Origin of the sequence: Sporichthya polymorpha DSM 43042 (genome assembly GCF_000384115.1) — a bacterium.
GTDB classification, from domain to species: domain Bacteria; phylum Actinomycetota; class Actinomycetes; order Sporichthyales; family Sporichthyaceae; genus Sporichthya; species Sporichthya polymorpha.
Genome location: NZ_KB913029.1, coordinates 577,328 through 689,302, shown reverse-complemented (window position 1 = coordinate 689,302; position 111,975 = coordinate 577,328). Strand labels below are relative to the sequence as shown.

Genomic DNA, 111,975 nt, shown 5'->3' with positions numbered 1-111,975 from the left:
CATGTAGCCGCCGTCGACGAGGCGGCCGTAATCGATCCAGAGGCTGGAGCCCAACGTCGAGTCGTGGGCCCAGAGGAAGTCCATGCCCCAGGCGAAGAAGTTCACCGACGTGTCGACGAGGATGAATCCGCCGATCCAGGTGATGGCCCAGGGCCGGATGCTGGCGCCGCGTCGCTCCGCCTTCTTCATCTGCACCATGCCGTAGATCAGCATGATCACGCCGATCGGACCGAGTACCCAGGTGCCGCAGACGACACAGCCGCTGATGAACCAGCGGTCCCCGCGATCGGCCTGGGCCTGCGCCTCCGCCTGCTCCTGTACCTCGGCGGCGGACTGCGTGAGGGCGGAACTTGCCGTCTCTGTCATGTCACTGCATCCCATACTTGAGGAACAGCCAGGGGACGAGCAGGGCACCTTCGACCACGAGCCAGACGAAGAAGATGATGTCGACCCGCAGGGTCGTTCGGTGCAGGCGCTCGTAGCGCGCCGCGCGTTGCCGCTCGGCCTCGGCCTGCGACGGGGTGAACGTCACCGGGAACGGCGTGAGATTGGGCAGGATCAAGGCCCACACCAGCAGGACCAGGGCGAGCACCGCGAGGGTCGCGGAGATCCGCGCGGTGTCCTCCAAGAAGGCGGTCATCGGTTGGTCAGCTCCATCAGTTCCTCCTTGGTCATCCCCGGGGTGCCGCCGAAGCGTTCGACGATCTCGTCCGGGAGGTGGCCGCGGTTGGTGATGCCGCCGCCGTAACCGTGGTGGTGGGCCTGCCAGGCCTGGATCGCCAGGCAGACCGCTATCCACCCGAGCAGGAACGTGGTCAGCAGGGCGACCGCCAATTTCTCGCGGGCGCGTGCGTCCATCGCGGCGTATCTGGAGATCATCACGGTTTCCCCCGCTCGACGACCTGAACTGCCCTGCAACGTACGCTTGAGGAGCAATCGCTCCTTATGAATCGTTCTGAGGGGCGGAACCTCTCCCACGACGACCGGTGGTGGCTCATGGAGGAAATCCCGCGCAAGCGGCGACGGCGCACGACCGCGCAACTTCGGGCCGCGATTCTCGACGCGGCCCAGGAGGCGTTCTCGGCCCGGGGGTACGCGGGCACGACGACGCGCGAGGTGGCGCGCATCGCGGGGGTGTCCGAGGCGCTGGTCTACACCCAGTTCGGCAGCAAGCCAGGGTTGTTCGACGCCGCCGTCGTCGGCCGGTACGAGGCGTTCGTCGCGGAGTTCACCGACTCCTGGGAACGTCCGCTGCTGCACCCGTCATCCGCGTCGCGCGCGGAGTTCGTGCACTCGTTCGTCTGCTCGTTCTTCGACTTCATGAGCCGGAACCGGGAGCTCTGCCTGACCTACCTGGAATACCACCGGCACGAAGTCGCCGGGGCGAACCGGCCCGTCGCCAACTTCGCCGCACCCCTACGTCGGCTCGAGGAAGCCATTGCCGAACACGGCGAGGAACTGGGGCTGCGCGACATCGACGTGCAGCTGACCGTGCGAGCCATCATCTCGATGGTGCTGGGGCTGGCGCTGCACGACGAGGTCCTCTTCGCCGGCATGAGGACGCCCGGACGGGCGCGCCTCACGTGGGCGGTGGCCGACCTGGTGCTCAGCGGGATTGAGGGGCGGCAGCCACCGAAAATTCGTCCCGATCCTCGCCATCGAGGTTCTGGTTGAGAATCGCCTGACGGGTCGTCACGAGCATCACGGCGAACCACAGCACGAAGACGACGACCACGAACCACCACGACAGGGCACCGTCCCACGCAAACGGTCCGTCCTTGAAGAAGTAGAGCAGCGAGCCGGGGCAGAACAGCAGGGCGGTCCAGACGTTGAAGTAGCCGACCCAGCGGGGCCAGACTGCGCCCTCCCTGTCCATAAAGATCGCGCCGGCGATCGCGAGGTTCTGGATCGAGGCGAGCACCCACACTCCGACGAACGGAATCCAGGCGATGTCGTTGATCAGCAGGATCAGGTCGTCCTCGCGCTCGGGACGGAACGCTGCCGCCTGCATGTTCATCACGGGGAAGATGAAGAGCAGGATGCCGAGCATGCCGCAGCCGAGTTGCGTCATCGACAGCGGTGAGTACTCCCGCTCGATGCGCTTCATCTGGGCGGCGATGACGGCGACCCAGGGGGCGGTCAGGGCGCTGCCGATCATGGTCAGCAACAGCCCGACCCGGATCCCGTTGGTCTCGTCGCGGTAGAAGCCGGCGATCTCCTCGGCGGTCGAACTCGGCTCCGGCGGTGGGATGAGTCCACCGATGAGGAAGAAGCCGAACAGCCAGAACAGGATTCCGATCGGGCCGCAGTACAGCGAGATCAGCTGGATTCTGGTCCTCACGATGCGTTCCCTTCGACGTGGGATTCGGTCCTCGCCGGCTCTGGCGCGAACAGGGCGCGGGCCTGCGGCCGCAGCACGAGCTTGTCGACCTTGAGCATGGAGTTGCGGGGGAGCGAGTCCACGAAGCGGACGTGCCGCGGCACCTTGTAGTTGGCGAGCCGCTCCCGCATCCAGGGGGTGAGGGTGTCGGCGTCCAGTTCGGACCCGGGGGTGCGGACGACGAAGGCCGCGCCGACCTCGCCCATTCGAGCGTCCGGGACGCCGACGACCGCGACCTCGGCGATCTCTGGGTGCTGGATGAGGGCGAGCTCGATCTCCGCCGGGTAGGCGTTGAACCCGCCCACGATGAACATGTCCTTCTTGCGATCGGTGATGCGCAGGTACCCCTCGGCATCGACCGTTCCGATGTCCCCGGTACGGAGCCAGCCGTCGACCAGCGCCGCCTCGGTCTCGGCGGGCATGTCGTAGTAGCCGAGCATCACGGTCGGAGCCGCGACGGTGATCTCCCCTGGCTCCCCGGTCGGCACCTCGTTGCCGTCGTCGTCGATGACCCGGACCTGGACATGTGGACGGACCCGCCCGCAAGTGGTCGCGATCTTCTCCGGCGGGTCGTCCACCTCGGAGAGCGCGACGCCCGCGGCGCACTCGGACAGGCCGTACCCGCTCATGACGTGCGGCAGGATGTTCTCCGCCCGCATCCGGTGGATGAGCTCCACCGGGATGGCGGAGCCGGCGATGGTCCCCTTGCGCAGTGAGGTGACGTCGAACTCCGCCCGCAAAGGACTGTCCAGGACCCCCTGGGCGAGCGTGGGCGTGCCGGACAGGACGGTGATCCGCTCGGACTCGATCAGGCTCAGGACCCGCTTGAGGTCGAACACGTCGAGCATCACCCCGGCAGCCCCGACCAGCGCGCTCGAGACGAAGCCTGCCTTGAAGCCGAAGTTGTGCGAGAGCGGCAGCACGATCAGCGAGCGGTCGTCCGGGTTGAGCAGCAGGGCCTTGGCGTAGTCGCGCCAGCCGAGCAGGTTCTGCCTGTGGGTGGTCAGCACGCCCTTGGGGACGCCGGTGGTCCCCGAGGTGAACATGATGTCGGAGACCGAGTCCGGTCCCACGGCGTCCAGTCGGGCGGTGACCTCCGCCGCCGGCACGTCCCGGCCTTTGGAGAGGAAGGTGTCCCAGGTCGCTTCGTCGCCGCGGGCGGCGCCGGCGAGTAGGACGGTGGGGAGGATGCAGTCCGGAGCCGCGGAGGTCAGCAAGTCCGGGTAGTCGACGTCGAGGAAACCGCGCACCGTGAACAGGGCGCGGGCGCCGCTGGCTCGGATCACGTAAGCCGCCTCTTCACCCCGCAACCGCGTCGACAGCGGGACGATCGCCGCACCGCAGGCCTGCACCCCCAGCGCGGCCACGACCCACCGCACACAGTTGGGCGCCCAGATCGCCACTCGGTCGCCGGGCCCGATGCCGGCCGCGGCCGCGGCGGCCGTGGCGGCGCGCATCTGCTGATCCAGATCGGCGTAGCTCAGGCGGTGCGCGGCGTCGATCACAGCGTCCCGGTCCGCGAATCGCACGGCGGAGCGGGCGATCAGGTCGGGAAAACTGCGCGCCTCGGAATCGATGCCTTCGGTCACGACGTCCTCCATCGTTCGGCGTCTTCGCCTTCCCAGGGGTGAGCATGCAGCGTCGGGCTGTCCCTTGGACGCGATGGTTCCGGTCCGTAGAACGCGCCGCGGCAGCCTGGTAGGTCAGGCGATCAGGTACGACAGTGCGATGGTCAGGAAGACCACGACGAGCCAGATCTGGAACAACAACCGGAGCACCGCGGGGGCGCCCCGGATCTCCATGAAGTCGAACCCGACGAACGACACCTTGACGAAGGCGATGCCGAGGATGGCCACGGTCGCAATCTTGGTTCCGGTCGAACCGTCGAGTGCGTGCTCGACGCTCAGGCCCCAGGACAGCAGGGTGGCCACGACGAGGACCACCACAACGGTGGTCTGACGGTGCCGGGCCAGGGTCTGCAGAGCGGGATTCACCTTGGAGTCACCTCATCAGGTACAGCAACGGGAACAGGACGATCCAGAGCAGGTCGACCATGTGCCAAAAGGTGGCCCCGGCCTCGAGCACGAGCTGGTTGGACGGGCGGGGCGGCCGCCGCACCACCCGGAGCATGATCACGAGACCCAGCAGACCGAGCAGCAGGTGCAGCAGGTGGATCCCGGTGAAGGTGAAGTAGTACGTGAAGAACACGTTGGTCGTCGGGGTGATGTCGGAATCCACCTTCGCGGACCACTCGACGGCCTTGCTGCCGACGAAGCCCAAGCCACAGGCGATGGCGCCGCCGAGCAGCCGACTCGCGAGCATGCGCTCGCCGGCCCGCACCGCGCGCACGGCGGTGGCGACGAACCAGGAACTGCTGAGCAGCAAGAGGGTATTCACCACCCCGAATGTCACCTCCAGTTCGCGCGCCGAGGTGTTGAACAGGTCGGGGTCACCGCCGCGGGCGATCGTGAAAGTCACGAAGAAGACCGCGAAGGCGAGCATGTCGCCGAAGATGAAGACCCAGACGCCGGCTTCGCCCGGCAGGTGCGCGTTAGGGGAGTCCTTCAAGTTGACCGGTTTGATCGTCACCATGGTCAGGCCACTCCTACCGGCGCCGTCGGGGCCTCGGCGGCCGGGACCTCGGCGTGGCCATCGATGCTCGGCTGGCGCTTGATCGCTTGGAGGGTGAGCAGCGAGAAGCCGAGGAACCAAACGAAGAAGGCGATGGCCGGCAGATAGAACGCCAGCGCCCCGTCCCATGCGAACGGGCCGTCGTAGAAGAAGGCGAGGCATCCGCCGGGCACGTAGAGCAGCGCGCACCAGAGCGAGAAGTAGGCGGCCCACCGCGGATACGCGGGCTGTGCGCGGTCGTCGAGGAAGATCGACCAGGTCAGCGCGATGTTCCACACGACGAAGATGATGAAGGGGAGGATTTCGCAGATGAAACCCATGTCGCTGAGCAGTTGGGTGATCTCCGGGGACCGGTCCCGGAACGCGGCGACGATCCAGAACATCTGACCCATGATGATCACGGCGGTCGCGACCGCCGCGGACCCGATCTGGGTCCAGGCGTTCACCGGTCGGACGCCCTCGGTGGACCGCGTCTGCGCCGCGACGACTGTCGCCCACGGAACCCAGAACATCGTGCCGACGATCATGAAGATGGCGCCGAGGCGGATACCGGTGGCCCGGGCCTCGAACTCCTGCGTGATCGCCTCTGGCCCGTCTGAGGGCGCGAGCGGCGGCAGGAAGCCCTCCAGACCCACCCAGCCGATGGTGAAGGCGACCACGGACATCAAGCCGGCATAAATCCAGAACGCCTGGGCGCGCTGGTGGAGTGTGGGTGTCACGGCGGTCATGGAAGTTCCTTCGGCTACATCGATTTGAACAAGCGGGCCATGAACGGCGGGGAGAAGACGCGGCCCATACCCTTGGCGACATGACCGGCGGCGCCCACCGTCACGGTCGGACGGCCCTTCTTCATGGCCGCGTACGCCTTGACGGCCACGCCCCTGGCGTCGAGCTTCTCCTTCTCGTAAACCTTGGTGAGCAGCGCCGGTCCGGAGACGCCGGCGGTGCTGGCGAACTTGGATTGGAAGCCGCCCGGCGTGACCACGGTGAGCGTCACCCCCGTGCCGCGCAGTTCCGAGCCCAGGCTCCAGTGGAAGCTGTTCGTGAAGGCCTTGGTCGCGCAATACGCACCCAGGCGCGGGGTCGGGGCCATCCCCGCCGTCGAGCCCATCACGAGGATGCGCCCGCGGCCGCGATCGCGCATCTGGCGGGCGAACGCGATCGAGAGTTTCATGCAGGTGGTGACGTTGAGGCCGATCATCGTCTGGACCCGGTCGAGGTCGACCTCGGTGGGCAGCCCGTAGACCGCGAAGCCGGCGTTGTTGATCAGGATGTCGACGACGTGGCCGTTCTCCTCGCACCAGGCCACCAGGGCTTCGGCGGCGTCGGGCTCCGACAGGTCGGCCTGATGGATCACCAGGCGGTCGTCCCCGGCGCCGAGCTCGGCGACGAGGTCGTCGAGCTCGTCCTTGAGCAGGCTGACGGCGAGAACCTTCGCACCGTCGTCCAGCAAGAGCTTGACGAACTCGCGGCCGGTGCCGGCGCCCGCCCCGGTGACCAACGCGGTCGGAATGCCCATCAGGTGGTGCCTTTCGGTCGGTGGTGGGGGGTGGCCTTCTTGCCCAGTCGCTTGCTCCACAGCCCCACGACCGAGCGCAAGCCCTTCTCCAGCACCGGATTGAAGGGAGGCGAGAGCAGGGAAACAGGGCTGAAAGCGTTCGGAGACACGGCGACGGCGCGGAGGTGGCTGAAGGTCTCGAAGCCGTACTGGCCGTGGTAGTAGCCGGTTCCGCTGTTTCCGACCCCGCCGAACGGCAGCCCGGCCAGGGAGGCGTGCAGGGCGAAGTCATTCCTCGTCACCCCGCCGCTGCGAGTCCGCGCGACGAAGCGGCGGAAGTCCGCGGAGTCGGGGCCGAACCAGTACGAGCCGAGGGGGACGGGGCGGCTGTTGATCTCGTCGATGACCTCGTCGACCGTGTCGTACGGGACGACGGGGAGCACCGGCCCGAAGATCTCCTCCTGCATGATCTCCATGTCCGGCGTGGTGTCCGTGAGGAGGGTGAAAGGGATCCGCCGAGTCGCGGCGTCGGGCAGTCGCTCGCCGGCGGGGATGACCTCGCGCACGGTCGCGCCACGCTTGCGGGCGTCCTCGATCAGGGCGCTGATCCGCCGGAAATGGTTGTCGTTGATGATCGTGCAGAAGTCGGTGTTGTCGGCAACGGTGGGCAGGGCCTTGCGGCAGGCGTCCTCGGCGGCGGTGAGGAAGGCGTTCACCCGGGCGCGCGGCACGAAGACGTAGTCGGGGCTCAGGCACAGCTGCCCACTGTTGGCCAGTCGCGCCTTCACGATTCGCTTTGCCCACTTGGCCACGTCGGCGTCCGGCGCCAGCACGGTCGGGCTCTTGCCGCCGAGCTCGAGCGTGACCGGTGTGAGGTGGTCCGCCGCGGCGCGCTGGATGTGCTTGGCCACCGCGGGGGAGCCGGTGAAGAAGATGTGGTCGAACGGCAGCGAACTGAACGCGGTGGCAATGTCCAGGTCGCCGGTGACGACGGTGACTTCCGCCGGGTCGAAGTGCGCGGCGATCGCCGACCGGAGGGCCTCGGCCGTACGGGGCGTCAGATCCGACATCTTGATCATCACCCGGTTGCCGGCGGCGATCGCGGCGATGGCGGGCTGGACCGCGAGGGCCACTGGGAAGTTCCACGGCGCGATGACGCCGACCACCCCGAGCGGAGTCGGCTCGACCCAGGCTTTCAATCCGGTCGCCAGTCCCGCCGCCCGCAGATAACGCGGCTGCGGGTGACGCGGCTTCATCCAGGTGGCGAGGCTCTTCTTCGTGCTCCGGATGTCCTCCAGCTGCAGGAGCACCTCGGCGGCGAGGGCTCCCGCCAGAGGACGGTTGCCGTAGTCCGCGCTGATCGCCCGCACCAACGCGTCGGCGTTGCCGGCCAGGGCTGCGCCGAGGCGGTCGAGCCGATTTCGTCGCAGGGCGAGATCTGGTGGCCCGGCCCTGAGGTGCTCCTGGCGCTGCCGCTCGAAAGCGGCGTGCAGGGTTTCGATCGTCCAGTCGGACGACGTGACGGTGGGGTCCTGGCTCAGCGCCGTCACGCGGACGCACCCACGGTCCGCTCTGACCGGGGAGCCTGGGCGCCCCGAGCCGCCAGCCCGGCGGCGACCTCGACGATGAGGTCCTCCTGACCACCGACCGCCTTGCGCCGGCCGATCTCCAGCAGGATGTCGGCGATCGGCACCCCGAACTGCGCGGCGGCCCTCTCGGCGTGGATGAGGAACGACCCGTAGACCCCGGCGTACCCGAGCAGCACGCTGGGCCGGTCTCCCTGAACCGGTCGGGTCATGAGCGGGCGTACGACGTCCTCGGCCAGGTCGATGGCGGCGCGCACGTCCACACCGGTGCCGATCCCGGCCCTCTCGAACGAGGCGGCGATCATCTCCAGCGGCGCGTTGCCTGCGCCCGCACCGAGGCCCACGCCGCACGCGTCCACCCAGCGGGCGCCGGCGTGTACCGCGGCCAGGCTGTTGGCCACCGCCAAACCCATGTTGTGGTGGGCGTGGACGCCGACCAGCACCTGGTCGTCGGTGGCGTCGCGGATCGCCAGGACCCGCGCAGCGACGTCGCCCGGGAGCATCGCGCCGGCGCTGTCCACGACGTAGACGACCTCGGCCCCCGACCCGGCCATGATGGCGGCCTCTTCGCCGAGCGCCGCCGGCGTCGTCATATGAGACATCATCAGAAAGCCCACGGTGAGCATTCCGCGCTCGCGAGCATGGGCGAGGTGTTGTTCGGAAATGTCCGCCTCGGTGCAGTGCGTTGCGATCCGGGCCACCGACGCCCCGAGCTCCTGCGCGCGGTCGAGGTCCTGCTTGACCCCGATTCCTGGCAGCAGCAGGACGGCGATCGCGGTGTTCTCCGTGACGTCCGCGGCTGCGCGGATCAGTTCGTACTCGTCGGTGCCGGAGAGTCCGTAGACCAGCGATGAGCCGGACAGCCCGTCGCCGTGCGCGACCTCGATGACGGGGACCCGGGCGTGCTCCAGTGCCGCTGCGACCGCCCGGACCTGGGCCGGGGTGAACTGGTGGTTCACGGCGTGGCTGCCGTCGCGCAGCGTGCTGTCGACGAGCGTGACGTCGATGCCCTTCATCCCACTCAAACCATGGGCGGCCGCCAGCTCGAGCTGCGCCGGACCTGGTTGGGGCGGTGCGCTCTCGCGGCCGAGACGATAGATCCCACTCATGCGGCCAGAACCCCTCGGTGTGCGGCGACTTCCTGCGCCAACCGGACCGCCGCGCAGGTGATGATGTCGAGGTTGCCGGCGTAGGGCGGCAGGGTGTCCCCGGCGCCTTCGACCTCGATGCTGACGGCGAGGCGGCGCAGCGGGGTCGCTGACTCCCAGGTGGGAAAGCGCAGCAGATCCGCCGACAACGACGGGGCTGCCGTGAGCCGGTAGCCAGGGACGTAGTCCGCGACCCGCGTGCGCATCTCCTCGATCGAGGCCACCACGGCGGCCAGGTCGACGTCGGCGTCGATCGCGCAGAACACCGTGTTGCGCATCAGCACCGGCGGATCGGCCGGGTTGAGCACGATGACCGCCTTGCTGCGCTCGGCGCCCCCGATGTCGGCCACGCCCCCGGCGGTGGTTCGCGTGAACTCGTCGATGCTCGCCCTGGTGCCGGGCCCCGCCGACGCCGAGGCGATGGTCGCCACGATCTCGGCGTACGGGACCGGGGTGACGGCCCGAACGGCGGCCACGATCGGGATCGTCGCCTGACCCCCGCAGCTGATCAGGTTGATGTCCGGAGCGTCGAGCGCGACGTCGAGGTTGACCGGCGGCACGCAACCTGGACCGAGCTTGGCCGGGGTGAGGTCGATGCACTGCAGACCGAGCTCGGCGTAGAGCGCCGCATTGGCCCGGTGGGCCCCCGCACTGGTGGCCTCCAGAACCAGGTCAACCTCCTCGCGGTTGGCCCGTAACCATTCGACGCCGGCATCGCTCGTCGTCACGCCTCGTGCCGCGGCCCACCGCAGGCCCTCGCTCCCCGGGTCGATGCCGATCAGTGCAGCGGGTTCCAGCCCCGGGGTGCGGAGCAACTTGGCGACGAGGTCTGTGCCGATGTTCCCGGGCCCGACCACGGCGCAACGCAGTGCACTCACGACTGCCCCTCTGTGCGCGCGGGGAACGTGACGGACACCGAGCCGAGGACCGCCGAGGTCGCGGTGAACGTCTGGCCTCCGATGGCGGGGACCGAGGCGTGTACGGCGCCGGACAGGATCACCGAACCGGCTCGGAGGACGTCACCGCGAGCTCGTAGGGTCCTGGCCAGCCAGGCGACGCACTCGGCCGGATGACCGAGGGCTGCGCTGCCCAGGCCGCGCCCGACCTCCTCGTCGCCGCGCGTGAGCACCAGCTCGACCTCGCGCAGGTCGGCCGGCAGCGGGACAGCGGTGCCCAACACGTAGGCACCCGAGCTGGCGTTGTCGGCCACCGTGTCCGGCAACGTGATCTTCCAGTCGGCGATCCGGCTGTCGATGATCTCCAGTGCCGGCATGACAGCGTCGGTGGCGGCCAGAACGTCCTCGACGCCGAGATCCGCCGAGTCCAGGTCGGCGCCGAGCAGGAACGCGATCTCGGCCTCGATCCGCGGCTGCAACAGCGGCTGCGCCGCGGTCGACCCGTTCGGCACGTTCATCGACGCCAGCAGCACCCCGAAGTCTGGCGAGTCCACGCCGAGCTGTTGCTGCATCGCCAGGCTGGTGAGACCGATCTTGTGGCCGACACGCACGTCGCCCCGGGAGACCGCCCGGCCGATGTTGATCCGTTGGACCTCGTAGGCCGCGTCCACGTCGAAGCCGTCGTGGTGGGCGGAGGGAGGCCCGGTCGGCACGCCGGTGCGAGCTGCACGGTCCAGCTCGTCGGCGATCTCGCGCAAGGACACGGACTGCGGGGTCACGGATGAGCTCGTCATGACAGCAGCGTGCTAGGAGCGACCGCATCCGTGCCCCTCGCGGTGCCGGGGGATGGAACGACTCGTCCCGTAGTCGCCTGCGAACTGTCGGTGCACACGTTGTCCAGCGGGATGCACATGGCGTCTAATGACGAGTCTGGATTCTGAAAAGTCGGTCAACAACCCTGTTGTCCAAACGCCCCTGGCGTCCTACAGTCCTCGTGAGCGGCGTCACTTGGCAGCCGCGCCAAGCGGACGAGAGGTAGGCACTGATGCCGGCAACCCGAGAGCTCGCTGCCCCTGTCCCCGAGGCCGCGCGTCTGGCCGGGGGTGATCTGGACTTCGGCAGCAGCGCGGCCAAGGCGATTGCGGTTCTGGACTCGTTCCGCGGCGCCGGTGCTGTCCTCGGCGTCACCGAAATCGCGGCCCGCACAGGTCTGTCGAAAAGCACTGCGCACCGGCTGCTCGCCGTCCTGGTCGAGCGACGCTTCGTCCAGCGGCACGACAACCGCTACATGCTGGGCCGCGCGCTGTTCGAGCTGGGAGCTCTCGTGCCGGACTGCCGCCCGCGGAGCCTTCGCGAGGCCGCGGTCCCGCTGATGACTGATCTGTACGCGAGTACCCGGGCGACGATCAACCTGGCCGTCCTGGAAGGGGCCGAGGTGCTCTACGTCGAGAAGCTCTACGGGGCAGGCTCGGTCGCGACCCCGGCCCGCGTGGGCGGTCGGATGCCCGCTCTCTGCACCGGCGTGGGCAAGGCCCTCGTCGCGTTCTCGCCCCCGGACGTGATCGCCGAGCACCTGGCGCGGCCGGTCCGCCGGCTCACCCCGCACACGGTCGTGCATCGCGGACTTCTGTCAGAGCAGTTGGCCAAGGCCAAGGAGACCGGCGTCGCGCACGACCACGAGGAATCCCAACTCGGCATCCGCTGCATCGCGGTTCCGATCCTCCGGCCCGGCACCAGCGAGCCGATGGGTGCTCTGTCGGTGACGATGCGTGCGACCGAGAACGTCAAGTCCCAGGTGGTCAACGAGCTTCGCTGGGCTTCCAACCAGATCGCGGCCACGTGCCGGAGCCACGGCCTCTGAGCCGTCGGCCGAGCGACGTTCCGGCTGCCGGGAATGAACGCTGGCGCCCGGGATCGCTCCCGAGCAAGGTGAGCCCATGACTGACGAATCGACCGGGACCAAGACCGCCGACTGGAGCCCGCTCGTCCCCGATGCGGACGGGACGTATGCCGCGAGGTTCAAGGACATGCGGGAGCGCTGCCCGGTGGCCTGGAGCGACGACTTCGGTGGCTTCTGGGCGTTGACCAAGCACGAGGACATCGTCAAGGCGTGCAAGGACCCGGGGACCTTCTCCTCTCAGCAGCAGTTCGCCGTCCCGCACCTGGACCTCGGCTTTCCCTGGCTGCCGCTGCAGAGCGACCCTCCGGACCACGGCCCCTACCGCCAGGTCCTCACGCCCTTCCTCTCCAAGCCGCGCATTCAGGGCTTCGAGCCTCGCCTGCGTGAGCTGGCCCGGGCGCTGATCGAGCCGTTGCGCGAACGCGAGACCTTCGACGCGTCCGAGGAGTTCGCCCAGCCGTTCGCGGGGGAGGCCCTGTGCCTGGCCCTGAACATCCCTGAGGACATGTGGTCCGAGTTCCGCAGTTGGACGTGGAACATCAGCACCGCGTTCAGCACCGGGAACGTCCCCCTCATCCTCGAGGTCGCCGCCAGCGTCAGGTCCTACGTCGAGCGTGAGATCAAGGACAAGACCGACAATCCCGGCGACGACCTGATGAGTGCCTTCCTGGCGACGCGGATCAACGGGCGCTCCCTTACCTCGACCGAGATCCACGGCTACTACATGCTGCTCACCTCGGCGGGTCACGACACCAGTGCCAACTCGCTCGGCCATGCGCTCCATCACCTGGCCCACCACCCGGAACACGCCGCCCGGCTGCGGGCCGAGCCGGAGCTCATTCCGCGCGCGGTGGAGGAGATCGTGCGCTTCTACGGCCCGCTGATCGGCCTCGGGCGCACCTGCACGAAGGACATCGAGCTGCGCGACCGCACGATCAAGGCCGGCGAGCAGGTGGCCCTGGTCTGGGCCGCTGCGGCCCGCGACGAGGATCAGTTCGAGGATGCGGACACCTTCGTCCTGGACCGGCCGGTCACCCGGAGCGTCAGCTTCGGGTTCGGGGCGCACTACTGCGTCGGCGCGGACCTCGGCCGGGTGCAGATCGCCGCAGCGATCCGCGAGTTCCTCGACGCGTTCAGCGAGTTCGCACCCAACGGCGATGTCGTGCGCACGATCTGGCCGACCCAGGGCTTCCGCTCGATCCCGGTCCGCGTGCCGGCGGTCCCCTAGGGAGAGAGGCCGAGTAGGCGGGCGGCATTGCCGCCCGACACTGCTGCCGCGTGTTCGTCCGGGAGTCCCGCCAGTAACTCGCCCGTCTGCTCCGCCGCAGCGGGCAGGGGGTAGTCGGTTCCCCAAATGACGCGATCCGGGCCGAGGACGCGGATGAGGTGGTCCAGGTTGGCGCGGTCGTAAACAACGGTGTCGACGTAGACGTTGCGCATCTGCTGAGCCAGCGGGACATCGTTGGTCATCGCCCAAGCGTGGGCGATCCGCGGGAGCGCCCAGACGAACGTCCCGCCGCCGTGGGCGAGGCAGATACGGAGGTCGGGCAGCTCTGCCGTGACTCCGCCCAGGACCAGGGCGGCGGCCGCGATCGCCGTGTCCGTGGTCATGCCGAGGCCGAACGTCAGTGGCAGCCCGGAAATGCGCGTCGTCCAGGGGACCGACGCGCCCAAGATCAACGGATGCACCAAGATCGTCATGCCGAGTTCGGCGGCACGCGCGAAGAAGTCGCGAATCTGCGGGTCGTCGAGTTCCCGGGTGCCGCCCTGCGTCCCGATCTGCACGCCCTTCAGGCCTAAGCCGTGGGCGTCCTCCAAGGCGCAGATGGCGCGCTCACAGTCCTGCAGCGGCACCATGCCGAGACCCGCCAATCGGCTGGGCGCTCGCTGCACCATTTCTGCGATCCCGTAATTGACCTGCGCGCAGAATGCGAAGCCGTAGCTTTCGTCGGCCCAGTCGACCGTCAGGGGCGGGAGCGGCGAGAGCACCTGGACATCCACGCCGACCTTGTCCATGTGATCCAGGCGGCGATCGACGGACCAGGCAGCTTCCGGAACGGCGCGGACCTCCGCCCCGTCCTTCCACAGGCGACCGGTGGATCCCTCCAGACGGAAGACGGGCCACCTCGGATCCCCGAGCGAGGTCGCGAAGTCAGGGAGGTCGGGCGGGACGACGTGGGTGTGCACATCGATGCGCATGGCATCAACCTTGCGTGCTGGTCGCACTGGATCGACGCCGAATTTCGCACCGTGGAACCAGTGTTGTCGATACCCGCGCGCGCGGGTCTACGTTGCGGGCATGGCACTGACGAGTGAAGGCCTTCTCGACATCCCGGGCGCGCAGAGCCGTTACGTCCGGCTCGCCAGCGGCGCCCGCGCCCATTACCTCAGCTTCGGCCGGGACGGGATCCCCGTGCTCGGTCTGCATGGCGGAATCATTGGGTCTTCCGCGGCGGCCGGCTTCCGCAACACCGGACCGTACCTGGCGGAGCGCGGGTTCCAGCTGATCTGCCCGGACATGCCTGGGTACGGCTTGTCCGATCTGCGACCGGAGCATTGGCCGACCAACGGCTTCTATGATCACACCGAGTTTCTGCACGAGTTCGTCAACGCGATGTGCCTGGACTCGTTCCACATCACGGGCAACTCCATGGGCTGCATCAACTCGATCAACTACCTGATCGCCCACCCTGACCGGGTCCGCAGTTTCGCGGTCATCGCCGGGGGCTTCGGCGACGCGGCCCCGATCCAGCGGCTGACGTTCCACCCGGCCGACGCCTGGGACGGCAGCCGCGACGGCATGTTCAAGCTCATGCAGTTGATCATCAACAACGACGAGAACATCACTGATGACGTCCTGGACATGCGCATGGCGCACGCGGAGCGAAACCGCGAGTCGTTCCGCGCGTTCTGGGACGCGCAGGAGGCTGTGAACGTCGCCAAGGACATCAACCTGCGCACGGTGAACACGACCCGTGGCCGGTTGACCGAGATGACGATCCCCGGCATCTGCATCTATCCGGTCGAGGACCGGATCATCCCGGTGGAGACGGGCCGGGACCAGGAGGACGCCCTGCCCGGGGTGCAGTTCTTCTATGTCACCGGCGCCGGGCACCAGGCGCAGACCGACCGACCGGACGTCGTCAATCCCGTCCTGGAGGAATTCTTCCGGGACGGCAAGGTCAGCGCGAAGACCGCCGAGGCGGCCGGGGTGTCCGACCGCCGCCCGCCCCTGCCCCACATCGTCGAAGGATCCTGAGATGAAGCTGTCAGCGAGGTACGTCGAGGAGAACCGCGACGCCGGGACGTTCCGGGTGCACCGGGACGCGTTCCTGTCCCAGGACGTCCTGGAGGCCGAGAAGACCGAGTTCTTCGACAAGGTGTGGCTGTACCTGGGCCACGAATCCGAGCTGTCCAAGCCGGGGGACTTCATCGCGCGCCAGGTGGGCGGACGTCCGATCATCTTCACCCGGGACAAGACCGGTGAGATTCGCGCGCTGCTCAACACCTGCCGGCACCGCGGCGCCCAGGTGTGCCGCGAGGACTTCGGCAACGCGAAGATCTTCACCTGCTTCTACCACGGGTGGGCCTACGACAACACGGGCGCGTTGGTCAACGTTCCCGATGGTGACTCGTATCAGAGCCTGGACCGATCGACCCACGGCCTGTTGACCCCGCCGAAGGTCGACAGTCACAGCGGCTTCTGGTTCCTGTCCTACAACCCCGACGTCGAGCCGCTGTCCGACTACCTGGCCGATGCGAAGGAGCTGCTGGACCTCGTCGCGAACCAGTCCGAGACCGGAATGGCCGTCGTCAAGGGCGCGCACCACTACTCCATGAAAGCCAACTGGAAGCTGCTCATGGAGAACAGTTGCGACGGCTATCACGGCATGAGCGTGCACCAGACCTACGTCGAGATGATGATGAGCATGGGCATGACGCCCAGCCTCGTCACGCAGAAGCGCGACGGCACGTCCCTCATCCCGGACTTCGGCATCGACCTGGGCAACGGGCACGCGACCACCTGGTTCCCCGAGCTCGGCCGGCCGCTGATGAATGAACGCAGCCGGGAACTCGTCGCGGCTCACCGGGCACGCATGGTCGAGCGCTTCGGGGAGGAGTACACCCGTCGCGCCTTGAACACCAGCCGGAACACGATCGTGTTCCCCAACCTCGTGATTGTCGACCTGAACTTCGGCATCCAGATCAGGACGATGTTCCCGGTCTCGCCGACGGAGACCGCGATCACCGGCTGGCAGATCTCGCCGGCCGAGATCGGGGAGGAACTCAAGGGCTACCGGATCGACAATGCCCTGACGTTCTGGGGTCCCGGCGGTTTGGCCACGCCGGACGATGTGGAGGCCCTCGAGCAGTGCCAGCTCGGCTTCGCGGCGGCCAAGGAGGTGCCATGGTCCGACATCTCCAAGGGCTTCGGCAAGGACCGCCCGACGACCTTTGACGAACTGCAGATGCGTGCGTTCTGGCGGCAGTGGAACCGGTTCGTCACCGGCGAGGACCTGCCCGGCGAGGGGGAGTCCTACGCCGCTTTGATGGACCGGATCGCGGAGAAGGTGGGTTCGGCATGAGCGCCACAGTTGGTGACCGGGCTATCGAGGTGACCGGCCGGGCGGCCGCCGTCACCCGCGGCGACGTGGAGGACTTCCTGTACCACGAGGCGGCGCTGCTCGATTCGTGGGAACTGATGGAGTGGCTCGAGCTGCTGACCGAGGACTGCATCTACGAGATCCCGGCCCCGGACCGGCCGAACGAGGACCCGGGTCAGACGTTCTCCTTGATCCACGACCACCGCGAGATGATCGACCAGCGGGCGATCCGATTGACGAAGGCGCAGGCCTACGCCGAGCAGCCGCGGTCACGGACCCGGCGGTTCATCGCCAACGTGCGCATCGACAGCAGGGCCGGCGACGAGCTGATGGTGGCGGCCAACTTCATGGTCAGCCGGATCCGGCGCGACCAGGTCACCTACGTGGGCCGCTACGAGTACGTGCTGGTGGTCACCGACGACGGCCTGCGCATCAAGCACCGCAAGGCGATCGTCGACCACTTCACCCTCACGCCCCACGGCAAGATCAGCATCATCCTGTAGGGGCCCACCACCCTGTCGACGCTGTGCTGAGCTCGCTGGCCGCCGCCGTCTCGGCGGTCCCGGACGGCTCGACGGTTTATCTGGGCAACTTCGGTGCCCAGCTGTTCGCGGTCGGGCATGAGCTGATCAGGCAGCGCCGCCGCGACCTGCACGTCGTGCTGGCCTCCGGCGGAATCCTGCTCGACGACCTGATTGCCGAGGGCGTGACCCGCCATGTCACGCTCTCGCACTGCTGGAACCCGGTCGGCCCTGTGAAAACCGAGCATTTTCAGCGGGAAGCCCAGGAGGGCCGCCTGCACCTGTGCGAGCTGTCCTACGGCGCGCTGTGCAGTGCGCTCCACGCGGCCGCCCAGGACGTCCCGTTCACCGCGACCACCGACTTGAGCGGGACCGACTACCTGGACCCGGAGCGCAACGGCGGCATGCTCACCACCGTCCGGTGTGAGTTCGGTTCCGCGACGGTGGTGCGCGCGCTCGCCCCGGACGTCGCGTTCGTTCACGTCGACACCGCCAACCGCTCCGGCGACGGCTGGTTGACCCAGCCCACCGCGGACGCCCTCCTCGCGGCGCAGGCCTCCCGAAGCACCGTTCTGGTCGCAGAGCACCTGGGAGCCGGTGGCGGTCCCGCCACGATTCCGGGATTGCTCGTGGATGCCGTGGTGATGTGCGCCGGTGCGGTCCGCCCGGATGGCGCGGCCGGCCGGTACGCCCGCGATCTCGAGGCGTACGCCGACTACTCGCGGCAGGCCGGGACCTCTGACGGTCGCGCCTCCTGGCGGGCCGCGGTGGCGGCTTCCCGTGGCTGAGGCCGACGACCAGACGAGCACGGCCGCCTTCCTGGTCCGTGCGGCCCGGGTGATTCCTGCGGGCGCACCGGTTTTCGCAGGCTTCAACTGGCCGATCCTCGCGGTTCGCGTGGCCCGCCGCCTGGGCGCCGGCGTCAGTGAGTGCTACGAGGCGGGGGCGATCGTGACGCCGATGCCTGCGACGCTTCCGAGCAGCAGCACCGATTACGCCTCGTACGCCGGCGAGGTGAGCTGGCGCGGGTCCACGCTCGACCTGCTCGCGCTCGTCCCGCGACTCGCCGCCGTCCTGCTCGACGCTTCGACGGTCGACGTGCACGGCCGCGTGAACTCTTTCGGTGAGGGCAGCGCATTCCGCTCCGCCGGCGGCGGGGGCTCCGCCGACGTGGCAGCCCGCGCCCGCAACCTGCTCCTGCTGCACGGCGGTGGGGACGTCCGCCGGATCGTCGCCGCGGTCAGCGCCGTCACCGCAGTGCCGCGCTCCGATGCCCGCGTCGTGCTCCTGACGCGGTGGGGAAGCGTGCGGGTGGGGGCGGCGCCCGAGGTTCTCGACGCCGTTGACGGGGAGCCCGGCCGGGCATTCCTGGAGCACCTCGGCGCCCTGGGGGCCGCGACCATGCGAGCGAGGCCGGTCGCCGCCACTACTGACGAGGAGGAGCAGGCTGCCGCCGCCGTCCTGGCGGAGGCGGCCACCCGCGGCTACCGGGCAGGCACTCGGCCGGAAACGGCCAGCCGTTCCTGACCAGCCGTCAGGAACGGTCAGGACCCGGCGACCCGGCGTTCCTGGTCGGCCCAGAAGGCCGCTCGCAACACCTTGCGCTGGATCTTGCCGACGATGCTGCGCGGCAGGGCCTCGGTTTGGAACGTGACGGCCACGGGCTTCTTGTAGGAGCCCAGGCGCTCCCGGCAGGCCTCGATCACGCCGGCCTCGTCCAGCTCCGCGCCCGGGTCGGTAACCACCACGGCGTGCGGAGCCTCGCCCCACTTCTCGTGCGGGACACCGAAGACGACGACCTCGCGCACGCCGGGCAGCATGACGATGACCTGCTCGAGCTCGGCCGGCCAGATGTTGAATCCGCCCGAGATGATCATGTCGTCGACGCGGTCGATCACGTAGAGGTAGCCGTTGGCGTCGAGCCGGCCGATGTCGCCCGTGAGGACCCACCCGTCCTTCAGGCGGGCGGCGCTCAGTTCCTCGTCGTCCCAGATCCCCGTCATCTGGCCCTCGCACCGGATGGCGATCTCGCCCTCCTCGCCGATCGGAAGTGTGGCGTTGTCCTCGTCGCGGATCTCCAGCTCGGCGAAGGCGGTGACCCGACCGGCCGCGCGCAGGGGATCCGAGCCGGGCATCTCGCGGAACCACTGCTTCGGTCCCATGAACGTCACCGGAACGGCCTCGGTCTGGCCGTACATCTGATACATCTGCCCGGGGAAGACCGTGTTGCCGGCCAGCGCGGTCTTGGCGCTGATCGGTGCACCGGAGATCATCACGACCTTCAGGTCGGGGAGGTCCTGCGGCTCCTCGCCGCACCGGGCCACGATGTCGGCCACCATGGTGGGGACGGCGAAGAAGTAGGCGATCTTGTCCTCACGCAGGCGGTCGACGAAGCCCTCGCCGTCGAACTTCGGGGCCAGGTGGTTGACGCCGCCGCCGAGCCAGATCGGCAGGAACAGGTAGCCGGATCCGTGCGAGATCGGCCCGACGTGCAGACAGCCGTCGCCCACATCCACCGGCGGCAGCATGAAGAACCAATCCCGCGTCGTGCTCATCCACGCGCGGTGGGTGTACGCGATCCCCTTGGCGCGGCCGGTGGTCCCGGCCGAGTGCCGGATCACGAACACGTCGTCCAGATTGACGACGGGATCCGGGTCCTCGGTCGACTGGGCGGCCAGCCAGGCCTCGTAGCCCTCGTCCCGCACGACGATCTGCAGTCCGTCGATCTCGGCGTCCAGGCCCTCGATCTCGTGGGCGAACTCCGGAGAGACCACCGCCACCCGGCACTGAGTGTGCGTGAGCATGTGCAGGTGCGCCTCGCGGGAGTTGCGCCGGTACAGGGGCACCCGCACCGCGTTCGCGATCGCCGAGCCCAGGTAGAAGTCGGCGGCTTCGATGCAGTTGTCCTCCAGGACCGCGACCCGGTCGCCCGGCTTGACGCCGAGGGAAATCAGGCCGTTTGCCAGGCGGACCCCGCGCTCCCAGGCCTGCGCGTAGGTGAGCGTGCGGCCCAGGCTGGCGACCGCAGGGAGATCGGCGTGGAACTGCGCGGAGCGGCGCATCGCACTGCGGACGTCGAGCATGAAGCCTCCTCGGAACGGGCTGTTCCGCGAAGCTAGACCGCGGTCGGGCCTGCGTCACCGCGCTCGTTCACCATGTCGGAACGGCGCAGGATCGGGAGGAGGACCTCACCGGTGCGGGACAACCCGTGGCAGACGTCGACCAGGCCCGGCTCGATGTCCAGGCCGGTGGACATCCAGGTGCCGTCGACCCTGGTCACGGGGTCGTACGGGGTGCGGGCGTTCATCTCCAGGAAGATCACGTGGGTGGTGATCTCGGCCAGGCCGAGCAGCAGCGTGGTCTGGTGGGTGCAGCCTGCGGTGCCGCCCAGCACAGCAAGGACCGCCTTGCGCCAGCCACCCCGCAGCGCCTGCCCGACCAGAGCGCCGGCCGCCGGGGCGACGCGCGGGCAGGGGGTGTAGGGCAGTTCGAGCGGGGTGACGGTGAGCGCGGTGACGGTCAGCTCGGGACCCTCCAGTCGCCCCCGCACCTCGATGTCGTGGATCGTGACCTGGTCCGGGCCGCCGAACTCGCCGTTCCAGGCCTCGTCGGTCAGTCGGGCGACGAAGGAGTAGACGCCGTCGCCCTGCGGGTGGACGTCGAAAGTCTTCGTCCGCCGGCTGCGCGGCTGGTGCGCGTCCCCGCTTCTCCCGTTCACAACAGAGCCACCGGCGCGACCGGCCCACCCACGGCGCCGACCAGGTTCAGCGGCGACGCGATGAACAGGAACGTGCTTCTGCCGGTCTCGGCGAGTGCCGCAAGGTCGAGCAGCTCGCAGAAGATCACGCCGTGCCCGCGCAGGAGAGCGAGGTGCAACGGCACCTGGCAGTCGGGGTCCGAGGACGGGAAGGCCTCGACCCCGATGTTGTCGGCCCCGACCAGTGCGAGGTCCTGCTCGGCCAGCCAGTCCGCGCAGTCCGCGTGCAGCCCCGGCCACCGGTGCGGGTCGTTCTCCCCGGCGATCCAGGCCTGCGTCCAGCCGGTGCGCACCAGCAGCGCGTCGCCGGGTTCCAAGGTCACGTCCGCGGCGTCGAGCTTGGCGCGCAGGTCGGCGACGCCCACGGCCTCCCCGGGATCGAGCCAGCTTCGGCCCGCCGGCACCAGGTCGACGAACACCCCGCGGGTCAAGATCGGTCCGACAGTGTGGATCCCGAGCCGGCGGGCGCCCCTGCTGGAGACCTCCGTGGACGGGTGCCCGTTGTACATCAGCCCGTCCTTCCAGATGTGGGCGAGCGCGTCGAGGTGCGTGACGCCGTGGGTGGGCAGCGTGATGACGTCGTCGCTGAAACCGAAACCGCCACGCTCGGGCAGGCCGGCGGCGTAGTCACCACCGTCCCGCAGCATGTGGTGGGCGGGCGCGGGCCGTCCGACCGCGCCGGTCGACCGGCCCGCCACGATCGGCGCCGCGAGACTCACTGCGACGTGGTCGACGACGCAGGCCAGGCCACGGGCCACGGCGCGAGGTCCGAGCGTGTTCAGCGCGCCGCGCTCGTCGTCGGGGCCCCAGCGTCCCCAGCTCGGATCTGGTGCCGGGTCAATGGGGGTCATGCCGCGATTGAACGCCACGTGTTCCAACATGGTCAACAGCCCTGTTGTCCGTGGTGCGGAAATCGGGCATGGTGTCGAGCATGCCGATCGATGCGCCGACCTCCGCCCCTGTGGACCTGGACGACCTGCTCGGGGTCGAGGCCATCAACGACCCGGTCCGCTACTACGGCCGGCTGCGCGAGGTCAGTCCGGTGCTGTGGAACTCGCGCTGGAACGGATGGATCGTCACCGGCTACGACGAGCTCATCGCCGCGTACAAGAACCACGAGCAGCTGTCCTCGGACCGCTTCGAAGGACCGTTCGCCGACCAGATGCGGACCAGCGCGAGCAGCTACACCCAGCTGATCACGTTCCTGTCCAACTTTTTCGTCTGGAAGGACCAGCCGTACCACACCCACGTGCGGACCCTGGTCAACAAAGCCTTCACCCCGCGCTCGGTCGAGCGACTGCGCCCGCGGGTCCAGGAACTCGTGCGGGAACTCGCGGACCCGATGGCCGACCGGAAGGACATCGACTTCTTCGCCGAGTTCGCGTTCACCCTGCCGGTCATCGTGATCGCGGAGTTCCTCGGTGTCCCGCACGAGGCGCGCGAGGACGTCAAGGTCTGGTCCGAGGAACTGGGAGCGGTCATCTTCGTCAGCGGGAACGAGGAGGAACGGCTGCGCAAGGGCGAGATCGCCATGAACAACCTGGTCGAGCTGTTGCGTCCGATCGTCCGGGCCCGGCGCACCGACCCGCGCGACGATCTGCTGAGCGGCATGGTCCAGGCCGAGGAGCGCGGGGACTTCCTTTCCGAGGACGAGGTCATCGCGAACGCCATCCTGATGGTCTTCGCCGGGCACGAGACGACCATGAACCTGCTCTCCAACGGCATCGTCGCCTTCGACCGTCATCCCGACCAGTGGGAGCGGCTCCGGGCCAGCCCGGACCTGGCCCGCCCCGCGGTGGAAGAGGTGCTGCGCTATGACGGCCCGATCCGGGCGATGGCGCGCTGGGCGCGGACGCCGATGAAGCTCGGGGACCAACAGATCGGTGAGGGCGACCGGGTATTGCTCGTGCAGTACGCGGCCAATCACGATCCGAAGGCTTTCCTGGATCCCGACCGCTTCGACATCGGGCGGACGCCCAATCGCCACGCCGGTTTCGGGTACGGCATCCACATGTGCCTCGGGGCGCCGCTGGCGCGGCTGGAGGCCTCCGAGGCCTACGCGTACCTCACCCAGCGGTATTCCGCGCTGGAGGTCGTCACCCCCGAACTGCGATACAACACGACGATGGTGGCCCGGAGCCTGACGGGGCTTCAGGTGGCGGCGCACCTCCGATGACCGTGCGCGCGGTGGTGGACCGCACGCTCTGCTCCAGCGTCGCCATGTGCCTGCAGATGGCGCCGGAGTCCTTCGTGCTCGATGCAGAAGGGATCTCCACGGTCGTGCCGGATGTCCACCACGACCCCGAGGCCATTGCGGAGGCCGTCGACGCGTGCCCGATGGGTGCGATCTCCCTGCTGGCGGAGGACGAATGACCACGAGGCTGGACCCAGCGGCCGAGTTCGCCTTGCGCCGGGAGGTCCGGGACTTCATCGACCGGCAGGTCCAGGACCGGGGCGTTGTGCTGAGTTGTGACTCCTGGCTCAGTGGGTTCGACCCCGCGTTCAGCCGAGCCCTGGGGAGCCGCGGCTGGCTGGGCATGACCTGGCCCGTCGAGTACGGGGGAGGCGGACGATCCGAGCGCGAGCGGTGGATCGTCAACGAGGAACTGTTGGCCGCGGGCGCGCCGGTTGCAGCTCATTGGTTCGCCGACCGGCAGAGCGGACCCGCCATTCTCAAGCATGGGACCGAAGCACAACGTCGACGGTTCCTCCCGGCGATCTGTCGCGGCGAATGCTTCTTCGCGATCGGCATGTCCGAGCCGGACAGTGGTTCCGATCTGGCTTCGGTGCGGACCGCGGCGATCCGGGACGGGGACGGTTGGATCCTGACCGGCACGAAGATCTGGACCAGTCACGCCCACCGGGCGAGCTTGGCGATCGTGCTGGCGCGTACTGCCGCCGCGGTCGAGGGACAGCGCCACGCGGGCTTGAGCCAGTTTCTCGTTGATCTCGCGGCGCCGGGGATCACGATCAACCCCATCCGAACCCTCGACGGCGAACACCATTTCAACGAGGTGGTTTTCGACGACGTGAAGCTGCCCGACGACGATCTCCTGGGCGCCGAGGGGCAGGGCTGGTCCCAGGTGACCGCTGAGCTGGCTTACGAGCGCAGCGGACCGGAGCGCTTCCTGTCGACCATGCCGCTGCTGGCGGCGGTGGTGGAGAAGGCCCGAGGCGGACCGTCGTCCAGCGAGCTCGGGAGCCTGCTTGCGGAGTTCTCCGCGCTCCGCGCCATGTCGGCCGAGGTGGCCGACGCGCTCGGGCGCGGCGACGCGCCGGCGGCCCAGGCGGCGCTTGTCAAGGATCTCGGTACTCGCGCTGAAAGTCGCGTCATCGACCTGGCCCGCCATCTGCATCCGGGAGAGACCGACCTCGATGCTCAGGACGACCTGCGTCGTCATGTCGTGCGCGCGACGCTGCACGCGCCCGGCTTCACGCTTCGCGGCGGCACCAACGAGATCCTGCGCGGGATCGTCGCTCGCTCGTTGGTGGGCGAGCGTCCCGCCGGCAGTGAGATCAGTCGAACCCTGCGCTCCATCTGTTCGGCCAACGATGTCTATGAGCCCTCCGGCGTCAGCTCCGAATCAAAGCTGCGGGAGTTGCACAACCGCCTGGTGGAGGACGGGTGGCACCGGGTCGGGCTGGCTGAACGATGTGGTGGCCAGGGCGGCGATCTGCAGGACGCCGCCGACGTGGCGGCCGCCATGGTCGGCACCCCTTCCGCCCTGGCCGACGTCGTGCTCGCCGCGGCCCCACTGATCGAGTTGGCTGGCCTCGAGTTGCCCGCGGACGCCGGCCTCGTCGTCGTCGCCCCACCAGTGGAGGCCAAACTGCTCTTCGACGGCCCGGACGCGCTCTTGTCCGCCGCAGCGGAGAGGGTCCCGTGGGCGAGCTGGGCCACCCACCTGCTGGTCCCGGTCGCTGACGGCGACGACGCTGCCCTCGCCCTCGTGGCGATCGACGACGTGGAGGTGACGCCCGGGCGGAACCTGGCGGGGGAGCCGCGCGATGCCGTTCGGCTCAGCTACGCGCCCGTGGTGGTCGCTTCGGTGCATCTCCCCCTGGAGCACGTGCTTCAACTCTGTGAGGTACACGGCGCCCTGACTCGCTGCATCCAGATGTCGGCGGCTCTCGAGCGCCTGGTCGAAGCTTGTGTGTCGCACACCCGAACTCGCGTCCAGTTCGGGCGCCCCCTGGACCGCTTCCAGGCGGTGCAGCAACTGCTGGCGGAACTCGGCGGGGAGGCGGCGGCGGCCGGCGCCCTCACCCGCCGTGCGCTCATCGCCACGGCGGCGGGAGAACCGGACGCAGTCGATCTGGTTGCCTGCGCGAAAGTCCGCACCGGAAGCGCGGCCGGGACCGGTGCCCGCATCGCCCATCAGCTGCACGGGGCCGTCGGCATCAGCCAGGAGCACAGCCTGCACCGGTACACCACCGCGCTGTGGTCCTGGCGCGACGAACACGGCGGCGAGACGGCATGGGCGCGCCGGACAGCCGCCTCGGTGACTGCCCCCGACACCCCCGGTGTCTGGCCCTGGCTGGTGGGCGGATGAACCTAAGGAACGTGTTCCAGGGACGGCGAGACGGCTCCGCGGAGCAGATAGCCGGCGAACTCGCGACCGATCTCGATGCCGGGCAGGCGCCCCCCCGGCCGGAACCAGCGGTGCGACCAGTTGGAGGCACCGAGAATGGCGAGCGTGAACAGGTGCGGATCGATGTCGCGACGAAGCTCACCGGAGGCGACACCCTCTCGGACCACCCCGAGGATCGCCGCCTCGTACCGCCCGCCGAGCACCAGCAGTCGGCGAGCCGAGGCCGACTCCGACCGGCGGACCCGGGAGAGGTCCTCCTGGATGTAGATGTACTGGTACGGGTAGTGCCGCTCGAAGGCGTCGAAAGCACCCTCGATGAACAGCTGGAGTCTCTCGGCCACCGGCCGGTCGGCGGCGGCGAGGGCCTCGGCCGCCTCGACCATCTCGGTGATGACCGCCTCCACGACCTCGTGGAAGATCGCTTCCTTGCTCGGGAAGTAGTAGTAGACCGAGGCGCGGTCGCCCCCGAACTCGGTGACGATGTCGTTGATGCTCGTCGCCTGCAGGCCCTTTCTGCGGAAGACCTCGCTGGCGGCCTTGAGGAGCTGCGCCCGCCGCTCCAGGTAGGCCGGGCTCGGTTCGGCCCGCGCCTGGTCGCGTCGTTCGCCGATCGGCGGCTTCTTCGCCATGGCCCTCCCTCGTGCGCGCTGCGTCCATCAGTCTCCCGGTCAACATCCCTGTTGGGAAGCGCGGCCCCATGAGAGACGTGTACATCGCGGGTTCGGCGGTCACGCGCACCTGGGCGGACACCTCGCGAAGCCTGACGGACCTCATCTTCGACGGCGTGAGCCTCGCTCTCGTCGATGCGGGTCTGACGATGGCCGACGTGGACGGAGTTGTGCTGGGTGCGCACGACCTGGTCGACGGCCGCGGCCTCACGAGCATGGTCACCGCGCCGGCGGCCGGCGCGTACCTCAAGGACGAGGTGCGACTCGGCGAGGACGGCGCGAGCGCGCTGGCGCTCGCTGTCGCCCGGATCCGCGGGGGGCACAGTGAGGTCTGCATCGTGGCCAGCTGGGGACGAGCCAGCGAGGGTGATCCGGACGCCATCTCCCGGACCCTCTTCGACCCGTTCACGGTGCGACCCTTCGGCCTCACCGAGTTGTCCGTGTCCGCGTTCCGGGCCGCCGCCGCGCTTCGGGCGTACCCGGCATACGCCGCGTGGCGCGACGAAGTTGCCGGCCGCCGGGCGGAGGGGTCCGCACCGGGAGACCGCCGACCCGCCGCCCCCATTCCGCTCGTGACCGGAGACCTCCCGCTGTGGGCGGACGTGGTCAGTGCCGTCATCGTCACCGCGACGCGGACACCGGTGCGGATCGGCGGCGTCGGTCTCGGTACGGAAAGCTTCGAGCTCGGCGACCGGGACCTGCTCGGGATGCCGGCTCTGACGCACGCCGCCGGGCGTGCGCTCGCGATGGCCGGTATCGGGATCGCGGACGTCGGTGTCCTGGAGATCGACGGCCTGACGAGCTTCGATGAGGCACTCGGCCTCGAGGCGGTCGGCGCTGCGCCCCCGGCCGGCGGCATGGAAATGCTGGCGCGGTCCCCCCAGGTCAACGCCGACGGCGGCTGCGCCGCCGGTTACTGCGCGCCCGCCATGGGCCTGGTGCGCGTTGCCGAGGCGCACCGAGCCCTGCGTCAGGGGAATGCGCAGCACGCCTTGGCCACGGGGTCCTCCGTCGTGGCCGCTCAGACCCAGGCCGCTCTGGTGCTCTCACGCACGCAGAACCACCCCGACCCGATGGGAAGTGACGCACCGTCATGAGTCAGCAGACGGACGAGCCGGACGTGGAACTGGTGACCATCCCGGGCCAGTGGAACTTCGGGTACACCTACTTCGCGGGCCGGGTGGCGAGCGCGTTCTTCCACGAACTCAAGAACAAGCGCATCATGGGCTCCCGGTGCCCCCAGTGCGTCCGCGTGCTCGTGCCGGCGCGGGGGTTCTGCGACGCCTGCTACGCCCCCACCGAGCGCGACCTGGTGGAGGTGGGGACCACCGGCACCGTCGAGACGTTCACGATTCTGACCGAGCCCTTCCCCGGCCTGCCGGAGCCGCCGGTCGTGGTCGCCCTCGTGCTGCTCGAGGGCTCCGACAGTGCGGTGCTCAACGCGGTCACCGGGATCGACCTGGGCGATCTGGACGCGGCTGCCGCCCGGCTGCTCGCCGGGATGAGGGTGGGAGTCGAGTTTCGGGCCGAGTGCGAGGGGCGCATCACCGACTTCCACTTCGTGGCCGACCTGCCCGGAGGCGGGTCATGACCCGACCCGAGGGCACCGTCGCGATCGTGACCGGCGCGGCCGGTGGACTCGGCACCGCCATCACCGAGGTCCTCGTGGGCGAAGGGCTCCTCGTGGCCGCGCTCGACCTGGACGGCGCGCGCCTCGAGACCCTGGTCGACCGGGCCGGCAAGTCCGTTCACCCCCGGGTCCTCGACATCACCGATTCGGCGGCCGTCGGGGTCGCGGTGGCGGCCATCGCCTCCGACCTGGGGCCGCCGTTGATCCTCGTCAACAACGCCGGGCTGATCGACCAGGCCGCGCGGGTGGACGAGACCTCGGACGAACTCTGGGCCGAGGAGTTCGCGGTGCACACCGCTGCGTCCTTCTACCTCACCCGCGCAGTCTTCCCCTTGATGAAGCAGGCCCATTGGGGCCGGGTGGTGCACATCTCCTCCATCGCGGCCAGCCTGGGCAACTACGGCCACGGTGCCTATGCGGCGAGCAAGGCCGCGCTGACCGGGCTGAGCCGTACCACCGCGCTGGAGGGCGCCCGGTACGGCATCACCGCCAACTGCGTGCTACCGGGCCTCACCAACACGGCGGCGTACCAGCGCTTTCCGGCGGACCTGCGGACCCGGATCGAGGCGAGGGCCGCGATGCGCCGACCCGCCGAGCCGGCCGAGGTCGCGTCGGTAGTGGCGTTCCTCGCCGGGGACGGCGCCTCCTACGTGACCGGGCAGGACATCACGGTGGACGGTGGGTTGGGTCTGTATGTCTTCTGACGTCGCGATCATCGGTGTGGGGCAGACGCCCTACCGCCGGGTCTGGAGCGCCGCCACCCCGGACCTCGTCTTCGACACGGTGACGGTCGCGCTCGCCGATGCGGGGATCACGATGGCGGACGTCGACCTCGTGGTCGGAGGCTTCGCCCCCGACGGCCTCGCGGGCGAGCGTTCGCCGGACAAGAGCTTTCTGCCGGCCGCGGGATCGGTGGGACGGGCGTCGTTCCGGGTGAACACCGGTGGTGCCACCGGGATCGGGGCTGCGTACAGCGCCATCGAGATGCTCGAAGGGGGATTGGCGGACGTGGCGGTCGTCGTGGCCGTCGAGCGAATGGCACAGGCCGCCACCGTACCCGCGATCTTCAACTCGATCTTCGACCCCATCTACGAGCGCGACACCGGGCTGTCCACGCTGTCGATGTGCGCCATGCGCGCGACGCGGATGATGAAGCTCTGGGGCTACACGCCCGAGATCTGGGCCGACATCTCGGTGCGCAATTTCGCTCACGCGATGCGCAACCCCCACGCGCAGCTGCGCCGGGCGATCACCCGCGACGACGTGCTGTCCTCACCGATGCTCACCTGGCCGATCCGCAAGTACGACGCCTGCCCGATCTCCGAGGGCGTGTGTGTTGTCGTGGTCGCCCGGGGGGAGGTGATCGGCCGCACCGGCCGCCCGGTGGCATGGGTGCGTGGCCGCGGCAGTGTCTCGGACACGTACGAGATGGGTGACCGGATCGGGCGCGCTGAAGGCGACCTGGTGGAACTGCTGAGCCTGCAGAAGGCGGCAGCGCGTGCGTACGCACAGGCCGGGATCTCCTCCGGCCACGACGCCCAGGTGATCGAGATCCACGCGCCGTTCAACAGTGCGGAGACCATGGCGTACATGCCGTTGGGACTGTGCAAGGCCCCGGAAGGTCCCGACCTCGCCGCGTCGGGTTTCGGTGCCTGGGGCAGTCCCACCGTGCTGCAGCCCTCCGGCGGGCCCCAGACCGCCAATCCGGTGGGAGCCACCGCCCTGGTTCGCCTGGCCGAGGCCGCAGAACAGGTGCGCGGAACCGCAGGTGAGCGTCAGGTCGACGGCGCCCGGATCGCGATCGCCACCGGGCAGGGAGGCGCCAGCCAATTCTCCACCTGCACCGTGGTGTCCGCGTGACGGCTCGCACACCGGGCCGCTCGATCCCGCCCAGCGGAACGGGCGGCACCGCGAGGCCGACTCCCGAGTTCAGAATCGGAGCACCGCCCACGCTTTCCCAGGAGGTCGACCGATGAGCGTCGTCACGAGGTTCGGCTACGTCACCGCCGGTGTGCAGGACATGGACGAGGGCATCGATTTCTACCGTCGGATCGCCCGGCTCGACCTGACCAAGCGTGAGGGTAGTTCGGCCTTCCTGACGGGCGGCGTTGAGCACCACTGGCTCCGGCTGGAGGAGAGCTCGCAGGCCGGGGCGATCCGGCTGGCCTACGAGGTGGCCGACGAGGACACCCTGACCGCGGTGGCGAAGCAACTCGCCGAGCGGGGGATGACTTACGAAGAGGGCGGGAACTTCCAGGTTGACGCGGTCGCGCGCTGGTTGCGCTTCGTCGACCCGGGCGGCATGGAGATCGAGCTCTTCACCACGATGATGGAGCGCGGCGTCGCCCCGATGGGTGCCGGCATCGAGATCGAGAAGTTCGTGCACGGCGGCTTCGCGGTGAACAACTACGAGGAGACGCTGAAGTTCTACATCGAGGTGCTTGGCTTCAAGGTGTCCGACCGCATCGGCAACCTGGTCACCTTCCTGCGCTGCGGCGACCGCTACCACCACAGCCTCGTGCTGGTGCGGGCCTTCGACGGTAAGGCCAAGTTCGACCACTTCTGCATGCAGGTCGCCTCGATCGACGACGTCATGCGTGCCCGTAGCAACGCGCTGAAGAACGAAGTCACCCTCCGGAACGACCTGCTCCGGCACGCGCCGTCCGGGTCGATGGGCATTTACGTCGAGGACAAGGCGCGTCAGTTCGCGATCGAGTTCTGTGTCGGCCACCCCCAGGTCGACGACGAGACGCACGTCGCGCGCACGCTGCCGCTCGCCCCCGAGACCATCGACATCTGGTTGGCCCCACTGCCGGCCCCGGCGCCGATCGAGCCCCCGGCGCCGATGGGGAACCCTGCCGCTGCGGCGGCGGTCACTGCCGCCGCAGCCGCCGCCAAGGAGCAGGAACCGCAAGGGGCACCGGCCACACTGTCGGAAGGATGAGCCCCGCGCATCCACCCTCCTCGGACCACGTCGGGCACCCGGGAGGGGGCGTGGAGCCGGCGGCCATGCGCTACGACGACTACATGGCCAACATGGACGCTCTGCTGTGGTCGGTCGAGCGTGACCCGATGCTGCGCTCCGACGCGGTCGCTGTGCTGGTGTTCGAGGGGCCCATCGCACCTGAGGACTTCCGGGCCGCGGTCAGTCGTTGCGTCGCCCGGGTGCCGCGGCTTCGCCAGGTGGCGAGGACGACCGCGATGAGCACCGCGCCGCCAAGGTTCGTGGACGATCCGCGCTTCGACCTCGACCACCACACTCCGGTGCTCGCTGTCGGCGGTGAGGCCGGTCTGGAGGACGTCCTCCGGATCGGCGAACAGGTCCGCGCCCAGGTGTTGGACCACGCCCGGCCGCTGTGGGTGCTTCAACTCGTCACCGGCCTGGCGAGCGGCGGGTGCGCCATCGTGTTGAAAATTCATCACTCGGTGACCGACGCCGTCGGCGGTCTGCAGATGATCATCGAGCCGCTGCTGAGTCCTGAGCCGGGGGTGCCGATCGGGGATCGGGTGGAGCCCTCCGAGCCCCGGCGGCTCGGTGTCGCCGAGCTGGTCGGCGGGGCCGCGCTGCACGAGCTGCGCACCGCCGCCGGGGGTGCGGGCCGACTCGGCCGGCTCGGCGCCGCGGTCGCGGCCAGGCCGCGGAGCACCGTTCCGGCCGCAGCGCGCATGACAGCTTCCCTTGCCCGAACGATGCGGCCAGTGGGCGATCCGCTCAGCCCGCTGATGACCGGCCGGTCCCTGTCCAAGAAGTATCTGACCCACGCGCTGCCGACGGATGGCCTACGCCTCGCCGCCAAGGCCGCCGGTGGCAAGCTCAACGACGCCTTCGTCGCGGGCGTCATCGGCGGGCTGGCGCGCTACCACGACAAGAACGGCCAGCCGGTCGACGCCCTCCGCATGCTGATGCCGGTGAACCTGCGTCAGGCGGGGGATGCTGCGGTGGCGGGCAACGCGTTCTCGGCCGCGACCTTCGTCGTGCCCGCGGACATCGCCTCATCCGCGGAGCGGGTGATCCGAATGCGCGAGCTGTCCGCCCGGGCGCAGGCTGAGCCTGGACTGCGGGCGTTCGCCTCGATCGCGGGGGTCGCCAGTCGCGTGCCGCCGTCGGTGCTCACTCCCCTTTACCGGAAGATGGTCGGTGGGGTCGACGTCATCACCTCGAATGTCCCGGGACCGCCCGTTCCGCTGTATCTCGGGTCCGCGCGCCTTGCGGGGTTCTATGCCTTCGGGCCCATCGGGTCGGCGGCGGTGAACGTCACGCTCATGACCTACGCCGGGACGGCCTACCTGGCCATCAGCGTGGACCGGGCCGCGGTCACCGACCCAGATCTTCTGCTCGCCTGCATGGCGGAAAGCTTCGACGAGCTTCTCGCTCTGGGCCGGGCCGACACGAAAGTCGTCCCCTGACCACGAACGCGCTGGTACCTCCCGGTGCTGCGATCGCACTGAGGGACCATCAGATTCGTCTGGTCGACGGCTCACGGGTGGGGCTGGCCGTGGGCGGACGCGGCACCCCGCTGGTCTTCTTGCACGGGGCCGGTCTCGGTTACGTCCCGTACCGGCGCGCGCTGAGCCTGCTACCACAGCTGGGCTTTCTCGTCGTCGCCGTCGACGCGCCGGGACACGGCCGGTCCGACGGACCGCGGGAGGCCGGGACCGATTTCAGCATGCGCGCCGCATTGGTCGGTCGCATCCTCGACGAACTCGGGGTCGAGCGCGCGGTCCTGGTGGGCCATTCGATGGGTGGCCGCAAGGTCATCGAGCTCTCGGCGGCGCGACCCGAGCGCACGCTGTGCGCCGTGTTGCTCGATGCAGCCGCCGGTGGCCCGCTCGACGCGCGCGCCGCGCGCAGTCTGACCCATCCGCCCGACCTCGCCCGCCAGATCGGGGCGGCGATGTGGGACACCGTGCACTTCCGGACCGGGCTGGACCGAGGGGAACGCGCCGCTTACCGGGCCGTGCTGAGAGCCTCCGTGCTGCAGGCGTTGCGGCGGCCGTCCAGCGTCACCGCTCCGATCGGACTCACGATGCGGGCGGCTCCGAGTGTGCCGCTGCTGCGCCGGATGCGGGAGGCCGGCGTTCCGGCCGTCGTCGTGCACGGTGAGCGCGACCTGCTCGTGCCGTTGGAGTCGGCTGTCGACCAGGCGCGGCAGTCGGGGGCGCCGCTGTACGTGCTGCCCGGCGCATTTCACTCCTGGGTGATGTCGATGCCTCGCCGGCTCCTGGCGGTGATGACAGCGCTGCTCGAGCAGGAGCTCGGCGGCGCGCTTGCGGCGTCGGGCGTCCACCCGCGTGGCCGCACGGCTGCGGAGCTCGAAGACGCATGCCTCGCGAAGGACGCCCGCCTCCTCGACCTGGTGCCGCCGATCGAGGTCGTCGACACGTCCGCGCCGCCGGGTCCGGCCGTAGCCCGGATGGTTCGCCATCAGGGTCCGCGATCCGGAACCAGTGATGCCGCGCCCGGAGAATCGATCGCACGATGAGATGACGGCCACCGGGCGTCGACGTGCTGGGGAGCAACAGAAGGAGCACTGATGAGTGCCGAGGCAGGGCCGACCGTGGTGGCCAAGGTCGCCCGCAGCCGGGACGAGGCTCTCGCGCCGCAGATCGAGAGATGGCTGCGGAGCGCGGTTCCGGGATTCGAGAACGCCCAGGTTCGCGGCCTCCGGTCGTCCGACGCCAGCGGGCTTTCGGGGGAGACCCATCTCGTCGACTGTCTCCTCGATTCAGCCGGAGGTCCCGCGGAGCGCACCGTCGTCCTGCGCAAGGACGTCCTGGAGAACCAGACCAACCCGCAGTCCGACTTCACCACACTGCTCCGGGTACAGCGCGCGCTCGGCGATCTCGGAACTCTCCCGGTCCCGCGTGTGCTCGGAGTCGAACAGTCGCCCGCGGTGCTCGGCGCCCGTTTCGTGGTGATGGAGTTCGTCGACGGTCTCATCCCGGCAGACGTGCCGACGTACGCGGCGGCCGGATTCGTCCACGACGCGACGCCGGCGCGACGCGCGGCGATGTGGACCTCGGGCGTGGACTTCCTGGTCGCCCTGCATGCCCTCGACCCCCGGGAACTCGGGCTCGCGGACCTGGGCTTCGGGGCCCCGGGTGCCGACCATGTGGAGCGCACCGTCAATCACGCGGTGGCGCTGTTCCGCGCCGAGGCCGGTACGCGATCGAATCCGCTCATCGAGCGGGCGATCGAGTGGATGACCGCAGCACGGCCCTCTGCCGGTCGGGATTGCATCTGCTGGGGTGACGCGCGAATCGGGAACATGATCTGGCGCGACTTCACGTGTGTCGGGGTCATCGACTGGGAGATGGCGAGTGTGGGCAGCGCCGGTGTGGATCTCGGGTGGTGGTCGTTCTTCCACCGGTGGTCCACCCATGGGCAGGGGAACCCGGATCTCAGCGGGATGTGCGTCGGCGCGGAGCTGGCCGACCTCTACGCCGCGCGTGGCGGGGACAAGATCGAGAACTTCACCTTCTACGAAGTGCTCGCAGCGGTCCGGGGCCTGAGCATCTGGTTGCGGATGTACGCCGCGATGCACGCGCAGGGCGCCCTGCCGGAAATGGATCCTCTCGCCGACGAGATTCACATGGTGCGAGTACTGGCCGCGTTGATGGATGAGGCGAGCTGACATGAGTGAGGACTCAAAGCGGGCGTGGTGGGACGAGACCTCCCCTGGTCTGGTTCAGGCGCAGGAGACGGACGACTTCCTGCGCCCGGACATGACCGCCCGGGAGCCGGACCCGACGTGCACGGAGACGCACTACTTCGGCTTCAACGTCCCCGAGCATCAGATCCACGGCCTGGGCTACGTCTGGTACCACCCGAACCTGAAGACGGTCACCGGCGGGATCGCGGTGTGGCAGGGCTTCAAGGACCATCCGCTGCAGTCCGAGATCTGGGACTACGTCACGTACATGAGCGACGAGTGCCTCGAGAAGGACTTCTGGCACTACCGGCTGCAGAACGGCTACGAGGTCACGACGATCGAACCGCTGCGATCCCACCGGATCCAGTACTCCAGCCCGGCCACCGACAGTGCCGTCGACGTCACCCTCACGGCGATGGCGCCGCCGGCCATGCTCGGCAGCGGCATGCATTTCGAGCAGCCCATGCGCACCAGGGGGACGGTTCGGCTGCGCGGCGTCGACTACGCGGTCGACGGGACCACCGTCCGTGACCGCTCGTTCGGGCAGCCGCGCCGGGAGCACCTGGTTCCACTGCCGCCCCTGGCCTGGGTGAACGGGGCGTTCTCCGAGGACTTCGCCTTCGGGATCATGGCCTTCGACGATCCCGCCCGGGGACCGGAGTGGGCCGGCGTGCTGGACCTGCCAGGTGGCAACAGCCTGCGCACCGGGTGGGTCCGCAAGGACGGAGTGACGGCCGAGGTCCTCTCGGTGTCCAAGCGGACCGTTCGCCGCCCCGGGTCGTTCTACCCCGACACCGTCGAGATGACCGTGGTGGACCGGCTCGGCCGGGAGTTGGAGATCGTCGGGGCGACCTGTGCCGGCGTGCAGTGGCAGACCTGGCACAACATGGACTCCAACATCTGCCTCACCCGCTGGGAGTGCGAAGGACAGGTGACCCACGGGGACTGCCAGGAGTTCCTCTGGCCGGAGTACGTGCGGCGCTTCCATCCCTGAGCAGGACCGGCCAGGTGGGTTCCGGGGCGCGGAATGCCCAGCGGGGCCCGGGCACCGCGTCCTCTTAGCCTCGGAGAGCAGGCCGATTTCCCGCGACGAGGTCCCCCGAGGAGCGCCATGACTCTGACCGGCGAACTGTCGGACGCCGAACTTGAAGCGCCCGTCGACGCCGACGCGGAAGCGATCTTCACCGCCTGGACCGGGAAGTTCGCCGCTGCTGTCGCGGCGAACGATCCCGAGGCGATCGCGGCCACGTTCGTGCCCGACGGGTTCTGGCGGGACATCGTCGCGTTCACCTGGGACTACCGCACGCGGGCAGGCCGGCAGCAGATCGTCGAAGGTCTGGCTGAGGCTCTGCCGGCCGTGACTCCCCGTCATGTCCGCCGGGCCCCGGACCGGATGGCCCCTCGGGCGACCAAGTATCTCGGCCAGCCCGTCGTGGAGGGCTACCTCGATTTCGACACCGCCGTCGGTCGCGGTACCGCCTACGCCCGGCTGCTCCTCGACGAGCACGCCCCGCAGGACTCGCTGGCCTGGGTCGTGCTCACGACGCTGCAGGACCTCTCGGGGCACGAGGAGCAGATCGGCGCTCTCCGTCCGACCGGCACCGAGTACTCCTGGGAGTTCGGTGGAGACAATTGGCTCGATCTGCGCACCAAGGCTGTCCAGTACGCGGACCGTGACCCGCAGGTGCTCATCGTCGGCGGGGGTCAGGCCGGGCTGTGTCTGGCCGCGCGGCTCACCCAGTTCGGCGTCGACGCCCTGATCGTTGAGCGCAATCCGCGAATCGGCGACAACTGGCGCAACCGCTACCACTCCCTGACGCTGCACAACGAGGTGTGGGCGAACAGCCTGCCGTACATTCCCTTTCCGGCCACCTGGCCGACGTTTCTGCCGAAGGACAAGCTCGCCGGCTGGCTGGAGTCCTACGCGGAGTTCATGGAGCTCAACGTCTGGACCGGCACCGAGCTGGTGGACGCCTCGTACGACGAAGCATCGAAGCGCTGGACCGCGCGGGTCCGCCGCGCGGACGGAACCGAGCGTGCGCTGGTCGTGCCGCATCTGGTCTTCGCCACCGGAGGGGTCAGCGGCCAGCCCAAGATGCCGCAGCTGCCGGGACTCGACGAGTTCCACGGTGACGTCATGCACTCCAGCGCCTTCTCCAGCGGCATCTCCTACGCCGGCAAGAAGGCGATCGTGGTTGGTGCGGGTAACAGCGGGCACGACGTCGCACAGGATCTGCACGCCAACGGCGCTGCCGAGGTGACGATGATCCAGCGCGGGCCGACCGCGGTGGTCAGTCTGGTGCCGAGCGGTATCCTCGTGTACTCGCTGTTCACCACCGGGCCGGTCGAGGACATCGACCTGATCACCGCCGCGAATCCCTACGAGTTGCTGCTCCACAGCTACAAGTGGCTCACCAAGCGGACCTGCCGGATCGACGCGGACCTGATCGCGGGACTCGAGGCCGCCGGCTTCAAGGTCGGGTTCGGTCATGACGACACCGGCTTCCACATGCAGTACCTGCGGCGCGGGGGCGGGTACTACATCAACGTCGGTTGCTCCGACCTCATCATCGACGGCAAGATCAACGTGATCCAGCACGAGGACATCGAGACCTTCACCGCCGACGGTCTCGCGCTCACCGACGGACGCAGGCTGGACGCCGACGTGGTCGTGATGGCCACCGGATACGACAACATGCAGGAACAGATCCGCCGGTTCTGCGGCTCGGAGGTGGCCGACAAGGTCGGCCCGGTGTGGGGCTGGGACGACGAGGGCTGGATGCGCAACATCTGGCGCCGCACGCCGCAGGACGGCCTCTGGGTGATGGGTGGCGGCCTGCACGAGTGCCGGACCTACTCGAAATTTCTGGCCAACCTGATCACGGCCGACCTCGAGGGGCTTCTCCCACCCCGGGCGGCGTGATGGAGCCGACGTCGGTCGACGTGCTGGTCATCGGGTCGGGCATCGGGGGGCTCGCCGCCGCCGCGATGCTCGCGCACGCCGGCCGCAGCGTGCTGGTCGTCGAGTCTCGTGACCGCGTCGGCGGCCGCGGGTCCACCGTGGAGATCGACGGTTTCCTGGTGAGCACCGGAGCCGTCGCGCTGGAACTCGGCGGTCCGATGGAGGACCTGTTCCGCACAGTTGGCGCGCCCTATGAGGTGCGCCGACCGAAGGAGCCGGCGCAGTGCGTGCAGTTCCGTGGCCGGCTCTACAACACGACGTCGCGGCCGGCCCGGCTGCTCCTCGACGGCGGGCTCCGGAAGGTCGGCGCGCAGCTCACCCGGAAGTGGGACGGCCCGCCGCAGGGCGACGACCCGAGCCTGGAGCAGTGGCTGCGCCGTTTTCCGGTCGGGCGGACCGTTCGACGGCTCATGCGCAACATCGCCGCGGGGGTGTTCTCGGTCAACAGCGACGAGGTCTCGGCCCGTGCGATGTTGACCTACCTGACCCAGAAGAGTCTGTTCCGCGATTACGGCTTTTCGCGCGCCGGCACCATCGGCCCGATGCAGGAGCTCGCCGCCGTCGTCGAGCGTCACGGCGGACAGGTGTGGCTGTCCTCGTCGGTGGAGAGCCTCGACATCGCCGGCGGGCTCGTGCGGTCGGCGACGGTGCGCCGCGGCGACGAGCTCGTGACGGTGAGCTGTGGCGCGGTGGTCAGCAACGCGGGGCCGAGCGCCACCGTGGCCCTCTGCGCCGACGGCGCGCTGCCGGCGGACTACGTCGCGCTGGTGAAGGAGAAGATCCATCCCGCCCCGATGTACGCGGTCACCTTCGCGAGCCGGCGGCGCCTGGCCAAACCCGCGGGCATCGTGTTCTTCGCCGACACCTCGCGTCTCAGCGCCATTGCTCACCTGACCTCCGCCTGTCCCGAGGTCGCCCCGCCCGGGTGGTACCTCTACGTCGCCTATGCCGTGCCGGTCCCGGCGATGTCGCCGTTCGACGAGGACGCGGAGCGGGCGGCGGTCCTGGCCGAGCTCGCCCGGGAGCTGGACGGCTTCGAGCAGGCCCGCATCCTTTGCGCTCCGCTGCTCTCGGGCGACTGGCCCGCGCAGCGGGTGGTCGCCGGCTCGGAGATCGACTCGGCAACGCCGGTCGCCAATCTCTGGAACGTCGGGGACGCGACCCGGGCGTACGGCGACGGCGGTCTGCAGGGTTGCGCCACCAACGGCCGCGAGGTCGCCGATCGGGCCCTCGGCTGGTTGGCCCGCCGACCGGCTTCCTAGACGACCGGACGCAGGGCGGCTGCCACCGCGGGCCCGGTGGCCCGGGCGGCCGCCTTGAAGATCCCCCGGCCGACGGTCAGCTTGAGGATCTGGTTCGTCCCCTCGATGAGGTCGAAGGTGACCGCGTCGCGATACCACTTCTCGAGCAGGTGCTTCTCCGAGGACGCCTCGCTGCCCATGATCTGCAGGAGTCGGCGGTAACTCGCCTCGACGATGGCGGGACCGTGGGACTTCGCCATGGCGGCTTCCGTCCGGTGCGGCAGGTCGCGATCGGCGAGCCACGCGGCGCTGACCAGCAGGCGCATGAGGTCGTCCAGCGCGTGGTGGATCTCGGCGCAGTCGGCCTCGGCCTGGGCGCGGCGACGCGGGGCGTAGCGGTCCTCGCGGCGCACGTGATCGAGCACGAAGTCGGTGGCCCCACGCAGCGTTCCCACGCTCCAGGCCTGGCAGAACGGACGGGTCCGGTTCAGCACGTTGAGCCCCTCGACGAAGCCACCGGGCTCGTCCGGATCCCCGAGCATGTGGTCGAGCGGCACGCGTACGTCGTGAAAGCGGATCGCCGACTGCCGTAGGAAGCGCATGCCGAGCTTGAGGTCCTCGGTCTCGCGCACGATCTCCACCCCGGGGGTGCCCTGCGGGATCATCATCCCGCGCAGGCCGTTCATACCCTGAGCGGTATCGATGCTGAGGAAGATGAGCATCATCGAGGCCTCGGCGCCCTGCGAGCTGAACCGCTTCGAGCCGTTGACGACCCACTCGTCGCCGTCGCGGACGGCAGTGGTGCGGATGGCCGAGATGTCGGAGCCGCAGTGGTCCTCGGAGAAGGCGAAGGAAGACGAGGCGTCCGGGTCGGCGGTGAACTTCTCCACCTGCGCCGGGGTTCCGATCACCGAGAGGATCTTCTCCAGATTAGCGTTGCGCTTGAGCGCCCCCCAGGCCCACCCGTCCCCGTAACACATGGCTTCCATCGCCAGGACGCCCAGCACGTGGTTGTCGGCGTCCGAGTCGGAGGCCTGGTAGACCTTTCCGGCCCGGTCGATCAGGCCGAACTCGGGAACGCTGAGCGGGCTCACGTCGATGGGGCAGCTCTGGAGGACCCGCCGGCCTTCCTCGAAGTACTTCGTCTGCAGCCGGTCGGCGGTACGGGCCAGCGGCCGCACCTCGTGCAGCGACCATTCCTTGATCTCGGCGAGGAGCTTCTGGGTGTCGTCGGGCAGAGCGAACGAGACGGTCATGGCAGGACTCTCCTTGCTCGGGTGCTCGGTTGCTCGGTTGCTCGGTTGCTCAGTTACTCAACGAGAACGGGGTCGCGGCGATGTCGACGTCGACCACGCCCAGGGCGGCGGCGCTGCGGTACCAACGCTCCGACGGGAGGTCGCGGGTGATGGCCCGCACCCCCACCAGTTGCACGCCGTCGCGGGTGGTGTGCAACGCGTGGGTCGAGATGCGGTTGAGCGCCCGGGCGACCCGAGCTTCGATGTCTGCGGTGTCGGTGGCCCGGTCCACCTCCGCACTCGTGTCCCACAGCAGCAGGCGCAGTTTCTCCAGCTCGGTCGTGCGGTCGATGATCGGGAACGCGACGCCCTGGTGCTGGGCGATCGGCACGCCCCAGGTGGTGCGCGCGGTGGCGTAGCCGGCGCAGAACTCGATGGAGGCCCGGGCCGTGCCCTGCAGCACCGCGCCCAACATCAACCGGGCCTGACCGAGCGACCGGTCCAGGGCCAGCCCACCGCCGAGCCGCTCGCCGGGACTCGTCGCGACTCCGTCCAGGGTGACGGTGCCGCTCGGGGCGGCAGTTACGGCGATCTTGCCGAGCACCCGGTCGTCGCGTTCGACCGTGATGCCGCTGCGTGCACCCGTCCAGCAGTGGGCGACGATCTCGTCGCCCTCCCGGCCGACCAGCAGGCTGACGTCGGCACCGGCGGGCCAGGCGACCGAGGTCTTGCGACCGGTGGCACTGCCACCACCGACGGTCGTCTCGTACTCACTGGGCTGGCGGCCGTAATCCTCGTACGCGAGCAGGCTCGCGGTCGCGGCCGGACTCGCCAGGGCCGCACTCACCGCTGCCTTCTGCTCCGGGGTGCCCACCGCCGCGACGATCGTGGCCACCTGAAGAGCGGGCACGATCGCCCAGGCGGCACCGGGGTCGCCGTACGCGAGCGCGTCGAGGGCGACCAGCACCGTCAATGGATCGATGCCGGCCTGCGCGACCACGGCGGGATCGAGGCCGGCCGCGGCGAGGTGAGCACGCAGCGTCGGCAGGTCGACGCCCTCGGCCTCGGCCGTCGCCGCCTGCTCCCGCAACTCGCCGGCGACGGCGTGCAGGTGCTCCCGGGCGGCGGTCGCAGCGGGGGAGAGCGTGAGGTCGAAGCCGGTCGCCATGTCGTGCCTTCCGTCGTAGCGGTCGTCCGAGAACTGAGGGGACGTCAGACCGTCAGAGCATGGTGCTTCCGCCATTGATGCTGAGCACCTGACCGGTGGTGAACCCCGACTCATCTGACGCGAGGTAGGCGGCGAGCGCCGCGATCTCCTCGACGGTGCCGGCCCGGCCGGCGGGAATCACGGCCAGCACCTTGGCCAGCGTCGCCTGGATCGCCGGGTCGGTGGACTGCTCGAAGGCGTCGTAGGCCTCGGTGCGGGTGGCGGACGGCGCGATCGCGTTGACGGTGATTCCGTCGGTCACGAACTCCCGCGCCCAGCCGGTGGTGAGGCCGTGCACGCCGCCCTTGGCCGCGTTGTAGATCGCGTGCCAGTCCAGGCCGTTGCGCACCGAGTCCGCACCCATGTTGATGATGCGGCCGTACCCGGCCGCTTTCATCAGCGGGAGCGCCTCCAGCGAGCAGTAGAGGGTGGTCCAGAGGTTGCGGTCGAGGGTGGCGCGCAGGGTCTCCTCGGTGTGGGAGAGCGTCGGGCGGATCACCCCGCCGCCGGCGTTGTTGACCAGGATGTCCACCTGGCCGTAAGCCTCCTGGCAGGTTCCGATCAACGTGGCCGCGTTCTGCCGCACCGACAGGTCCCCGACGACCACCAGCGGAGCCGGGCGGCCCGGTCCGGCCAACTCGGCGGCGACCTTCTCCACAAGATCGCCCTCGATGTCGGCGAGCACGAGGCGTAGGCCCTCGTCGGCGAACCGGGCCGCGATGGCCTTGCCGATCCCGACCCCGGCGCCGGTGATGATTGCCGTGCGGCCCGGGGCGAATCTCATGACGCCTGCTCCACCAGGTTCGGGTTCTCCGGACGCGTGTCCGAGACCCCGGCCCAGTCCGCGGTCTTGCGGCTCACCTTGCCGTCGCGGAAGAACTCCAGGAAGACCTGGTTGAACATCTCGGGCTGGTCGGTCTGGCCCTGGTGACCGCACTCGTCCGGGTAGAAGAACTGGACGTCGGGCAGGTGGGGCTCGATGCCGAAGCCGTTCTCCACCGGCAGGATCACGTCGTTGCGGCCGTACAGGTAGATCCCCGGAATGCCGCACCGGTCGAGTCGGCCCTTGGTGGTCAGGCGGGCACCGAGAATCGGGTCCGGTTTACCGGCGACCCAGCTCAGGAAGGACGGCGGGATCGCCGCGTAGGACTCCTTCTGCGCGTTGGCCGCGTTGGTGCGCATCGTGATCAGGTCGTCGGTGATCGCGGTCTCGCGGTAGATGATGTCGTTCATCATCGCGCGCATCGACTCGGGCGTGCCGTCGAAGGCCATCAGACGCTTCTTCGCGTCGTCACTGATCGGCACGGCCGGCGCAACGTCGCCGACCGGCCCCGCGATGAGAGCGAAGCTGATGATGTCCTCGGGGTGGTTGCAGATGTAGTTGACCGCGTTGCCGCATCCCATCGAGTTCCCCGCGATGTGGAACTTGTCCAGACACAGCGCGGTGGTGAACTCCTTGATGAAATCCACGTAGGCGGCGTAGGACTTCGGCTGGTGCTGGGGCGAAGTGTCGGCCAACCCGAAGCCCGGCATGTCCGGCGCGTAGACGCGGAAGCCGTTGGCACCGAGGAACGGGGCCATGAAGCGCCAGCCGGCGAGACCGGAGGATCCGGTGATGCCGCCGTGCAGCAGGACGACCGCCGGGCCGTTGCTCCCGGAGGTCATGTAGTGCGCCTTCGCCCCGCTCGCCAGGCGTACCCAGCGGGAGTCGAAGTCGGCGACCTCGATCAGGCCTTCGTCGGTCAGTGCCATAGCGGGTTCCCCTTTTCCGGCGGATGTGATCGCCACTTTCGTCTCGTCCGGCGCCGCGGGCAAAAGGGCATTCCGTCCCTCAGAACGCGCGGGCCTGCCCGCGGAGCGTGATCTTGTCCACTTTCAGGCTCGCGTTCAGGGGCAAGGCTGCACACACCTCGACGTGGCGCGGGACCTTGAAGTTCGCCATCTGCTCGCGGCACCAGGCGATCACCTCGGCCGGGTCCGGGGTGGCGCCGTCCACGGCCACAACGAACGCCACCGGAACCTCACCGAGCCGGTCGTCCGGGCGGCCGACCACGGCCGCGTCCTTGATCCCGGGGCAGGTGCGCAACATCGCCTCCACCTCTGCGGAGGCGACGTTGAACCCGCCCACGATCACGAGGTCCTTGAGGCGGTCGGTGATGCGGACGTAGCCGTCGGGGTCGATGCTGCCGAGGTCACCGGTGCGCAGCCACCCACCATCGACCAGGGTCGCCGCCGTGAGCTCGGGATCGCCGAGGTACTCGCGCATCATCGTCGGACTGAGAACCTGGAGTTCGCCCTCCTCACCGGGACCCGCCACTGACCCGTCGGCGGCGACCACGCGCAACCGGACGTGGTCCAGCGCCGTGCCGGCGAACCCTGCGATCCGCTCGACGTCGGCGCCCACCGGGGAGATCGTCACCGGCCCGCAGGCCTCGGTGAGTCCCCAGGCTGTGAACACGTGCTCGAAGACCTTGTTCTCGAGCAGGGAACGGACGAGCTCCGGTGGGACGGTGGTCGAACCGATCACGGCGACTCGGAGGGCGGAGAGGTCGAACTGCCCGGCCGCGGGGGCGAGCAGCGCCGCCATCATCGTCGGCGGCCCGGCGAAATCGGTGATCCGCTCGTCCTGCAGGAGTTGGAACAGGGTCGCGGGGTCGAACGTCGATCGGGTGACGATGGTGGCGCCGCAGATCACGTTGGCGTTCAGCCACCGCAGCCCGAACTGCGCGAACATGGGCGCGAGCACCAGCGACCGGTCCGTGTGGGTCATCGTCCGGGCGTCGCTGAAGGCGGTCATGGCCTGGACCACGTTGCCGTGGGTCTGGACCACGCCCTTGGGCGATCCGGTCGATCCGGAGGTGTAAACGATGTCGGCGATGTCGTCGGCCGTAACCTCCTGCGCCCGGGCGCGGGCCTCCGCGGAGCTCACCTCGCCGGCGCGGCCGAGGAACTCCGACCAGCTCAGGTCGGAACCGTGATCGCCGGACATCACGATCACGGGCAGGTCGGCCAGGGGGAGCTCGGCGGTGCGCAGCATCGACGGGTAGTCGTTGTCGAGAAAGCCGGTGGTGGTGAAGACCGCCCGGGCGCCGCTGCGCCGCACGACGTCGGCGGCCTCGCGGCCGCGGAAGCGGGTGTTGATCGGTACGAGCGCGGCACCCGCCGCCTGGAGGCCCAGGGCGGCGACGCACCACTGCCACGAGTTCTGGGCCCAGATCGCCACGCGGTCCCCGCGCGAGACGCCCTGGGCGATCGCCGCCCGCGCCACCTCGTCCACCGCGGTGCGGTACTCGGTCCAGGTCAGCCGGACGTCGCCGTCGACCACGGCCTCGCGGTCGGGGAACCGTTCGGCGGTGGCCTGGAGTGCCGCGGGCAGGGTATTGACGAGAGGGCCGGTCATCGCGAGTCCGATCTGTGGTCGGGTCAGTTCACAGCGCGGTCGTGATCGGCCCAGTACCGGGCTCGCAGCGTCTTCTTGTCGGGCTTGCCGACCCCGGTGACCGGGATGGCGTCGACGAAGTCCACGGACTTCGGCGCCTGCACGGACCCCTTCTCCTGACGGACCAGGTCGATCAGCGTCTCCGGCCCCACGGCCATGCCCGACCGGACGACGACCACAGCTTTGACTGCCTCTCCCCACTTGGTGTCCGGGACGCCGATCACGGCACACTGCGCGACCGCGGGGTGGGCGCTGATGACCTTCTCGAGTTCGGTGGGGTAGACGTTGTAGCCGCCGGTGATGATGAGGTCCTTCAGACGGTCGACGATGTAGGCGAACCCAGCGGAATCCACCCGCCCCACGTCACCGGTGTGGAGCCACCCGTGGGCGAAGGCCTGCTCGGTGAGCTCGGGCTGATTGTGATACCCCGTCATCACGCTCGGGCCGCGCAGGCACAGTTCCCCGATCTCGCCGGGCTCGACCGGCTGCCCGTCCGGGTCCAGGACGGCGATGGTGACTCCCGGGGTGGCCTGGCCGCAGGACGTGAGCCGTTCGGCGGCCTCGGGGGTGTCACTCACATCGTGCTGCGAACGCCACAGCGTGGTACCGGTCCCGGTCGACTCGGTCTGACCCCACATCTGCGTGAAGACGCCGCCAAGGCGCGCGATCCCCTCCCGGAGACGCGCCGGGGACATCGGCGAGGCGCCGTAGACGATGGCCTCCAGACTGCTGCGATCGGCCGCTTCCACGCCCTCGGTGTCAAGGAGGGAATAGATCATCGTCGGGACCAGGAAGGACATGGTGACCCGCTCGTCTGCCACGGTACGGAGCCATTCCTCGGGATCCCACTTGGTCATCAGGACCGTCGTCCCACCAGCCAGCAGGGTGGGAAGGATCGGCAGTCCAGAGGCGTGCGAGATCGGTGCGACGGACAGGTAGCGCCGCTCCCGGGGCAGATCCCACCCGGTCGCGAGGTTGAGGGCCTGCGCTGCCAGCGCGCGCTGGGACAGGTGCACGCCCTTCGGCAGGCCCGTCGTGCCGCCGGTGTAGAGCAGCCACGTGGTGCTCTCGGGGTCGGCCGATGGCTCCAGGACCGACGGGGCTGCCCGGTCAGCGAGGACCAGCAGGTCCGATCCGAGGTCGCTCGGTCCGAGGGTGAGGACGTGCGTGAGGGTCGCGCTCTTGGCGGCGAGCTCGGCCGCGCGATCCGCGAAAGCGGGGTCGACGATGAGCACCGTGAGTTCGGCGTCGTCACAAATAAAGAGGTGGTCGGAGAACGAGCCGGCCGGGTGCAGCGCGGTGTAACTCGCGTCGAGGAGCCCGGGCGCGACCTGGGCCAGCCAGACTTCCGGCCGGTTCAGCGACAGCAGGCCGACCCGCCCACCGGGACCGATGCCGTGTTCGCGCAGGACGGTCAGCCAGCGGGCCAGCGCGTCAGCGAGTCCTGCATAACTCAGGGATTTCCCGCCCTGTCGGAAAGCCACTCGGTCGGGGAACCGGCGCAGCGCTTGCACGACGAGCTCGCTCTGGGTGGGAGGCCGGTGCACGGACATGGTCTTCCTCTCGCGGTCGGGTCCCGGCTCAGATCAGCGCCGTTCGCGCCGCTTTCGCGACGGCGACCGGATCCTCGAACGGGCCGAAATGGCTGAGTTCTGCGTGTTCGACCAGGCGCGCGGGCGGGATGGCGGCGCTCAACGCCCGCGCCGCCGGCGTGGCATTGAAGATGTCCGGGCCCAGTCCCAGCGCGACGGCCAGCGGAATCCGCACGTCGGCCACGTCGGCGATGGAACTGGTCGGCGAGGCGTAACACAGCGCCTCGTGTTCGGCGGTGCAGCGCAGTTCAACGCTGCCGTCCGGGCGATCAGCGAAGCCGTGCTCCACGAAAGCGTCGAGGCAGTCCCCGCGCCAGCTCGAGTAGGGCGGCCGCGCCGCCAGATAGACCCGGGCTTCCTCTCGCGAGGCGAACGCTGCGCTACGGCGCCGGGTCCGTTCGACCATCATCCGCTCGAGCTCTGCGGGGACGGCAGCCTGAACGATCGCGGGTTCGTAGACGTATGCCGCGGTCACCGTTCCTGGCCAGCGTGCTTCCGCGAGCAGGGCAGCCGCGCCGCCCATCGAGTGCCCGAAAACCTTGACGCCCTCGGGAGCGATGGCAAGTACTGCTGCCCTCGCGTCCTCGGACATCCGGTCCCAGCTGAAATCCCCGTCGGCCGGCACGTCCGAGAGCCCGTGCCCCCGAAAGTCCATCGCCCACACGTGGAACAACTCAGAAAGTTCGGAGGCCAACGGTTCGTACGCCCGTCCGCAGAACCCGACGGCGTGACAGATCAACAGCGGCTCGCCGTGCCCGCCCAGGTCGTGGACCTCGATCGACACTCCACCGCTGGAGCGCACCCGCAGGCCGCCGCGCATGTCCATGTCGAGGAGATTGACGGCGCCGGTGACTTTCTGCCAGGGCGGTTCCGGCACTCGGAATGCCGCACCTCTGCGCCGGGGCGGTCCAGGACAATCCTGGCATCGGGCGGCCGAGAGGCTGCCACGACCCGAGAGCCCATACCGCCGGGAGCGCACGTGTTCGACCTGAGCCTGACCGAGGAGCAGCACGCACTCCGCAAGACCGTGCAGGCGTTCGCCGAGCGAGACGTGCGTTCCGCGCTCGACCGAGGCGAGCTCACTCCCGACTCGGCTGAACCGCTCCTGGGCGAGATGCACGCGATGGGGCTGCTCGCGCCCGGTGCCCTCGACCGCGGTGGAGATGGGGTTCCCGACGCCGTCAGTCTCCTTTTGGTGCTCGAGGAGTGCGCCGCGGCCGATCCGGGCCTGGCCTTCGCTCTGGCCGGGTCGCTTGGTGCAGCGGCTTCGCTGGATCAGTTGGCTTCGGGAGCGGATCAGCGGCACCTACTCACCGGCATTGGCGGTTCGCGCGCGCCGCGTCTCAGCCTGCACCTGCACGAAGGCTTCGGCCGTAACCCGTCGGAGTACACGACGACCGCACGCCGGGCCGACGGCGGCTGGGTCATTTCCGGACGCAAGATCGGGGTCCTCTGGCCGGGCGGAGCCGATCTCACCGTGTTGATTGCACGCACCGAGGACGGGGACCTCGCAGCCTTCGCGTTCGACAGCCGGAGTGCGCAACCTCGCGTCGAGCGCGACGACGTCGATTCCGGGCGATTGGGACTACGGGCCGCCGCGACCGGGGTCGTGGTCTACGACGACGTGCCACTGCCGCACGGGGCCTACCTGGGCGGCGACGTCGCGGCGACCGCGCGCGCTGTGGCGTCGGCGCGGCTCGGCGGGGCGGCCGTCGCGCTGGGCACAGCACGTACCGCGCTGGCCTATGCGCTGCGTTACGCCGCAGAACGTCGCGCGTTCGGGCGCCCGATCGCGGATTATCAGGCGGTGTCCTTCCCGCTCGCGGACATCGAGATGAACCTGCACGCCGTCCGGCTCGCGGCCTGGGACGCCACGCAGCAGATCGCCCTGTCGGCCGACCCGATCGACATCGAGCAGCGCAGTGGCCGGGTCGCGGCGCGCGCCTACGGCCTCGCCTGCGAGTCGACGCGGGTTGCCGTGAACACCCTGGGCGGTCACGGATACCTCGAGGACCATCCGTGCGAGCGCTGGTACCGCGACGCGGCGACGCTCGCCGCTATCGACTTCGATCCGCTCGCCGCTCCGTTGCTGCTCGCATGACGATCTGGACCCAGAAGGAGTTGTCGCTGTGGACCTGACGCTGTCTCAGGAGAGCCAGGATCTGTTGGCGCGCTGTCGCGAGTGGGCCGTGACCGAAGGCCGGCCCTTCGCGCGGGAGGCGGACCGGGCGCACGCGAACCCTGAGGCCACCGAAAAGGTGTTGTCCACCTGTCCCTTGGACGTCAGTCCGTTGGTCGGGGAGGATCTCGGGCGCAAGGAGCACATCCTGCACGACGGGCGGGGCAGCAACGTCCTCGCTTGTGGAGTCATGGAGCAGTTCGTCTACGGCGACGCGTACATGATGGCGATCATCCCCGGAACAGGGATCGGGGGCCGGGTCGTGAGGTTGCTCGGCACGCCTGAACAGGTCGAGCGCTGGTTCGCCCCGTTGGCCGCGGGCGTCTACAAGTACACGGGCTTCGCGCTGACCGAGCCCGGCATGGGGTCGGACACCGCGGCGGTGGCGACCACTGCAACCCGCGATGGCGACAACTACATCCTCAACGGGGCCAAGATCTTCTGCTCGGGGGGTGCGATCGCGGACTTCGTGGTGGTGTTCGCCACCATCGACAAGACCCTGGGCGGCAAGGGAATCCGCGCGTTCGTCGTCGATGCCGGCACCCCGGGCTTTTCGGTCGTCAAGCCCAACGAGCGAAAGCTCGGCATGCGCAACATGCAGACCTCGGAGCTGAATTTCGACAACTGCGTCGTCCCGGCTGCCAACCTGCTGGGCGACCCCGCTGACCCGACCGCGCTCCGGACCGCGCTGCACACGCTGGGCACGACGCGCCCGCAGGCGACCTCGGTGTCGGTGGGCGTCGGGCAGGCGCAGCTCGACGAGACGCGTGAGCGGCTGGCCGCCGAGCGTGCGTCGTTCGCCCCGCACCGGTGGCGGGCAATAACCGAGGAACTCGATCGCATGGACGCCGCCCTGCAGGAGGCTCGGCTGGTCATCCGCCGGGCCGCTTGGCGGATGGACCAGGGCTTGGACTACAACGCGGATTCCTCGATGGCGAAGGCGTACGCCGGCCCGATAGGAGAGCGGGTGATCCTGCGCTGCCTACAGCTCATGGGGTCCAGCGGTTACAGCGAGGACGACCTGTTCGAGAAGCGGTACCGGGATGCCAAGATCCTCGACATTTGGGAGGGAACGGGCAACATCCAGCGCCTCGTCGTCTCTCGTTCCCTCCTGACTGCTGGCCCGGCGGCCCTCTGATGGCGCGGGTCACGGTCGACCACCAGCGCTGTGAGGGCCACGCGATCTGTGCCCTGGGCGCTCCGGAACTTTTCGACGTCGACGACGACGGGCGCGCGGTCGTGCTCGTTCCCGAGCTCACCGCTGAGCTGGAAAAGGCCGCGCTCGACGCGGCCTCGACCTGCCCGGAGCGAGCGATCGCAGTTCACGCATGACGCTGCCCGGACACACCATCAGCAACTCGGAGGACGACGTGTCACCAGACCCGCGCGGGGCGACCGAAGCAACCATCGAGGCTCCCGAGCTGGGCAGCCCAGAATTCATCGTCGACCCATATCCCACCTACGCCAAGCTGCGGGCCGAGTGCCCGGTCTCCCGAAGTGAGCAGTTCGGCGGCTTCTGGCTGGTGAGCCGGTACGACGACGTCAAGCAGATCGCCCGGGACCCCGAGGTGTACTGCTCCGCCAAGGGCGTCAACGTCCCCGCGGTCGGCAATCCCACGCCGTTCCTGCCGATCGAGCTGGACCCGCCGCTGCATACCAAGTACCGCAAGGCGTTGCAGCCGTGGTTCTCGGCGAAGGAAATGGCCAAGCTTGAACCGCTGATCCGCGAGTTGGTCACCGAGATCATCGATGGGTTCATCGACAAGGGAAGCGCCGACCTGTCGGCCGAACTGGCCGGCCCCGTCCCGCCCGTCGTCATCGCCGCGATCCTCGGTCTCCCTCGGGAGGACTGGGCGGAGTTCCGCCGGCAGGCTGAGACGCTCGTCCATGCCGCCGAGATCGAGGACGAGGAACTCGCGGCGCAGATGAGCATCGACCTGATGTGTTACCTCGCGCTCGCTGTCGAGGACCGCAAGACCGCGCCCCGCGATGACATGCTGACCAAGATGCTGACCATCGAGATCGACGGGGAGCGCATCGACGACGACTCGGTGCTGGGTCTGGCCTTCTTCATGCTGATGGCGGGGCACGAAACCAGCGTCGGCGGCATCAGCATGCTGTTGCTCCACATGATCGAATACCCCGACCTGCAGCGTCGGTTGGTGGAGGACCCCAGCCTGGTCGACAAGGCGGTCGAGGAGTCGCTGCGGCTCGGCTCACCGATCCAGCGGATTGCCCGCACCGTCGAGCGCGACGTCACGCTGAACGGTGTCGAGCTCTCCGAGGGCGACAAGGTCGTTCTCGCCTGGGGCAGCGCCAATCGCGACGAGGTCCGATTCGAAAACGCGGACACCTTCGTCGTGGACCGCCCGAACAACGGCCACCTGGGTTTCGGCGACGGTATCCATCGGTGTCTGGGTGCCAGCCTGGCTCGCCTGGAGATGCGCGTGGTCCTCGAGGAGGTCCTCCGCCGAATCCCCAACTACCGCCTGGCCGACGGAGAGACGGCCGAGGTCGGCGGCATTCTCGCTCGTCATGTCACAAAGCTGCCGGTTGTCTGGTGAACCCGGCGCAGCGTGGCGGCACACTGTAACGGGGCTCCGCTCGCGGGCGCGCCGCAATCGGGGTCCGGACCTCTGTGGCGCACAGTTTCCGCTCATCCACGCATCTTCCCGCCGGCGTCGAGCATCCTGCTTAGGCGCGCGACCAGGTCGCGCATGTCGGCGAGCTCGTCCGTTGGTATCTCTGCATTGGGGTCCCGCAGCGGCAACTGACCGCGATCGGAAGGCGTCCAGCGCATCGAGTGCGGCTTGGTCGGCGCCGGGCAGCGCGTGGAGGTATTTGCCGGTGGTGGCGATGCTGCCGTGGCCGAGGCGTTCCTTGACGACCTGCAGGTCGGCTCCGCCGGCCAGGAGCCAGGAGGCGTGGGCGTGGCGTAAGCCGTGGGGTGTGACGCGGAACCCGAGCCCGGCGGGCGCCACGGTGGGGTTCCAGACGTTCTTGCGGAACCAGGTGTTGGGGATATGTCCGTCAGTGTGGGCGGCGCGAGGCCTGCGCGGCGCGTCCTTCCCAGCGGCACGTCGGGCGGCGCGGTAAGCGGCGACAGCGTCCTTGCACGGTCGGCAACGGCAGGGCCCAGACTGGTAGGCCGTGAGAGTGCCATGTCGGTACTGCCGACCGAGTCGGTTGGGTTGTGTGAGTCCGAGCGTCGCGGGGTCAGGGAGCTGTTCCGGTCTCCGACGCGGCGCCTCGGCAGGCGCGGGGCAGGGAAACAACAAGTCCCCGGGACCAAGTGCGTTGCGCTTGATGTGCAACTGGATCTGTTCGACCAGCCGCGCGGTCAAGGACAACTGCCGCCACTCCTTGTCCTTGGGGTAGTCCTTCACGACGAAGCGCACACCGTCAGGCCGATCCTTCGCCTTCAGTTCCACAACTGCCCGGGAGACGGTGAGGACTCGCGTCTTCGGGTCGAGGTCGCGCGGCCTCAGCTCGGTCAGCTCACCCCAGCGCAGGCCGGTCTCGACCTTGGTCTCCACCAAGAGGCGCATGGTGTCGTCTTGAAGGGCCGCGTAAATGGCGTCGTACTGCTCGACGGTGATGATGCGTCGCGGCTTACGGGCGACGGGCGGGGTCTTGACGCCGCGTCCGGCATGGATGAGGACCACCTGATCGTTCAACGCGGTGGTGAGGATCGCGTCGAGGACGACTTTCGCCTCCCGAATCGTCGGTGGGCGCGCGCCATAGACGCTCTGCAGCTCGGAGATCCACTCGCGCACGTGATGGGGGAGCAGCTCCACCATCCGGATGTGGCCCAAGGCGGGGAGCACGTACTTGTTGAGCAGGTACCGGTAGTTCTCCCTCGTCGTCAGTTCGATGACGTGATTCGGAAACCACTCAGTCTCGACGTAGTGGGCCAACGTCTGCCGGCTCCGCTTGGGATCGCCGACCTTCCCGACCGAAAGACCTTCTTCAGCCTTGTGCCACGCGCGGACGGCTTCCTTCTCGGTCCGGAAGGTCCCGGCAGAACGCTCGGCGCCACGCACATCGCGGTACACAGCGGTGTAGCGAGCCTTCCCATCGCGGCCAACGCGTTCCCTGACCCACCCCATAGCCCCGCCCCCAAGACCCACCGATGTCAGCAATTTGTCAGCACCAGCGCTGCTGGACGACGGCGGACGGGTCCGGACCAGGATGGACTCAAACCGCCTCTGACGCGAAGATTCGCGTTCTTGGCCCCCGCCTGGGTTGACGGTCATCCGGCCTCGGTCAGGGGGTTGAGGGTGACCTCGTAGCCGAGCTCGCGGAGTTGGTGCAGAGCGCGGTTGCGGGCCCGGTCGGGGTTGAGCCGGCTGTAGTAGTCGGCTCCGGGGTCTTGGTAGGTCGTGTCGGTGGTGAGCATGTTCCAGATTGCGACGAGCATCGCGTGCTCGATCGCGACCAGGGCCTTCATCGGGCCGCGGCGGGCGGCGATGCGCCGGTACTTCACCGACAGGTAGGTGTTCTTGCTGCGCGCGACGGCCATCGCCGCGACGCCGAGGGAGCCTTTGAGGTAAGGGTTGCCGGGGCGGGTCTTGGTGGATTTGATCCGCCCGGCTGATTCGTTGCTGCCCGGGCAGGTCCCGGCCCAGGAGGCCAGATGCCCGGCGGTTGGGAAGCGGGTCATGTCCGCGCCGGTCTCGGCGATGATCACGTCCGCGACCAGGGTGCTGATTCCCGGGATCGTGACGATCAGGTCCCGGGCCCCGCGAAAGGGCTCGATCACCACCTCGATCCGGGCGGTGAGTTCATCGATGGCCCGGGTGTGTTGATCGATCAGGTCCAGGTGCAGGCGGGCCAGGAACCCGTGGTGGGCGTTGAAGTGCCCGGTCAATGCCTCGGTCAGGGCCGGTATCTTCGAGCGCAGTCGCCGTCGGGCCAGGTCGGCCAGCTCGCCCGGGTCGCTCTCCCCGGCAATGAGCGCTTCGAGCATGGCTCGGCTCGAGATCCCGGTGATGTCGGAGGCAACCGAGGACAACTTGATCCCGGCGTCCTCGAGCAGCTTCTCCAGCCGCTGGATCTCCCGGGTCCGTTCCCGGGTGATCGCAGTGCGGGTGCGGGTCAGATCCCGCAACTGACGCACCGGCTCCGGCGGAACGAAAGAGGCCCGGACCAGCCCGTGCGCACCGAGCTCGGCCAGCCAGGCGGCGTCGGAGACATCGCTCTTGCGCCCGGGCAGGTTCTTCACATGCCCGGCGTTGACCAGGATCACCTCGAACTCGGCGTCCTCGAGCAGATAGTAGAACGGCTTCCAGTAGTCACTGGTTGCCTCCATCACCACCAGCGTGACCTTCTGCTCGATCAGGTGCTCCCGCAGCGCCAGTACCTGATTAGTGACCGAGCCCCACGTGCTCACCGTTGATTTGGTGCCGGCCCGGCCGCCGCCGGCGATCCGCACACAGCACTTCGCGTCGCGTTTGGACACATCGAGCCCTGCGCAACGCCGATGAACGATTTCCACACCGCCACCTCCAACGGCAACCGACCAATACGGTGTCCGTCCCGGGCAGGGCGAGGAAAATCTAAAGTCTGACGCTCGTGCTCGAAGGCAACATTCCACGGTCCCCGTGGCAGCCCTGCACCACCATGCTGACCTACAGGCTCGCAGGCACCACAGAGGAATCGGTGTCCACCGGAACGGACCAGCCGATCCTGACCGCCCGCTCGTGGCTACGGCCAGTCCTCCGGCAACGTCCGGCCGCGAATCTTCGCGAACCACGGTGAGCCCCCTGAGGGCTCACCGTCGCTGACCTGCACGAATGCGTTCGCTCATACCGCTATGTGGTTGCGATCGGCCCCCTAGAATACGGCTCATAACCCAGAGGTCGGGCTAGGTTCCCGAGCCTAGAGCCGCAGGCAGAACTGACGGAGCGTCAGCTTCCCGCCGATGACGCTGGCTGCTCAAGAACCACTGCGCGGCGACCTCGTTCGGCTGATAGCAATCCTTCGTCCTTGAGCATCGCGATGGCCCGCGCCGCGGTGTTCGGCGCCATGTTGTGCTCGGCTGCCAACTCGGCGAGGGTCGGTAGCTGAGTGCCGGCCGGTAGTGCGCCGGACAGGATCGAGTTTCGGATGTCGGCAGCGAGTTGCTCGTACGGTGACTGTGGCCGTCGAAGCGCGGGCTCCGGTCGCGGAATCAACGTTGCGATCGTTTCCGCGGCTCGCCGGTCGGCGTCCGCACTCCACCCTGCGTAGGTCCGCAGGGTCGTCGTCCCGCCACTGCCGTGCCCTAGTCGGCCGGCGACCGTTCGGACGTCGACGTTCGCGGCGATGAGCTCGGTCGCTGAGTAGTGACGGAGGGAGTGGAGACGCGTACTACGCAATCCCAGTTTGGTGGCGAGCTTGCGGTAGCGCTGGGTGACGCTGGAGGGCGTGAGCGGGGTGCTGCCGTCCGCGGCGCGGGAAAAGACGAAGGAGCCGCGGGACCACTCGACGCCCAATTCGGCGCACGCCGCCTGCCGCCGCTCGCGCAGGTCGACGAGCTGGTTGAGCGAGTGCTGGTCGAGCGCGACCCGTCGCGTCTGGTTGGTCTTGGTCCGCTTCTCGACGTTTCCCCAGTGGCTGCGTTCGATCGTGATGTAGCCGTCGTTCAGATTGACGTCGGTCCACCGAAGGGCGCAGAGCTCGCCGCGGCGCCAGCCCAGCACCATGGTCAGGAACAGCAGGAGCGCCCAGTCCGGGGCCCGGGATGCCTCGGCGAGCAGCGCCCGCGCCTCGTCGGACGACGGGGGGTCCGGTTCGTTCCGGTAGAACGCCGGGGGCTCCGCTAGCTCCGCTTCGTTTACGGAGAGGAACTTCCAGCGCACGGCGCGGTCGAGCACCGAGCGGATGATGAAGTGCACCTTGCGGACGGTGTTGGGAGCCAGGGGCTCGCATTTGTGACCGGCCTTCGGGCGATCGCTGCACAGCGAGCGGCACTTCAGCAGGCGCGAGTACAGGATCTCCAGCCCTTCGGCGGTGATCTTGTGCACCGGCTTCTTGCCGAGCGTCGGCAGGATGTAGAGCCGGATCAGTTGCTCGTTCCGCTCCCGGGTGCTGGCCTCGTGGCGGACCACTCCGAGCCATTGGTCGATCGCCTGCGCCATGGTGATCGCCGCGCGAGGTTGTCGTCGCTCATGGAGTTGGTTGAGCAGCCGGGCCAGTTCCGCCTTCGCCTCGGGCTTGGTGCGGGCCGTGGCCCGCAGGTACATCTGCCGACCCGTGAGGGCGTCTCGGCCGGCGTAGACACGCACGCGATACCGGCCAGAGGGAAGCAGCTCAATGCTCCCCTCCGCACGCCCCCGGACGACTGCCACCTCTGCAGGTTACGACAGTTCATGCCACGTTTCATGCCATGCGGCCTGGCTTGGTGAACTTCGGGAGTGGAAAACCGCAGGTCAGTTGGCGTGCCCCCGCGCAGATTCGAACTGCGGACACCCGCTTTAGGAGAGCGGTGCTCTATCCCCTGAGCTACGAGGGCGGGGACGGCCAATCCTGCCACGGGCGGGTGGAGGCTCGCCGCAGCGGCGGGAATGTGGGGGTGGGGGGATCGTGTTTCTCCGGGTATGAGCAATTCGACGTCAGCTGAACTCAGTCCGACCCCGTGGGTCCGGGACCAGACGGAACAGATCCTCCGGACCGGGACGACCGACGGGGTGACGGTGATGGACCGCCCGGTCGTCCTGATCACGACGACGGGGGCGAAGACCGGGAAGCAGCGCTACGTCCCGCTGATGCGGGTCGAGCACGAGGGCCGGTACGCGATGGTGGCGAGCAAGGGCGGGGCGCCGGAGCACCCGGCCTGGTACGCGAACGTGCAGGCGAACCCCGAGGTGACGGTGCAGGACGGCACGGTGACCGGGACCTTCCGTGCCCGCGAGGTCAGCGGCGAGGAGCGCGCGCAGTGGTGGGAGCGCGCCGTCGCGGCGTACCCGCCGTACGCGGAGTACCAGGAGAAGACCGACCGGCTGATCCCGGTCCTGGTCCTCGACCCGGTTCGCTGACCCGACCCGGTTCGATCGCCGCCTCCCGGGAAGCCCTATCTCCACGGCAGCCAACCCGGGAGGACGGATGGGCGAGATCGACGACCTGAAGCGCAAGGCCGAGGAATCGATGAATCCGGTCGAGGAGAAGGTCGAGGACTCGAAGGACAAGACCCATCAGGTCCGCGGAAGCCTCGGCCAGGCCGCGGAGGACCTGACCGAGGAGCTGGAGTAACCGCGCGGACGGCCTACCAGCCGTCCCCGTCGTCGGTGGGCAGCGCCCGGTCGATGGCGGTCAGCAACGCGGAGGCGACGAACGGCTTGGTCAGGTAGGTCGCCCCGAGCTCGCGGCCGGCGTCGATGCTCTCCTGCTGGACGCGGGCGCTGAGGAAGATGGCCGGAAGGTCGGTCATGCCCTCGCGCTTGCGGAGCTCGGTGAGCAGTTCGAAGCCGGTCATCATCGGCAGCCCGACGTCGAGGATCGCGACGTCCGGGGGAGTCTCGCCGAGGACCTCGAGGGCCTGCTGCCCGGAGGTCGCGGTCAGCACCTTGTGGCCGGCGTTGCGGCACCGGGCAGTGACGAGGGCGAGGATGTCGGGGTCGTCGTCGACGACGAGCAGGCGTGCCATGTCAGTTCTCCTTGGGGATGGATGTCGCTCAGGCCAGAACAACGTCGGCGGGGACGGGCAGCAACGGCAGTTCGACGGTGACGGTGGTCCCGACCCCGACCAGGGACGCGACCGAGATCGACCCCCCGTGGGCCTCGACGATCGACTTCACGATCACCAGGCCCAGACCCGTGCCCTGAATCGCGTTCTCCCGCGCCGCCGACGACCGGAAGAACCGCGTGAACAACTGCTCCTGCTCCTCCTCCGGGATGCCGATCCCGGAGTCGGAGACACTCAGCCGCGCCAGCCCGTCGACCGCGGCGCCCACGATCGACACGCGGCCGCCGTCGGGGGTGAACTTCACCGCGTTCGTCACCAGGTTGAACAGGACGCGCTCCAGCTGACCCGCATCGCCGAGCACCGACCCGATGTCCTCCGGGACGTCGACGACGACCTCGAGCTCCCGCGCCCCGAGGATCGGCACCACCGTGCGCTGCACGTCGGCCACGACGGCCGCCAGGTCCACCGGTTCCGCCACGGGTTCCGTCCGCCCGGCCTCGATATGAGAGAGCGTCAGAAGGTCCTCGATCAGCGCCAGCAACCGCCGCGAGTTCCGCTCGACCACCTCGGCCAGCTGCAGCTGCTCGACGGTCAGCGGCCCGCCGTCGCCCTCCACCAGCATCTCGAGGTACCCGATGATGCTCGTCAGCGGCGTCCGCAGCTCGTGCGAGACCGACGAGACGAAGTCCGACTTCGCCTGGTCGAGCTCCCGCAGCCGCCGGATGATCTCCAGCTCCTGCTGATACGTCTGCGCCTGCAGCAGCGCCGCCCCGACGGTCCGCGCGATCGCCGACACGATCGCCACCTCGTTGCCCGTCCAGTTCCGCGGCCGCGTCGTGTTCACGACCAGCCAGCCCACGAGCCGCGATCCCACCCACATCGGGCACCCGAGGTACCCGCGGATCCCGTACCCCTCGCTGAGCTCGGCCGCCTCGCCCGGCCGCAGCCGCGCGTCGTCCTCGACGTCGAAGACGACCAGCGCAGTGTCGTCCCCGTGCGCCCGCCGCGACAGCCGCGCGATGCCGGCCGGCGGCGCCACCGAGTTCACCAGCGCGGGCAGACCCTCGCGCACCCACGACTGCGCGATCACACCGACCGGGTCGTCCTCGCTCGCCAGCCGGATCACGACGCGGTCCGCGTCCAGTCGATCGCCGAGCGACGTCACCGCGCGGCGCTGCACGGACTCCGGGTCCAGGTCCTGCCGGATCGCGTGCGTCAGCTCGTTGATCAGACTGGCGCGCTGGGCCTGCTCGCGCACCTTCGTCTCGTTGCGCCTCTCGTCGGTGACGTCGCACGCGATCGCGATGAACCCGACCGGCACCGCGTCCGGCCCACGCACCGCCGACACCGTCACCGACACCGTGATGCGCTCACCCGTGCTGCGCACGTAGGTCCAGTCGCGGACGTCCGCCTCACCGACCCGCGCCGCCGCCACGAGCACCTCGAACCCCGCCGGGACGTCGAGTTCCGCCGCCCGCGCCGCGAGCTCCTCGGGGTCGTGCAGGAACGTCGGGACGCGCCCGATGACGTCCTCGGGCTCGTACGCCAGCATCCGCGCCGCGCCTTCGTTGAACACCGTGATCGCGCCGCTCGCATCGGTCGCGATGATCGAGAACTGCGTCGCCGCCTCGACGAGACCGACGAACTGGTCCCGCGCCTCGCGGGCGCGCGCTTCCGTCTCCCCATACTGGCGAGCGCTGTCCCGCAGCCGACCCACCACAGCACTCACGTTCAGGCCGATGAACCCCGCGATCGCGGTGTTCAGCGCCATGCGCTGCCACTCCGACGCGGTCCCGCTCCCGATCAGGGGCGCGGCGAGCACCACGCCGATGCCGGCGATGCACGCCTGCACCTCACGGCGGGTCCCGTGCATCGCGAACAGCATCAGCGGCAGGTAGATCAGGGCGGTGAACGGGGACCGGGCGTCCCCCGTCGCCTCACGCAGGACCCCCACCAACGGCAGCGTGGCCATGGCGAGGAGTGACTGCGTCCACCGCGGCAGCCGATCCCACGGGAGCAGGAACGCCCCCAGCACCAGCAGCAGATAGCTCAGAGCGACGCCGGCGTAGAGCCAAGCATCCTCGCTCCGCACGTTGAACGCACCCACGAACAGCGCGGCCGAGGCAACCACCGCATAGGGGACGATGCGCGGCACGAGGCCGCGCTGGCTGAAGGGCCCGCGTTCACGCACGTCGCCGAGTGGGGTGGCCACGTCCTGAATCTCGGCCGGACGCAGACCAACCTGAAGGAAATCGGGGCACCGGGCCCAAAGAAGGACCCCGGCAATCGGGCGGAGTGCCGGGGTCAGCCGGATTACCTGACGATTCGTCTGATCCTGTCCCGTTCCGTCCGGAACGGGGACGTGCAGTTACACGCTGGCGCTGCTGCGCGACCGGAAGATCGAGTACCCACCCGGGCCGATCGCGAGACCAACGACGATGAGGAGCACCCCGAACAGGATCTGGCCCTGAAGCAGGTTGACCACGCCGCCGACCACCAGGAGAACCGCGAGGATCCACAGTAGAAATGCCATGCCCGGAGAATTCCCGGGCCGCAAAGCGTGAAACTGCCTCAGATGTTGAGCAGCGTCACGGTTGAACCGCGGGATCGGGACGATCCGGACATTCGCACTCCCCGCTCCCGCTGACGAGCCCAGCTCAGCGCATCGCCCAGCGGATCCCGCGCACCAGCGCGTGACCGCCCAGCGGCACCGCCGTGGCCTCCGCGAACGGGAGCCGGGGCAGCCACAGTTCCCGGCTCGCCCACCCGGGCAGCAGCGCGACCGCGTTCGCCGCCAGCACCGCGTACGGGGGGCGGGCGACGAGGGGCAGCGGGGGAGTCAGGAGCAGGAACCGCGCCGCGTCCCGCGCCTCCTTCGTCCCCGTCAGCTCCGCCCGGTACGACTCCAGGCAGGCCGTCAGCTCGGCCACCGTCTCCGGCGGCGCCGGCGCCCCGAGCTTGCGCGCGATGTGGGCCGCGTCCGCGACGTAATCGTCGGCCTCCGCCGCCGACAGCGGCTGCGACCCGAAGCGCTGATGGGCCGTCAGGAAGCTGTCGATCTCCGCGACGTGCACCCACTGCAGCAGGTGCGGGTCGCTCGCCGCGTAGGGCCGGCCGTCCGGCGCGGTGCCGCGCACCCGCTCGTGGATCGACCGCACCTGGTCCACCGCGGCCTGCGCGTCCTCGGCCGCGCCGAACGTCGTCGTCGCGAGAAACGCGCTCGTCCGGTGCAGCCGGCCCCACGGGTCACCGCGGTAGCCCGAGTGTCCGGCCACGCCGGCCATCGCCAGCGGGTGCAGCGACTGCAGCAGCAGCGCCCGCAACCCACCGACGAACATCGCGGCATCGCCGTGCACCCGCCGGATCGGCCGGTCCTCGGCGAACCAGCGCGGCCCGGGCGTGCCGAGGATCCGCTCGCGGCGGGCCGGGCCCTCCGGCCCGGCCACGCGCGCGAAGATCAGGCCGCCGACGCGGCTGCGCAGATCCGTCCCCACGCCTCGACGGTAGCTCAGCTCAGTTCCCACACCACCGTGGTCGTCACGCCCACCTGCTGGCTGCCCGGCGCCAGCGGCACCGACGACGCGGTGCCCGCGTCCCGCGCCGCCGCCGGGTACGGGAACCCGCCGCCGCCCTCGGAGCCCTCGCTCACCGACACGACCCGGCCGAGGCTCCCGCCCGCGAGCCGCGCGTACTGTTCGGCCTTTTCCTTCGCCGCCGCGAACGCCTCGTCCCGCGCGTCCTTCGTCAGCTTCTCGGTGTCGGAGAACTCGAACCACACCCCGTTGATGCGCGTCGCGTTCCCGCCCGCGGCCGCCGCCTCGGAGATGACCTTCCCGGCGGTCTCCAGGTTGCGCAGCTTCACCGACAGCGACTGGTGCACCTCGAACCCGTTCGGCGCGGGCGGTACCGGCATCACCGACCGGCCGGACTCCGGCACCGCAATCGAGGGAGCCGGCGCCGCCGGGTCGGCGGCCACCGCGGGCGCGTCGCCCATCGGCGCCGGCATCGGCTTCGAGTCCCCGTACGGCTCGATCGGGCCGTAGTGCTGGTTGATCGAGAGCTGCGAGGTCTGCATGTCGTCGCCGGACACCCCATGCCGGGCGAGAACCTCCTTGATGCGCCGGATGTCGGAGTTCGCCGTGTCGAGGGCGGCGTTGACGTCCGGCCCCGACCGCTGCACCCCGAGGTCGAGCCGCACGATGTCCGGCGTCCCGCTCGCGTACCCGGAGCCCGAGACGGTGACGGCCCGCGCGTCCGGCTCCCCACCGGTTGCGGCGACCGACCCGGAGCTCCCGGACACGACCGCCCCGGCGGCGACGGCGGCGACGACGACGGCAGCGGCCGCACTGAGCGACGCGCGGCGGAACGAAATGGACATCTCGGCTCCCTGAACGGCGGGCGGGACGCGCCGGCGGCACCCGGCGTCAGGACAGGGACGCAGGAGGAGCCGGAAACGTTCGCCGCCGCCGACGTGACGGGGGAGCAGCTAGCCAGGCAACTGCCCGTACGCGTGGGTGATCGTGAACTCCAGGACCTGCCGCCGCTCGGAGACCATGACCGCGCGGTACTCGTCCCAGTCCGGGTGCTCGCCGGACAGCCCGCGGTAGAGCGCGACCAGGGCCTCGACGGTCGCGTCGTCCGGCGCCGCCGCGACCGGGGTCAGCGCGGCCTCACCCTCCACCACGACCCACGACCAGAAGTCCTTCGACGCGACGTGCAGGCTCACCCGCGGGTCGCGCTCGGCGTTGCGGGTCTTCGCCCGGTCCGCGGTGACGGAGATCTGCACCCGCCCGGACTCGGCGTCGTAGCGGTAGATGATGTTCGACAGCTGCGGACGGCCGTCCCGCTTCAGCGTGACGAGCACGCCCATCCGGTGCGCGGTGAGGAAGTCCAGCTGGGGCTGCGAGATCGCCATGCGCCCATCCTTCCCCCGATCAGCGACGACTCAAGCCGCCACCGCGTCCGCGACCTCCTCCGCCACCAGGTCCGCGTTCAGCATTGCCGCCGCCGCGACGCCCTCACCCGCGGCCACGATCACCTGCGCCCGCGGGTTCGCAACGTTGCCCGCGACCCAGACGCCCGGCACCGTCGTCTGCCCGGTCGCGTCGGAAACGACCCACCCGTCCGCGTCGATCTCGCAGCCCAGCGCCCGGAGCAAGCCGTCGTTCGGCTCGAACCGGGGCGCGGCGAACACCGCGTCGACCGGGACCACACGGCTCCCGGAATCCAAAGCGCCGACCTCCAGCCCCACCAACCGGTCGTCCGTGACGACGGTCCGCGTCACCGCGCCCTCGACGACCTCGATCCCGCGCGCCGCGTACCCCGCGGCGTCGGTCGCCGGCACCGACCCGACCGGCGCGAACAGCACCACGTCGTCCGACCACTGCCGGATGAGCTGCGTGTAGTGCGCGGTCATGGGTCCGCCACCGAGCACGCCGAGCCGCTGGTCCCGCACCTCGTACCCGTGGCAGTAGGGGCAGTGCAGGACGTCACGCGCCCACCGCTCCGCCAGCCCCGGGATCTCGGGCAGGACGTCGCGCAGCCCCGTCGCCACCAGCAGCCGCCGGCCCGACACGGAGCGGTCGCCCTCCAGCGCCACCCGGAACCGCGTCCCGGCGCGCTCGATGCCGGTGACCACGGCGGTCGTGATCTCCCCGCCGTAGGACTTCACCTCCGCGCGTCCGAGCTCCAGCAGCTGCGCGGGGGACTGGCCGTCCCGCGACAGGAACCCGTACATGTGCGCGGCCGGCGCGTTCCGCGGCGCTCCACCGTCCACGACGAGGACGCGTCGTCGCGCCCGCCCCAACGTCAGTGCCGCCGACAGCCCGGCCGCCCCGCCACCGATGATCACCACGTCGTATTCGCTCATGATCTGACGGTGCCTCCGCCGTCCCGGCCCCGACAACTTTTGTTGCTGTTTCCGGGAAGCGTCCGCCGGGGAACAATGACGCCATGACCGACCCGAACTCGGCGATCGCGACCGCCCTCGAGCAGGTCGGCACCCGGTTGAAGCTGCTGCGCACCCAGCGGGGGATCACCCTCACCAGCCTCGAGGCGACCACGGGGATATCCAAGAGCACCCTGTCCCGGCTGGAGTCCGGCCAGCGCAAGCCCAGCCTCGAGCTGCTGCTCCCGCTTGCCTCGGCCTACGGCGTCCCGCTCGACGACCTCGTCGGCGCCCCCGAGGTCGGCGACCCGCGCCTGCGCATGAAGCCGTTGAAGGCGCACGGCCGCACCGTCATCCCGCTGACGCGGATGCCCGGCTCGATGCAGGCCTGGAAGATGATCATCCCCGCCGGCCAGTCGAAGCCGGGGGAGTTGCGCACCCACGACGGCCACGAGTGGATGTACGTGCTGTCCGGCAAGGTGCGCCTGCTCCTCGGCGACCAGGACCTGGTGCTCACCACCGGCGAGGTGGCCGAGTTCGACTGCCGCGTCCCGCACTGGTTCGGCAGCGCCGGCGCCGGCCCCGCCGAGATTCTCAGCCTGTTCGGCCGCGAGGGCGAGCGGATGCACGTCCGCGCGCGGACCCGCCGCACGAGCGAGCGCAGCGCCGCTGACCGGACTGACTGATGCCCCGTCACCAGCGGCTGGTCTTCGACGGCTGGATCGCCGGCCTCGGGACCGCCTCGGGGACGCGGCTGGTCATCGGCCGCTGGCCCCGCAGCCCGTTCGGCGGCTTCACCGACGTCATGATCGAGGACGCCTCCGGCCACCGTCGCCTGCTCGCCCCGCGGCGGGAGGTCGCGGACTTCGTCGCCGCGACCTACACCTTCGACGCCGTCGAGATCGCCCACGTCGGGGTCACCCGGACCCGCGTCGAGTGGGCCCTGACCGCCGGGCCGTTGAACGTGGCGTTCGAGATCGGCCGCCGGCCGCCGCTCGGCTACCTGCTCCGCGCCGTCCCGCCCCCGCTGGCCCGGCGCCCGGCCTGGATTTCCGCGATCGACCGCCCGGCCCGGTGGCTGCTGCCCGGCGTCCGGACCGTCGGCAGCGCCGGCCACGGCCGCCGGGAGTACTACGGCGCCCAGGACCTGCGCCCGATCACCGCCGTGGTCGCCTGGCTCGACGGCACCGACCTCGGGCCGCTCGCGTCGATCGACCCGCCGGTCCGGTTCGGCTTCGGGTCGGTCCCGCCGGCCCCCGCGCTCGTGCGGGTCACCACGACCGTGGAACTTCCGCGCTAGCGAGCACCGGTCGCGCTTGCCTCGTCGCGCTCAGTGACCGTCAATGCCGGGATTGTCCGCTTTGGTTCCGGCGTCCGTCACGCCGTGCAAAGTGCCGTCCAAGGCGATGAGAAAGCCCGAACCCGCGTCGGCGTGTCGCCACATCATGAAGACCTGTCTTGCTCCTTGCCCGCCAGTACCCGCCAAGAAATGAGGAGCCGTGGACGCCAACTTCGCGGTCCGCCGCGCTGGTGGTGTGGTCGTCGTGGCGCTGTCCGGCGACTACGACCTGAGCCGCGCCGCCACCCTGCACACCCAGCTGCTCGACGTGCTGCGTGCGCGCCCCACGGGCATCGTTCTCGACTGTTCCGAGGTCACCTTCTGCGACCTCGCCTGCCTGCGCACGATGGCCAACCTCGGCCGTCGCTCGATCGCGGTCGGCACGTGGATGCGGATGGCCGGCCCGTCGCCGATCGTGCGCCGCCTGCTGGAGATCACCGGCCTGTGCACGTCGCTGCCGTGCTACACCGACGTCGAGGCCGCCCTGCGCGGCAAGGGCCGCGCCGCCGTTCCGGCCGGCCGCGGTGCCGAGGCTCCGGCGGTCGCCTCGTGAGCGTCGCCTTCGCCGTCGTCATGCCGTTCCTGATGCTGGCGCTCGTCTTCTTCCTCGCCGACATCGAGTCCCGGCACCTCACCCAGCGCACCCGCGCCGCCGAGCGGCCCACGGCGGACTCCGCCGAGGGCCAGGCGCCGGCGACCGCGTAGCGCCGGGGAGTACAGCTAGCGGATCGAACCCGACCCGGGAGCGCGGTTCGCGAGCAGGTCGCGGATCTCCTGCAGCAACAGGACGTCGTCCGGGATCGCGGCCGGCTCCGGCTCGGCGACCTCGCCGCGCTGACGCTTCTCGTTCAGCGTCTTCAACGGCAGCACGAAGATGAAGTAGACGACGGCCGCCGTGATGACGAACGTGATCAGCGCGTTCGTGAAGTCGCCGAAGAGCAGTCGGTTCTCGTCGTCGAGCTTGACCGTGCCGCCGGTGACACCACCACCCATCACGACCTTGATGATCGGGTCGATGAACGACTTGGTGAACGCGGTCACGAGCGCGGTGAACGCGGTGCCGATGACGACAGCGACGGCGAGGTCGACGACGTTTCCGCGCATCAGGAAGTCACGAAAACCCTTGATCACAGCTGCTCCCAGCGACTAGAGGGGAATCTGTCGGCCCGTCAGGGCGACCCCACGCTATCGGTACGGAGCGCCACGGAAAGGTGACGCGTCGCGCCGGCGGCCGCCAATCGTGAGGCCTGCGCCTCACTCGCGGCGACGAGAACGAGAGCGCCGTCAAGGCTCGTACGGCGCGCGTTCGGCACGGCGAGCACGCGCACTCCGCTGGCCACGACCTCGGCCGTGCCCAGTCCGACCGGGCGGTCGAAGCCCTCGTCGCGTGCGGCCGCGAGCACGTCCACCACCGCGCCGGCGCGCAGCACCGCGGCCATGCCGGCGTCCGCGATCCGCACGCCGACCGCGAGCAGTCCCGGCTCCACCGTCGCCGGCCCCACGAGCCGGACGTCGGTGATCGCCTCGCCCCGCCGCACCGGTGAGGTGAGCAGCCGCCCGCGCGCCGCGGACGCCTCGGTCAGCGCCCCGTCGGGCACCGCGTCCGCCGGCAACGCCGCGACGACGATGTCGTCCGCGCCGAGCGGGACGCCCCAGCGCAGGTCCCGTGCCGCCACCAGCACCGGCACCGTCGGATCGGGCCCGGGCGCCAGCACCGGCAGCGCCGCGAGCACCGCCACCCCGGCGCACGAGCCGGCGAGCACACCCCGGTACCGCGCGAGCAGCATCCGCGGCGTCGACGTCAGTGGTCCCCCGCCCGCCGACCGCGCGGACCTCCCACCGGGCGACCTCACGGCAGCTCGATCCCGAGGTTCAGCCCGTCGAGCGCGGACCCGCACGCGCAGGTGCGCTCGGTCGGCAGCGCGGCGACGACGTCCATCAGCACCGTCCGCAGGCGGCCGACGTTCTCCTTGAACACGGCGAAGACCTCGGCCATCGTGACGCCCTCGCCGGTCTCGATCCCGGCGTCGAGGTCGGTCACCAACGCCATCGGGGTGTAGCAGAGCGCGAGCTCTCGAGCGAGTGCTGCCTCGGGCATCCCGGTCATCCCGATGATCCGCGCGCCGGCGGCGGCGTACCACTGCGACTCGGCGCGGCTGGAGAACCGCGGGCCGTCGATCACGACGAGCGTCGCGCCGTCGGCGGCCGGCCAGCCCGACGCCGCCGAGGCCTTGAGCGCGGCCGCGCGCCCGGCCGGGCAGTACGGATCCGCGAACCCGACGTGCACGACCCCGGCGGGCGGCCCGTCGAAGTAGGTCCGGTCGCGGCCCGAGGTCCGGTCGAGCACCTGGTCGGGCACGACGAGCGCCCCGATCGGCAGCTCGTGCGTCAGCGACCCCACCGCCGCCGGTGCCAGCACCTGCCGCACCCCGACCGCCCGCAGCGCCCAGAGGTTCGCCCGGTAGGGAATGCGGTGCGGGAGCCACCGGTGGTCCGCGCCGTGCCGGGGCAGGAAGGCCACCCGGCGTCCCGCGATCTCGCCGATGACGAGCGGGTCGCTCGGCGGCCCGTACGGGGTCGAGACGTCGACGGCAACGGCTTCGTCGAGGAACTCGTACAGCCCCGACCCGCCGATGACGCCGATGTCGGCGCGGACGTCGGAGGGAATGCTCGTGTCGGTCATGGGCGAGGAGATTAGCCCCGCCCGGAGGTCAGACCCCCGAGTTGTCCACAGGCCGACGAGCCAGGGTCAGGCCGCGGACTCGCTCTTCGGGGACGACGAGCCGGCCGCGGACGAGCTCGTGGAGTCGCTGGACGAGCTGGACGAGCTGGACGAGCTGTCCGAGGAGCTCGACGACGACGTCGACGAGGACGAGGACGAGCCGTTCGAGGAGCGGGAGTCGGTCCGGTAGAAGCCCGAGCCCTTGAAGACGACGCCCACCGCGGAGAAGACCTTGCGGAGCTTGCCGGTGCAGTTCGGGCACTCGGTCAGGGCGCTGTCGCTGAACTTCTGCACGGCCTCGAACTCGTGCCCGCACTCCGTGCACGCGTACTGGTAGGTCGGCACCGACGTTCCTCCTGGCACTCTCCGGCTGAGACTGCTAATTGTGCACGCTAGGGGCGGTTCTGGTCCACCCAGCCGGCCAGGCGACCGTGCTCACTCACCGCCCGCAGGCGCTCCTCGGTGGCTCGGCGGATCGCCGTCGGGGTGACGACGAGCAGCTCGTCGCCCCGCTGGATCCGGGTCGTCCCGCCCGGGACCAGCGACTGGCCGCCCCGCACGATGAGCGACACGCTCGCCCCCTGCGGCAGCCGGAGCTCGAACACCTCGACGCCGTGCATCTTCGACTCCGGCGGCACCCGCATCTGGAGGACCTGGGCGCCCAGGCGCTCGAGCGGCGCGGCCTCCAGGTCCAGGTCGACGGGTTCGGCCTCGGCCACCACCCCGAGCCGCCGGGCAGCCAGCGGCAGCGTCGGCCCCTGCAGCAGGGTGTAGATGACGGCGAGGACGAAGACGATGTTGAACAGCCGCTCGTTGTCCGGCACGCCCTCGACGACCGGGATCGTCGCGATGACGATCGGCACCGCCCCGCGCAGGCCGGCCCAGGACAGGAAGGCCTGTTCCGCCCACGGCATCCGGAACCAGACCGTCGAGGCGAACACCGCGGCCGGCCGGGCGACGAACAGCAGCACGAACCCGACCGCGATCGCGGGCAGCACGTCCGAGCCGAGTTCGTCGGGGGAGACCAGCAGGCCGAGCAGGACGAACAGCCCGATCTGCGCCAGCCAGGCGAGACCCTCGACGAAGCCGCGCGTCGCGGGCCGGTGCGGCAACCGCGAGTTCCCGAGGATCACGGCCGCGATGTAGACCGCGAGGAAGCCGCTGGCGTGGATCATCGAGGCCCCGCTGTAGGCGAGCACCGCCAGCGCGAGCACCGCGATCGGGTACAGACCCGAGGAGGGCAGGGCGAGCCGGCGCACGCCCGCCGCGCCGACGAACCCGACGACGACCCCGACGACGAGGCCGACGCTGAGCTCGTAGACCAGCAGCCCGAGCAGGCTGGGCAAATCGCCCGCCCCGAACGCGTCGGTCGTCGACAGCGCCACGGTGAGGATGACGACCGGGGCGTCGTTGAACCCGGACTCGGCCTCGAGCAGGCCCACGAGTTTCGGGCGCACGGTCAGCAGGCGCAGCACGGAGAAGACCGCCGCCGCGTCGGTCGAGGACACGATCGCGGCGAGCAGGAACGAGACCTGCCAGTTCAGGTCGAGCAGGTAGTGCGCGGCCGTCCCGGTGATCATCACGGACACGCCGACGCCGATCGTCGCCAGCAACGCGGCGGCCGGCACGACCGGCCGCATGGTCGACCAGTTCGTCGTGATGCCGCCCTCGGCCAGGATGATCACGAGGGCGGCGTAGCCGAGGGTCCGGGTGAGGACGTCGTCGCTGAACTCGATGCCGATGACGTCCTGCCCGAGCAGGACGCCCAGGCCGAGGTAGAGCAGGAGGCTCGGCAGCGACGTCCGGCTCGCGAGCCGGATCGCGACGATCGCCACGATTAGCACCGACGACCCGAGGAGCAGGCCGATGTTGAGTTCGTCCAGGGTCAGGGCGCCCTCGCCCCCGCCGCCGGCGCCGAGGATCACGGCGCCTCCCCGGTCGCGCCGACGCGGGTCCAGCCCGCGGGGGTGAGGACGGCGTCGACGGGCGCATCGTGCGCCGCGGCCGGCACGGACTCGAGCAGCTCCCCGGCGTGCAGGACGACGGCGACCCGCGCCGCCGGGTGCGCGGCGCGCAGCGCGCGGTCGTAGGAGCCGCCGCCGCGACCGAGTCGGTGCCCGGCCCGGTCGGCGGCGAGGCCGGGGACGAGGACGACGTCCGCCTCGGCGAGGGCGGCGGTGTTCGGCCCGGCCGGCTCGACGGTGCCCCGCGGGCCGGGGACGAGGGCGTCCGGGCCGGCGTAGGCGCCCCAGTCCAGGTCGAGGTCGGCCCGCAGAGCCGGGAGCAGGACGCGCGTGCCGGCGGTTCGCAGGGCCTCCAGCAGGGGCCGGGTCCCGGGCTCGGTGCCGGTCGAGACGTAGAGGGCGACGGTGCGCGCCGGTCCGCTGACCTGCACCGGAAGCGCGGCGAGGGCGGTCAGGGCGTGGTCGCGGATCGTGTCGGCCGCCGCCGTGAGGGCCGCGGGGTCGAGGGCGCGACGGTCGGCGAGGATCCGGGCGCGCAGGGCGGATTTGGCGGCATCCACGTCATCTTGAGACCCGGTTGCACCGCCAACCGCCATCTCGCCTCCGTCCCCCGGGCCGCTCCGGGCGCCGATCAAATCCTTCCGTACGAGCGGCACCCGCGTCATGCCGGTCCTGCTCGGTAGCCTGCGGGCATGACCTCCCGCATGACCCCGGCCCGCATGACCAAGGCCGTCATCCCGGCCGCCGGCCTGGGCACGCGGTTCCTCCCCGCGACCAAGGCGACCCCGAAGGAGATGCTTCCGGTCGTCGACAAGCCCGCGATCGAGTACGTCGTCGAGGAGGCGGTCTCCGCCGGCCTGCGTGACGTCCTCATGATCACCGGGCGGAGCAAGCGGGCCCTCGAGGACCACTTCGACCGCAACTACGAGCTCGAGACCAAGCTCGCGGAGAAGGGGGACGAGGCCACGCTGGCGAAGGTCCAGGCCTCCAACGACCTCGCGACCATGCACTACGTCCGCCAGGGCGAGCCGAAGGGGCTCGGGCACGCGATCCTCTGCGCGGCCGAGCACGTCGGCGACGAGCCGTTCGCGGTGCTCCTCGGCGACGACCTCATCGACCCCCGCGACCCGCTCCTCACGCGCATGATCGACGCGCAGACCCGCTACGGGGGCAGCGTCATCGCGCTGATGGAGGTCGCGCCCGAGCAGATCCACCTCTACGGCTGCGCCGCGATTGAGCCGACCGACTCCGAGGACCTCGTCCGCGTCACCGACCTGGTCGAGAAGCCGCCGCGCGAGGAGGCTCCGAGCAACCTCGCGATCATCGGCCGCTACGTCATCGAGCCGGCCGTCTTCGACGTCCTGCGCCGGACCCCGCCGGGCCGGGGCGGCGAGATCCAGATCACCGACGCGCTCCGCTCGCTCGCGCACGGGGACGGCGGCGGGCCCGTGCACGCGGTCGTGTTCCGCGGCCGCCGCTACGACACCGGCGACCGGCAGGACTACCTGCGCACGATCGTCCGCCTCGCCTGCGAGCGCGAGGACCTCGGGCCGGAGTTCCGCTCCTGGCTCGCCGACTTCGTCGCCAAGGAACTCGGGACGGGGGAGATCGCGCCGTGAGGTCCGTCGAGGAGTACCTCGTCCACGTCCTGGGTCAGCTGACGCCGATGCCGGTGCTCGACGTCCCGCTCACCGAGGCGCACGGGTGCCTGTTGGCGAACGACGTCCACGCTCCGCTCGACCTCCCGCCGTGGGACAACTCGGCGATGGACGGCTACGCCGTCCGGATGGCCGACGTCACCGGCGCCTCGCCCGAGTTCCCGGCCGAGCTCGACGTCATCGACGACATCGCCGCCGGCGCCGTCTCGAGCAAGGTGATCAAGCCGGGCACCTGCGCCCGGATCATGACCGGCGCCCCGGTGCCCGAGGGCGCCGAGGCGATCGTCCCCGTCGAGCAGACCGACCGCGGCACCACCCGCGTCTCGATCCAGGCCGAGCCGGGGGAGGGCCAGTTCATCCGCGTCCGTGGCAGCGACGTCGCGATCGGGCAGGCGCTGCTCGCCGCCGGCACCGAACTCGGGTCCGCGCAGGTCGGGCTGCTCGCCGCGATCGGCGTCGGCCGCGTCGAGGTACATCCGCGGCCGCGCGTCGTCGTCATCTCCACCGGCAGTGAGCTCGTCGAGGCGGGCAACCCCCTCGGCCCGGGGCAGATCTACGAGTCGAACAGCTACATGCTCGCCGCCGCCGCGCGCGAGGCCGGCGCCGTCGCGTACCGCGTCGGGATGGTCCACGACGACGAGGACGCCGTCCTCGCCACGATCGAGGAGCAGACCACCCGCGCCGACCTGATCATCACCTCGGGCGGCGTGAGCGCCGGCGCGTACGACGTGGTCAAGGGCGTGCTCTCGCAGCTCGGCACCGTCGACTTCGAGGGCATCAAGATGAACCCCGGCAAGCCGCAGGGCTTCGGGTTCATCGGCGGCGACGGCCGCTTCGGCACCGGGACGCCGATCTTCACCCTCCCCGGCAATCCGGTCTCCTCGTACGTCTCGTTCGAGGTGTTCGTGCGCCCGGCGATCCGCCGGCTGCGCGGCCTGACGCCCGAGCGGCGGCCGATGACGCAGGCGACGCTCTCGGTCGACCTCACCTCGCCCGCCGGCAAGACGCAGTTTCTGCGCGGCTGGGTCGTCCCCTCCGGCGCTTACGGGCTGCCCGAGGTCCGGCCGGTCGGCGGCCCGGGCTCGCACCTGCTCGCGGGCCTCGCGCAGTCGAACTGCTTCATCGTCGTGCCCGAGGACGTGACCGAGGTCAAGGCCGGCGAACAGGTCAACATCCTTCGGTTCGGAGCCCCCGCATGAGTACAGCACCCTCTGAGCAGGGCCTGACGCACGTCGACGCCAAGGGCGAGGCCCGCATGGTCGACGTCTCCGCGAAGGACGTGACGGTCCGTCAGGCAACCGCGACGGGCCGGGTGCTCGTGTCGCCGACCGTCGTCGGGCTGCTCCGCGGCGAGGGCGTGCCGAAGGGCGACGCGCTCGCGGTCGCCCGCATCGCCGGCATCCAGGCCGCGAAGAAGACCCCCGACCTCGTGCCGCTGTGCCACCCGCTCGCGATCCACGGCGTCACCGTCGACCTCTCGGTCTCCGACGACGGGGTCGAGATCTCCGCGACCGTCCGCACCGCCGACCGCACCGGCGTCGAGATGGAGGCGCTCACCTGCGTCGCCGTCGCCGGGCTCACGGTGGTCGACATGGTGAAGGCCGTCGACAAGGGCGCGGTGATCACCGACATCCGGATCGAGGAGAAGACCGGCGGTAAGTCGGGGACCTATCGGCGGGCGGACGCGTGAGCTCGCCCCGGGCGCTCGTGATCACCTGCTCGAACCGAGCGGCCGCCGGGGTGTACGAGGACCGGGGCGGTCCGATCCTGTCCGCGGGGCTGACCGAACTCGGGTTCGCCGTCGACGGCCCGCAGGTCGTGCCCGACGGGGAGCCGGTGTTCGAGGCGCTGACCGCGGGGATCGCGGCCGGCTACGACGTCATCCTCACGACCGGCGGCACCGGCCTGACGCCCGGCGACCACACGCCGGAGGTCACGCGGCGCGTGATCGAGCGCGAGGTGCCGGGGATCGCCGATGCGATCCGTCGGCATTCCCAGGACAAGGTGCCGACGTCCATGCTGAGTCGTGGGCTGGCCGGCGTGGCCGGGCAAACCCTGATCGTGAACCTGCCCGGGTCGCCGGGTGGGTGCAAGGACGGGATCGCGGTGCTCTCGCCGATCCTGCGGCACGCGGTGGATCAGATCGGGGGAGGTGACCATTAACAAGACCTGGCCGGTGCGACTCGCGGAGGGTCCGGTCGCCCTGCGCCCCCTGCGGATGCGCGACGGCCAGCCCTGGCACGAGCTCCGCCGCGCCAATCACGCCTGGCTCGCACCGTGGGAGGCGAGCCGCCCGGTGGACGAGGTGCCGGAGATGACGTTCGCGCACATGGTTCGCCGCCTGCGGGCCGAGGCGCGCGCCGGCCGGACGATGCCCTTCGCGGTGACCTACGCGGGCAACTTCGTCGGGCAGCTGACGGTCTCGGGCATCACGTGGGGTTCGCTGTGCGCGGCCCACATCGGCTACTGGATCGACAAGGGCCATGCCGGCCGGGGCATCATGCCGACTGCCGTCGCGCTGGCCACCGACCATTGCCTGTTCACGATGGGCCTGCACCGGATCGAGATCTGCATCCGGCCCGAGAACGCGAACAGCCGCCGGGTCGTCGAGAAGCTCGGCTTCCGCGAGGAGGGCCTGCGCCCGGCCTACCTCCACATCGACGGCGCGTGGCGCGACCACCTCGTCTTCGTCGTCACCGCGGAGGAGGTTCCGGGCGGTCTGCTGCCGCGCTGGCGCGCGTCGACGGTGTCGGGTCGTCCGTCGCCGAGCGAGCAGTCGCGCGAGTAGATAGGTCCGGTTTTCGGACGTTCCGTCAGGCCCGAAACCTCTCTAGTCACATCTGTCCCGCGCGACACGCGGCGAGCTTCCCGGATCGCAGCCCTTTGCGGCCCTAACTTTGGGGGTCATGAGCGGAAGCGGCCTTCTCTACGCAGCGGTGCTCGGCGCCTGGGCCGTGTTTCTTCTGACGCGGTGTCTGAAAGTGACGCCGACCGACATCGACTGCGGAGTTCCGGAGGGGACTGTGCTGCGACGCCGCGGCGAGCCGGACCCGGCCGCTGGTACCTACTCGATGCTGCGCCCGGCCGTCCCACCCGCGGCCGAGCCGGTCGTGAAGTCCGGCGTCCGTCCCGTCGAGGTCGTCACCCGGCCGCGCGTCAGCGCCGCGACCGCGCGCCGGCGTCGTCGGGTCCTCGGCACGCTCGTCTCCGTGTTCGTCCCGCTGCTGACCGCGAACCTGCTCGGCCTGCTGCCGCTGTGGCCGGCCGCGATCCCCGCCGCCCTGTTCGTCGCGTACCTCTACGAGGTGCGGGTGCGGGCGAAGAAGGCCCGCGTGACCCGCGTGGCCGTCCCGCCCGTCGCCGCCCCCGCCGGCCCGGCCCGCATCCCCGCGCAGCGCGGCACCCGGAGCCGGCCCGCCGACTCGGACCTGACGTGGGACCCCTGGCCCTCGGTCGAGGTCGAGGAGACCAAGCCCGGCCCCGTCGCCGATATCGCCGACGGCTGGGAGCCCCGCCCCGTCCCGCTCCCGACGTACGTCACCGCCCCCAAGGCGCCCCGCGTCGCCCGCCGGATCGACGTCTCCGCCGGCCGTCCCTGGGCCGTCGCCGACGAGGACGACGAGGCCACTCAGGAGTTCCCCGCCCTCACCGACGAGCTGATCGCCGAGATCGAGGCGGAGATGGCCGAGCAGGCCGCCGCCCCGGCTGAGGCCCCCGCCCCCGCCGCTGAGGTCGCCGGTCTGGACGAGGACGAGATCGAGATCCCCCGCGCCGTCGGGGAGTAATTCCCGCCTCGCCCGCCCGGCCGCGTGGTTCGCCGGGCCGCCTTGTTCGCAACTTCTCCAGCCTGGCGCGCCCATCCCGGCCCCGGGATAGGCGCCCCGCGCCGCAGAAGACGAGCACCCGCCTCGACTCTCCTGCCTGGCGCGCCTATCTACCGGGTCGGATAGGCGCCCCGCGCAGGAGAAGATGAGGCCCGCCCCCGGCGGTCCGGCCGGCCTGGGTTGCCCGGTCGGGTTCGCAACTTCTCCTACCTGGCGCGCCTATCCCGGCCCCCGGATAGGCGCCCCGCGCCGAAGAAGATGAGGCCGCGCCGCAACTTCTGCGGCCTGGCGCGCCTATCGCGGCCCCGGGATAGGCGCGCCGCGCCGGAGAAGATGAGCCCCGCGCCCCGGGGTCCGGCCCGCGTCGACCACCCGGGGGCCAGTGATAATCTTTCTCCGCACTTCGGGGGCTGTGGCGCAGTCCGGTAGCGCACCTCGTTCGCAACGAGGGGGCCAGGGGTTCAAATCCCCTCAGCTCCACCGCATCAGTGCAGGTCAGAGGCCGATTCGGAGAACTTCCGGGTCGGCCTCGTGATCCCTTGGCAGCAGCTCGGCAGCAGATTCGGTTCGGACGGTGCCGAATTCACCCGGACGGTGTCGCACCAGCGCGGACCGGGCCCGCCGAGTTGCCCGTCCCTTGGGTGAGGTTCGGCGAGCTGCCGCGAGTGCGTGTGATCGTCAGGTGTGCATCCCGGAAGGCGTGTTGCTGCCGGAAGTACCGCCGACTAGAAGGCGCTTCGTGCCGCCGTCGGGGAGGCCCTCGTTCCGCCATCCACGCCGCCCATTACGTAGGGCTGGCCCCGCGGACATCTTGGTAGAAGGCGAATGCCGCGGACTCGTTTTGCTGCACCCACAGTCGACACAACGCACGAAGGGAGCCTGCGCGCGGCCCGTACTGGGCACAAAGACGGTCCACCCAATCATGGTCATCGATGCCCTCGAGAGCACTGAGAGCGACCTTCAGCGTCGTGGGGTCGCTTCCGAGTGCGGCGGCGGGTGCATCCGGTTTCGTCCGTGTGGTTCGCAAGAGTGCGTCCGGGCTCACCGCGCCGGGCAGATAGAGCTTCGGCCAGTTCTGCCTGTTTGGGTCCTCCGCGGGGGTGGACGACGGACGCTGATCGCCGTCGTACACCAAGGCGAACTGAACCTGCGAGTGCTCGGTGCGGGGCAGGGTCTTGTACAGAACGTTGAGGTACCCCGCACCGTCCTTCCACGTGACTTGGGTCGTGTATGCCAGAGTCGGATCGAAGTACTCGAGGATGGTGCGGACGAGGGCCCACAGGACGCTGCCCGGTCCGTGCACGTTCTCCCACGCCGACCGCAGCGCGCGCAGAGCGCGCGTCTTGCCCGATCCGGCCGGGCCGACGAGAACGTCCAGGAGGCGCCCCGAGCTCGCGATCGCCGCGACGGCGCCGGCCTGATCGGCGGTCAGACCGCGCGCGCCCGGCATGCCGAGCGCGGCGGCGGTGAGCACCGGCGTCAGCGCGTCAGCGTGGACCGCCGGAGCCTCCAGGGTGTCGGTGGCGGCCACGAGGCGGTCTTCGGCTTCCAGTACGGCGATCGCCGTGTACGCGTGCTCGGCCGGGCGGGCGAAGAGGCTGGAGCCGTCCGGCCGCCGGAAGCGGTGGGGGACGTCGAACAGCTCGGGTGGATCGAGCGCGACGCATTTCCCGACGGCTGCCTCCACGATCCGATCGAGCAGCGCGACGCGCGCGGCCGGGTCGGGCGTGCGCACCTGGCGGGAAGCCCGGGCGGCCTCCGCGAGCAGGTTCGCGCGCGTCCACGTCGAGCGTCGCTCAACGACCGCGGCCAGGGCGAACTGCGCAAGTGCGTCGACGGCCGGTGCCGGAGCATGCGGGTGGACTTGCAAGGCGGCGGCGACGATCTGCTCAGGAGTCCGCTTGGTGAGGTCGGTCGCGGTGGTCCGCCAGCGTCCGATGAGTTCGCCGAGCGGTCTCACCGTCTTGTCCGGTCGGGTGGCCAGCGTGGCTTGCTGGCGGAGTCGCAGGATCTCGCGACGGTTGGGATCCCGGTCGTGGCGCATTCGGAAGTCGGCGATCAGGTGCTGCATGGCTGCGGCGATCTGCCCGGAACGGGTCGAGAACACGGCGAGCAGCTCGTCCGGTAGGCCGGCGATCTCGAACGCGGGCGAGCGGCGTTCGCCCCGGTCGCGCCAGGACCACGCCACCGGCAGGCGGGCCGAGATCGCATCGGCGATCAGGTCGTCGTAAACCTCGGACAGTGCGACGGCGGCGTGATGCAGCGCGCGAGAGTCCACGGATCGCCACTTGCCGTCCGCGCCCTGGACTTTGTTGGCGATGACGACGTGGGTGTGCAGATTCGGATCGCCCGTACGTGTGTCCCAGTGGTCAAATGCGGCCGCGATCATGCCGCGCGTTCCGACCTGTGCGCAGCCGCCGTGGCCCACGCGGGTGTGCAGGAAGCGCTCTTCGATCAGATCGAGCACGGTGGTCACGGCCTCTCGGTGCGCCTCCATCACCGCGGTCTGCACATCCTGATGGCCGAGAGCCCACAGGACGCTCGCGGACTTGGGGACCGTGAAGGTCAGGTCGAACCCGGCGACGGCGGTGCGTACCGGCCGGGCCCGCTCGGTCGTCTCGATCTCGGCGGTCCGGGCGTTCCGTTCGTCGGTGTTGAGGCATTCGGGGAGTTCGGCAAGCGCTTCGGCAATCCGGCCTTCCACGTTGCGGTAGGCCGGGTAGGGACGGCCGAGCGCTTCGCCGTTGACCGGGTCGTGGCCGGTGCCGAACAGCGCGGCCATCGCCTCTTCGGCGACTGCAGTTCCCGCCGCGAGCCCGCGTCCGGCGTCCAGCCCCACCAAGCCGCGGCCGTGCCAGCGCCCGACCGGGTAGCCGGACGCTGCGTAGTACCCAGTCAGCGGAGATCCGGCTTCGCGGCAGGCGTCGCCGCAGGCGGTGTGACGAAGCAGGTACTTGTAGCCGGCCCCCGCGGACAGGCGCGACAGCGACATCACGCGCTGCGCCGCCATCCCGTCCGAACCTCGCCCATGCCGTACATGTGCGCGCTCCGGGCCCCGAGATCGACGCCGATCACCGTTGGTGCCAGATGAGTACGCGTGGCGATCTTCGATGGCGCCGTGTCGGGGCTTGAGAATGTGTGGTCGGCTTGCGGCTGCGTGGGTGGTGGCGGTCCTCAGGATTCGGTCTGACTGTCCGTCAGGATCCTGTGTGGTCCGCCGGGATCCGGGGCGGTTCGGGGAGGTCCGTGCTGATGGGCGGATCCTGGTGGGGTGTCGCCCGGCGACGTCGCTATCACTCTGATGCTGCGATTCGAGCTCGTAGAGCGAGTCTGGCGCGGGGTCTCCGGGAGCGTCGGATTGTTGCCGTAGAGCACGTGGGTCTGTGTCCATCTCAGGGCGCTCGCGCACGAACGAGGTGCGCACCTACTCCACGATGACGCGCCAGATTCAGGCCATGGCGGCGTGGCTGGTCGAGAGCGGGGTCGAGCTGGCTGCGATGGAATCGACCGCGACCTATTGGAAGCCGCCGTTCTATTGCCTGGAGGAGGTGATGGAGACCTGGCTGCTCAACGCCGCCCACATCAAGGCCGTCCCGGGGCGTAAGTCCGACGTCCGCGACGCCGAATGGATCGCCCGGCTGGTCGAGCACGGCCTGGTCACGCCCTCGTTCGTGCCGCCGCCAGAGATCCGCCGGCTGCGCAACCTCACTCGGTATCGGGTCCAGCTGATGGGTGATCGGACCCGTGAGGTCACCCGGGTGGAGAAGCTGCTCGAGGACGCCTCGATCAAGCTCTCCGCGCGGTGGTGTCGAACATCGCCGGTTCCTCGGCGCGGGCGATGCTGACCGCGCTGGTGGCCGGGGAACGCGACCCCGACGTGATGGCGGATCTGGCCTATTCCAAGCTGCGCAACCGCAAGAGCGAGCTGGCCGAGTCCCTGCTCGGGCGCTTCGATGATCACCACGCCCTGCTCGTCGGCGGGATGCTGCAGCGACTGGCCCAGGTCGAGGCGTCGCTGAAGGCCTGCGACGCGCAGATCCTCGACGAGATCGCCCCGTGGCGCCACCAGTTCGAGCTGTTGCAGACCATGCCCGGGATCGGGGTCAAGACCGCCGAGGTGATCATCGCTGAGACCGGTGCGGACATGTCCCGCTTCCCCTCGGCGGCGCACCTGGCCGCCTGGGCCGGGCCCGCCCCGTCGGTGCACGAGTCCGCCGGCAAGGCCTGGTCGATGGGCTCCCGCAAGGGCAACAAGTGGCTGGCCTCGGCGCTGGTCGAGGCCGCCGGCTCAGCGTCGCGGATGAAGACGAACTACCTCGGCGCCCAATACCGCCACCTCGCTCCACGCCGCGGCGCCAAACGCGCGATCGTCGCCGTCGCGCACTCGATGCTCGTGGCGGCCTACTACATGCTCGAACGCGACGAGCCCTACCGCGATCTCGGCGCGGACTACTTTCACCCGCCCGATCGACCCCGAGATCCGCATCCGCCGGCTGGTGGCGCAGCTCGAACGCCTCGGCCACACCGTCACCCTCGACCAGAGCGCCTGACCATCGTCTCGGACATCCCGGGGCAGCACGGGACCGCCAAGAACGTGTCCGGGCTGCGCCCGGACGCTGCCGCACGCCTCCCGCAGATTCATTCACGGGTCAGCAGTGTCGGGCAGGATCGCTCCGATTCGGATCGGGAGGGCGCCGGTCACGTGTACCGGCGCCCACCTCCGACGTCGGTGTCAGCCGCCGTTCTCGTTCAGCCAGCGATCAGCGCCCTCGACCATCTGGGGAAAACCCTGCTCGACGATCGGATAGTGCGAAGCGCCGTCGATGATCAGCTTGGTGACCTTCGGACTGCCCGAATACCGAGCGGCCATCTGGTCAGCTGACGGCGGCTGCGGGAAGACGACCTCACCCGTGCCGAACATGACGAGAACCGGGACGTCGATCTCGCCGAGGTGAGCGAGGTCCGCGCCGATCCCGGCGGCGACCGATTCGAACTGACCGCAGGGGTCGGGCTGCGATGGGGGCACGGCAGCGCGGACGTCCGGGCTCGCGTCGTTGAAGTAGAAGGTGTCGCGGGAGTCCTTGGCGAATTGGGCGTAGTACGGCGGGGCGCCGGCGTCGCCGCCGGCAGAGCAGCGCGCGACGATGCTCGCGGATTCCGCGCCGGTGTAGGGGCCGGCGGTGAAGTCGCCCCAGGACTGGTTGAACACGCCGTCGACATTGCCGTAGCTGTAGGCAACAACGTTGGAGATCAGGCCTCCCACGGAGGAGCCGGAGATGAAGACCTTGTGGTAGGCGGGGGTCTTCTTCGCGCCCTTGAGCGTGTAGGCACCGGACCTGAGCTGGTCGACCATCTGATGGGCGACGTCGGCTTCTGAGCCGAAGCACGTGCCGAAGCCAGCCGGCTTACCGCTGCTGCCGTACCCCAAGCGGTCGACGAGGACCGAGACATGGCCGCGCTTGGCCATCTCGTGTGCGTAGTTGTGACCAGGGATGTTGAGGTTGAAGTAGTACGCGCCCCAGGTGACGGCGTGCAGGTACAACGTGGCGGCCCTGCCAGCAGCGATCGCGTTGCGTGGGCCGACGACGACGCCGTTGACTGTGTAGTTCTTGCCGTCGCTACTGCACGGAAGGGCGCTCGTATTGGTGTTCGTCACCTTGAAGCTGACCGGCATCTGAACGACGTCGTTGTCCGGCGCTGCCGAGGCCGGTGCGGTGAACAGGGCGCCAATCACCACCGCGGCGAGGGTGCTCGAGAGCAGAGTGCGGACACGCATGGATGCGCCTTTCGATCGGGAGGATGTGGCGGCATCCGCGCAGAGGATAGGCCGGGAAATGTTGGGGGCCCCCGGCCGGATCGCTGAACAGCGACACGCAACTGTACGTAGCGTGAGCTCTTCGGCACGAGCGTCGGATCCGACGTGTTTCGATCGAAATCCGACAGATGCAATGCACATGATCGGCAGTACGGTTGGCGCCATGCGGGTGTGGGTGCTCATGGCGGACGGAGTCTGGGACTCCAGCCTGGCCGCTGTGTGCGATGTCCTCGCCGCGGCCAACGCGCTGCGCGGTGAGGTGCCTCAGGCGCCCACCGAGTGGTCGGTGACGGTGGTTGGAACGCGGCGTCAAATGCACACCGCTGCGGGATTGCGGGTCACGACCGTGCCCATCGCTTCAGCAGACGCGGCCGATGTCGTCGTTGTACCGGCCTTGGGCCTGCGCAGCCCGGCGCAGCTGATTGAGGACACCCGATCCAAGGTGCTCCGTCCTTCCGTTGCGGCTATAGCCGCAGCCGGTGGGCTGGGGGCCGAGGTGGTCGGCGCTTGCAGCGGAACACTGCTCATGGCCCAGGCGGGCATCCTGGACGGCCAGCCGGCGACTACGAGCTGGTGGCTCGGCCCGTTGTTCCGGGAGTACTTCCCGACCGTGGAACTCGACGTCGCTGAGACGCTGGTCTTCGGTCGGGGTGTCCGCACGGCCGGAGCCGCTTTCGCCCACATCGACCTGGCTCTGTCGTTGGTGCATCAACGCAGTCCGGTACTGGCTGACCTGGTCGCGCGCTATCTTCTGATCGGTGACCGGGCGTCCCAAGCGGGGTTCGCGATGCCAGCCGTGATGGCCCGTCATAATCCTGAGTTGTCGGCCTTCGAACGTTGGGTCAGGGCTCACCTGGACCAGCCGATCCGCATCGGTGTCGCCGCAGCGAGCATCGGTGTCTCCGAACGTACCCTGCAACGAATCACCGACAGTTCGCTCGGAATGTCTCCGCTCGAGTTCGTGAACGACGTGCGTCTCGATGAGGCCGTCCACCTGTTGCGATCGACCGGCCTCAGCGTCGAGGCGGTCGCCGCCCGGGTCGGTTTCGCCAACGCGACGGCGCTACGTCGCCTCGTGCAGCGCAGGCTAGGAAAATCCCCGCTCGCTGTTCGCCAGGGCGCCTTCCGCTAGTCCCACCTGCGCGGAAGCCTCACCCGGCGGTGGTGCCGTGCGCTTCGCGAATCGATGTGGAGTACCAGATGCGCTTTTGCGCCACGAGTGCGGATGGTGGCGAACGCTCAAGAGGCGCGCCCGGGCCGTCGCGACTGGGTGCTTGGACCGGACTTGCCAGTGCTCACACTCGGCGGCGACTGCGTTGGAAGGCTGTAACTGTCAAGTCGTCGGCGTCAGTCAAAGGGTGCAGGTACTTCTGGGTGGTCTCGATCTGCACGCATGGATCCGACGGCAGATCAGATATATCGATGGCCGCCACCGGCCAGGTCGCCCTCTCGCCTCTCAGGTGGCCGCCTCGCCGTTCGCTTCGAGCATCCTGTGTAACCGGGCGGCGAGGTCACGCATCTCGGCGAGTTCGCCTCGATGGTCCGAAGGGGGTGCCTGACCGGTCGTGGCGGGGCGCGAGCGGAACGCGTCCAGCGCTTCGAAGGCAGCTTGGTCGGCGCCGGGCAGCGCGTGGAGGTACTTGCCGGTCGTGGCGATGCTCCCGTGGCCAAGTCGCTCCTTGACGACCTGCAGGTCCGCTCCGCCGGCTAGCAGCCAGGAGGCGTGAGCGTGGCGCAGGCCGTGGGGTGTCACGTGGAACCCAAGCTCGGCTGCTTCGAGCGCCGGATCCCAGACGCGCGCCCGGAACCAGCGGTTGGGGATGTGCCCGTCGGTGCGAACCGCTCGGGGGCGGCGCGGGCGGTCCTTGCCAACGGCTCGGCGCGCGGCGCGGTAGGCGGCGACGGCGTCCTTGCAGTGTCGGCATCGGCACGGAGCGGCCTGGTAGGCGGTGAGGGTGCCGTGGTGGTACTGCCGGCCCCTCTGGTTTGGCTCGGTCAGCCCCAACGTCTCGGGGGCCGGGAGCTGCTCGGGCCGGCGGTATGGCGCTTCGGCCGGTGCGGGGCACGGGAACAGCAGGTCGTCTCGTCTGAGCTTGCGCTGCTTGACGTGCAACTGGATCTGGTCGGCGAGGCGTCCGGTCAGGCCGAGTTGTCGCCACTCCTTGTCCTTCGGGTAGTCCTTCACGACGAACCGGACTCCCTCGGGCCGGTCCTTCGCCTTCAGCTCGACGACCGCGCGCGAGACAGTGAGGACACGCGTCTTTGGGTCGAGGTCGCGAGGCCGAAGCTCGGTCAGCTCTCCCCATCGCAGCCCGGTCTCGATCTTCGTCTCGACCAGCAGGCGCATCGTGTCGTCCTGGAGCGCGGCGTAGATCGCGTTGTACTGCTCGACGGTGATGATGCGACGCAGCTTCCGGGCGACCGGGGGAGTCTTCACGCCGCGGCCGGCGTGGATGAGCACGACCCGGTCGTTGAGCGCCGTGGTCAGGATGGCGTCCAGGACGACCTTCGCCTCGCGCACAGTCGGGGGCCGCGCGCCGTAGGTGGACTGCAGCTCGGCAATCCACTCCCGGACATGGAACGGCAGCAGCTCCACCATGCGCAGGTGGCCGAGCCCGGGCAGCACGTACCGATTGAGTAGGTAGCGGTAGTTCTCCCGGGTGGTGGCTTCGATGACGTGGTTGGGAAACCATTCCGCCTCGACGTAGCGGGCCAGCGTTTGGCGACCGCGCTTTGGGTCGTCGACCTGACCGAGCGAGAGGTTCTGCTCGGCCTCGTGCCACGCCCGCACTGCCTCCCGCTCGGTCCGGTACGTGCCGGCGGAGCGCTCGTTGCCGCGCACGTCGCGGTAGACGGCGATGAAGCGCTTCTTGTTATCGCGTCCGGCGCGCTCGCGAACCCACCCCATCCGACGATCCTCCCCAAGATCGCGTGTCAGCAGTTTGTCAGCAGAATTGCGAGTGGACTGCCCCGGACCCCGGTGGATGACTGCGGACGTAAAACCGTACCTGAGCTGCAATTATACCGCTCAAGATCCCTACGTCCAGCGCTCGGATCGGACAGCGACCTCCCGTTCGCAACGAGGGGGCCAGGGGTTCAAATCCCCTCAGCTCCACCCAGTTTGTGCAGGCAGGGGCCGTTTTCCGAGAATCGGAAAGCGGCCTTTCGGCTGATCAGAGGCGGGTCTCAGGTCAACCCGCGGACCCGTTTGGCGGTGTTGGTCGGTTTCCGCGTCCGCGGTGGTCGGCGCCGCCTCCGCGGCGGCTAAGACGCCGGGGGTCCGGCCGGCACGATCCGCGGCGCGCCGGCCGTGACCTGTCCCAGGCCTGCGGGGTCGAGGAGCGAGCCGAAGCGCTGCATGTTGTGGGAGTGCGCGAGTTGGTGGAGCCCGAAGGCCGCCCGGAGCGCGGTCCACTGCCCCTGGGCGTCGAGGGCCTGATTCACCGCCTGCTTGGCCAGTTTCAACCCCATCGACGGTTGCGAGGCGATCCTCCGGGCCAGGTCAGTCGTGAACTGGTCCAGCTCGGCGCGAGGGTGGCCGGGTCGGCCACGTACTTCTCCGCGGTGAAGCCGCGGACATCGGTCTTCTTGACCACCTCGGCGTTGACGAGCTCGCGAACAGGGCAGCAGGGCCCATGCGAGGCTCCTCGTCGTCAGATCAGGGCGCCAACAATCGCGGCCCCGGCGGTTGCGCGCAAGAGGCGGGGCACCGGATGTTGACGGTCACTCAGTCGGTGACGTGGAAGTGGCCATGGGCGCCGCGTTCGGCGTCGATCATGACGTGGGAGACGAACGGGTAGTGGCCGGGTTCGGGGAAGACGAGTTCGACGAAACCGCCCTGCGCCGGGGCGAGGGCGAGGGTCTGGCTCCCGCCCGGGCCGGGGCGCAGGGTGTAGGACCCCTCCAGGTAGGTGGTGTCGAACTGGCCGCCGACGACGTGGAACGAGCTGCCGCGGTTCGGGCCGGCGTCGAGGACCCAGATGCGGACCCGTTCGCCGACCCGGGCCGGCAGGGGCCGGTGGTCGTACTGGCGGGCGTAGCCGTTGAAGGCGACGATGTCGGGTCGCTCGGCCCGGAGCTTGTCGACATCGACCGGACCGTCCGGCGGGCCGAGGTAGAACTCGGACTGCACCAGCAGGTAGCTGCGGTCCACGGCCGGGAGATCCGGCGGCTCGATGACCACGGCGCCGAAGAGTCCGTTGGCGATGTGGGCGGACATCGGCATCGTCGAGCAGTGGTACATCCACACGCCGGCGCGTTCGGCGCGGAACCGGTACCGCAGCGACTCACCCGGAGTGATGGTGCGCATCGGCTCGTCGGGCGCGAGGGCACCGGCGTGGAAGTCGATCGAGTGCCCGATCGTGCCTTCGTTGACGAGGGTGATCTCGAAGATGTCGCCGACCCGGCCGTGCAGGACCGGACCCGGGGCCGTGCCGTTGAACGTCCACAGCTGCTGCGTGACGCCGGGGGCGACCTCGCGCACCACGTCGCGAACGGTGAACGTGTGGCGGCGCACCTGATGATCCGTCAGCGGCGGGAGCACCGCGTCGTACGGCGTGAAGTCCGCGTTCGGGGTGGCGCGGAGGTCGAGCCGGTCCGTCGCGCTCGGCCCTGGGGCCGCTGAGTCGGGTCCGACCGCGTGACCCGGGTGCGCGACCGACGGCGCGGACAGACCGGTGGCCTCGACGGTGAGCACCATGCCCATCTGCCGGTGCCCGATCACCGAGCACCACCCGTCGAGCGCGCGCCCGACGACGCCGATGTCGAGCCGGGCCGTGTCCCCGGGGGAGAGGCGCCCGCTCCGGTCGCCGGAGTCGAGCACGAGGTCGTGGACGTCGTCGTCGCCGTTGGTCAGGTCGATCACCAGGCGATCCCCGGCGGGCACCTCGATGCGGTCGGGCACGAAGCGCATGTCGAGGGCCTGGATGGCGACCGTCGTCGTACGGCCGGTCGGCTCGACGCCGGCCGAGGCCGCGACCGTCGACGTCGCGCCCGGCAGGGCGCTCGGGTCGAGCGCGACGCCGCCCGCGACCGCGAGCGCCGTGACCGCCAGGCCGGTCAGGGCGAGGCCGGTTAGCTGTCCGGGCGGGCGTTCCGCCGCGGGTCGGCCCGGGCGTCCGGGCGTCACGGGACGTTCGCCGACCGGGGTTCGTTTCGCGACCCGGGAGGCCCGGATCGCCAGCACCAGCAGGGGAAGGAAGGCGGCGAGCCCGGCGAGGGCGAGCATCGAGGCGAGCACCCGGACCACGCTCGGTACCGGAAGGATGCACAGCAGCAGACCGGCGTTGATCACCGTGATGCGCAGGGCGCTGCCCCGGTCGAGGACGGTGTTCGCGGCCCGGGTCGGCGTCGCACCGCCGCCGAGAGCCACCGGGACCAAATAGGAGAGGGCGCCGAGCAGGACCTGTGCGGCGAACCCCGCCGCCAGGAACGGCGTGATGTCGCGGAACCGGGACCCGGCCTCCACCCAGGAGGACGCGGTGCCGATCGCGACCGCGAAGCTGACGAGCAGCCCGGCGAACCAGAGCAGTCCGGCCAGGACGGACCAGGTCGGATAGGACGCCGGTGCCTTGGTGCGCGCCGCAGCCACGAACGGTCGCGCCAGCAGGGCGGCCCCGCCCACGTAGGCGGTGACCCCGGCGGCGGCGACCAGGCGCTGGCCGCCCCACGCGCCGCCGGCGGCGATCAGGATCGAACCGACCAGGACCGGCAGCGCCCGGGCGGCGGCCGTCTCGGCGCCGGCCACGATGCGCGTCCGCAGCATCGTCGGCCACAGTGTGACCAACGTGCCGAGGACGGTCAGGCCCACCCACCCCAGGACGTTGACCAGGACGTGCGCCATCAGCACCTGCTGGTGCGTCGGATCGGCGAGTCCGCGGGCGAGGTACGCCCCGAGCCCGGCCCCGACCGGCAGCAGCGCCGCCGCGGCCACGTAGAACCGCACGGTCGCGGCGAACCGGGATCCGAGCGCGTGGCGCAGGTCCCGCGCCAATCTGACGCCGTGCCAGAGCACGGCGCCCGCGACCGCGGTGGCGCCGACGAGCGTGAGCACCCACCGACCGGTCAGGATCCCGGACACGACCGTCGCCGCGCCGCTGTTGAGCAGCAGCAACCGTGCACTCTGCTCCCGGCGTTCCGCCGGTCCGGAGCCGGTGTGGAGCAGCGCGTCGGCGAAGTAGCGACTCCACACCAGAATCGCGTGGCTGACCGCGCCGAGCAGGAACAGGTGGATCATCAGCCACCGCGGCGCCGTCACGTAGGGGTGCACGAGCGCGACGACGACCGTCGCGATCAGCCAGCCCACGACCGGGAGATCGCGCAGCGGCCAGAAACCTCGGGTCGCCGTGGGTCCGGGCGCCGTGGGCCCGGTCGCCGTGAGCCCGGTCATCGGAGGTCCCGGGATCCGGGGCGGAGCAGACCGCTCGCCAGGGCGACGGCCACCCCGGCGAACACAAGCAGGGCGACGATGTTGCCCACGCCACCGGTCTGCCAGGCCCCGTGGTGTCCCCGGGCGTCGCCGAGCCACAGCCGCACGACGAGCGACGCGTGCAGCAGGGTGGCGGGCACGATCAGCACCGGGTGGTACGGCAGTCGGCAGTGGAGCACGGCCGGGAGGATCACCGGCGCGTGCGCGAACACCATCGACATCGTGAAGCCGAGGAAGACCGCGTGCACAACCGCGTCGTACCGGGGTCCCTCCGGTGCGGGGCCGCCGAGGACCCACGCGGCCGCGGCGACGGCCAGCCACCCGTAGGCCGCGAGCGTGCAGCCGGCGACGTACCGGGGCAGGCCGCGCGACCGCACGGTCCGCCGGGCCACGTCGTACCGGACGAGCCAGCCGAGCAGGCTCAGGAGGGTGAGCCCGAACAGCACCGTCCCGGTCTCGGGCCACAGCAGCGCGGCGACCGCCCCGACGCCGACCGCGGCGGCGAGCACGACGAACGCGTCCTCGTGGGTCCCCCGGTCGAGCCGGGCCAGCTCCAGGCGTTCCGCCGCGACGGTGAGCACGAGGAACGCGACGAGCCAGGGGAGCAGCGCGGGCACCGTGACGTCGCCGAGCCACAGCAGCAGCGCGCCGGCGCCGAGGGCGGCGGCGAACGCCTGCACCGCGACCCCGCGGGCTCGCTGCCGGCGCCAGAGCGGCACGTGCACGGCGGCAAAGACGGCGACGCCGGCCAGCAGCGTGATCTGACCCACCTTCAGTGGTGCCGGGGACAGCAGCGCCAGCCCTCCGAGGCCGGTGAGAACCGGAGCGGCGAACCCGGCGGGGCGTCGCAGGGCGACGGCCCGCTCCAGCGCGATCAGCGTGGTGAGGAACCCGAACACGAGCGGCATGCCGTGGACCGCGGGAAGCCGGTCGGTCCGGATCGGGGCGGGCAGTCCGAGCCGGAGCAGCGCGGCGTCGAGTCCGGTCAGCAGCGCCACGGCGGCCGGGACCAGCAGCGCGGCCCGGAGCGCGCGCCGTCCCTCCGGCGCCGCGACGGACGCCGCGGGGACGGACGCCGCGGGGACGGACGCCGCGGGGACGGACGCCGCGGGGCCGGGCGCCGCCGCGGGTGCGCTCCCCGTCCGGATGGTCATCGTGACGCCGGTACCGGGTCCAGGTCGAGCAGGCAGGCGCCCGGCTCCGCGAACGGGGTGAGTTCGGCGCGCTCCGGATCCGCGCCGCGCGCGGCGAGCGCGCCGCGGACGATGCCGAGGTGGACGCCGCAGACGACGTCCGGGTAGGCCCGCGCGGTCTCGAGCAGCGGGCACCGGGTGAGCCGGATGGTGCCGCGTTCGGCGTCGGTCCTCGGCGCGAAGCCGATCTCGGCGAGCAGCTCCACGATCGGGCCCCGCCGGTCGGCCGCCGCCCCCGCGGTGTCCTGGCCGCGGACGAGATCCCGGCCCCACTGGATCCCGGCGGCGATGGCGTCGGCGCGGGGGGAGTCGCTGGTGCGGGAGATGAACCGGGCGAGCGTGGCGGCCAGGCCGGCGTACTCGGCGCCCGCGCGACCCGCGGTGGCGCCCCGCGCCTCGTAGCTCCAGGCCGGCCGCCCGCGACCGCTCGGCGCCGAACGCCGGCGGCGCACCAGTCCCGCGTCCACCAGGGCGTCCAGATGTTCGCGGACGGTGTTGGCGTGCAGGCCGGTGGCGGTCGTGAGCGTCGCCAGTGGCACCGGACCCGCCTGCTGCCGCAGCGTCGCCAGCACGTGCCCGCGCGACGCGGACAGCGTCGGCGCGGTCTCGCCGGATCGGGGTCCGAGCTCCGTCGACGGGGTGCTATTTTTCACGGAACTTAGTGTAAGAAATTCGCGCGGCCGCGCACAACGGCCTTTGGTCCGTCGAGCTGCCGTTCCCGTCACACCGGAGGTCTGGACATGGACACGATCGTGATCGCCTCGACCGAGGCCGACGCGGCGGCAGTCACCGCCGTCGAACAGCACCACGCTCAGCTGGTCGGGGCGCTGTCAATGCGCGTCGACGCCGCCCTGAGCGCGGTAGCGCGCGGCGACGCGGCCGCCGCGCGGGCCGCGCTGGTGGCGTTGGCGGGCTGGTGTCAGGCGGAGCTCGTTCCGCACGCGGCGGCCGAGGAAGCCGTGCTGTATCCGGCCGCCCGGGAGAACCCCGAGGGCCGACTGCTCATCGACGCCCTGCTCGCCGAGCACGGCGTGCTGCTCGGTCTGGTCCGCGAGTTGACGACCGTCCACGACGTCGTGCGCGGCGCCGCGGCCGCCGCCGCGCTGCGCGTCGTCTTCGACAGCCACCAGGCAAAGGAGAACACCCTGGTCCTCCCGCTGCTCGCCGCCGACCCGGACGTCCCCCTCGCCGACCTGCTCGCGGGGATGCACGACGCCCTCGAGACGGCCGCGCCGGCCACGGCGGCCGAGGACGCAGCGGTGGACGACCACGCCTGCGGCTGTGGGGGCCACGACGACCCGGGCTACCCCGAACTCGACGCCCGGGCCGTGCCCCACGCGATCCGGCACGCGACGGTCTTCGGCGCCCTCGACGCCGTCCGTCCCGGCGGTGGGCTGATCCTCGTCGCCCCGCACGATCCGCTGCCGCTGCTCGCTCAGCTGGAGCGCCGTTCGCCCGGCGTCTTCGAGGTCGGATACCTCCAGCGCGGCCCCGAGGCGTGGCGCCTCACCCTGGTTCGTCGGGCGGCTGCCTAGGCCGAGGGCTTCCGGCTCCCGGGTTGGGGTGACAGTTCAGGCTGTCGCTGTTGACCCGGTCAGTGGGGCAGGCAGCAGTCTTGCGTAGGCGCCGGGCGAGTTCGCGGCGGACCTGTCGTGGTGTGCGGCCGGGCGTGGGCCGGTCCAGCGCCTCGGCCAGGATCGTCGAGACCCCCTGCGCGCTCATCGCATCGGGCTGATGCGGGCGCCGTCGTCCTTGGGCAGCAACGCGGACACCCGTACTTCTCGGCCCGCTTGATCCAGGCGTGATGAGTCTTGCGCGAGATGCCGAACCGGACCTGCCCTGCTACGGCCCGCGGTCGGGGTCTGTTTCTGACGGTGGCTCTGGTGGCGAGGGCGTCGGTGGGGGTTCGTGTTGTTTGAGTCCGTCGCGGATGAGTTTCCAGTGCGCGTTACGTCGGGGTCTCTGCTCGGAGCCAACCCATTTCGGGGGGATCATTTCGGGATGGCCGTCGGCGCCCATCCGCACTTCCCACCCCTGATGATGTATCAGATAATGCTCGTGCGAGCAGACCAAGGCCATCTTGTCCACATCGGTGGGGCCGTCGTCGCGATCCCACCAGTGGATGTGGTGCGCCTTGCACCAGTTCGCGGGTCGGGTGCAGCCTTCGCCGATACAGCCGATGTCCCGGGCGACGAGGGCGGCCCACTGGGCGGGGGTGGCGGTGCGGGTCTCGCGGCCCATCGCGAGCGGCACCCCCAAAGTGTTCGCGACGATGGGGGTGATCCCGGCATCGCAGGCGATCCGGCGCAGGGTCGCAATGTCCAGGTCTTCCCCGGTCGCGGTGCGGGCGAAGGGGTGCCCGGTGTCGCCTGCCATGGTTTCGACGCTTGCGGTGACGTGGATGTGGGGGCGCACCCCGTGCGAGCGGGGGGCGTCCCCGAAACGCAGGAACTGCCGCGCGATGTCCCCGAGCGCGTCGTGACGGCGCTGCGGGGCCGTCCGCTCATCGGCCTGGCCGTTCACTGCCGGCCGCGGCGACGCCAACGGATCGATCGCCGCGTTCAGCAGCGCGGCGACCTCGTCGGTGAGCTCGCCGCGGATGCGGTGCAGCCCGTTACCCAGATCGGTGATCGACAGGTTCCGCCTGCGGTGCGCCCGCGCGGAGCGGCGGGTGTCCGCCGTTGATGCGGGGTCCTCGGGATCGAACTCAGGCTCTTTGCCGTCGGGGTCGATGGCTTCTTCGGCGTGGCGGGCCAACCTACTGATCAGCCCGGCGTGGAGCCCGATCCCCTCCCGCAGCAGCATCGTCTCGAAATCGCTCAGCTCCTGCGCCGAGGCGATCGGCTCGATCTTGGTCAGATCTTTCGCCAGGGCACGGGCCTGGGCCGGGTTGATCCGCCCGGCGGCCAGGGCGTTGATCGTCGCGGTGCCCTTGCGGGACAGAATGTCGGACTCCTTGACCCGCTGGGCGGCCTCGGCCGGGTGCAGGTCCAGCTTGCGCCCCAGCCAGGTCGCGGTCGAGACCTTCCCGTCCTCGGCAGCCAACCCCCGCGCGTCCGCCTCGCGCACCGCACGGATCCCCACCGCGGCACACGCCGCGTCCAACTCGGCCTGCGAGCGCAGCATCAACTCCAGCTCCGCGTCCGAGAACGTCCACACCTCATCCGTGGTGAGCATCGTCGCGGCCTTGCGCGCGTCCTGCACCGCACTGGCCATCAGGGCCAGTGCCGGATGCGTCCCCACCGCTGCGGACATACCACGATTCTACCTCGACTCGAACAAATGTTCGAGCATCGTCAAGACCTCATTTGCCCCTACTGTCACTAGTTTCTGACGGGACGTCAGACAATTCGCGCCCGCGACGCGCGAAGTCGACGCCAGGACGCGTCCGACCTGATCCGCCGGCCGAGCCCACCCGGGGTTCGGACACGGCTAGCCGACGCCGCGCAGGTAGGTGAGGACGGCAGAAACCCGTCGGTCGGAGTCCGGGTCGAGGTCGAGCTTGGCGAAGATGTTCCCCACGTGCTTGCGGACGGCGGCCTCGCTGACGTAGAGCCGGGACGCGATGGTCGGGTTCGTGTGCCCTTCGGCCATCAGGCCGAGAACTTCGCGCTCCCGGTCGGTAAGGGCGGCGAGCGGGCCGTCGTCGCGGCGTCGGGCGAGCAGGTGCCGGACGACGTCGGGGTCGACGACCGTGCCGCCCGCCGCGACGCGGTCGAGGCTGTCGAGGAACTCGCGGACGTGCCCGACCCGGTCCTTGAGCAGGTACCCCAGACCCGCGTGCCCGCTCTGCGTGGTGGAGTCCAGCAGATCGGTCACGTAGGCCTCGGCGATGTACGCGCTCAGCAGCAGGATCGCGATCCGCGGGTGCTGAGCGCGGATCGTCACCGCCGCGCGCAGACCCTCGTCGGTGTGCGTGGGTGGCATCCGGATGTCGGTGACCACGACGTCGGGTTGCAGACGTTCGGTGAAGACCAGCAGCGCGTCGGCGTCCGGGACCGCCGCGACGACCTCGTGCCCCGCGGCGGTGAGGATGCCGACCAGCCCCTCGCGCAGCAGCGCGACGTCCTCGGCGAGGACGATGCGCAGCGACTGACGGTCCGTCATGTCGGGCTTGTCATCCTCACGGTCGTCGGTCCGCCGGGCGGGCTGGTGACCTCCAGAGTGCCGTCGATCGCCTCGACCCGGACAGCCAGGCCCGCCAGCCCGGTGCCGCGGGCCGGGTCGGCGCCGCCGCGGCCGTCATCGACCACCGTCACGGTCAGCTCGCCGTCGACGACCCACGCGTGCACCTGCACCGACCGGGCCTCGGCGTGCCGGGCGACGTTCGTCAGCGCCTCGCTGACGAGGAAGTAGGCGGCCGTCTCCACCGGTGCCGGCAGCCGACCGTCGAGGTGCAGGTCGGTGCGGACCGGGACGGCGGAGCGGTCCGCGAGCTCGGTGATCGCGGCCGCGAGACCGTGGTCGGTGAGCACCTGCGGGTGAATGCCGCGGACCGTGGCGCGCAGGTCCTCCAGCGCCTCCTCGGCGAGGCGGTGCGCGCGCTGCACCTGCGCGAGCGCCGGCCCCTCGTCGAGGGAGAGCTCCGCCTGCCCGAGCGCCATCGTCAACGCGACCAGGCGCTGCTGCGCGCCGTCGTGGAGATCGCGCTCGATGCGCCGCCGCTCGGCCTCGAACGCGTCGACCAGCCCGGCCCGCGAGCGCCGCAACCGGTCGACGGCCTCGACCAGGCGCGCCTCCGGCGGGTCGAGCAGCTGCCGGGTCAGCGCGGCCTGGCCGCTGGCGAGGGCGGTGACCAGGTACGCCGCCCCGATCGCGGCGAGCACGCCGACCCCGACCGCCGGCCACGCCTCGGCGCCCGAGTCGATGCGCCAGCCGGCGACCTCGACCGCGTCCATCTCGACCAGCGCTGGCGCGAGCAGCAGCACCACCGGCACGGTCAGCGCGAACGTCACCACCACGGCGTCGACGACCCACAGCACCGTCGCCAGCAGGGCCGCGTAGCCGATCTCGGACCACGCGACCGGCAGCGTCCGCCACGTCCGGACCCGCTCACGCAGCGACGCGGTGCGGGCCGGCGCCGTCGGCAGGACCAGCCGCAACCGGGCCCGCTCCAGTTCGCCCACGACCGTCGTCACCAGCGGCACGTTCGCCAGCAGCAGCAGCCCGATGACGACGACCGCCGTCAGCACGCCCAGGCCGACGACCAGCCCGAGGACCACCAACGTCAGCACCCCGACCGGGACGGTCGAGAGCAGGTAGCCCAAAGAGCGCCACGGCCAGACCGAGGTCAGGAACACCGTCGGCCGGCCGCGGACCGCGGTCCAGGCGTCGGGGGAGCGGGGCACTGATCGAGCGTAGAAGCGAAGGCCGCTCCCCGCGGTAGCGCACGCGCTACCTCGATCGTGGCGCGCGGGCCCGTGTGTGCGGCCGCGAGGACGGGTGCACTGGATCCATGCCGCTTCCGACCTTCGCCCGCACCGCTTCCGACGAAGACGCCGCCACCCTCGCCGGACCGGCCGTCGCGCTCGACGACGTCACCCGCATCTACCGGTCCCGCGCCGGCAGCGTCGAGGCGCTGCGCGGCGTCACGCACGCGTTCGCGCGCGGGACGTTCACCGCGATCATGGGGCCGTCCGGCTCCGGCAAGTCGACGCTGCTGCAGGTCGCGGCCGGCCTCGACGCCCCGACCCGCGGCCGGGTCAGCATCGCCGGGACCGACCTCGGCCGGCTCGACGCGACGGCGCTGACGAAGTTCCGCCGCACCGCGATGGGCTTCGTCTTCCAGTCCTACAACCTGCTCGACGCGCTGACCGCGTTCGACAACGTCGCGCTCCCGGCGCGGCTCGCGGGGCAGCCGGTCGACCGCGCCGCGGTCCTGAGCGCGCTCGACCGCGTCGGCCTCCGGGAGCTCGCCAAGCGCCGTCCGCCGGAACTGTCGGGGGGTCAGCAACAGCGCGTCGCGATCGCCCGGGCGCTGCACACGCGGCCCGCCGTCCTGTTCGCCGACGAGCCGACCGGCGCGCTGGACCGCACCACCGGCCGCGACGTCCTCGCGCTGCTCCGCGGTCTCGTCGACGAGGGCCAGACGGTCCTGATGGTGACGCACGACCCGCTGGCCGCGTCGTACGCCGACCAGACGCTCTTCCTCGCCGACGGCCGCATCGTCGGGCACCTGTGGAACGCCGACGCCGACACCATCGCCCGCCGCATGAACGAACTGGAGCGGGCATGACCGCCACCGCGCTGCGGCTGGTCACCGGTCCGCTGACCGGCCCGATGAGCCGCCTGTCCCGGCAGACCGTCCGCGTCTCGTGGCCCGCGTACCTCGGCGCGTTCGTCGCGCTCGTGAGTGGTGTCGTGCTGATCGCGACGACGGTCAATCTGCTCGGGTCCGTCGACGCCACGCTGTCCCGGCTCGGCCCCGCGGCCACCGAGGACCAGCGTCGGCAACTCGACGACCTCACCTCGATGCTCGGCATCATGTCGGCGATCTCGCTGTTTCTGGCGGTCTTCGTCGTCGGTTCGACGTTCGGGTTCGTCGTCGCGACGCGGCGCCGGGAGCTCGGGCTGCTGCGGCTCGTCGGAGCGACGGGCGGGCAGGTGCGCCGGCTGGTCCTGGGGGAGTCGCTCGCCGTCGCGGTCGCGGCATCCCTGACGGGGTGTCTGATCGCGACGCCGCTCGCCGGGCCGGTGCTTGCCCTCGTGCGGCACATCGGGCTCACCGACCAGCACCTCGTGGCGCCGGCGCCGTGGCTCGCCTGGTCGATCGCGGCCCCGACGGGGATGGCCGTCGCCCTGCTCGGGGCGTGGCGGTCCTCGCGGCGGGCGGCGAAGGTCCCACCGACGGCGGCTCTGCGCGAGGCCGTGATCGAGCGCGGCCGGCCCAGCGTCACGCAGTGGATCGTCGGCACCCTCTGCCTGGCGGGCGTCGGAGCCACCGTCGTCGTCGCGGTGATCTACGCCGACCGCACCGGTCCGTTGTTCGCCCTGATCGCGGCCGTGCTGCTGCCTGAGGTCGTCGTGATCGGGCTGATGTGCTTCGGCCCGTTCCTCATCCCACGCGTCGCCGGGTTGCTGGCGCGACCGTTCGTGGCCCGTGACGTCGCGGCACGGATCGCCCGCGACGACCTGCGCGCGGGTGTGCGGACGACGACCGCGGTCGCCGCCCCGGTGCTCGCGATCTCCGCGATCGCCTCCTCGATGCTCCTCGCGCTCAGCTTCACCGCCGACTGGACGTCCGCGCTCGACCGCGCGCACCTGCGCGCGCCGCTCGTCGTCCAGGCCGAGGGCGACCAGGCGGTGTTGACGCGGGTGACCGATCACCCGGCCGTCCGCCTCGTCGACCAGCGTCACGTCGTGCCGGTGCACCTCGACCTCGACGGGTTCGCGCGCGAGGACGTCGACGCCGTCGACGTCGCGACCGCGACCGCCGCCCGCGGCCTGCGCGCCACGAAGGGCAGCATCGACGACCTGCACGGCCGCGCCGTCGCGGTCTCGCGGAGCTGGACCACCGACGCCGGCAAGGGCCTCGGCGATCGCGTCGCCGTCCGGATCAACGGCGAGGAGCACCGCCTGCGGATCGTCGCGGTCGTGCCCGACGCCCCCGACCTCTACGGCGACATCCTGCTGCCGGTCGACCTTGTCGCGGGCCAGGTCGCCCCGACGCCGGCGGCGGAGCTGTTCGTGGTCCTGCACGAGGGAGCGGACGTCGAGGCGGCGCGCGCATCGCTCGCCCGGGACCTGCCGGGCGCGACCGTGCTGACCGGCGACGAGTGGATCGACGCCGTGACCGCGGAGGTCCGGCGCGCGAACAACCTCGGGCTGACGATCCTGCTCGGCCCGGCCGGGTTCTACGCCGCGATCGCGGTCGTCAACGCGACCCTGATCGGCGCGACCCAGCGCCGTCGGCAGTCGCGGACCCTCACCCTGCTCGGCGCGACGCCGGACCAGCTCCGCCGGGCCGCGATCTGGCAGGCGGGCTTCGTCACCGGCGCCGGCCTGGTGCTCGGCGGGCTCACCGCGGTGGGGCTCGGCCTCCTCGTCCGCCACGCGATCGCCACCGACCTCGTCGGAACCGGCGTCAGCCCCGCGCTCACGATCCCGTGGCTCCCGCTGCTCGGGATCGTCGCGACCTGCGGGCTCCTGGCGACCGCCGCCGCCCTCGCCGGCTCCCGCCGCCCCGCCCCCTGACGAGGACATCTCCACCCCATCCCCACTGGAGATGTCATCTCCAGTGGGGATGGGACGCTGGGCGGGTGATCAAGCTCGTCTTCTGTCTGCGGCGCCGGGAATCGCTGAGCCACACCGAGTTCGCGCGGTACTGGCGGGAGGAGCACGCGCCGCTGGTGCGGGCCCACGCGGAGACGCTGCGGATCCGGCGATACGTCCAGAGCCTCGGGGTCACCGACCCGCGGTTGGCGCCGGCGGTCGAGGCGCGGTGGCCGGGCGGCGCGCCGTTCGACGGGGTCGCGGAGCTCTGGTGGGACAGCGTCGAGGATCTCGCCGCGGTGCAGGCCGACCTGGCCGGGCGGGCGGCCGGGCGGGCGCTGCTGGAGGACGAGCGCCGCTTCATCGACCTCGCGCACTCGCCGATCTTCTTCACCGAGGAGTCCGTGGTCCTCGGGGACGGTCTCAGTGACGGAGAATCGCCGGCCGGGTGAGGAGGGGGTCGGGGTCGTACTTCGCGGCGAGGCGGGCGAGGGTGAGGGCGGCGAGGAGGAGGCCGAAGTCGCGGAGGGCGACGTCGTAGAAGTCGTTCACCACCAGCAGGTTGACGATGATGCCCAGGAGCCACGCGGCGACGAGGAGCGAGCCGAAGCGCGGGCGCAGGAACACCGCGACGCCCGCGACGATCTCGATGACGCCGACCGCGTACATCAGCTCGGTCGCGTCCCCGGGGAGCCACCGGACGAGGTCGTCGGCGAGGTAGATCTCCCACTCGACGAGGATGTCGAAGAACTTGTCGAGCCCGAACGCGATCGGGGCGACGGTGAACGCGAGACGGAGCATCCAGAACGCCTCGAACCCGGCGTCCCGGTCCGTCATCAGCCGGTCGCGCGTGGTGGGCGCGGGCCGGCCGCTGGTCGTGGTCATGGAGCGTCCTTTCCTGAACACAGTCCTCGGACGGACCTCTTCCGTCAATGAGATTGTGTTTTAGAAAGGGGTCGGTCTTACCCCGAGAACGGCTCCAAGGTCAGGGCCTGCCGACGCTGATGGACAGTCAGGTAGCGCAACCCCTCCGGCCCCGCGGTGAACTGGCGCCGCGACCCGCGCGGCAGCCACACCAACGCGCCCGGCTCAAGCGCGACCGGTTCGCCGTCGGTCCCGAGCTCCCCGGACCCGGCGAGAACGTGCACCAGGACGTCGAGCGGCGGGCCGTCGTGCGCGTCGATCCCGCCGCCGGGCGGCAGGACGATGACGTTCGAGTCGAGGTCGCGCCGGCTCTCCTGCAGCTTCCAGGCCGCTCCGGCCGTGACCGTCGGCTCCAGCCGGCGCGTGTTGACCAGTACCCGGGGAGTGTCCGCATCCATGCGCGCAAGCTACGCCGCCGAGCTGGTCAGGGATCCCCGGGCTCGTCCGGGACCGCGTCGTAGACGACGTGGTCCCCGGCGGGCCGGGCGCCGGGCGTCACCGGGTGGTCCGCGAGCCGGCCGTCGTGGAACAGGTGCTCGACCGCCACCCCGGACACCAGCACCAGGTGGTCGGCGAGCAGCCGGCGGTGACAGCGCCACCACACCGACTCCGAGCACATCACCAGCACGGACGCCGCGTGCGCGAGCCCCAGCAGGTCGTCGACCGCCGCCGCGAACTCCGCCGTCTCCATGTGGTCGGCGTACGCGCGGAACTGCAGGTTGCGCAGGCCGACGTGCGTCGAGTCCGGGTCCGGCCGCCGGCGGCCGCCGAGCTCGGCGACCCACCGGTAGTCGATGCTCGCCGCCGGCAGCCACTCCGTCATCCGGTCCCGCCCGACGTGCGGGTGCCGTCGACTGCCCGGGAACCGCCGGACGTCCACCACGTGCGTGATCCCGGCTCCGCGGAACAGCTCCGTGAGCTCGTCCTGCGTCGCCGTGCCGTGTCCGGCGCTCCGGATCGTCGTCATCCCTCCTGGTTACCCGACCGGCGCCCTGATGCCCTGGAGCCGCAGGTCAGCGCCCCGTAGGCTCGGCGCTGTCACCCGTTTCACAGGTTCGGCAATCCGCCGCGAGGGGTAGGACCGACCGGTACGGCAACGAGAGGTGGAGATGGGTCAGGTCCTGGTCACGCGCCCGGTGGAGGCGGGACCGCCGGTCCTCGCCCTGACCGGGGAGTGGGACGCGGCCGACGAGCAGCTGGAGGAGTCGCTGCTCGCGCACCTGCAGGCCGGCGACGGTCACCTGGTCATCGACATGCTCAACGTCTCGTTCATCGACTCCTCCGTGGTGCGGGCGCTGGTGGCCGGTCACCGCGAAGCGGCGGCCCGGGACGGGTGGGTCCGCCTGGTCTACACCCACCACGTCATTCGGCGGGTGATCGAGATCTGCGGGTTGACCGAGCTGTTCCCCCAGTTCGGCTCGGTCGAAGCGGCGATGCGCGGCCACGAGCGGCACGGTGGCGAAGCCCTCGCAGTCGAGGACGGACGGACGAGATGAGCAGTACCCCCTTCCGAGAACGACGGCTCCTGCTGAGCGCCGACCTGCTGTCGGTGACGCACGGGCGGCACTTCGTGCGCGACACCCTGCTGGAGTGGGACCTCGCGCGCCTCGTCGAGGACGCCGAGCTGGGCGTCAGTGAGCTGATCGCCAACGCGGTCCGGCACGCGCGGACCGACGTCACCCTCTCCATCTCGGCCGCCGACCGGGTCACGATCTCGATCGCCGACGGCGAGCCCATGCTGCATCGCCCGTTCGTCCCGCTGGACGAGGATTTCGCCGAGTCCGGCCGCGGCCTGAAGATCGTCGCCGCCGTCTCCGACGACTGGGGCATCGAGGCCCGCGCCGGCGGCAAGGCCGTCTGGTTCAGCCTGATGCTGCCCGACAGCGCGACCGCCGACGCCGACCTGTTCTCCCTGCACCGCCCGGCTCCCGCCGCCGGCCAGGCCGAGGGCTCCTCGAAGGCGGGCGTCGGCTGAGCGTCGACCGCTTCGCCGCCGACGCCGGACTGGCGCTGGCGGGGACGCTGAACCTGCGCCGGACGCTCGGCCGCGTCGTCACCCTCGCCGTCCCGCGCCTCGCCGCGTGGGGTGCCGTCCTCGCGCCCGACGGTTCCGTGCACCGCGTGGTCTGCGTCGGGACGGGGGCGCCGCGCGAGCACACGACGACCACGATCCCCGCCGCCGCCCAGCACCCCGGCTCGCGGCCGCTGGACGACCCCGGTCTCCTCGAAGAACTCGGCGCCGACCCCGCCCTGGCCAAGGAACTGGCCGACGCCCCGGCCGAGCTGATCACCGTCCCCCTGCACGCGTACGGGTCGGTGACCGGCGCGCTCGTGCTCGCCCGGCGCACCGACGCCCTCGGCGACGAGGCGGCTGTTCTCGACGCCATGACCGACGCCCTCGCCCAGCGGGCCGCGCTCGCCGTCGCGTCGGCCCGGATCTACGAGGAGCGGGCCGCGCTCGCGAGCACCCTGCGCGCCGCGCTGCTACCGCCCGACCTGCCCGACGTCGAGGGCGTCGAGCTCGGGGCGCGGTACCGGCCCGCTCAGCAGGCGACCGCGATCGGCGGCGACTTCTACCAGGTCTACCCCTGCGGCGGGGCGTGGGCGTTCGACATCGGCGACGTCTGCGGCAAGGGTGTCAACGCCGCCGTCCTCACCGGGCAGGCCCGGCAGTCGCTGCGCACCGCGGCGCTCGTCGAGACCGACCCCGTCCGGACCCTGACCGTCCTCAACGACGCGATGCTCGCCGTCGACGGCTCGAAGTTCCTCTCGGTCGTCCACGGCCGGTTCGCCCGCCGCGACGGCGGCGTCACCGTGCACCTCGCGACCGGCGGGCACCCGCCGCCGTTGCTCCTCCGTCGGGACGGGACGGTGCAGACCGTCGAGACGACCGGCATGATCGTCGGCATGCTGCGCGAGGCGCGCTTCCGCGGCACCACGGTCGAGCTCGAGCCGGGAGAGACGTTGCTGCTCTACACCGACGGCGTCACCGAGGCGCGCGTCGGGGACCAGCTCCTCGGGTCGACCCGGCTGGCCGCGATGGTCGGCGACTGCGTCGACATGACGGCGCAGGCGATCACCGAGCGGATCGAGCAGCTCGTCCTGGAGTACCTCGACGGCCGGTCCCACGACGACATCGCGTTGCTCGCGTTGCGGGCGGAGGACGCGTGACCGTGACCGAGGCCGCGCTGTCCGCCGACGTCCGCGACCGGTACTGGGACGCCCTGAGCCGGGGCGACCGGACCGCCGCCGTCGCCGCCGCCCTCGGCGAGCTCGAGCGGGGCGTCCCGGCGATCCGCATCTTCGACGAGCTCGTCCGACCCGCCCAGCTCGAGGTCGGCCGGCAGTGGGCCACCAACAGCTGGGGCGTCGCCCGCGAGCACGTCGCCACGAGCATCAGCGAGGACGTCGTCGCCGCCCTCGGCGCGCGCACCGCCGCCGGGCCGGCCCGCGGGCGGATCGTCGTCACCTGCGTGGAGGGGGAGTGGCACGCGCTGCCCGCGCGGATCCTCTCGGAGTCGCTGCGCCTGTCCGGCTGGGACGTCTCCTACCTCGGCGCCTCGGTTCCGACGCCGCACCTGGTCTCGTACCTGCACGACCTCGGCCCGGACCTCGTCGCGCTCTCCTGCTCGGTCTCGACCTCGCTGCAGCGCGCCCGGCGGATGATCGAGGCCGCGCGCGGCGCCGGCGTACCCGTCCTCGCCGGCGGCCGTGGCTTCGGCCCCGACGGCCGGTGGGCGCTCGCCCTCGGCGCCAACGGATGGGCCCCCGACCCGACCGCCGCGCTCGAGCTCATCGAGTCCGACGCCTGGCCGTCGTTCACCGACCAAGCTCCGCCGCTCGAGCACCCCGACGACGCCCACGTCCGGCTCCGCGCCGCCCACGGCGACCTCGTCGACGCGACGATGGCCGAACTCGCCCGCGTCTTCCCCCCGATGGCCGCCTACGACTCCGAGCAGCGCGCCCGGACCGTCGAGGACATCGGCTACATCCTCGACTTCCTCACCACCGCGCTGTTCCTCGACGACGTCGAGCTGTTCACCGACTTCGTCGGCTGGCTCGCCGAGATCCTCACCGCCCGCGGCGTCCCCGCCGCCGCCGTCCGCCTCGGCCTCGACGCCCTCGACGCCGTCCTCGTCACCGTGACCGGCACCGCGACCGGCACCGCGACCGACGTCGCCGAGGCCGACTGGTCGCGGACGCGGACCTTGCTCGCCTGTGGAAAAGAAAGGGTGACACCCCTTACTGCGCAGTAAGGGGTGTCACCCTTTTCTGGCGCCAGAAAGGGTGACACCCCTACGTGGCGGCGGCCTTCGCGGCGCGTTTCTCGGCCTTGCGGCGGGCCTTCTTCAGGGCGCGGACGGGGCACTTCTTGCATCGGGGCTTGGACTTGCAGCACTTCTTCTTCAGCTTGCCCGCGCGGATCTTGGCCGCGACCTTCTCCTGCGGGGAGCGGGCCTCAGCCTTCGGCATGACCGTCGGCGGAGGCGAGGACGAGCAGCGACAGACCGAACTCCACCGGACGATCCTCCACGACGCGGAGCCCGGCACGGCGGCGGGGCCGCCGAGCCGCTCCGCGCGGACGACGCGGCCGGTGACACCCGCGGTGCGGGGCAGCGCGCACGGCGCCGGGACGCGCGGAGGGCCGCCACCCACCCGGGTGACGGCCCTCCGGCAGTTCTGCCGCTCAGCCTGGCCAGCAGGCCGGGGCGGTCAGAGAAGTGAGCAGGTCAGATCGCGCGAACGTTCTCGGCCTGCGGGCCCTTCGCGCCCTGGGTGATCTCGAACTCCACCCGCTGGTTGTCCTCCAGCGTCCGGTAGCCGTTCGACTGAATGGCGCTGTAGTGAACGAAGACGTCCGCGCCGCCGTCGTCCTGAGCGATGAAGCCGAAGCCCTTCTCGGCGTTGAACCACTTCACGGTGCCCTGGGTCATGCTGGATGTGCTCCTTCAAAAGCCGTGCGCACTGCACGATCTGACAGACCTCGCCTCGAGGCCCCAGGTCGTCGGCTTCACGTGCCCCCGAAAGACAAAACGCCCTCCGGAGGTGTGTCTCCGTGGGCGTTTCAAGAACGTACGGGGAACTGCTTCGCCTTCAACCTGGCAGGGACGCTAGCACAGGAAGTGGCGTAGGACACCCCTCCGGACGATCAATCCGCAGGCGGCCGAAAGGGCATCCGAACGGCGCAGTGCGGTCGCAATGGGTGCACGGGACTCTTACCGTGCGTTTCATGATCACCGTGCGTCACTCGCGTCCGGAGTCGTCCTCATGAGCTCGGGGCGCCGCGCCCGGGCGGCCGCCGACCGACTGCGTGCCCTGCCCGGGGAGGAGCGGCCGGTCGCCCTCCCCGCGGCGAAGTGGCGCTCCGCCCTGCCCGACGACGCGTGGCCCGCCGGGTTCCCGAAGAACGGTCAGGTCTGGCGACAGGACGTCTTCGACGTCGCGCTGCGCTGGCGTGAGGACCGGGCGAGCGCCCGACAGCTCCTCGCCGCCGTCCTGATGTGGACCGACGGCGAGCAGGCCTCCGGCCGCCGCCGGGCCGGTCGCGCCCTCGCCGGCGACCCCGCGGGGGACCGTCTGGAGGCGGCCCTCGCCGGCCTGCGCGTCGAGCGCCCCGGCACCGCGGCCCTGCGCGCGGCCTACCTCGCGCTGCGGACCACGTCCCGGCTGCCCGACCTCGACGCCGACACCTGCACCCGCCTGCTCTACTTCGCCGGCTACCGGCGCGGCGTCGGCGGCGTCCAGCCGCTGATGCTCGACGAGACCATCGCCGGCCGCCTCCCGAAGGCGGCGGAGATCTCCAGCGCGGCCAGCCGCGGCTCCAGCCTGGAGTGGGTGCGCTACATCGCCTGGGCCGCCCAGCAGGCCGCCGACGACGCCGTCGAGCCCGACCGCGTCGAGCTGGACCTCACCGCCGGCGGGCTCCGCTACGGCGAGGGTCGCGTGACCCGGACGGACGAGGTCCGGGGACGGCACGCGCGCCGCTGAGCGGCGCCCGGCGAACTCAGTCCTGCGCTGCCCGCCCCGCGGGCTCGAGGGCCGGTTCCGCGGGAGCGTCCGCGGTGGTGGTCGGCGCCGGCGCGGCCGGGCGCTCGGCGGGGACGATGCCGTAGTAGTCCGGCTGGTTCGCCGCGCGGCGCTGCCGCACGACGTGGACCGGGTTCAGCCGGTACCACGGCACGACGTGGTTGCCGCAGAGGTAGACGACGAGCGCCAGCAGCAGGCAGGCGATGATCCCGTCGATCCAGTAGTGGTTCGCGGTGCCGACGACGGCCATCGCGGTGATCGTCGGGTGCAGCAGCCACAGCCAGCGCCAGCGGGTCTTGAACGCGGCGATCAGGCCGGCGGCGACGAGCATCGCCCAGCCGACGTGCAGGCTCGGCATCGCGGCGTACTGGTTGATCAGCGACTGCGCGTCCGGGTCGTCGTGGTAGACGTTCGGCCCGTACAGCGCGGCGGTGTCGACGAAGCCGTACTGGGTGAGCATGCGCGGGGGCGCGAGCGGGAACAGGATGTGCCCGAGCAGGGCGATCGCCGTCATCGCGATGATCGCGCGGCGCACCGGCGGGTAGAGCTGCGGCCGCCGCAGGTACATCCAGATCAGGAACGCCGCCGTTCCCGGTAGGTGCACGAACGCGTAGTAGGTGTTCGCGAACTCCACCAGCCACTGCATCGGGAGCATCGCCTGCTGCGCGTGGAGCTCGTTCGGCAGCCGCGCCCAGCGCTCGAGGTCCCAGACCCGCTGTGCGTTTTCATAGGCGAGATTGACGTCCGAGGTGTGGACGACGCGGCCGAACTTGTAGATCGTGAAGAGCACGACCATCGCGATCAGTTCGCGACCGAAGCGGGTCACCGACGCCGCGCGCGGACGCATCAGGGACTGCCGTACGGCGTCAGCCACAGTCCCTCCGTCCGTCGGCCCCGGGCTGGAGCCCAGGAAACCCAGGAACCGACCCGCGGCCGGATCCTGGGGAATCGCCCGTTACGTCATGGTGAGCGTAACCGAGTGTGGTCCAGATCCCACCGCTCTCGCCAGGGAGAAAACCCGTCCGAAACCGGGTTTTGTTCCGTTGCCGGGGGCCGCAGGTCCGCACCGCTGTCGAACGCAGCGTACGAAGGAAGACTGACCGTGGCTACAGGCTTGAAACGACGATCTCGAAAGCCTCGTCACGTTCCGCGGCGTCGGCGGCGTGCCTTCGGCGGCTCCGCATAGCTCCCGTCGGGCTGCCGCACCCACGTGACCAGCGCTTCTGCCGCCGCGTCGGCGCGCAGCGCGGCCCGCAACGGGCGCCACCACGTGGTGACCGGGATGGTCGGGAGCACCCGCACGACGGCGGGTTGATGCAGTGCCGACAGCCCGGCCAGGGCCGCGGTTACCGCGGGGGCGTCGAGCGTGCGTCCGCGGCGCAGCACCAGGGCGGCGTGCAGCTCCTCGGCCGGCGGCGTGTCACTTTCGGTGTCGACGCGAACGCCGTACGCAGCCACGAGCTCGACCTCGTCGAGCGTGCCGAGCGCGTCCTCGGCGGGCGCCGGTGGCACCACGCCGCCCGCGGTGTGGACCAGGTCGGCGAGGGCGCCGATCAGCCAGTGGTCGCCGTCGGCGTCCCGGCGGAAGACGTGCCCGGTGGAGCGCCAGGCGTCGCCGGGGGCGAGGACGTCCCGCAGCGCGTCCGGCGTCGTGGGGGAGCAGCGGGCGACGAGCAGCCCGGGCTCCTCGGGGGCGCACCGCGCGCCGACGCCGTCGAGGTCGCGGCGCAGCTCGCCGGTCGCCAGGTCGCACGAGACGACCGCGACCTCGGCGCTGCCGGGGATCGGCCGCCCCTTCGCGCCGACCTTCCGGCCGGAGAGGTTCGCGAGGACGACGTCCTCCCCGCTGGAGGCGAAGAACTCCAGCACGCCGGCGGTGGGGAAGCGGTCGACGGTCCGCTGCCAGAGCCAGGTCGGCATCCCGGACCCGACGAACAGGCGCACCGGGTGGTGCCGCTCGCCGGGGACGCGGTCGGCCTCGATGAGGTCGCGCAGCAGCGTCCAGGTGTAGGAGACGACCGTGACGCCGTAGCGGCGGACCTCGGACCAGAACGTCGCCGGGTCGTAGGACGTCGCCAGTGCGAGCCGTGACCCGCCGGCCAGCGCCCCGCCGACGCTGGTGAGCAGGCCGGCCGCGTGGTGCAGCGGCGTGACGCTGTAGACGGTGTCGGCCGGGGAGAGCTTCGCCGCCGACGCGGTGCCGTAGGCCGAGCGCGCCCACTGGCCGTTGGTGATCCGATGGCAGCGGGTCGTCGTGCCCTCGCCGGTGAACAGCAGGAAGGCGAGATCCGAGGCGCGGCCGGGGTTGGGGACGTACCACTCGGGGATCTGCACGAGGGCCGGCGTGATGCGCTCGAGGTCGGTGATGCCGGGGCCGAGGGTGCGCGGGGCCCCACCGCCGCCGAGGACGTAGACCGAGACCTTCCGCGCGGCCCGCGCCGCCTCCGCGTGCTCGGGATCGGCGATGATCCGCTTCACGTCGCCGAGGCGCGCCTCGACCGCGGTCGCGCCGTCGGGGCGGAGCATGACCGCGACCGCGCCGATCCGGTTCAGCGCGGCGGTCGCGACCAGCGCACTGGGCCGCGTCGACATCAGGACACCGACGGAGTCGCCGGGCCGGACCCCGATCGAGAGCAGCCCGCGCACGACGTTGTCGACGCGGACGCCGGCGTCGGCGTAGGTGTGTCCGCGGCCGTCGAAGACGAAGAAGTGGTCGGCCGCGTTGTTCCGGGTGCGCTCCTCGAGGAGGGCACCGACCGAGACGCGCTCGTCGGCGGACAGCCGCTCGAGCCGGGCCAGGCGCGGCAGCACGTGCTGGGCGTCGCCGGCGAGACTGATCAGCGCGCGCAGGCCGCCGGCCGCGGCGCCGAGGCCTGACCACGCAACGGTGACCGCGTACCCGGCGACGTCGACGCCCGCGTGCAGCGGCGCGGTGTTGGGGCGCGGCTCGAACTCGGCGTCGACGTCGAGGACCGCGATGGCGTCGGGTCGGTCCTCGGCACGGCCGCCGCGCAGCTCGCGCCAGGTGACCCAGTCGGCCACGCGCGGCCAGGTCGCCCGGCTCGCGCCGGAGCCGACGACCATCCCGAAGTGCCCGGTCGGCACCTCGACCTCGAAGGTGTCGGCCTTCGGGGCGGCGCGGGCGATCGCGCGCACCGACGGCGGCGGGGCGATCGAGTCCAGCGTCCCGACGAAGGCGAGAACGGGGCAGGTGATGTCGGCGAGCGTCGACATGACGTCGCCGATGACGAAGCCGCCCTGCAGCATCCGGTTGTGGGCGAGGAAGTTCTTCACGAACTCCGCGATCGCCGGGCCGGGATAGGCGACGTAGCCGTTGTTGTCGAGGAACTGCCGCTGGCCCTCGCGGGGAAGCAGCGCCTCCCGGTCGTGGAGCTGGAGCAGGAAGTGCAGGCGCGTCCGCGTCGACTTGACCGGGTCGAGCAGGCGGAACCCGAACCGGCTCGCCCACGCGGGCAGGCTCACGTGCACGAGGACGTGGTCGGCGAGCAACCCCGCGACCTCGGTGATGACGTCCTCCGCGACGACGCCGAACACCCGCGTCGCCCGGGAGTCCACCGGCGCCCCGAACGTGATCAGGCTGGCGATGCCGGAGCTGCGCCGGTACGCCGCGACCTGGTAGGCGAACATCCCGCCCTGCGAGTAGCCGGACAGGTGGACGTCGCGGTTCGTGTGCGCGCGGACCAGGTCGACCGCCTCGTGAACGGCGAGGACGTGGTCGACGACGGTCCGCTTGAGGCCGCCCTCCTCCCGCTCCGGCGCGCCGAAGTCGACCACCCAGGGGTCCAGCCCGGACTCGTGGAGGAACCGCACCGCGCTGGTCGAGGGGGAGACGTCGTAGACGTCGGCGGACATCATCAGCGGTGGCACGAGCAGGACCGGGGCGCCGGAGTTGACGTCGTCCGGGAAGTAGCGGCGGAGCCGGAACATCGACCGGCGGGCGACGACGGAGAACTCGCTCGGCAGCTCGCCGGTCAGCAGTCCGCCGTACCGGATCACCTCCGACGCGTTCGCGACCGTCGCCCCCAGCTGGCGCACCGGTCCGGTCAGGCGGGAGAGATCCACGGGGACAGTCTGGCGTCTTCTAGATCCAGGTCTTGAACCACATCCGGTCCAACCACTCGCCGCGCGGCAGGGAGCCGCCGGTGAGCAGCGGATACAGGTAGAAGAAGTTTCCGACGATCAGCAGCACCAGCGCCCCGGCGGCCCAGGCGCCGAGCTGGCGCCGGCGGCGTTCCCGCTTGCTCGCCCCGACCCCGGGGGCGGGGCCGACGAGCGCGCCGAGCGCCATCGTCAGGCCGAGGACGAGGTACGGCAGGAACGAGATCGCGTAGAAGAAGAACATCGGGCGGTCCTCGTACCGGAACCACGGGAGCCAGCCGGCCGCGATGCCGCCGAGGACCGCGCCGGCGCGCCAGTCCCGCGCGCCGGCCCAGCGCCAGATCAGCCAGACCAGGGCGGCGGTGGCGGCCCACCAGAGCATCGGCGTCCCGATGCCGAGGACCTCGCGGACACAGCGCCGCGCCTCGCAGCCGTGCTCGCCCAGATCGTCGTCCTCGGACCAGTACGCGACCGGCCGGGCGAGGACGAGCCAGCCCCAGGGGTGGGACTCGTACGGGTGATCGTCCGTCAGATTCGTGTGGAAGACCTTCATCTCGTCGTGGTAGTGCCACAGCGAGCGGATCGCGTCCGGGATGAAGGGGAATGCGGTGTCGCGGTCGGACGCCCACTGGCGTGACCAGCCGCCGCCGGTCGCGAGCCAGCCGGACCAGCTGACGACGTACACGACCGCCGACAGCCCGACGAGCGAGACGAACGCCGGGACCGCGTCGCGCCGGAGCATCGAGCGCAGCGGCTTCGGCTCGCCCGCGACGGCGCGGGCGCTGCGGTCCCAGAGGACGGCGAGGATCCCGAAGACCGCGAGAAACGGGAGCGCGCTCCACTTCGTGCCGACCGCGAGGCCGCAGCACAGGCCGGCCGCGATCCGCCAGGGCCGGACGCCGAGGCGAAGGCGTTCCCCGGCCTTGCCCCGGTCGACGAGGCGTTGGGCGCGTTCGAACGCGTGATCGCGGTCGACGAGCAGGCACGCGAACGCCGCGAGGAGGAAGAAGGAGAGGCTGCCGTCGAGCAGGGCCGTCCGGCTCATCACGACCGCGAGCCCGTCGACCGCGAGCAGGAACCCCGCCAGGCAGCCGAGCACGATCGAACGCGTCAGCCGGATCCCGACCCGGGCGATGAGGAAGATCGACGCCGTCCCGATGACCGCGACCCCGAGCCGCCAGCCCACCGCGTCCAGGCCGCCGACCTTCTCCCCGAGCGCGATCACCCACTTCCCGACCGGCGGGTGGACGATGAACGTCGCCCGGTCGAGCAGGATCTCCTCGCTGCCCTCGACGAGCTTCGCGTCCGCGTTCCGGACGTACGCCCGCTCGTAGCCGTGGTTGAGGATCGACCACGAGTCCTTGACGTAGTACGTCTCGTCGAAGACCACCGCGTTCGGCCGGCCGAGGTTCCAGAACCGCAGGAACCCCCCGAACACCGTCACCAGCAGCGGCCCCAGCCACGCCCAGAGCCCGGTCGGCATCGGCCCGAGGGACCCCCGCACCCGCGCGGGGCCCCCTGGCGTGCTCACGGCCAAGATCGTAGGGAGCCCCGTCCTCCGCCCCGCGCCCCCGCGCCGCCCCCGCCGCGCCGTCGCTGTTCCGCCCCGCCGCGCCGTCGCTCTGCTCATGCATGAGCGGGTGGTGGCTCCTCCATGACTGGGTGGTCGAAATTCGCCCTCGCGATGTCCGAATTTCGACTCCCCGCTCATGCATGAGCGGAGTGCGAGGTCACCGGGCGGGAGGATGGGGCCGTGACGGGACAGGGCGGCGCGGACTCGGGCGAGGTGGACGCGGGCGGGGTGCTGGTGCTCGCGGGGACGCCGATCGGTGACTACGCGGACGCGGCGCCGCGGCTCGTGACCGAGCTCGGGAGCGCAGACGTCGTCGCGGCCGAGGACACGCGCCGGTTGCGTCGGCTCGCCGCGGGGCTCGGGGTCGAGGTCCGGGGCCGGGTCGTCTCCTACTTCGAGGGCAACGAGGCCGGGCGGACGCCGGAGCTGCTCGAGGCCCTGACCGCCGGCGCGCGGGTCCTGCTCGTGACCGACGCCGGGATGCCGTCGGTCTCCGACCCGGGGTTCCGGCTCGTGGCCGCGGCCGTGACCGCCGGGGTCCGGGTGACGGTCGTGCCGGGGCCGTCCGCGGTCCTGGCGGCGCTCGCGGTGTCGGGGCTCCCCGTCGACCGGTTCTGCTTCGAGGGATTCCTGCCGCGCAAGGCGGGGGAGCGGCGGGCCCGGCTCGCCGAGCTCGCGACCGAGCCGCGGACGTCGGTCTACTTCGAGGCGCCGCACCGCCTCGCCGAGTCGCTCGCCGCGATGGCCGAGGCCTTCGGCGCCGACCGCCCGGCCGCGGTCTGCCGGGAGCTGACCAAGACCTACGAGGAGGTGCGCCGCGGTGGCCTCGCCGACCTCGCCGCCTGGGCCGCCGACGGGGTCAAGGGCGAGATCACCGTCGTCGTCGCCGGCGCGCCCCCGGCCGAGGCCGGCGCCGTCGCGCCCGCCGAACTCGCGGCCCGCGTCGCCGATCGCGAGGCCGCCGGCGAGACCCGCAAGGAGGCGATCGCCGCCGTCGCCGCCTCGGCCGGCCTCCCCAAGCGCGAGGTCTTCGACGCCGTCGTCGCCGCCAAGCGCGCGCGCTCCTGACCAACTTCTCCTGCGCGCCGCGCCCTTCGCGGGGCCTCGATAGGCGCGCCGCGCCGCAGAAGTCGGCCCCGACCCCCAACTTCTCCTGCGCGCCGCGCCCTTCGCGGGGCGTTGATAGGCGCGCCGCGCCACAGAAGTCGACCCCGACCCCCTACTTCTCCTGCGCGCCGCGCCCATCCCGGGGCCTCGATAGGCGCGCCGCGCCGCAGAAGATCGGGACGGGGACGGGGACGGGGACGGGGACGGGGACGGGGACGGGGACGGGGACGGGGACGGGACGGGCCGGGCCGGGCCGAACCACCCCGGGATGACGTCCCGCAGGGGGTGGGTGTCGGCCCCGGAGCGGGCTGACAAGGGGCGCGCCGGGGACGTCATCCCGCGAGGAAAAGGGGTGGCGGTCCGCGCCTAGGATCGACGCATGGCTTCCCCCCGTCACATCCTCACCGCGGTCGCGTGGCCGTACGCGAGCGGACCGCGGCACATCGGACACGTCGCCGGGTTCGGCGTCCCGTCGGACGTCTTCAGCCGGTACCAGCGGATGGCCGGGAACAACGTCCTGATGGTGAGCGGGACGGACGAGCACGGGACGCCGATCCTGGTCGCGGCGGACAAGGAAGGGCTCAGCCCCAAGGGTCTCGCGGACCGCTACAACAAGGTCATCACCGAGGACCTGCGCGGCCTCGGGCTGACCTACGACCTCTTCACGCGGACGAGCACGCGCAACCACTACGCGATCGCGCAGGAGATCTTCCTCGGGCTGCACCGCAACGGCTACGTCATCCCGAAGACGATGATGGGCGCGGTCTCGCCGTCGACCGGCCGGACGCTGCCCGACCGCTACATCGAGGGCACCTGCCCGATCTGCGGGTACGACGGCGCGCGCGGCGACCAGTGCGACAACTGCGGCAACCAGCTCGACCCGGCCGACCTGATCAACCCGGTCAGCAAGATCAACGGGGAGACGCCGCGGTTCGTCGAGGAGGAGCACTACTTCCTCGACCTGCCCGCGTTCGCGAACGCGCTCGGGTCGTGGCTGCAGTCCAAGGGCGGGGACTGGCGTCCCAACGTCCTGAAGTTCAGCCTCAACCTGGTCGACGACCTGCGCCCGCGCGCGATCACCCGCGACATCGACTGGGGCGTGCCGGTCCCGCTCGACGGCTGGCGCGACCGCAACGACAAGCGCCTCTACGTCTGGTTCGACGCGGTCATCGGCTACCTGTCGGCGAGCGTCGAGTGGGCGCGCCGTTCCGGCGACCCGGACGCGTGGAAGGCCTGGTGGCACAACCCGGACGCCGAGGCCTACTACTTCATGGGCAAGGACAACGTCGTCTTCCACTCGGTGATCTGGCCGGCGCTGCTGCTCGGCTACTCGGGCCGGGGCGATCAGGGCGGCACGCCGGGCGAGCTCGGTGCGCTCAACCTGCCGAGCGAGGTCGTCTCGAGCGAGTACCTGACGATGGAGGGCAAGAAGTTCTCCTCCTCGCGCTCGATCGTCATCTTCGTCAAGGACTTCCTCGCCCGGTACGACGCCGACGCGCTGCGGTACTACCTCGCCGTCGCCGGGCCGGAGACTTCTGACACCAACTTCACCTGGGACGAGTTCCTGCGCCGCAACAACGACGAGCTCGTCGCGGGTTGGGGGAACCTGGTCAACCGCTCGATCTCGATGGCCGCGAAGAACTTCGGCGAGATCCCGCAGCCCGGTGAGCTCCTCGACGTCGACCGCGAGGTTCTCGCGACCGCGAAGGCCGCGTTCGGTCCCGTCGGCGACCTGCTCAACCGGTCGCGGCAGAAGGCGGCGATTTCCGAGGCGATGACGGTCGTCGCGGCCGCGAACAAGTACCTGTCGGACACCGCGCCGTGGAAGCTCAAGGAGGGCGAGGAGAACAGGGCTCGCCAGGCCACGATCCTCCACACCGCGCTCCAGTTGGTCGACGACTGCAAGGCGCTGCTGACGCCGTTCCTCCCGCACAGCTCGCAGAAGGTCCACGAGCTGCTCGGCAACTCCGACGTCTGGGCGCCGACGCCCCGCATCGACGAGGTGTCCGAGGAGGGCAACGACGACTATTCGGTGCTGCGCGGGGACTACACGTCCGCGTCCGCGGTCTGGGCGTCGCGCCCGATTGCCGCCGGCACCAGGCTCGAGCCGCCGAAGCCGATCTTCACGAAGCTCGACCCGTCGATCGTGGACGAGGAACTCGCGCGCCTGGCAGCTGACATGTGATGGGCGGCGAGTAATG

The 111,975-nt window shown here is 70.6% G+C and carries 110 protein-coding genes, 2 tRNA genes and 2 pseudogenes (2 of these 114 only partly in view); 54 read left to right on the top strand and 60 right to left on the bottom strand.

What is annotated here, in order from left to right; all coding sequences use genetic code 11:
• The 3 genes in view from SPOPO_RS0103445 to SPOPO_RS0103435 are tightly spaced (at most 1 nt apart) and all read right to left on the bottom strand, a layout consistent with a single transcriptional unit that may run on beyond the window.
• Positions 1-366: the 5' portion of a hypothetical protein gene (locus tag SPOPO_RS0103445; RefSeq protein WP_019873383.1), read on the bottom strand. It extends 342 nt beyond the left edge of the window; 366 of the gene's 708 nt are visible here — the first part of the coding sequence; the start codon lies at positions 364-366; its stop codon lies beyond the left edge, outside the window.
• Position 367: 1 nt separating this feature from the next.
• The gene (locus SPOPO_RS0103440; protein WP_019873382.1) at positions 368-640 is read right to left on the bottom strand and encodes a hypothetical protein; all 273 of its coding nucleotides are present in this window, start codon (positions 638-640) and stop codon (positions 368-370) included.
• Entirely contained in the window at positions 637-879 is a 243-nt protein-coding gene (locus SPOPO_RS0103435) for a hypothetical protein (protein ID WP_019873381.1), read from the bottom strand. The genes SPOPO_RS0103440 and SPOPO_RS0103435 overlap by 4 nt, the downstream gene beginning before the upstream one ends.
• Before the next feature lie 66 nt (positions 880-945).
• On the opposite strand from SPOPO_RS0103435, the gene SPOPO_RS32335 reads away from it, so the two are divergent.
• The gene (locus SPOPO_RS32335; protein WP_019873380.1) at positions 946-1,674 is read left to right on the top strand and encodes a TetR/AcrR family transcriptional regulator; all 729 of its coding nucleotides are present in this window, start codon (positions 946-948) and stop codon (positions 1,672-1,674) included.
• Here SPOPO_RS32335 and SPOPO_RS0103425 read toward each other — a convergent pair.
• From SPOPO_RS0103425 to SPOPO_RS0103380, 10 genes are all read right to left on the bottom strand, one after another.
• Complete coding sequence (locus SPOPO_RS0103425) at positions 1,607-2,341, bottom strand: hypothetical protein (protein WP_019873379.1); 735 nt, start codon at positions 2,339-2,341, stop codon at positions 1,607-1,609. The genes SPOPO_RS32335 and SPOPO_RS0103425 overlap by 68 nt on opposite strands.
• Positions 2,338-3,969, bottom strand: a complete 1,632-nt coding sequence (locus SPOPO_RS27505; RefSeq protein ID WP_211210844.1) for an AMP-binding protein — start codon at positions 3,967-3,969, stop codon at positions 2,338-2,340. Before SPOPO_RS27505 ends, SPOPO_RS0103425 begins: the two co-directional genes overlap by 4 nt.
• Positions 3,970-4,083: 114 nt before the next feature.
• Positions 4,084-4,374 carry a cytochrome C oxidase subunit IV family protein gene (locus SPOPO_RS0103415; RefSeq protein WP_019873377.1) on the bottom strand — a complete coding sequence of 97 codons (291 nt, stop codon included), beginning with the start codon at positions 4,372-4,374 and terminating at the stop codon, positions 4,084-4,086.
• A 7-nt stretch (positions 4,375-4,381) separates the two neighbouring features.
• Complete coding sequence (locus tag SPOPO_RS0103410) at positions 4,382-4,948, bottom strand: cytochrome c oxidase subunit 3 (protein WP_028984486.1); 567 nt, start codon at positions 4,946-4,948, stop codon at positions 4,382-4,384.
• A 26-nt stretch (positions 4,949-4,974) separates the two neighbouring features.
• Positions 4,975-5,739, bottom strand: a complete 765-nt coding sequence (locus tag SPOPO_RS32330) for a hypothetical protein (protein ID WP_019873375.1) — start codon at positions 5,737-5,739, stop codon at positions 4,975-4,977.
• Positions 5,740-5,753: 14 nt separating this feature from the next.
• Positions 5,754-6,530 (bottom strand): SDR family NAD(P)-dependent oxidoreductase, encoded by a 777-nt coding sequence (locus SPOPO_RS27495; RefSeq protein WP_019873374.1) that lies wholly within the window; start codon positions 6,528-6,530, stop codon positions 5,754-5,756.
• Positions 6,530-8,059, bottom strand: a complete 1,530-nt coding sequence (locus SPOPO_RS0103395) for a coniferyl aldehyde dehydrogenase (RefSeq protein WP_019873373.1) — start codon at positions 8,057-8,059, stop codon at positions 6,530-6,532. Before SPOPO_RS0103395 ends, SPOPO_RS27495 begins: the two co-directional genes overlap by 1 nt.
• Positions 8,056-9,111 (bottom strand): 4-hydroxy-2-oxovalerate aldolase, encoded by a 1,056-nt coding sequence (dmpG, locus tag SPOPO_RS0103390; protein ID WP_019873372.1) that lies wholly within the window; start codon positions 9,109-9,111, stop codon positions 8,056-8,058. Before dmpG ends, SPOPO_RS0103395 begins: the two co-directional genes overlap by 4 nt.
• A gap of 89 nt (positions 9,112-9,200) precedes the next feature.
• Positions 9,201-10,121, bottom strand: a complete 921-nt coding sequence (locus SPOPO_RS0103385; protein ID WP_028984485.1) for an acetaldehyde dehydrogenase (acetylating) — start codon at positions 10,119-10,121, stop codon at positions 9,201-9,203.
• Positions 10,118-10,933 (bottom strand): 2-keto-4-pentenoate hydratase, encoded by an 816-nt coding sequence (locus SPOPO_RS0103380; protein ID WP_051098269.1) that lies wholly within the window; start codon positions 10,931-10,933, stop codon positions 10,118-10,120. Before SPOPO_RS0103380 ends, SPOPO_RS0103385 begins: the two co-directional genes overlap by 4 nt.
• Positions 10,934-11,184: 251 nt before the next feature.
• Between SPOPO_RS0103380 and SPOPO_RS0103375 the strand changes: the two genes are divergently transcribed.
• Positions 11,185-12,000, top strand: a complete 816-nt coding sequence (locus SPOPO_RS0103375) for an IclR family transcriptional regulator (protein ID WP_019873369.1) — start codon at positions 11,185-11,187, stop codon at positions 11,998-12,000.
• A gap of 76 nt (positions 12,001-12,076) precedes the next feature.
• A complete protein-coding gene (locus SPOPO_RS0103370; protein WP_019873368.1) occupies positions 12,077-13,267 on the top strand; it encodes a cytochrome P450 in 1,191 nt (396 codons plus the stop codon).
• On the opposite strand, the gene SPOPO_RS27490 is transcribed toward SPOPO_RS0103370, so the two are convergent.
• A complete protein-coding gene (locus SPOPO_RS27490; protein WP_019873367.1) occupies positions 13,264-14,238 on the bottom strand; it encodes an amidohydrolase family protein in 975 nt (324 codons plus the stop codon). The two genes, SPOPO_RS0103370 and SPOPO_RS27490, sit on opposite strands and share 4 nt — an antisense overlap.
• A gap of 100 nt (positions 14,239-14,338) precedes the next feature.
• Between SPOPO_RS27490 and SPOPO_RS0103360 the strand changes: the two genes are divergently transcribed.
• The 5 genes from SPOPO_RS0103360 to SPOPO_RS27485 are packed head-to-tail and all read left to right on the top strand — an operon-like array spanning position 14,339 to position 18,691.
• The gene (locus SPOPO_RS0103360; protein ID WP_019873366.1) at positions 14,339-15,298 is read left to right on the top strand and encodes an alpha/beta fold hydrolase; all 960 of its coding nucleotides are present in this window, start codon (positions 14,339-14,341) and stop codon (positions 15,296-15,298) included.
• Position 15,299: 1 nt separating this feature from the next.
• Positions 15,300-16,625 carry an aromatic ring-hydroxylating oxygenase subunit alpha gene (locus SPOPO_RS0103355; RefSeq protein WP_019873365.1) on the top strand — a complete coding sequence of 442 codons (1,326 nt, stop codon included), beginning with the start codon at positions 15,300-15,302 and terminating at the stop codon, positions 16,623-16,625.
• Positions 16,622-17,146 (top strand): aromatic-ring-hydroxylating dioxygenase subunit beta, encoded by a 525-nt coding sequence (locus SPOPO_RS0103350; RefSeq protein ID WP_156869524.1) that lies wholly within the window; start codon positions 16,622-16,624, stop codon positions 17,144-17,146. Before SPOPO_RS0103355 ends, SPOPO_RS0103350 begins: the two co-directional genes overlap by 4 nt.
• 23 nt (positions 17,147-17,169) lie before the next feature.
• Positions 17,170-17,952 carry a CoA-transferase gene (locus SPOPO_RS0103345; RefSeq protein ID WP_019873363.1) on the top strand — a complete coding sequence of 261 codons (783 nt, stop codon included), beginning with the start codon at positions 17,170-17,172 and terminating at the stop codon, positions 17,950-17,952.
• Positions 17,945-18,691 carry a hypothetical protein gene (locus tag SPOPO_RS27485; RefSeq protein WP_019873362.1) on the top strand — a complete coding sequence of 249 codons (747 nt, stop codon included), beginning with the start codon at positions 17,945-17,947 and terminating at the stop codon, positions 18,689-18,691. The genes SPOPO_RS0103345 and SPOPO_RS27485 overlap by 8 nt, the downstream gene beginning before the upstream one ends.
• Positions 18,692-18,708: 17 nt before the next feature.
• On the opposite strand, the gene SPOPO_RS0103335 is transcribed toward SPOPO_RS27485, so the two are convergent.
• The 3 genes from SPOPO_RS0103335 to SPOPO_RS0103325 are packed head-to-tail and all read right to left on the bottom strand — an operon-like array spanning position 18,709 to position 21,772.
• A complete protein-coding gene (locus tag SPOPO_RS0103335) occupies positions 18,709-20,247 on the bottom strand; it encodes a class I adenylate-forming enzyme family protein (RefSeq protein ID WP_019873361.1) in 1,539 nt (512 codons plus the stop codon).
• A 32-nt stretch (positions 20,248-20,279) separates the two neighbouring features.
• Positions 20,280-20,882 carry a DUF2889 domain-containing protein gene (locus tag SPOPO_RS32325; RefSeq protein ID WP_019873360.1) on the bottom strand — a complete coding sequence of 201 codons (603 nt, stop codon included), beginning with the start codon at positions 20,880-20,882 and terminating at the stop codon, positions 20,280-20,282.
• The gene (locus SPOPO_RS0103325; protein ID WP_028984483.1) at positions 20,879-21,772 is read right to left on the bottom strand and encodes a cyclase family protein; all 894 of its coding nucleotides are present in this window, start codon (positions 21,770-21,772) and stop codon (positions 20,879-20,881) included. The genes SPOPO_RS32325 and SPOPO_RS0103325 overlap by 4 nt, the downstream gene beginning before the upstream one ends.
• Positions 21,773-21,852: 80 nt before the next feature.
• Here SPOPO_RS0103325 and SPOPO_RS0103320 point away from each other — a divergent pair, with 80 nt between their 5' ends.
• From SPOPO_RS0103320 to SPOPO_RS33540, 3 genes are read left to right on the top strand one after another with little or no spacing between them, the layout of a single operon-like run.
• Positions 21,853-23,097 carry a cytochrome P450 gene (locus SPOPO_RS0103320; RefSeq protein WP_033385570.1) on the top strand — a complete coding sequence of 415 codons (1,245 nt, stop codon included), beginning with the start codon at positions 21,853-21,855 and terminating at the stop codon, positions 23,095-23,097.
• Between the two features lie 11 nt (positions 23,098-23,108).
• The gene (locus tag SPOPO_RS0103315) at positions 23,109-23,294 is read left to right on the top strand and encodes a ferredoxin (protein WP_169577148.1); all 186 of its coding nucleotides are present in this window, start codon (positions 23,109-23,111) and stop codon (positions 23,292-23,294) included.
• Complete coding sequence (locus tag SPOPO_RS33540; RefSeq protein WP_019873356.1) at positions 23,291-25,474, top strand: acyl-CoA dehydrogenase family protein; 2,184 nt, start codon at positions 23,291-23,293, stop codon at positions 25,472-25,474. Before SPOPO_RS0103315 ends, SPOPO_RS33540 begins: the two co-directional genes overlap by 4 nt.
• Before the next feature lie 2 nt (positions 25,475-25,476).
• Here the strand turns inward: SPOPO_RS33540 and SPOPO_RS27475 are convergent, their stop codons facing one another.
• Positions 25,477-26,142, bottom strand: coding sequence for a TetR/AcrR family transcriptional regulator (locus SPOPO_RS27475; protein WP_019873355.1), 666 nt, complete (start codon positions 26,140-26,142; stop codon positions 25,477-25,479).
• A 68-nt stretch (positions 26,143-26,210) separates the two neighbouring features.
• On the opposite strand from SPOPO_RS27475, the gene SPOPO_RS0103300 reads away from it, so the two are divergent.
• The 11 genes from SPOPO_RS0103300 (at position 26,211) to SPOPO_RS0103250 (ending at position 38,688) form a co-directional block, all read left to right on the top strand.
• Positions 26,211-27,278 (top strand): hypothetical protein, encoded by a 1,068-nt coding sequence (locus SPOPO_RS0103300; protein ID WP_156869522.1) that lies wholly within the window; start codon positions 26,211-26,213, stop codon positions 27,276-27,278.
• Complete coding sequence (locus tag SPOPO_RS0103295) at positions 27,275-27,772, top strand: Zn-ribbon domain-containing OB-fold protein (protein ID WP_019873353.1); 498 nt, start codon at positions 27,275-27,277, stop codon at positions 27,770-27,772. The genes SPOPO_RS0103300 and SPOPO_RS0103295 overlap by 4 nt, the downstream gene beginning before the upstream one ends.
• Complete coding sequence (locus SPOPO_RS0103290) at positions 27,769-28,515, top strand: SDR family NAD(P)-dependent oxidoreductase (protein ID WP_019873352.1); 747 nt, start codon at positions 27,769-27,771, stop codon at positions 28,513-28,515. The genes SPOPO_RS0103295 and SPOPO_RS0103290 overlap by 4 nt, the downstream gene beginning before the upstream one ends.
• Positions 28,505-29,671 carry a thiolase family protein gene (locus tag SPOPO_RS32315; RefSeq protein WP_019873351.1) on the top strand — a complete coding sequence of 389 codons (1,167 nt, stop codon included), beginning with the start codon at positions 28,505-28,507 and terminating at the stop codon, positions 29,669-29,671. The genes SPOPO_RS0103290 and SPOPO_RS32315 overlap by 11 nt, the downstream gene beginning before the upstream one ends.
• Positions 29,672-29,783: 112 nt before the next feature.
• Positions 29,784-30,755 (top strand): VOC family protein, encoded by a 972-nt coding sequence (locus tag SPOPO_RS0103280; RefSeq protein ID WP_019873350.1) that lies wholly within the window; start codon positions 29,784-29,786, stop codon positions 30,753-30,755.
• 50 nt (positions 30,756-30,805) lie between these two features.
• A complete protein-coding gene (locus SPOPO_RS0103275; RefSeq protein WP_019873349.1) occupies positions 30,806-32,218 on the top strand; it encodes a wax ester/triacylglycerol synthase domain-containing protein in 1,413 nt (470 codons plus the stop codon).
• A gap of 77 nt (positions 32,219-32,295) precedes the next feature.
• Positions 32,296-33,294, top strand: coding sequence for an alpha/beta fold hydrolase (locus SPOPO_RS27465; RefSeq protein WP_019873348.1), 999 nt, complete (start codon positions 32,296-32,298; stop codon positions 33,292-33,294).
• Positions 33,295-33,345: 51 nt separating this feature from the next.
• A complete protein-coding gene (locus tag SPOPO_RS32310) occupies positions 33,346-34,446 on the top strand; it encodes a phosphotransferase family protein (RefSeq protein WP_019873347.1) in 1,101 nt (366 codons plus the stop codon).
• Between the two features lies 1 nt (position 34,447).
• Entirely contained in the window at positions 34,448-35,458 is a 1,011-nt protein-coding gene (locus SPOPO_RS0103260) for a DUF7064 domain-containing protein (protein ID WP_019873346.1), read from the top strand.
• 117 nt (positions 35,459-35,575) lie between these two features.
• The gene (locus tag SPOPO_RS0103255) at positions 35,576-37,387 is read left to right on the top strand and encodes an FAD-dependent oxidoreductase (protein WP_019873345.1); all 1,812 of its coding nucleotides are present in this window, start codon (positions 35,576-35,578) and stop codon (positions 37,385-37,387) included.
• Positions 37,387-38,688, top strand: coding sequence for an FAD-dependent oxidoreductase (locus SPOPO_RS0103250; RefSeq protein ID WP_019873344.1), 1,302 nt, complete (start codon positions 37,387-37,389; stop codon positions 38,686-38,688). The genes SPOPO_RS0103255 and SPOPO_RS0103250 overlap by 1 nt, the downstream gene beginning before the upstream one ends.
• Here SPOPO_RS0103250 and SPOPO_RS0103245 read toward each other — a convergent pair.
• From SPOPO_RS0103245 to SPOPO_RS0103215, 7 genes are all read right to left on the bottom strand, one after another.
• The gene (locus SPOPO_RS0103245) at positions 38,685-39,923 is read right to left on the bottom strand and encodes an acyl-CoA dehydrogenase family protein (protein WP_019873343.1); all 1,239 of its coding nucleotides are present in this window, start codon (positions 39,921-39,923) and stop codon (positions 38,685-38,687) included. The two genes, SPOPO_RS0103250 and SPOPO_RS0103245, sit on opposite strands and share 4 nt — an antisense overlap.
• Before the next feature lie 49 nt (positions 39,924-39,972).
• Complete coding sequence (locus SPOPO_RS0103240) at positions 39,973-41,070, bottom strand: acyl-CoA dehydrogenase family protein (protein ID WP_019873342.1); 1,098 nt, start codon at positions 41,068-41,070, stop codon at positions 39,973-39,975.
• 52 nt (positions 41,071-41,122) lie between these two features.
• Positions 41,123-41,893, bottom strand: coding sequence for an SDR family NAD(P)-dependent oxidoreductase (locus SPOPO_RS0103235; RefSeq protein ID WP_019873341.1), 771 nt, complete (start codon positions 41,891-41,893; stop codon positions 41,123-41,125).
• Positions 41,890-42,861, bottom strand: a complete 972-nt coding sequence (locus SPOPO_RS0103230) for an alpha/beta fold hydrolase (protein WP_019873340.1) — start codon at positions 42,859-42,861, stop codon at positions 41,890-41,892. The genes SPOPO_RS0103235 and SPOPO_RS0103230 overlap by 4 nt, the downstream gene beginning before the upstream one ends.
• Before the next feature lie 79 nt (positions 42,862-42,940).
• On the bottom strand, positions 42,941-44,509 hold the full coding sequence (locus SPOPO_RS0103225; protein WP_019873339.1) for an AMP-binding protein: 1,569 nt from the start codon (positions 44,507-44,509) through the stop codon (positions 42,941-42,943).
• Positions 44,510-44,532: 23 nt separating this feature from the next.
• Complete coding sequence (locus SPOPO_RS0103220; protein WP_019873338.1) at positions 44,533-46,101, bottom strand: AMP-binding protein; 1,569 nt, start codon at positions 46,099-46,101, stop codon at positions 44,533-44,535.
• Positions 46,102-46,129: 28 nt separating this feature from the next.
• Positions 46,130-47,017 carry an alpha/beta fold hydrolase gene (locus tag SPOPO_RS0103215; RefSeq protein ID WP_019873337.1) on the bottom strand — a complete coding sequence of 296 codons (888 nt, stop codon included), beginning with the start codon at positions 47,015-47,017 and terminating at the stop codon, positions 46,130-46,132.
• 102 nt (positions 47,018-47,119) lie between these two features.
• Here SPOPO_RS0103215 and SPOPO_RS27455 point away from each other — a divergent pair, with 102 nt between their 5' ends.
• The 4 genes from SPOPO_RS27455 (at position 47,120) to SPOPO_RS35495 (ending at position 50,883) form a co-directional block, all read left to right on the top strand.
• Positions 47,120-48,241, top strand: coding sequence for an acyl-CoA dehydrogenase family protein (locus SPOPO_RS27455; RefSeq protein ID WP_019873336.1), 1,122 nt, complete (start codon positions 47,120-47,122; stop codon positions 48,239-48,241).
• Positions 48,242-48,269: 28 nt separating this feature from the next.
• Positions 48,270-49,457 carry an acyl-CoA dehydrogenase family protein gene (locus tag SPOPO_RS0103205; protein WP_019873335.1) on the top strand — a complete coding sequence of 396 codons (1,188 nt, stop codon included), beginning with the start codon at positions 48,270-48,272 and terminating at the stop codon, positions 49,455-49,457.
• Positions 49,457-49,651, top strand: a complete 195-nt coding sequence (locus SPOPO_RS0103200; protein ID WP_019873334.1) for a ferredoxin — start codon at positions 49,457-49,459, stop codon at positions 49,649-49,651. Before SPOPO_RS0103205 ends, SPOPO_RS0103200 begins: the two co-directional genes overlap by 1 nt.
• 236 nt (positions 49,652-49,887) lie before the next feature.
• On the top strand, positions 49,888-50,883 hold the full coding sequence (locus tag SPOPO_RS35495; protein WP_245541762.1) for a cytochrome P450: 996 nt from the start codon (positions 49,888-49,890) through the stop codon (positions 50,881-50,883).
• Between the two features lie 324 nt (positions 50,884-51,207).
• Here SPOPO_RS35495 and SPOPO_RS36015 read toward each other — a convergent pair.
• From SPOPO_RS36015 to SPOPO_RS0103175, 4 genes and pseudogenes are all read right to left on the bottom strand, one after another.
• A pseudogene (locus SPOPO_RS36015) lies at positions 51,208-52,428 on the bottom strand (tyrosine-type recombinase/integrase); the annotation flags it as partial.
• A 143-nt stretch (positions 52,429-52,571) separates the two neighbouring features.
• Positions 52,572-53,816, bottom strand: coding sequence for an IS110 family RNA-guided transposase (locus SPOPO_RS0103185; RefSeq protein ID WP_028984480.1), 1,245 nt, complete (start codon positions 53,814-53,816; stop codon positions 52,572-52,574).
• A gap of 412 nt (positions 53,817-54,228) precedes the next feature.
• Entirely contained in the window at positions 54,229-55,545 is a 1,317-nt protein-coding gene (locus SPOPO_RS0103180; protein WP_156869520.1) for a tyrosine-type recombinase/integrase, read from the bottom strand.
• 196 nt (positions 55,546-55,741) lie between these two features.
• Positions 55,742-55,814 (bottom strand) — tRNA-Arg (locus SPOPO_RS0103175).
• A gap of 85 nt (positions 55,815-55,899) precedes the next feature.
• Here SPOPO_RS0103175 and SPOPO_RS0103170 point away from each other — a divergent pair.
• Positions 55,900-56,337, top strand: coding sequence for a nitroreductase family deazaflavin-dependent oxidoreductase (locus SPOPO_RS0103170; protein WP_019873329.1), 438 nt, complete (start codon positions 55,900-55,902; stop codon positions 56,335-56,337).
• A gap of 67 nt (positions 56,338-56,404) precedes the next feature.
• Positions 56,405-56,551 carry a hypothetical protein gene (locus tag SPOPO_RS34135; RefSeq protein WP_019873328.1) on the top strand — a complete coding sequence of 49 codons (147 nt, stop codon included), beginning with the start codon at positions 56,405-56,407 and terminating at the stop codon, positions 56,549-56,551.
• Between the two features lie 13 nt (positions 56,552-56,564).
• On the opposite strand, the gene SPOPO_RS0103160 is transcribed toward SPOPO_RS34135, so the two are convergent.
• The 7 genes from SPOPO_RS0103160 to SPOPO_RS0103130 form a co-directional block, all read right to left on the bottom strand.
• On the bottom strand, positions 56,565-56,945 hold the full coding sequence (locus SPOPO_RS0103160; RefSeq protein WP_019873327.1) for a response regulator: 381 nt from the start codon (positions 56,943-56,945) through the stop codon (positions 56,565-56,567).
• Between the two features lie 28 nt (positions 56,946-56,973).
• Positions 56,974-59,196, bottom strand: coding sequence for a PAS domain-containing sensor histidine kinase (locus SPOPO_RS32305; RefSeq protein WP_019873326.1), 2,223 nt, complete (start codon positions 59,194-59,196; stop codon positions 56,974-56,976).
• 156 nt (positions 59,197-59,352) lie between these two features.
• On the bottom strand, positions 59,353-59,517 hold the full coding sequence (locus SPOPO_RS34705; protein WP_019873325.1) for a GPGG-motif small membrane protein: 165 nt from the start codon (positions 59,515-59,517) through the stop codon (positions 59,353-59,355).
• Positions 59,518-59,641: 124 nt separating this feature from the next.
• Positions 59,642-60,478, bottom strand: a complete 837-nt coding sequence (locus SPOPO_RS0103145) for an oxygenase MpaB family protein (protein ID WP_019873324.1) — start codon at positions 60,476-60,478, stop codon at positions 59,642-59,644.
• A gap of 14 nt (positions 60,479-60,492) precedes the next feature.
• Positions 60,493-61,362, bottom strand: a complete 870-nt coding sequence (locus SPOPO_RS32300; RefSeq protein WP_019873323.1) for an SIMPL domain-containing protein — start codon at positions 61,360-61,362, stop codon at positions 60,493-60,495.
• 108 nt (positions 61,363-61,470) lie between these two features.
• Positions 61,471-61,899 (bottom strand): PPOX class F420-dependent oxidoreductase, encoded by a 429-nt coding sequence (locus SPOPO_RS0103135; RefSeq protein ID WP_019873322.1) that lies wholly within the window; start codon positions 61,897-61,899, stop codon positions 61,471-61,473.
• A gap of 30 nt (positions 61,900-61,929) precedes the next feature.
• Positions 61,930-62,853 carry an NAD(P)/FAD-dependent oxidoreductase gene (locus SPOPO_RS0103130; RefSeq protein ID WP_019873321.1) on the bottom strand — a complete coding sequence of 308 codons (924 nt, stop codon included), beginning with the start codon at positions 62,851-62,853 and terminating at the stop codon, positions 61,930-61,932.
• Between the two features lie 83 nt (positions 62,854-62,936).
• Between SPOPO_RS0103130 and SPOPO_RS0103125 the strand changes: the two genes are divergently transcribed.
• The 4 genes from SPOPO_RS0103125 to SPOPO_RS34130 all read left to right on the top strand — a co-directional run bounded on the left by SPOPO_RS0103125 (position 62,937) and on the right by SPOPO_RS34130 (position 64,915).
• The gene (locus tag SPOPO_RS0103125; RefSeq protein WP_019873320.1) at positions 62,937-63,557 is read left to right on the top strand and encodes a helix-turn-helix domain-containing protein; all 621 of its coding nucleotides are present in this window, start codon (positions 62,937-62,939) and stop codon (positions 63,555-63,557) included.
• Positions 63,557-64,171, top strand: a complete 615-nt coding sequence (locus SPOPO_RS0103120) for a hypothetical protein (protein ID WP_019873319.1) — start codon at positions 63,557-63,559, stop codon at positions 64,169-64,171. Before SPOPO_RS0103125 ends, SPOPO_RS0103120 begins: the two co-directional genes overlap by 1 nt.
• Before the next feature lie 199 nt (positions 64,172-64,370).
• Positions 64,371-64,763 (top strand): STAS domain-containing protein, encoded by a 393-nt coding sequence (locus SPOPO_RS27440; RefSeq protein ID WP_019873318.1) that lies wholly within the window; start codon positions 64,371-64,373, stop codon positions 64,761-64,763.
• A complete protein-coding gene (locus SPOPO_RS34130; RefSeq protein WP_019873317.1) occupies positions 64,760-64,915 on the top strand; it encodes a hypothetical protein in 156 nt (51 codons plus the stop codon). The genes SPOPO_RS27440 and SPOPO_RS34130 overlap by 4 nt, the downstream gene beginning before the upstream one ends.
• Positions 64,916-64,930: 15 nt before the next feature.
• Here SPOPO_RS34130 and mscL read toward each other — a convergent pair whose 3' ends face one another.
• The 6 genes from mscL to SPOPO_RS27435 form a co-directional block, all read right to left on the bottom strand.
• Positions 64,931-65,341: a large conductance mechanosensitive channel protein MscL gene (gene mscL, locus SPOPO_RS0103105; protein WP_019873316.1), complete on the bottom strand. Its 411-nt coding sequence runs from the start codon at positions 65,339-65,341 to the stop codon at positions 64,931-64,933.
• Between the two features lie 38 nt (positions 65,342-65,379).
• On the bottom strand, positions 65,380-65,997 hold the full coding sequence (cpaB, locus tag SPOPO_RS0103100; protein WP_019873315.1) for a Flp pilus assembly protein CpaB: 618 nt from the start codon (positions 65,995-65,997) through the stop codon (positions 65,380-65,382).
• Positions 65,998-66,059: 62 nt separating this feature from the next.
• A complete protein-coding gene (locus tag SPOPO_RS0103095; protein ID WP_019873314.1) occupies positions 66,060-66,893 on the bottom strand; it encodes an S-methyl-5'-thioadenosine phosphorylase in 834 nt (277 codons plus the stop codon).
• A gap of 66 nt (positions 66,894-66,959) precedes the next feature.
• Positions 66,960-67,277, bottom strand: coding sequence for an FmdB family zinc ribbon protein (locus SPOPO_RS33530; protein ID WP_084670862.1), 318 nt, complete (start codon positions 67,275-67,277; stop codon positions 66,960-66,962).
• Positions 67,278-67,324: 47 nt separating this feature from the next.
• On the bottom strand, positions 67,325-68,857 hold the full coding sequence (locus tag SPOPO_RS0103080; RefSeq protein ID WP_019873311.1) for a potassium/proton antiporter: 1,533 nt from the start codon (positions 68,855-68,857) through the stop codon (positions 67,325-67,327).
• Positions 68,854-69,456 carry a 5-formyltetrahydrofolate cyclo-ligase gene (locus SPOPO_RS27435; RefSeq protein WP_019873310.1) on the bottom strand — a complete coding sequence of 201 codons (603 nt, stop codon included), beginning with the start codon at positions 69,454-69,456 and terminating at the stop codon, positions 68,854-68,856. The genes SPOPO_RS0103080 and SPOPO_RS27435 overlap by 4 nt, the downstream gene beginning before the upstream one ends.
• 132 nt (positions 69,457-69,588) lie before the next feature.
• Between SPOPO_RS27435 and galU the strand changes: the two genes are divergently transcribed.
• The 7 genes from galU to SPOPO_RS0103040 all read left to right on the top strand — a co-directional run bounded on the left by galU (position 69,589) and on the right by SPOPO_RS0103040 (position 74,858).
• Positions 69,589-70,515 carry a UTP--glucose-1-phosphate uridylyltransferase GalU gene (gene galU / locus SPOPO_RS0103070; RefSeq protein ID WP_211210842.1) on the top strand — a complete coding sequence of 309 codons (927 nt, stop codon included), beginning with the start codon at positions 69,589-69,591 and terminating at the stop codon, positions 70,513-70,515.
• The gene (glp, locus tag SPOPO_RS0103065) at positions 70,512-71,753 is read left to right on the top strand and encodes a molybdotransferase-like divisome protein Glp (protein ID WP_019873308.1); all 1,242 of its coding nucleotides are present in this window, start codon (positions 70,512-70,514) and stop codon (positions 71,751-71,753) included. Before galU ends, glp begins: the two co-directional genes overlap by 4 nt.
• On the top strand, positions 71,750-72,244 hold the full coding sequence (gene moaC / locus SPOPO_RS0103060; RefSeq protein WP_028984476.1) for a cyclic pyranopterin monophosphate synthase MoaC: 495 nt from the start codon (positions 71,750-71,752) through the stop codon (positions 72,242-72,244). The genes glp and moaC overlap by 4 nt, the downstream gene beginning before the upstream one ends.
• Complete coding sequence (locus SPOPO_RS0103055; protein WP_019873306.1) at positions 72,241-72,717, top strand: MogA/MoaB family molybdenum cofactor biosynthesis protein; 477 nt, start codon at positions 72,241-72,243, stop codon at positions 72,715-72,717. Before moaC ends, SPOPO_RS0103055 begins: the two co-directional genes overlap by 4 nt.
• On the top strand, positions 72,713-73,342 hold the full coding sequence (locus SPOPO_RS0103050; RefSeq protein ID WP_342672902.1) for a GNAT family N-acetyltransferase: 630 nt from the start codon (positions 72,713-72,715) through the stop codon (positions 73,340-73,342). The genes SPOPO_RS0103055 and SPOPO_RS0103050 overlap by 5 nt, the downstream gene beginning before the upstream one ends.
• Positions 73,343-73,460: 118 nt before the next feature.
• A complete protein-coding gene (locus SPOPO_RS0103045) occupies positions 73,461-74,339 on the top strand; it encodes a hypothetical protein (RefSeq protein ID WP_156869519.1) in 879 nt (292 codons plus the stop codon).
• A gap of 445 nt (positions 74,340-74,784) precedes the next feature.
• Positions 74,785-74,858, top strand: a tRNA-Ala gene (locus tag SPOPO_RS0103040).
• Between the two features lie 304 nt (positions 74,859-75,162).
• On the opposite strand, the gene mobF is transcribed toward SPOPO_RS0103040, so the two are convergent.
• Positions 75,163-77,388: a MobF family relaxase gene (mobF, locus tag SPOPO_RS27430; protein ID WP_019873303.1), complete on the bottom strand. Its 2,226-nt coding sequence runs from the start codon at positions 77,386-77,388 to the stop codon at positions 75,163-75,165.
• A gap of 373 nt (positions 77,389-77,761) precedes the next feature.
• On the opposite strand from mobF, the gene SPOPO_RS35015 reads away from it, so the two are divergent.
• Positions 77,762-78,223: an IS110 family transposase gene (locus SPOPO_RS35015; RefSeq protein WP_028984475.1), complete on the top strand. Its 462-nt coding sequence runs from the start codon at positions 77,762-77,764 to the stop codon at positions 78,221-78,223.
• Positions 78,217-78,648, top strand: a pseudogene (locus tag SPOPO_RS35825) (transposase); the annotation flags it as partial. The gene SPOPO_RS35015 and the pseudogene SPOPO_RS35825, both read left to right, overlap by 7 nt.
• A 462-nt stretch (positions 78,649-79,110) precedes the next feature.
• Here SPOPO_RS35825 and SPOPO_RS0103020 read toward each other — a convergent pair.
• Positions 79,111-80,154, bottom strand: coding sequence for an alpha/beta hydrolase (locus SPOPO_RS0103020; protein ID WP_019873301.1), 1,044 nt, complete (start codon positions 80,152-80,154; stop codon positions 79,111-79,113).
• 202 nt (positions 80,155-80,356) lie between these two features.
• Between SPOPO_RS0103020 and SPOPO_RS0103015 the strand changes: the two genes are divergently transcribed.
• Positions 80,357-81,325, top strand: coding sequence for a GlxA family transcriptional regulator (locus SPOPO_RS0103015; protein WP_033385540.1), 969 nt, complete (start codon positions 80,357-80,359; stop codon positions 81,323-81,325).
• A gap of 324 nt (positions 81,326-81,649) precedes the next feature.
• On the opposite strand, the gene SPOPO_RS35820 is transcribed toward SPOPO_RS0103015, so the two are convergent.
• The 5 genes from SPOPO_RS35820 to SPOPO_RS0102990 form a co-directional block, all read right to left on the bottom strand.
• Positions 81,650-83,101: a tyrosine-type recombinase/integrase gene (locus tag SPOPO_RS35820; RefSeq protein ID WP_019873299.1), complete on the bottom strand. Its 1,452-nt coding sequence runs from the start codon at positions 83,099-83,101 to the stop codon at positions 81,650-81,652.
• 356 nt (positions 83,102-83,457) lie between these two features.
• The gene (locus tag SPOPO_RS0103005) at positions 83,458-83,664 is read right to left on the bottom strand and encodes a Clp protease/crotonase-like domain-containing protein (RefSeq protein WP_019873298.1); all 207 of its coding nucleotides are present in this window, start codon (positions 83,662-83,664) and stop codon (positions 83,458-83,460) included.
• Between the two features lie 256 nt (positions 83,665-83,920).
• Positions 83,921-86,581 (bottom strand): multicopper oxidase domain-containing protein, encoded by a 2,661-nt coding sequence (locus tag SPOPO_RS0103000; RefSeq protein WP_019873297.1) that lies wholly within the window; start codon positions 86,579-86,581, stop codon positions 83,921-83,923.
• Positions 86,578-87,774 (bottom strand): hypothetical protein, encoded by a 1,197-nt coding sequence (locus tag SPOPO_RS0102995; RefSeq protein ID WP_019873296.1) that lies wholly within the window; start codon positions 87,772-87,774, stop codon positions 86,578-86,580. The genes SPOPO_RS0103000 and SPOPO_RS0102995 overlap by 4 nt, the downstream gene beginning before the upstream one ends.
• Positions 87,771-88,466 (bottom strand): helix-turn-helix transcriptional regulator, encoded by a 696-nt coding sequence (locus tag SPOPO_RS0102990; RefSeq protein ID WP_028984474.1) that lies wholly within the window; start codon positions 88,464-88,466, stop codon positions 87,771-87,773. The genes SPOPO_RS0102995 and SPOPO_RS0102990 overlap by 4 nt, the downstream gene beginning before the upstream one ends.
• A gap of 87 nt (positions 88,467-88,553) precedes the next feature.
• Here SPOPO_RS0102990 and SPOPO_RS0102985 point away from each other — a divergent pair, with 87 nt between their 5' ends.
• Entirely contained in the window at positions 88,554-89,348 is a 795-nt protein-coding gene (locus SPOPO_RS0102985; protein ID WP_019873294.1) for a DUF2249 domain-containing protein, read from the top strand.
• 307 nt (positions 89,349-89,655) lie between these two features.
• On the opposite strand, the gene SPOPO_RS32285 is transcribed toward SPOPO_RS0102985, so the two are convergent.
• The 3 genes from SPOPO_RS32285 to SPOPO_RS0102965 form a co-directional block, all read right to left on the bottom strand.
• Positions 89,656-91,068, bottom strand: coding sequence for an HNH endonuclease signature motif containing protein (locus SPOPO_RS32285; RefSeq protein WP_019873293.1), 1,413 nt, complete (start codon positions 91,066-91,068; stop codon positions 89,656-89,658).
• A gap of 177 nt (positions 91,069-91,245) precedes the next feature.
• Positions 91,246-91,920 carry a LuxR C-terminal-related transcriptional regulator gene (locus tag SPOPO_RS0102970; RefSeq protein ID WP_019873292.1) on the bottom strand — a complete coding sequence of 225 codons (675 nt, stop codon included), beginning with the start codon at positions 91,918-91,920 and terminating at the stop codon, positions 91,246-91,248.
• On the bottom strand, positions 91,917-93,161 hold the full coding sequence (locus SPOPO_RS0102965) for a sensor histidine kinase (RefSeq protein ID WP_019873291.1): 1,245 nt from the start codon (positions 93,159-93,161) through the stop codon (positions 91,917-91,919). The genes SPOPO_RS0102970 and SPOPO_RS0102965 overlap by 4 nt, the downstream gene beginning before the upstream one ends.
• Positions 93,162-93,268: 107 nt before the next feature.
• On the opposite strand from SPOPO_RS0102965, the gene SPOPO_RS0102960 reads away from it, so the two are divergent.
• The 3 genes from SPOPO_RS0102960 to SPOPO_RS0102950 all read left to right on the top strand — a co-directional run bounded on the left by SPOPO_RS0102960 (position 93,269) and on the right by SPOPO_RS0102950 (position 96,476).
• On the top strand, positions 93,269-94,048 hold the full coding sequence (locus tag SPOPO_RS0102960) for an ABC transporter ATP-binding protein (protein WP_019873290.1): 780 nt from the start codon (positions 93,269-93,271) through the stop codon (positions 94,046-94,048).
• A complete protein-coding gene (locus SPOPO_RS0102955; protein WP_019873289.1) occupies positions 94,045-96,006 on the top strand; it encodes an FtsX-like permease family protein in 1,962 nt (653 codons plus the stop codon). Before SPOPO_RS0102960 ends, SPOPO_RS0102955 begins: the two co-directional genes overlap by 4 nt.
• A 65-nt stretch (positions 96,007-96,071) precedes the next feature.
• On the top strand, positions 96,072-96,476 hold the full coding sequence (locus tag SPOPO_RS0102950) for an EthD domain-containing protein (protein WP_019873288.1): 405 nt from the start codon (positions 96,072-96,074) through the stop codon (positions 96,474-96,476).
• Here SPOPO_RS0102950 and SPOPO_RS0102945 read toward each other — a convergent pair.
• The 3 genes from SPOPO_RS0102945 to SPOPO_RS0102935 all read right to left on the bottom strand — a co-directional run bounded on the left by SPOPO_RS0102945 (position 96,448) and on the right by SPOPO_RS0102935 (position 97,915).
• Positions 96,448-96,909 (bottom strand): hypothetical protein, encoded by a 462-nt coding sequence (locus tag SPOPO_RS0102945; RefSeq protein WP_019873287.1) that lies wholly within the window; start codon positions 96,907-96,909, stop codon positions 96,448-96,450. The two genes, SPOPO_RS0102950 and SPOPO_RS0102945, sit on opposite strands and share 29 nt — an antisense overlap.
• A gap of 77 nt (positions 96,910-96,986) precedes the next feature.
• A complete protein-coding gene (locus SPOPO_RS0102940; protein WP_019873286.1) occupies positions 96,987-97,346 on the bottom strand; it encodes a cupin domain-containing protein in 360 nt (119 codons plus the stop codon).
• Positions 97,347-97,372: 26 nt separating this feature from the next.
• Complete coding sequence (locus SPOPO_RS0102935) at positions 97,373-97,915, bottom strand: DUF488 domain-containing protein (RefSeq protein ID WP_019873285.1); 543 nt, start codon at positions 97,913-97,915, stop codon at positions 97,373-97,375.
• A 142-nt stretch (positions 97,916-98,057) separates the two neighbouring features.
• Here SPOPO_RS0102935 and SPOPO_RS27415 point away from each other — a divergent pair, with 142 nt between their 5' ends.
• The 4 genes from SPOPO_RS27415 (at position 98,058) to SPOPO_RS34125 (ending at position 101,204) form a co-directional block, all read left to right on the top strand.
• Complete coding sequence (locus SPOPO_RS27415; RefSeq protein ID WP_019873284.1) at positions 98,058-98,444, top strand: STAS domain-containing protein; 387 nt, start codon at positions 98,058-98,060, stop codon at positions 98,442-98,444.
• Positions 98,441-98,923: an ATP-binding protein gene (locus SPOPO_RS27410; protein WP_019873283.1), complete on the top strand. Its 483-nt coding sequence runs from the start codon at positions 98,441-98,443 to the stop codon at positions 98,921-98,923. Before SPOPO_RS27415 ends, SPOPO_RS27410 begins: the two co-directional genes overlap by 4 nt.
• A gap of 137 nt (positions 98,924-99,060) precedes the next feature.
• Positions 99,061-100,119: a PP2C family protein-serine/threonine phosphatase gene (locus tag SPOPO_RS27405; protein WP_019873282.1), complete on the top strand. Its 1,059-nt coding sequence runs from the start codon at positions 99,061-99,063 to the stop codon at positions 100,117-100,119.
• The gene (locus SPOPO_RS34125; RefSeq protein WP_019873281.1) at positions 100,116-101,204 is read left to right on the top strand and encodes a cobalamin-dependent protein; all 1,089 of its coding nucleotides are present in this window, start codon (positions 100,116-100,118) and stop codon (positions 101,202-101,204) included. The genes SPOPO_RS27405 and SPOPO_RS34125 overlap by 4 nt, the downstream gene beginning before the upstream one ends.
• A 40-nt stretch (positions 101,205-101,244) precedes the next feature.
• Here the strand turns inward: SPOPO_RS34125 and SPOPO_RS27395 are convergent, their stop codons facing one another.
• Positions 101,245-101,604, bottom strand: a complete 360-nt coding sequence (locus tag SPOPO_RS27395) for a hypothetical protein (RefSeq protein ID WP_019873280.1) — start codon at positions 101,602-101,604, stop codon at positions 101,245-101,247.
• A gap of 74 nt (positions 101,605-101,678) precedes the next feature.
• Entirely contained in the window at positions 101,679-101,882 is a 204-nt protein-coding gene (cspE, locus tag SPOPO_RS0102905; RefSeq protein WP_019873279.1) for a transcription antiterminator/RNA stability regulator CspE, read from the bottom strand.
• 334 nt (positions 101,883-102,216) lie between these two features.
• On the opposite strand from cspE, the gene SPOPO_RS0102900 reads away from it, so the two are divergent.
• Complete coding sequence (locus tag SPOPO_RS0102900; RefSeq protein WP_019873278.1) at positions 102,217-102,936, top strand: 8-oxoguanine DNA glycosylase OGG fold protein; 720 nt, start codon at positions 102,217-102,219, stop codon at positions 102,934-102,936.
• 16 nt (positions 102,937-102,952) lie between these two features.
• Here SPOPO_RS0102900 and SPOPO_RS27390 read toward each other — a convergent pair whose 3' ends face one another.
• From SPOPO_RS27390 to SPOPO_RS0102885, 3 genes are all read right to left on the bottom strand, one after another.
• Positions 102,953-103,849, bottom strand: coding sequence for a phosphatase PAP2 family protein (locus SPOPO_RS27390; protein WP_156869517.1), 897 nt, complete (start codon positions 103,847-103,849; stop codon positions 102,953-102,955).
• A 266-nt stretch (positions 103,850-104,115) separates the two neighbouring features.
• Entirely contained in the window at positions 104,116-107,058 is a 2,943-nt protein-coding gene (locus tag SPOPO_RS27385) for an alpha/beta fold hydrolase (protein WP_019873276.1), read from the bottom strand.
• A gap of 19 nt (positions 107,059-107,077) precedes the next feature.
• Entirely contained in the window at positions 107,078-108,625 is a 1,548-nt protein-coding gene (locus SPOPO_RS0102885; RefSeq protein ID WP_211210840.1) for a dolichyl-phosphate-mannose--protein mannosyltransferase, read from the bottom strand.
• 222 nt (positions 108,626-108,847) lie between these two features.
• On the opposite strand from SPOPO_RS0102885, the gene rsmI reads away from it, so the two are divergent.
• The 3 genes from rsmI to SPOPO_RS0102870 form a co-directional block, all read left to right on the top strand.
• A complete protein-coding gene (gene rsmI, locus SPOPO_RS0102880) occupies positions 108,848-109,735 on the top strand; it encodes a 16S rRNA (cytidine(1402)-2'-O)-methyltransferase (protein ID WP_019873274.1) in 888 nt (295 codons plus the stop codon).
• A 418-nt stretch (positions 109,736-110,153) separates the two neighbouring features.
• Complete coding sequence (metG, locus tag SPOPO_RS0102875; protein WP_019873273.1) at positions 110,154-111,959, top strand: methionine--tRNA ligase; 1,806 nt, start codon at positions 110,154-110,156, stop codon at positions 111,957-111,959.
• A gap of 13 nt (positions 111,960-111,972) precedes the next feature.
• A protein-coding gene (locus SPOPO_RS0102870) for a TatD family hydrolase (protein ID WP_019873272.1) crosses the window boundary here: on the top strand, positions 111,973-111,975 show its 5' portion. Its footprint extends 843 nt past the window's final position; only the first 3 of its 846 coding nucleotides appear in the window; the start codon lies at positions 111,973-111,975; its stop codon lies off the right edge, out of view.

Bases quoted from the DNA above. Each gene is read 5' to 3' on its own strand.
- SPOPO_RS0103435 (WP_019873381.1), bottom strand. From the start codon at position 879: ATGATCTCCAGATACGCCGCGATGGACGCACGCGCCCGCGAGAAATTG.
- SPOPO_RS34705 (WP_019873325.1), bottom strand. From the start codon at position 59,517: ATGGCATTTCTACTGTGGATCCTCGCGGTTCTCCTGGTGGTCGGCGGC.
- SPOPO_RS32300 (WP_019873323.1), bottom strand. From the start codon at position 61,362: ATGTCCATTTCGTTCCGCCGCGCGTCGCTCAGTGCGGCCGCTGCCGTC.
- SPOPO_RS0103125 (WP_019873320.1), top strand. From the start codon at position 62,937: ATGACCGACCCGAACTCGGCGATCGCGACCGCCCTCGAGCAGGTCGGC.
- SPOPO_RS0103170 (WP_019873329.1), top strand. From the start codon at position 55,900: ATGAGCAATTCGACGTCAGCTGAACTCAGTCCGACCCCGTGGGTCCGG.
- moaC (WP_028984476.1), top strand. From the start codon at position 71,750: ATGAGTACAGCACCCTCTGAGCAGGGCCTGACGCACGTCGACGCCAAG.
- SPOPO_RS0103220 (WP_019873338.1), bottom strand. From the start codon at position 46,101: ATGTCCGTGCACCGGCCTCCCACCCAGAGCGAGCTCGTCGTGCAAGCG.
- SPOPO_RS0103370 (WP_019873368.1), top strand. From the start codon at position 12,077: ATGACTGACGAATCGACCGGGACCAAGACCGCCGACTGGAGCCCGCTC.
- SPOPO_RS0103015 (WP_033385540.1), top strand. From the start codon at position 80,357: ATGCGGGTGTGGGTGCTCATGGCGGACGGAGTCTGGGACTCCAGCCTG.
- SPOPO_RS0103245 (WP_019873343.1), bottom strand. From the start codon at position 39,923: ATGACCGTCTCGTTCGCTCTGCCCGACGACACCCAGAAGCTCCTCGCC.
- SPOPO_RS32315 (WP_019873351.1), top strand. From the start codon at position 28,505: ATGTCTTCTGACGTCGCGATCATCGGTGTGGGGCAGACGCCCTACCGC.
- cpaB (WP_019873315.1), bottom strand. From the start codon at position 65,997: ATGCTGCTCGCGCGGTACCGGGGTGTGCTCGCCGGCTCGTGCGCCGGG.
- SPOPO_RS0103320 (WP_033385570.1), top strand. From the start codon at position 21,853: ATGCCGATCGATGCGCCGACCTCCGCCCCTGTGGACCTGGACGACCTG.
- SPOPO_RS0103045 (WP_156869519.1), top strand. From the start codon at position 73,461: ATGAGCGGAAGCGGCCTTCTCTACGCAGCGGTGCTCGGCGCCTGGGCC.
- SPOPO_RS32285 (WP_019873293.1), bottom strand. From the start codon at position 91,068: ATGTCCGCAGCGGTGGGGACGCATCCGGCACTGGCCCTGATGGCCAGT.
- SPOPO_RS0103120 (WP_019873319.1), top strand. From the start codon at position 63,557: ATGCCCCGTCACCAGCGGCTGGTCTTCGACGGCTGGATCGCCGGCCTC.
- SPOPO_RS0102985 (WP_019873294.1), top strand. From the start codon at position 88,554: ATGGACACGATCGTGATCGCCTCGACCGAGGCCGACGCGGCGGCAGTC.
- SPOPO_RS0103255 (WP_019873345.1), top strand. From the start codon at position 35,576: ATGACTCTGACCGGCGAACTGTCGGACGCCGAACTTGAAGCGCCCGTC.
- SPOPO_RS0103380 (WP_051098269.1), bottom strand. From the start codon at position 10,933: ATGACGAGCTCATCCGTGACCCCGCAGTCCGTGTCCTTGCGCGAGATC.
- SPOPO_RS0103020 (WP_019873301.1), bottom strand. From the start codon at position 80,154: ATGCGTGTCCGCACTCTGCTCTCGAGCACCCTCGCCGCGGTGGTGATT.
- SPOPO_RS0103260 (WP_019873346.1), top strand. From the start codon at position 34,448: ATGAGTGAGGACTCAAAGCGGGCGTGGTGGGACGAGACCTCCCCTGGT.
- SPOPO_RS0103200 (WP_019873334.1), top strand. From the start codon at position 49,457: ATGGCGCGGGTCACGGTCGACCACCAGCGCTGTGAGGGCCACGCGATC.
- SPOPO_RS0102935 (WP_019873285.1), bottom strand. From the start codon at position 97,915: ATGACGACGATCCGGAGCGCCGGACACGGCACGGCGACGCAGGACGAG.
- SPOPO_RS27410 (WP_019873283.1), top strand. From the start codon at position 98,441: ATGAGCAGTACCCCCTTCCGAGAACGACGGCTCCTGCTGAGCGCCGAC.
- SPOPO_RS0102900 (WP_019873278.1), top strand. From the start codon at position 102,217: ATGAGCTCGGGGCGCCGCGCCCGGGCGGCCGCCGACCGACTGCGTGCC.
- dmpG (WP_019873372.1), bottom strand. From the start codon at position 9,111: ATGAAGGGCATCGACGTCACGCTCGTCGACAGCACGCTGCGCGACGGC.
- mobF (WP_019873303.1), bottom strand. From the start codon at position 77,388: ATGGCGGCGCAGCGCGTGATGTCGCTGTCGCGCCTGTCCGCGGGGGCC.
- SPOPO_RS0103335 (WP_019873361.1), bottom strand. From the start codon at position 20,247: ATGCTCGACGTCCGCAGTGCGATGCGCCGCTCCGCGCAGTTCCACGCC.
- SPOPO_RS0103180 (WP_156869520.1), bottom strand. From the start codon at position 55,545: ATGTACCTGCGGGCCACGGCCCGCACCAAGCCCGAGGCGAAGGCGGAA.
- metG (WP_019873273.1), top strand. From the start codon at position 110,154: ATGGCTTCCCCCCGTCACATCCTCACCGCGGTCGCGTGGCCGTACGCG.
- SPOPO_RS0103160 (WP_019873327.1), bottom strand. From the start codon at position 56,945: ATGGCACGCCTGCTCGTCGTCGACGACGACCCCGACATCCTCGCCCTC.
- SPOPO_RS0103350 (WP_156869524.1), top strand. From the start codon at position 16,622: ATGAGCGCCACAGTTGGTGACCGGGCTATCGAGGTGACCGGCCGGGCG.
- SPOPO_RS0103325 (WP_028984483.1), bottom strand. From the start codon at position 21,772: ATGACCCCCATTGACCCGGCACCAGATCCGAGCTGGGGACGCTGGGGC.
- SPOPO_RS0103230 (WP_019873340.1), bottom strand. From the start codon at position 42,861: ATGGCACTGACCGACGAAGGCCTGATCGAGGTCGCCGACTTCGACTCC.
- SPOPO_RS27490 (WP_019873367.1), bottom strand. From the start codon at position 14,238: ATGCGCATCGATGTGCACACCCACGTCGTCCCGCCCGACCTCCCTGAC.
- SPOPO_RS0102955 (WP_019873289.1), top strand. From the start codon at position 94,045: ATGACCGCCACCGCGCTGCGGCTGGTCACCGGTCCGCTGACCGGCCCG.
- galU (WP_211210842.1), top strand. From the start codon at position 69,589: ATGACCTCCCGCATGACCCCGGCCCGCATGACCAAGGCCGTCATCCCG.
- SPOPO_RS0102960 (WP_019873290.1), top strand. From the start codon at position 93,269: ATGCCGCTTCCGACCTTCGCCCGCACCGCTTCCGACGAAGACGCCGCC.
- SPOPO_RS0102940 (WP_019873286.1), bottom strand. From the start codon at position 97,346: ATGGATGCGGACACTCCCCGGGTACTGGTCAACACGCGCCGGCTGGAG.
- SPOPO_RS33540 (WP_019873356.1), top strand. From the start codon at position 23,291: ATGACCACGAGGCTGGACCCAGCGGCCGAGTTCGCCTTGCGCCGGGAG.
- SPOPO_RS0103300 (WP_156869522.1), top strand. From the start codon at position 26,211: ATGAGAGACGTGTACATCGCGGGTTCGGCGGTCACGCGCACCTGGGCG.
- cspE (WP_019873279.1), bottom strand. From the start codon at position 101,882: ATGACCCAGGGCACCGTGAAGTGGTTCAACGCCGAGAAGGGCTTCGGC.
- SPOPO_RS0102970 (WP_019873292.1), bottom strand. From the start codon at position 91,920: ATGACGGACCGTCAGTCGCTGCGCATCGTCCTCGCCGAGGACGTCGCG.
- SPOPO_RS0103355 (WP_019873365.1), top strand. From the start codon at position 15,300: ATGAAGCTGTCAGCGAGGTACGTCGAGGAGAACCGCGACGCCGGGACG.
- SPOPO_RS32310 (WP_019873347.1), top strand. From the start codon at position 33,346: ATGAGTGCCGAGGCAGGGCCGACCGTGGTGGCCAAGGTCGCCCGCAGC.
- SPOPO_RS35820 (WP_019873299.1), bottom strand. From the start codon at position 83,101: ATGGGGTGGGTTCGCGAGCGCGCCGGACGCGATAACAAGAAGCGCTTC.
- SPOPO_RS0103000 (WP_019873297.1), bottom strand. From the start codon at position 86,581: ATGACCGGGCTCACGGCGACCGGGCCCACGGCGCCCGGACCCACGGCG.
- SPOPO_RS34135 (WP_019873328.1), top strand. From the start codon at position 56,405: ATGGGCGAGATCGACGACCTGAAGCGCAAGGCCGAGGAATCGATGAAT.
- SPOPO_RS0103250 (WP_019873344.1), top strand. From the start codon at position 37,387: ATGGAGCCGACGTCGGTCGACGTGCTGGTCATCGGGTCGGGCATCGGG.
- SPOPO_RS32330 (WP_019873375.1), bottom strand. From the start codon at position 5,739: ATGACCGCCGTGACACCCACACTCCACCAGCGCGCCCAGGCGTTCTGG.
- SPOPO_RS0103225 (WP_019873339.1), bottom strand. From the start codon at position 44,509: ATGACCGGCCCTCTCGTCAATACCCTGCCCGCGGCACTCCAGGCCACC.
- SPOPO_RS27475 (WP_019873355.1), bottom strand. From the start codon at position 26,142: ATGGCGAAGAAGCCGCCGATCGGCGAACGACGCGACCAGGCGCGGGCC.
- SPOPO_RS0103290 (WP_019873352.1), top strand. From the start codon at position 27,769: ATGACCCGACCCGAGGGCACCGTCGCGATCGTGACCGGCGCGGCCGGT.
- SPOPO_RS0103235 (WP_019873341.1), bottom strand. From the start codon at position 41,893: ATGAGATTCGCCCCGGGCCGCACGGCAATCATCACCGGCGCCGGGGTC.
- SPOPO_RS0103295 (WP_019873353.1), top strand. From the start codon at position 27,275: ATGAGTCAGCAGACGGACGAGCCGGACGTGGAACTGGTGACCATCCCG.
- SPOPO_RS0103375 (WP_019873369.1), top strand. From the start codon at position 11,185: ATGCCGGCAACCCGAGAGCTCGCTGCCCCTGTCCCCGAGGCCGCGCGT.
- SPOPO_RS27415 (WP_019873284.1), top strand. From the start codon at position 98,058: ATGGGTCAGGTCCTGGTCACGCGCCCGGTGGAGGCGGGACCGCCGGTC.
- SPOPO_RS0102945 (WP_019873287.1), bottom strand. From the start codon at position 96,909: ATGACCACGACCAGCGGCCGGCCCGCGCCCACCACGCGCGACCGGCTG.
- SPOPO_RS0103130 (WP_019873321.1), bottom strand. From the start codon at position 62,853: ATGAGCGAATACGACGTGGTGATCATCGGTGGCGGGGCGGCCGGGCTG.
- SPOPO_RS0103240 (WP_019873342.1), bottom strand. From the start codon at position 41,070: ATGGCGACCGGCTTCGACCTCACGCTCTCCCCCGCTGCGACCGCCGCC.
- SPOPO_RS0103005 (WP_019873298.1), bottom strand. From the start codon at position 83,664: ATGGGGTTGAAACTGGCCAAGCAGGCGGTGAATCAGGCCCTCGACGCC.
- SPOPO_RS0103095 (WP_019873314.1), bottom strand. From the start codon at position 66,893: ATGACCGACACGAGCATTCCCTCCGACGTCCGCGCCGACATCGGCGTC.
- SPOPO_RS0103440 (WP_019873382.1), bottom strand. From the start codon at position 640: ATGACCGCCTTCTTGGAGGACACCGCGCGGATCTCCGCGACCCTCGCG.
- SPOPO_RS0103280 (WP_019873350.1), top strand. From the start codon at position 29,784: ATGAGCGTCGTCACGAGGTTCGGCTACGTCACCGCCGGTGTGCAGGAC.
- SPOPO_RS0103360 (WP_019873366.1), top strand. From the start codon at position 14,339: ATGGCACTGACGAGTGAAGGCCTTCTCGACATCCCGGGCGCGCAGAGC.
- SPOPO_RS27495 (WP_019873374.1), bottom strand. From the start codon at position 6,530: ATGGGCATTCCGACCGCGTTGGTCACCGGGGCGGGCGCCGGCACCGGC.
- SPOPO_RS0103135 (WP_019873322.1), bottom strand. From the start codon at position 61,899: ATGGCGATCTCGCAGCCCCAGCTGGACTTCCTCACCGCGCACCGGATG.
- SPOPO_RS0102995 (WP_019873296.1), bottom strand. From the start codon at position 87,774: ATGACCATCCGGACGGGGAGCGCACCCGCGGCGGCGCCCGGCCCCGCG.
- SPOPO_RS32335 (WP_019873380.1), top strand. From the start codon at position 946: ATGAATCGTTCTGAGGGGCGGAACCTCTCCCACGACGACCGGTGGTGG.